The following is a 114557-nucleotide window of genomic DNA, read 5'->3' on the forward strand; positions in this document are numbered from 1 at the left end:
TTTGCCATGCCGAACCGCCCGGGGGCCATAATCCACAGATATGGCTGGGCAAGGTCAGAAGGGCTTCGTCAGATCAGGCCCTGGCGCACCGCGATCACTGCCGCGTGGATCTTGTTGGAGGCGGAGAGCTTGCGCGTGGCGTTGCTCAGGTGGAACTCCACGGTTCGCTGGCTGCGTTCCATGATCTGGGCCGTTTCCCAAGCGGTCTTGCCGAGGCTCAGCCAGCGCAGGCACTCGAGCTCGCGTTCGCTGAGCGCTGCGCCGGCGGCGCCGTTGGCGGTGATGGGGTGGGGCAGTGCGGGATCCTCGCGCATTGCCGGGCGGGTGAAGGCCCGTGCGGCGGCGATCAGCGCGAAATCGGTATTGTCGGTGATGCAACCCAGCGCCTTGTGATGGCCGGATGCGGGGTCGATCACCAGGCAGGCGACCGAGCGGATCCATCGCGCCTGGCCGTCCGGGCGGATCAGCCGAAAATCGACATGATAGCGCAGGTCATGTGCGAGCAGTTCCCCCACCTTTGCGACGTCGATAGTAGTGGCAAGGTCCGCGTCGTCGGGATGAATGAATGGCCGGAAATCGGCAATGCTGCGCACCGAATTGGGTGTCAGGCCCGTGATCTGATACCAACGTGCATCGCAGACGAGAAGGTCTGCATCTATGTCATAGTCCCATAGCCCTACCTCAAGGGCTCTCAGGCGCAGTCTGTTGTTGTCTTCGGGGCGGGGCTCGGTGCTTTCCCCTGATGTCATTAACCCTCCAACCGCTACTTTATTTATCTCATTTTTGATCTCGAACGTTTCTCAAGCGTGACGGTTCCTCTTTTGCCGGAGATGCCGCCGATGGATGGGAAGAAGGGAGCGCCTCTCGGGCTTCGCGGAAATACGTAAATTTACCAGTTTTCCCGCCTCGCGCCCGGGTGCAGGCTTGGTGCCGGTTCAGTGAGTGAAGCGGTCATGCAGGCGAGTGTGAAGCGTAGAAAGCCCGAAACCGAAGCGAAGATCGGTGCATGCGGGCGCATGGTGCTCCGCGATGTCGCGGTCCTCTCGGGTGAAGAACTGCTTCTGCGCTTCGGCGCCTCGACCCCGCAGCAGTTGATCGACCTGATCGTCGCCGCCATCCGCAAGGGTGACGACGACGAAGTCGCGGCGATCGACGGGCGGCTGCGCGAAGTCGAGCGGCTGGCGCGCAGGCAGGGGGCTGGCCTTCCCGGCGGTGCTCCCCCGGGCCGGGAAGGCTAGAACCGCGCTTCCTCATAGACCCGGCGGATGTCGCCACCCCAGTCGCCGTTGAAGCGGTCGAGCAGGATCTGCGCCGGCACCTTGCCGGTGCGCACCACTTCGCGCAGCGGATCGAGGAAGCCGCTCTCATTGTCGCCCGAGGCGTTGAGCCGGCCGCGCGCATTCAAGCCCGCCGCCGCGATGTCGAGCACCTCGCCGGCGATGTCCCTGAGCTTGCCGCCACCCGGCAGCGGCGCGTCGAGCGCGAGCTTCGGCACCGAGCTGCGCAGCGTCTCGCGCTCCTCCATCGACCAGCCCTTGACCAGGTCCCAGGCGGCGTCGAGCGCGCCCTGGTCGTAGAGCAGGCCGACCCAGAGCGCGGGCAGGGCACAGATCCGGCCCCAGCGGCCGCCATCGGCGCCGCGCATCTCGAGGAAGGTCTTGAGGCGCACCTCGGGGAAGGCGGTCGACAGGTGATCGGCCCAGTCGTCGATCGTCGGCTTGTGGCCGGGATAGGCGGGCAGTTCGCCCTTCAGGAAGTCGCGGAAGCTCTGGCCAGCGGCGTCGATGTACTTCCCGTCGCGGTAGACGAAGTACATCGGCACATCGAGCGCATACTCGGCGTAGCGCTCATAGCCGAAGCCGTCCTCGAACACGAAGGGCAGCATGCCGGTGCGGGCCGGATCGGTGTCCGACCAGATGTTCGAGCGGAACGAGAGGAAGCCGTTGGGCTTGCCCTCGGTGAAGGGCGAGTTGGCGAACAGCGCGGTCGCCAGCGGCTGCAGCGCCAGGCCGACGCGGAACTTCTGCGCCATGTCCGCCTCGGACGCGTAATCCAGGTTCACCTGGATCGTGCAGGTGCGCAGCATCATGTCGAGGCCGAGATTGCCCACGCGCGGCATGTGCCGGAGCATAATGGCGTAGCGGCCCTTGGGCATGATCGGCAGCTCGGCGCGCGTCTTGTCGGGCCACATGCCGAGACCGAGGAAGTTGAGGCCGAGCTTGTCGCCGACCTGCTTGACCTGCTCGAGGTGCCGGCCGGTCTCGCCGCACGTCTCGTGGAGGTTCTCCAGCGGCGCGCCGGAAAGCTCGAGCTGGCCGGCGGGCTCCAGGCTGACCGTGCCGTCCGGGCCGGAAAGGGCGATGACATTGTCGCCCTCCAGCACCGGCGTCCAGCCGAACTGGGTCAGCTCACCCAGCAGGTCGCGGATGCCGCCCTGCTCGTCATAGCTGGGGGCGTGGAAGTCCTTGGTCGCGAACACGAACTTCTCGTGCTCGGTGCCGATGCGCCAGCGTTCCTTCGGCTTCTCGCCCTTGGCGAAATACTCGATCAGCTGGGCGCGGTCCTCGATCGGGGCCGAAACCTTGTTGCTCTCGGTCTTGGTGCTCATGCGAAGGTCTCGACGGGAGGGATCGGGCGCCGGTGGCGCAATACGGGAACGCGCGAACGTACATCCTCGACGCGGGCAAGGTCGATCTCGGCCGAGCCGAGCCCGGCTTCCTCGCCCATGTCGAGCAGCACTTCGCCCCAGGGATCGATGACCAGCGAATGGCCATAGGTGGCGCGGCCATCTTCGTGCTCGCCGGTCTGGGCGGTGGCGATCAGGTACGCGGCCGCCTCGATCGCGCGGGCGCGCAGCAGCACGTGCCAATGCGCCTGGCCGGTCGGCCGGGTGAAGGCGGCCGGGACGGAGAGGGCAGTGGCGCCCGCATCGCTCAGCGCGCGGAACAGGTCCGGGAAGCGCATGTCGTAGCAGATGGCGAGGCCCAGCCTGCCGATCGGGGTATCGACCAGGATCGCCCGCTCGCCGCGGTCATAGGTGTTGGACTCGCGCCAGCTCTCGCCGGTTGCCAAGTCGACGTCGAACAGATGGAGCTTGTCGTAGCTCGCCTTGATCGCGCCGGTGCCGTCGATGACGAAACCGCGGTTCAGGAACTTGTCGCCCTCACCCTTCAGCGCAAGCGAGCCGAGATGGACCCAGATGCCGTGCTTCGCCGCCGCCTCGCGGGTCGCGGCGAGGACGAGGTCCTGGTCCTCGGCCACGACATGGCCGCGCGCCCGCTCGCGATTGCCGTCGAGCAGGCCGGACATCTCCGGCGTGAACAGCATAGCGCTGCCCTCCGCCGCCGCCTTTGCCACGCCATCGGCGATGGTGCGCGCATTTGCGGTCGGGTCGATCCCGCTCGTCATCTGCAGCAGGCTGGCCTTCATCGATTTCCTCCCCCGTTGGCCGGGATCAGCCGCGCTTCGGCTTGCCGACGCCGACCAGGGTGAGTCCGGCGCGCTCGGCATCGACGGCGGGATAGACGTTGCGCAGGTCGACGAGCAGCGGGGCCTTGAGCAACGACTTGATCCGGTCGAGGTCGAGCGCACGGAACGCGTCCCACTCGGTCACGATCACCAGCGCATCGGCACCGTCCGCCGCGGCATAGGCGCTCTCGCTGAACTCGACATTCGGCAGCAGCGGCCGGGCCTGCTCGAAACCTTCGGGGTCATAGGCCTTGATCGTCGCGCCGGCATCTTCCAGCGCGGCGACGATCGACAGACTCGGTGCATCGCGCATGTCGTCGGTGTTGGGCTTGAAGGTCAGGCCGAGGATGCCGACGGTCTTGCCGCGAACATCGCCGCCCATCGCCTTGATGACCTTGCGGCCCATGGCGCGCTTGCGGGCGTCGTTGACCTGCACGGTCGCCTCGACGATGCGCAGCGGGGTCTCGTTGTCACCGGCGGTCTTGAGCAGCGCCAGCGTGTCCTTGGGGAAGCACGAGCCGCCATAGCCCGGGCCGGCATGGAGGAACTTCGAGCCGATGCGGTTGTCGAGGCCGATACCGCGCGCGACTTCCTGGACGTCGGCGCCGACTTCCTCGCACAGGTCGGCGATCTCGTTGATGAAGGTGATCTTTACCGCCAGGAACGCGTTGGCGGCATACTTGATCAGCTCGCTGGTGCGGCGGCCGGTGAACAGGATCGGCGCGCTCTGGTTGAGCGAGAGCGGGCGGTAGATCGCGCGCATCACTTCGCGGGCGGCCTCGTCGTCGGTGCCGACGACCACGCGGTCCGGGCGCTTGAAGTCCTCGATCGCGGCGCCTTCGCGTAGGAATTCGGGATTGGAGACGACCTTGGCGCCAGCGTTCGGCGCTACTTCGGCCATGATCCGCTCGACCTCGTCGCCGGTGCCCACCGGCACGGTCGATTTGGTGACGATCACGCTGGGCCGGGTCAGGCTCTCGGCGATCTCGCGCGCGGCGGCGAAGACATAGCTGAGATCGGCATGGCCGTCGCCGCGGCGGCTCGGGGTGCCGACCGCGATGAACACGGCGTCCGCGTCCTTCACGCCTTCGGCCAGGTCGGTGGTGAAGGAGAGGCGGCCGGCCTTGACGTTCGAGGCGACGAGCGCGTCGAGGCCGGGCTCGTAGATCGGCATCACGCCTTGATGGAGGAGCTCGATCTTGCGGGCGTCCTTGTCGACGCAGACCACTTCATGGCCGAAATCCGAGAAACAGGCGCCAGAAACCAGGCCGACATAGCCCGTGCCGATCATCGCGATGCGCAACGTGGATCCCCTTGGGAAGAAATTATGCTGCGCAGATAGCGACGCCTGCGCCCGGGGCAAGGGGCCGCGTGGCGCTCCTCTCCGGTGCGGTGGTCGAGAAAAGCACGGGCAATAAAAAAGGCGGCCTCAGGCCGCCTTCCAGATTGTCGTCCGGGCCGGTCAGCGCGGCCTCGTCTGAGGTCGCTCCACCGCCGGCCCGGATGAACGTTCCTTTTAGAACGGACGGATCTCGCTGCCGCCACCTTCACGGAACAGAAGGGTCAAAAACGCGAACATTGGTAGTCTCCCATCGGTGCGCACGAGTGCGCGATTCGCGTGGTTAAAGATAGCTTAACGATGAATCAATCCGGATTTCTGCGGAGGTGGCTCCGGCAAAAGCGTTTCGGGGGCGTGATTTAACCGTTCCTTCAAGGGTCGGGGGCTAGACCAAGGGGGCATGTCGGCACGCAAAGAGCCTTTGGCGCCCTTGGCCATCGCTGCGCCCAGCGCGGTACCGAATTCCGTGGAACACGCGGAATTCGCGAGGGAATTTGTGCGAATTCAGAGTTCTCGCGAAGGCGCGGAGATCAATCTGCGCGAACGTCGCCCCGGCGCGCCGGGCAAGCGCGAATTGCACCGGGCAAGTAACGATCGTCACATCGAAGGCCGTTACTGGAGCATCCTCGGACTTTGCGAGATTGCCAATTTCGCGTCGCTTCGCCGCCATCTGGGCCGGGCGCGCGCCGATTCGCTGGTGCTCGACGTGGCCCAGCGGCTCTCCGAGATCGTTCCCGACGTGCGCATCGCCGCCGCAAGCCGCGCGATCATCGAGATCATGTTCGAGCGGGAATCGCCCGAAGCGGCCGCCGATGACATCGAGCGGATCAGCAAGGCTTTCCTCCGCCCGCTCGATCTGGACGGGGAGCCCCACCAGCTCCAGATGCACTTCGGCGTCGCCGCCGCGCCTTCGGTCGAGGATGACGAGGTGCTGCTCGCCGAGGCCGCCGAATCCGCGCTGGACCAGGCACGGGTCGACGGCCGGGTGGTGATGCTCGACCTGTCGCGCGCCGACCTCGCCTTCGACAAGCTCACCCTGATGCGCGAGCTGCCGCGGGCGATCGCCAATGGCGAGATGTTCCTGCAATATCAGCCCAAGGTGCATGTCCGCCGCCAGGAGATCGCCAGTGCCGAGGCGCTGGTCCGCTGGCAGCATCCGACCCGCGGCTTGATCCTGCCGGGCGACTTCATCTCGGTCGCGGAGCAGGCGGGCGAGATCAGCCGGCTGACGCTTTGGACGCTGCGCCAGGTGATCGAGGACCAGAGGAAGCTGCGCGAGGACGGCTTCGACATGCTGCTCTTCGTCAACATCTCCGGCCAGCTTCTCGCCGATCCCGCCTTCGTCAACGAAGTGTGCGAGATGCTGGCGAACACCGATGCCAAGCTCGGCTTCGAGATCACCGAGACGGCGGTGATCCGCGATCCGGAAAGTGCGATCCGCCATCTCCAGTTCTTCGCCGACAGCGGCGTCACGCTCGCCATCGACGATTATGGCGCGGGGCTTTCCTCGCTCGCCTATCTGAAGAAGCTGCCGGCACGCGAGCTCAAGATCGACAAGATGTTCGTGCTGCAGCTGACCAGCAGCAACCGCGATCCGCTGATCGTGCGCTCGACGATCGACCTTGCCCATGCCCTTGAGATGGAAGTCACCGCCGAGGGCGTGGAGACCCCGTCCGCGCTTGCGCTGCTCAGCGTGATGGGCTGCGACATGGTCCAGGGCTTCCTGATTTCGCGTCCGCTCGGGCTCGAGGCGTTCCGCAAGTTCCTCGCGGACGATGGCCATCTCGAAAACGCGAACGGCCCCGCCTCGTTCGTCCGTCCCGAGAGCTTCTGGAAGCGCGCCTGATGCGCGCCCTCCCGCGCTTCTTACTCGCCCTTGCGGCATTGTTCGCGGTCCTGCCGGCTGCCGCGCAGATCGCGCCCCAGGCAAAGTCGGAATTCCCCCTGCCGATCCAGCAGGAGATTCAGGCGGCCAAGGACAATATGATGTCCGACCAGGCCGAGGCACTGCGCCACGCCGCAGCGATCGACGCGCTGGCGCAGAAGCTTCCCGACGAACGGCAGCGGGCGCTCGCGCTCGCCACTGCGCGCTGGCTGGCGGCCGAGGCGCATCTGCGCAACGACGAACCGGCCCAGGCGGCGCCCTTGCTCACCGAGGGGCTGCGGCTGGTGAAGCCGATCCCGGAATCGATCAAGCTGCGCGGCGACCTGCTGATGTCGCAGGGCGCGCTGTTCATGTCGCGCGATCAGGCCGTGCAGGCGCTCAACAGTTATCAGAACGCCTATCGCGTCTATGGCGAGGTGAAGGAGCCGCGCAGCCAGGCGATCGCGCTGCAGGGCATCGGATCGCTGTACAGCGTGGCGCGCGACGACGCGCGTGCCGAGCAATATTATCGCCAGGCCGCCGAACTCTATGACGACGACCCGGCGCTGTCGCTTTCGCTGCACAACAGCCGCGGCAATGTGCTGCAGACGCTCGATCGCAATGGCGAGGCGATCAAGGAATATGATGCGGCGATCACCATCGCGCGCCAGATGGGCAAGCCTGTGCTCGAGGCGTTGATGCTCAGCAACCTCGCCCGTGCGCAGATCGCGCTCACGCAGCTCGACGCGGCGGATCGCACCGTCACCCGCGGGTTCGAGCTGCTGCGCGGCGCCGATGCGGATGTCCTGCGCCGCCACATGCTGGCGACGGCGGCCGAGGTCGCCTCGCAGCGCGGCGACAATGGCCGGGCATTGCGGATGATCCGCCAGGCCTTTGACGGCATCGACCTTGCCAAGAGCCGGGTGGAATTCCGCAACGACCATTATTTCGCCTACCAGATCTTCACCCGCGCCGGCGATGCACGCTCGGCGCTGGGGCATCTCGAGGCGCTGAAGCGGCTGAACGACGAGGCGACCAAGGTGGCCACCACCACCGGCGCCGCGCTGATGGCCGCGCAGTTCAACTGGGCCAAGCAGCAGAACGACATCCTCCAGCTCAAGACGCGCGAGGCCGAGGGCCGCGCCCGCTACCAGCTGACGATCTTCCTGCTGGTCGGTGCCGCGACGGTGATCGTCATGGGCGCGCTCGGCTGGGGTCTTCTCACGATCCGCAGGAGCCGCAACCAGGTGCGCGCCGCCAACATCGTATTGGGTGAGACCAATGTCGCGCTGGAGAAGGCGCTCAAGGCCAAGACCGAGTTCCTCGCGACGACCAGCCACGAGATCCGCACCCCGCTGAACGGCATCCTCGGCATGACCCAGGTCATGCTGTCCGATCCGAAGCTGGAAGCGCAGATTCGCGAGCGGATCGGTATCGTCCACGGCGCCGGCGTCACGATGCGCGCGCTGGTCGACGACATCCTCGACGTCGCCAAGATGGAGACGGGCAACCTCAGCGTCGAGGCGGCGCCGGTGGACCTGTGCACCACGCTGCGCGAAGTCACCAAGCTCTGGGAGGAGCAGGCGCGCGCCAAGGGTCTGAGCTTCCGGCTCGAGCTCAGCCATGCGCCGCACTGGATCGTCAGCGACGCCACTCGCCTGCGCCAGGTGGTGTTCAACCTGCTCTCCAACGCGATCAAGTTCACCGAGAAGGGCGGCGTCACGCTGCGCGCCGTAGCCGAGGGGGAGGGCGATGCCCGTCGCCTCAAGCTGGCCATCGAAGACACCGGTATCGGCATCCCGACGGGCAAGTTCGAGGAGATCTTCGAGAGCTTCCGCCAGGTCGACACCAGCACCACGCGCCGCTTCGGCGGCACCGGACTGGGGCTTGCCATCTGCCGTAACCTCGCCCGTGCCCTGGGCGGCGACATCATGGTCGAGAGCGAGGACGGCAAGGGTTCGCGCTTCGTCGTCGACCTGCCGCTTGTCCTGGCCGAGGCGCCCGAGGCGGCCGCCGTCACCGAGAGCGCGGGTGGTCTCGATCTGGTCGTGCTCGACCGGAACCCGATCGCCCGCTCGATGCTGCGCACCCTGCTTGAGCCGCGCGTCGCCCGGCTGCGCTTCGCCGGCTCGGTCGCCGAGGCGCTGCCGATGCTCGCGGAAGGGGATGTCGGGCACCTGCTCGCCGACGAGGCGACGCTCAAGGCCGAGGCGGATGGCGCAGCCCAGGCGCTCGCCGCGCTGCGCGCCGGCGGGGCGGACATTGCCCACACCATTCTCTGGCTGAAGCCGGATGCCGAGACATCGGCTGAGCTGATTGCGGCAAGTGGCGGCAGGATAATCGAAAAACCCATTACCGGGGCAAGCCTGATCGATGCTATCATTCCCCCCACGGAAGAAAATTCCGACGAGCGGAAGGGGGACCCGCTTGTATCTCGGGCGGCTTAGGGCGATAGCACACCGGACATGACAAAAACGGTCGCGCGCATCTCGGGGAAACCGGTCGCCACGGGCGGACGGGCATGAACATCCTCTTCATCGAAGACGATCCGATGAACCGTCGGGTCGTGAAGGACATGCTCGACGTCGCGGGGGCTACGATGGCCGAAGCCAGCTGGGCCGAGGAGGGCCTGGCCATGCTCGACGCCGAGACCTTCGACGTCGTGCTCGTCGATCTGCGCATGCCGGGGATGGACGGGTTCGAGACGATCGAGCGCATCCGCGCGCGCGGCGATGCCAAGGGCGAGATTCCGGTCATCGTCGTCACCGCCGACACCGCGCTCGACCTGCGCGAGCGCTGCCTGGCCGTGGGCGCCGACGATGTGCTGTTCAAGCCGGTGGCGATGGACGCGCTGTTCGATTCGATCGGCCGCGTGCTCGCGATCCGCGGCGGCGGGGGCATGATCCTCTAGCTTTTAGGCGGCACCGGCCCGCACCCCCACCCGGCCACCCAACGGCAGTATCATATGGGTGGCCGGGTGGGGGTGCGGGCCGGTGCCGATCCCCGCGAAAGCGGGCAAGCTATCTTGCGATGCCGATCACTGCGCTTGCCGTATAACCATCAGCGACGCTGCCGCTCATCGCCGGGGTCTGCTGGGCGATCTGCGCGCTGCTGTTGTCGCCGAACACGTTGTCGCCGGTCAGGCTCACGCCGGCGAAGTTTCGGATGCTCGACGAATAGCCGCTCGATCCGTTGTAGACTGTGCTGCACGCCGCGCTCGGCATGGCGAGCTGCGAGACCAGGGTGGCGTAGCGCCCGCCCGTGGCGTTCGCCAGGCTCGAGAACACTTCGAAATGGATGTGCGGCCAGCGCCCGGCATAGCAGCCCGGAAAGATGGTGGTGAAGGTCACCTGGCCATTGCTGTCGGTCACGCCAACGCCGCGCAGATAGCTCTCCGCCGGCAGGTCGTAGAGCGAGTATTTCCCGTCCCGGTCGCAGTGCCAGATATAGATGGCATAGCCAGCCAGCGGCGCGCAGGCGGCATTCACGTCGACCAGGGTCAGCGTCAGCACCACCTGTACGCCCGCCGCGGTCGTGGTCGAATTGCCGAGGAAGGACGCGCGGATGTCGCTGCGCACCACGTTCGCGGCGGTGAGCACGTTCGAGGTGACACCGCTTGACGTGTTGGTGCCGTCGGCGGGGTAGGGGCCGTTGGTCTCGGTCGGGTCGGCCACGCAGCTGCCGCTGGTGGCAGTCGCGCTCGGCGTCGGGGTGACGGTGGCTGTAGGCGTTGGCGTCGCCGTTGCCGCGCTCGAACTGCTGCTCGTGCTCCCGCTGCCCGATCCGCCGTCGCAGGCGGCGAGCATCGCTGCGCCGCTCGCGCCGGCGAACCAGCCCAGTGCGCGGCGGCGGCTGGCCAGCCGGGTCATTGCCTTCAGGTCATGGGCCAGGCCCAGGTCGTGCGCGTCATGATGGTCCATCTTGCCTCCTTGGTCGGAGGCTTCAGTCACATGCCGGACACACAAGGGGATTTCGCACGGTCGCGGAATGTTGCGGCGTTTTGCAGGTTCAGGCCGGCAGCCGCACCCGCACGCGTCCGCCGCCGTCGGGACGATTCTCCAGCGACACCTCGCCGCCATGCGCCTCGGCGATCGAGCGGACGATCGCCAGGCCCAGCCCGGTGCCGCCTGTTTCCCGGTTGCGCGAGGTCTCGCCGCGCACGAACGGGGCGAACAGAGCCTCCGCCCGCGCCAGGTCGAAGCCGCGCCCGTCGTCTTCGACGAGCACGTCCACCTTGCCCTCGGCGAGGCTCCAGCGCAGCCGCGCGCGCTCGCCATAGCGCACCGCATTCTCGATGAGGTTGGCGAACAGGCGGCGCAGCGCCGCGCTGTTGCCGCGCACCACCGCGCGGGGTCCGGCCTCGACGCTCACCGGCTTGCCCGCCGTGGCGAGGTCGTCGACCAGGCTCTCGATCAGGCTGCCCAGGTCGAGCTTCTCGTGCGGCGCCCCGTCGCGCCCGTCGCGGGTGAAGCTCAGCGCCGCCTTGAGCATCGCGCGCATCTCCTCGATGTCGGCCTCGGCGCGGAGGCGCGCATCGTCGGGCAGTTGCTCCACCCAGAAGGCGATCCGCGACAGCGGCGTGCCCAGGTCGTGGGCGATCGCCCCCAGCATCGCGCTGCGGTTCTCCGCCTCGTGGAGGATGCGCTCCTGCATCGAGTCGAGCGCCCGGGCGAGTTCATGGACCTCGCGCGGGCCCTTTTGCGGGATCGGCTGGCGGGCACCCAGCCGCACCCGGGTCGCGGCGCCGGCCAGCTCGCGGATCGGCCGCGAGATGCGCCGTGCCACGCCCCAGGCGAGCAGCGAGAGCACCAGCAGCACGCCCAGCATCCCCAGCAGCCGGGCAAGGTGCCAGCGGGTGAAGGCGGGGCGGGACAGGCTCGAGGCGACGATCCAGCCATTGCCGTCCTCCAGCGCGACGGTGAAGCTGCCGTGCATGTCCTGCTCGGGATCGCGCGCGGGGAACTGGTAGAGGCCGTGAATCCGCTCGACCGGCACGCCGATGAGCCGGGCGATTGCCGCGTCGCGCGCGGGGGAGGGGCGCTCCTTCTCGCGGCCGAACTTGTCCTCCTGCGTGCGGGCGACCGTCATTCGCGCCTGGGCGGTGGCCGGCACGATGCCGGTGCGCAGCGCCTCGGCAAGGCGGGCGAGCGGCAGCGGCCCCGGGCCCGGCGGCGGGCCGTTGAACATGATCGTGAACTGCGTCGTCGTCGCGATCAGCGCCGCGGCGATGACGAGCAATACGATCGGGACGGTGATCGAGCGCCGGGCCACGGGCTATTTGGTCGCCACTTCGGTGACGAACATATAGCCTTCGTTGCGGATCGTGCGGATCAGGTCCTCGGAGCCGGGCCGCGCGAGCTTCTTGCGCAGCCGGCTCATCTGCACGTCGATCGCCCGGTCGAAATGCTCGGCATTGGGGCCGCGCGAGATGTCGAGCAGCATGTCGCGGGTCAGCACGCGGCGCGGCCGCTCGACCAGCGCGAGCAGCAGCCGGAACTCGCCGTCGCTCAGGTTGATGATCACATCGTCCGGATCCCAGAGCTGGCGCGCCACCGGATCGAGCCGCCAGCCGGCGAAGCGCATGAAGGCGCGGATCGGCGTCGCCGCCGGCGCGGCGCGGTCGTTCTGGCTGCGGCGCAGCACCGAGCGGATGCGCGCCAGCAGCTCGCGGGGATTGGCGGGCTTGGGGACATAGTCGTCCGCGCCCATCTCCAGCCCGACGATCCGGTCGATATCCTCGCCGATCACCGAATGGAGGATCACCGCCGGCCCGGCCTCGCGGTCCATCGAGCGCAGGATGGAGAGCCCGTCCTCGCCCGGCATCATCACGTCGAGCACGACGAGGGCATAGTCATGGCGTGCGGCGAGCGTGCGCATCTCGGTCGCGCCCGAAGCGGTGTCCACGACATAGCCATGCTGCGACAGGAAGGCCGCGGTCAGCTCGCGGATACCGGGATCGTCGTCGACGATCAGCAGGCGGGTCTCGATGTCCAAGGCTGGTGCTAAAGCTGCGAGTTGCATCCCATAGGGTTAGGGCACGAGCCTAACGCCGGTATTGCAGGGCTGCAACGCACGGAAACATATAGACGGAGCGGCGGGACGGAAGCCGTAAGGGTTTGTCGCTGCCTTCCTCTTTGACGTCACCCCGGCCTTGTGCCGGGGCCCACCAAGCCTCCCGTTCTGACGTTTGAGCCTCTTGTCCGAAGCTCGCCTCCCGGTGGACCCCGGAACAAGTCCGGGGTGACGAGAGAATGGGGCGAGAATACGCTAATGATTAGCAATAGCCTATCAATCCTCTAGGATCTGCGAATGTTTCGCAGTGTCCCGCATGCGAAGATAGGTCACCAGCGACACCCCGATCATCGCCGTGACGTACCAATAGAAGCCCTGCTCCCAGCCGGCGTCCTTGAACCATAGTGCGACATATTCCGCCGTCCCGCCGAACACCGCATTGGCGATGGCATAGGGCAGGGCGACGCCAAGCGTGCGGATATGGGCGGGAAACAGCTCGGCCTTCACCACCGCGTTGATCGAGGTGTAGCCGGTCACGATCACCAGCGCGCCCAGCATGATCAGGAAGGCGAGGACCGGGCTGCGCACGCTCTCCAGCGCGGTGAAGATCGGCCAGGTCAGCAGCACGCCGAGCACCCCGAACCCGATCATCAGCGGCTTGCGTCCGATCCGGTCGGAAAGCGCGCCCGCCAGCGGCTGGATAAGCATGAAGCCGAACAGCGCCGCGGCGTTGATCTGCGACGCCGTCGCCCGGTCGAAGCCCGAGGTGTTGACCAGGAATTTCTGCAGATAGATCGAATAGGCGTAGAAGGCGAGCGTGCCGCCCGCGGTGAGCAGCATCACCAGCGCCGCCTCGCGCGGATGGTACCGGAACAGCGCGAACAGGCTCGACTGGCCGCCGCTCTTCCTGTTCTCGAAGCTCTCGGTCTCCGCCAGCCGCCGGCGCAGCCAGAACACGATCACCGCCAGCACGCCGCCGATCAGGAAGGGGATGCGCCAGCCCCAGGCGTCTAGATCGGCTTCGCTCAGCGCCGATTGCAGCACCAGCAGGACGAGCAGCGCGACCAACTGGCCGGAGATCAGCGTGACATATTGGAAGCTCGACCAGAAGCCGCGATGCCGCTTGCCGGCCATTTCGGAGAGATAGGTGGCGCTGGCGCCATATTCGCCGCCCACCGAGATGCCCTGCATCAGCCGGGCGAGCACCAGCAGCGCCGGCGCGGCCACGCCGATCGTCGCATAGCCGGGGGTGACCGCGATCAGCAGCGACCCGGCGCACATCAGCGTCACCGACAGGGTCAACCCCGCCTTGCGGCCATAGCGGTCGCCATAGATGCCCATCAGCCAGCCGCCGATCGGCCGCATCAGGAAGCCGACCGCGAACACCGCGGCGGTGTTGAGCAGCTGGGTGGTCTGGTCGCCCTTGGGGAAGAAATGCGGCGCGAAATATAGGGTGAAGGCCGAATAGGCGTACCAGTCATACCATTCGACCAGATTGCCCGCTGATCCCCCCAGGATCGATCGCAGGCGGTGTCGGGGCGGGGCGGCGCTGTCGGCAGAGGTCATCGCCGCACTATGCCGCCAGGAATCGCGCTTGTCTTTGGTTGCGATATCGGCTGAGTGGCGCCACGAATTTGAAGAGGGATTTCCTGAACATGCGTGCCATGCTGCTCGTCGGCGCCGCCCTTGTCCTCGCCGGTTGCCAGTCCGAAGCGGAGCGCCAGGCCGCTGCCACGGGCGAGATCGACGTGCGCAATGCCTCGATGCAGGAGGTCGCCAGCCTCTCGCGCGCCGCGCATTCGAAGACGCTGATGCAGCCCGGCACCTGGGATTCGGGCACGCAGGTCCTCGCCGCCGACTTCAGCGACGGGCCGGACAAGGAAAGCCAGCTGGCGGCGGTGCGCAAGCAGGAGCGCCATGCGGTGAAGTGCCAGACCGCGAGCGACCTCAAGCCGCTCGACATCGAGAATCTCGAAAAGGTCGCCGGCACCTGCACCTTCCCGCGCTTCGTGCAGAAGGGCGGGAAGCTCGACGTCGAGATTCAGTGCACCCAGGCGAGCGGCGCGAAGACCACGCTCGTCTATGCCGGCACCATGGACAAGCAGGCCTATGACGTGACGGTCGACCAGGAGAGCGGCGCGAAGGGCCAGCCGGGCTATGCCGCGATTCGCATGCGGGTCTATGGCAAGCGGCTCGGACTCTGCCAGGGCGGTGCCCAGAGCTGATCGGCTCGCCGCGCCTGAGAGGGGGCAAGGCTTGTTCTCGCTTGAAAAAATGGATTCGCGCTGTTAGGTGGCCGCCACGACGCCGCAACCCCGCGTTCCGGCGAACCCTTTTCTATTGAATAGACCGGAGCACTGACGGGCTTATGCAGATCATCGTTCGCGACAACAACGTCGACCAGGCACTGCGCGCACTCAAGAAGAAGCTGCAGCGCGAGGGCGTGTACCGCGAGATGAAGCTCCGTCGTCACTACGAGAAGCCCAGCGAGAAGCGTGCCCGCGAGCGCGCCGCCGCGGTCCGCCGCGCGCGCAAGCTCGAGCGGAAGCGCATGGAGCGCGACAGCGCCCGTTGATTCGCGATTCGGCCACGCGCGGTCCTCGCGCGTGGCTGTCGTGAACTTAGTGAACTTTCGGTAGCCTGATACCCGCGCCTGGAGCCCAATCGCATGTCCGTGACCGCTGTTCCGCTCCAGCCCGTCAAGCGCAGCTACAAGACCTGGCTCTGGGCCGGTCTGGTGCTGGCGATCGCCATTGCGGTGGCGCTGGCCTGGACGGGAACGCAGTATCTCACCGAAGAGCAGCTCCTGAACTGGAACAAGCACCAGTCGGGCGTCGAGACCACGGCCTCGGGGCTTCAGTACAAGGTGCTGACTCCCGGCACGGGCCCGGCTGCGGCCGAGGGCGACGGCGCGGCGCTGGTGATCCACGGCGTCCTGACGGACGGCAAGGAGTTCCAGCCCGAGACGCCGATGCGCATGCAGGTCGGCCAGCCGATGATTCCCGGCTTCACCGAAGGCGTGAAGCTGATGAAGAAGGGCGCCAAGTACCGCTTCTGGGTGCCGCCGAGCCTCGGCTATGGCGCTCCGGGCGCGCCGCCGAGCCCGCTCTCGAAGAAGGTGCTGGTCTTCGACGTCGAGATGACCGAGCTGATCCCGGCGCAGATGCTCCAGCAGATGATGATGCAGCAGCAGCTGCAGCAGCAACAGGGTGGTGCGCCGGGCGGCCCGCCGCCGGGTGGCCCCGAGGGCGGGCAGTAAGATTTCGAACCGCCGGCGGCCATCCCGCCGGCGGTTTTGATTCTGCCCGTGCCGTTCCTCCCCGTGCAGGATGCATGCGTTGCAATCCTGCGGAAAAGGAATAGGGCGATGGGCGAAGTAATAGAGTAAGCCAATCACGGTCTGCCGGGGGGGAATGACAGGTGATATCGCCCATATGCTCATGACCCGCGAACCCGCGCCCCCCATCGCTCGCCATTTTCTCGAATCGCTCAGCTTCCAGCTGCTCGGGATCCTGGCCGGCTCGGTGGCGGTGCCTCTCCTGCTTGCGCTGAGCGAGAGCAACGTGCTCGCCCAGGGCGGGCCGTTCATTGTCGGCAGCGCGATCGCCTCGTTCGCCGCAGCCGTCTTCGCGCTGCTCATCTATCGGCGCGTGGCGAGCTTCCCCGGCTCGCGCGGCTTCGCCTATATCATGCCGGCCTTCGCCATCACCTATGGCGTCGCCGCCACGGTGCTGCTCGGCTTCCGCCTGCCCTATAGCGGCCTGATGCTGAGCGCGGGCTTCGTTTCCTCGCTCGCCTTCGGCTTCCTCGCCCATTATCTCGCCCAGCGCATGGCGCGGCGGCAATTCTACCTCGTGCCGTTCGGCAATGTCGGCATCATGGACGAAGTGGAGGGGATCGAGTGGATCCTCATGCACGAGCCGTCGATCCCGGTCGATGACCGGCGCGGCGCGATCGTCGCCGACCTGCGCCACGATCACGCCCCCGAATGGGAGCGGATGCTGGCCGAGGCGGCGATCTCCGGCCGGGTGATCTACCATACCAAGCAGCTGCGGGAATCGCTCAGCGGCAAGGTCGAGCTCGAGCATCTCTCGGAGAACAGCTTCGGCTCGCTGCTGCCCAACCTCGCCTATCGCAAGATCAAGCGGGCGTTCGACATCGGCATCGCGCTGGTCGCGCTGCCGGTGCTGTCGATCCCGCTGCTCGTCCTCGCCGTGGCGATCCGGATGGATTCGACGGGGCCGGCGCTCTTCCGCCAGACGCGGATGGGCTATCGCGGTCGCCCGTTCCAGATGGTCAAGTTCCGCACCATGCAGCACGCCCCGGAAAGCGCCGGCGATGCGCGCAACAGCGCGATGACCCAGTCGAGCGACCAGCGCGTCACCCGCATCGGCCGTTTCCTGCGCCGCACCCGCATCGACGAGCTGCCCCAGCTGGTCAACGTGCTGCGCGGCGAGATGAGCCTGATCGGGCCCCGGCCCGAGGCGCTGCCGCTCTCCCAATGGTATGAGTGCGAGCTGCCCTTCTATCGCTATCGCCACATCGTGCGGCCGGGCCTCACCGGCTGGGCGCAGGTCAATCAGGGGCACGTGACCGACCTGGATGCCGTGCACAAGAAGCTGCACTACGACTTTTACTACATCAAATATTTCTCTGCGTGGCTCGATGCGTTGATCATCGTACGCACCATCGGCATCGTGTTCTCAGGCTTCGGCTCCAAGTAGAAGCGGAGTGAAGGTCCTGGAATACCGGTCGCCTGTGGGGCTGTCTGTCGTGCCGCGTTTCCGTACGGCTTAATCTGAAAACGGGGTTTATGTCGAATAACGAGCATATCGTCGTCGTCGGTCTTGGCTATGTTGGCTTGCCGCTCGCCCTGGCGCTGGCGCGCAAGTTCCGGGTCACGGGCCTCGACATCGATGCCGGCCGCATCGCCGAGCTGAAGAGCGGCCACGACCGGACCAACGAAGTGGAAGGCGATGCGCTTACCGCCTCGTCGATCGCGCTCACCGCCGATCCGGCGGAGGGCAAGGGCGCCGATATCTACGTCATCACCGTGCCGACGCCGATCGATGGCGAGAACCGGCCCGACCTCGGCCCGATCGTTTCGGCCAGCCGCAGCGTCGCCAAGCTGCTCGATCCGGCCCGCAAGCCGATCATCGTCTATGAGAGCACCGTCTATCCCGGCGTCACCGAGGACATCTGCGGCCCGCTGCTGGAGCAGGAAACCGGCCTGAAGCAGGGCGTGGACTTCTTCCTCGGCTATTCGCCCGAGCGCATCAATCCGGGCGATCGCGAGCATACGGTCGAGCGGATCACCAAGGTGGTGGCGGGCGAGAATCCCGAGGTCACCCGCTGCCTGGCCGACATGTACGGTGCGATCACCAGCGGCGGCGTGTTCGAGGCAAGCTCGATCAAGACCGCCGAGGCGGCCAAGGTGATCGAGAACGCCCAGCGCGACATCAACATCGCCTTCATGAACGAGATCGCCCAGATCTTCGCCCGGCTCGACATCTCGGTCTGGGAAGTGCTCGAGGCGGCGGGGACCAAGTGGAACTTCCTGCCGTTCCAGCCCGGGCTGGTCGGCGGCCACTGCATCGGCGTCGATCCCTATTATCTGAGCTTCCGCGCCCAGGAACTCGGCCACAACCCGAACGTCATCCTCTCGGGCCGCTCGATCAACGACACTATGGGCGCCTGGGTCGCCGACCAGCTCCATGCGCGGCTGGGCCGTGCGGGCTCGACGCTGGTGCTGGGCCTGGCGTTCAAGGAAAACGTCCCCGACCTGCGCAACAGCCGGGTCGTCGACGTGATCAAGCGGCTGGCGGCGCTCGGTCACGACATCACCGTCCACGATCCGCTCGCCGATCCCGACGAAGCGCGTCACGAATATGGGCTGGAGCTGGACGCCGAGGCGCTGTCGCGGCGCTACGACCTGGTGCTCGTCGCGGTGCCGCACGCGCATTATGCCGAGCTGCCCGACGCGCAGCTCGAGGCGCTGGTCGCCGAGGGCGGCCTGCTCGCCGACCTCAAGAACCTGTTCGGCAAGCGCAGCCTGCCCGGCCATATCGCTCGCTGGTCGCTCTGAGATGGGCGACCCGGCCCCCGGTGCAGCGGTTCCCGGCCCGCTGATCGGCCGGCGCAGCTTCGTGGCGAGCGCCTTCGCGACGGCCATGGTGCCGTTCGCGAGCTGCTCGGCCGGCGCGTTCAAGCCCGAGGGGCCGCAGTTCACGCCCGAGGCATTCGGTGCCAGGGGGGACGGGATCGCCAATGATGGGGCGGCGTTCGCGGCGCTGTCGGAAGCGGTCAACCGCGCCGGCGGCGGCACCGTGTCGCTGCGCAAGGGGGCGACCTATATCGTCGGCGGCCAGACGCGCTCGGCCGATCCCAAGTCGACCGGCGGCTACACCTTCGTGCCCCGCGACGTGCTTCGCTTCCGCCGCTGCCGCAACGCAGTGACGGTGCTGGGCAACGGCGCCACGTTGCGCGCCGTCAACGGCTATCGCTACGGCACCTTCGACACCAGCGGCGCGATTACCCGCAACAAGATGCCCTATTTCGGCCCGCAGATCGCGGCGGGCTATTCGGCGCTGGTCTTTGTAGAGGAATGCAGCGGGCCGGTCTCGATCCAGGACCTCGAGCTCGACGGCAACATGCGCCGCGCGGTGATCGGCGGGACTTGGGGCGATGCCGGCATCCAGCTGCCGGGCTCGGGGCTGGTGTTCCGCAACAACACCGGCAAGTGGCTGGTCCGCAACGTCCGTGCGCACGATCATCCGCTGGACGGCCTGCTGGTCGATGATCCCGGCGCGCCGAACACGCCGCCCTCGGGTTCGGGCACCTCGGGGTGCGACTTCTACGAGAACGGCCGCCAAGCGCTCAGCGTGGTCGGCGGCGTCGGCCATGTCTTCGCCGACAGCAAGTTCCGGCGGACCCGCCGGGGCACCCAGGTCGGCAGCCCGCCGGGTGCCGGCGTCGATCTGGAGGCCGAGGGCGAGAAGATCGTCCGCGGAATCCGCTTCGAGCGCTGTGAGATGAGCGACAATGCCGGCCCGGCCTTGCTCCATGGCGGCGGCAAGGTGAGCGACATCGACGTGGTCGATTGCCGGGTCATCGGCACCAGCACCTGGGCCTATTACAGCGCCGGTGCCGAGAACATGCGCTTCCGCGGCACCACGATCGTCGGCGCGGTAGTCAACCTGCGCGGCGGGCCCAGGGGCGAGCTGTTCGAGAATTGCCTGATCACCAACGATCCCGCGCTAGCGCCGCGCGGCACGCAGCCCTACAGCCCGGGCGGCTTCCTGATCCCCGACGGCGTGACCGGCGTGCGCATCATCGGCGGCGAGATCCGCCAGGCGGGCGGGACGGGCGGCTCGAACGCCAACCAGGACCAGATGCTGCTCGACGGCGTGACGATCCGCGCCACCCGCGGCGCGATCGCGCTCTATGGCCGCTTCCGCAACTGCCGCTTCGTCGAGGCGGGCGGCACCATCCTGGCGCTTCCGGGCGGTGCCGAGGGCAGCCGCAATGCCGGCAACAGCGAGACGCCCTGGACGCTCACTCGCGGCGGGGTGACGCGCCGCTTCCCGGCGACCTGCGCCGGCCGCTGCCCGCCCCGCAAGGGCGAGGGTTGAGCCTCAGCCTGCCGTAGCCAGCCGGGGCGGGGACGAAGGCTGCGGCACGCCGTTCCCGGCGTCGAGCCAGGCCTGGAACATCAGCATCGACCAGATCGCCTGCTCGGAATTGCGCTCGCCGCTGAGGTGCTGGTGCCAGCGCTCGCGGACGCTGGCGGCATCGAGCAGGCCCTGCTGGCGCAGGCGGCTCTCGTCGAGCAGCGCTTCCGCCCAGTCACGCAGCGGCCCCTTGATCCATTCGCCCACCGGCGCAGCGAAGCCGGCCTTGGGCCGGTCGAACAGCGAAGCGGGCGCGTTGCGGAACAGGAGGGTGCGCAGGATGTGCTTCCCGCTGCCGTCGCGCACCTTCATGTCCAGCGGGATGCGCGCCGCCACCGCGGCGACCCGGTGGTCGAGCAGCGGGGCACGGGTCTCCAGGCTGACCGCCATCGCCGCCCGGTCGACCTTGCACATCACGTCGTCGGGCAGATAGGTCATCGCGTCGACATACATCGCCTGGATGGTGTCGGCGGCCGAGGGCAGATTGGTGTCGTTCGCCGGCATCGCCTCGTCCAGCAGCACCGGCGACGCTTCGCCATGCCATTCGTCGACGAAGGAGGTGAAGGCGTCGGCAAAGCTGTGCGAGCGCATCATTACACCCGCCGCCTTGCGCAGCTTCGCCCCCACCTCGGGCCGGCCCCAGCCGGGCACGGACTGGGCGATGCGGTTCCACATATGGGCGGGCAGCCGCTCGACCCCGTTGCCGATCAGGCTGCGCACCGGCGCCGGCACGCGCTGCGCCATGCGCCAGGCACGGGGCACGGCGAGGTGGCGGTTATACCCGCCGAACAGCTCGTCGCCGCCATCGCCCGACAGCGCGACCGTCACCTGCTCGCGGGCAAAGCCGCTGACGATATAGGTCGGTACCTGCGAGGCATCGGCGAAGGGCTCGTCATAGATTTGCGGCAGATGGGGGATCACGTCCCTGGCCTCGCGGGCCGAGACATAATGCTCGTTATGCTCGGTCCCGAAATGCGCGGCGACTGCCTTGGCATATTCGGCCTCGTTGAAGCCGCCTTCCTCGAAGCCGATCGAGAAGGTGCGGACCGTGCCGCTGGTATATTTGCGATAGAGCGCGACGACTGTGGAGGAATCGATGCCGCCGGAAAGGAAGGCGCCGACGGGCACATCGGCCATCGCCTGTTCCTGGATCGATTCCGCCAGCGCCGCTTCGAGCTCGTCGAGCGCTTCCTTTTCGTCGGTGATCGGATCGGCCAGTCCGGCCTCGACCACGTCGCGATAGGCCCAGTAAGGCTCCAGCCGCATGCCGTTCTCGGCCTTGCCGGGAACCGGCGGCGTGGACTGGGACGTGGGGATCGCGCCTGCGTCTATCGACAGGATATGCGCAGGCAGCAGCTTGAAGATGCGCTCGTAGATGCTGAGCGGGGCGGGGACGAAGGCACGTGACGCGAAGCGGGACAGTGCCCGGCGGTCGATCGGATTGTCGAAGCCCGGCAGCGCGAGCAGCGCCTTCAGCTCGGAGGCGAAAGCGAAGCTGCCGCCGACCCAGCCGAAATAGAGCGGCTTCTCGCCGAACCGGTCGCGGGCGAGCCGGAGCACGCGGTCGCGCCGGTCCCACAGCGCCAGTGCGAACATGCCGGCGGCGCGCTCCAGCGTCGCCTCCAGGCCCCAGCGATCGATGCAGGCGAGCAGCACTTCGGTGTCGCTATGCCCGCGCCAGGCGATCGGCGCGCCCGCCGCCTCGGCCGCGGCGCCGATCTCGGCACGCAGCGCGGCGTGGTTGTAGATCTCGCCGTTATAGACGAGCACATAGCGCCCGCTCGCGTCCTGCATCGGCTGGTGCCCGGCGGGAGAGAGGTCGACGATCGCAAGCCGGCGATGCGCCAGGCCGATGCCGGCTGTGTCGTCGTGCCAGACGCCCTGGTCGTCGGGTCCGCGGTGGTGGAGCGCCTCGGCCATACCGCGCAGGCTGGCCGGGTCGACTGCGCCCCGTGTCAGAAGGCCTGCAATACCGCACATGCTTCATGCTCCGTAACTGGCGGGGCGCCTTGTTCGCCACTTGCGCGTCTATCGGAGCAGCCCTCGGCGCGCCAGTGCCCAGCCGCGCCGAACCGGCGGATGGCGCCTTTCCTTTTCCGATCCGCCCGTGCTACGGGCGCCCTGCGCTTGGGGAGGGGGCTCGCGCCATTCCCGCGGCGTTCGTGTCAAGCAAATGAAAGCCGCCCATGGTTTCCTTTATCGATTTGCAGGCCCAGTACTCGCGTATCCAGGAAGATGTGGAAGCCTCGGTGCTTCGCGTCCTGCGCAGCGGGCAATATATCCTGGGTCCCGAAGTGACGAAGCTGGAAGAGCGGCTCGCGGACTATGTTGGCGTAAAGCATTGCGTTTCCTGCGCCTCGGGCACCGATGCCCTGGTGATGGCGCTGATGGCCAAGGGCGTCGGCCCGGGTGACGCAGTCTTCACCGTGCCCTTCACCTTCATGGCGAGCGCCGAGGCGATCGCCACCGTCGGCGCGACGCCGATCTTCGTCGATGTCGAGGCGGACAGCTTCAACATCGATCCCGCGGCGCTGGAGCGCGCAGTGAAGGCGCTGGCCGCTGCCGATCGCTCGATCCACCCGCTGCCGCGCATCTCCGACGAGGAACTGAAGGCGCTCAAGCCCAAGGGCATCATCGCGGTCGACCTGTTCGGCCTGACCGCGGACTATGCCGCGCTCAACGCCATTGCCGACGCGAACGGCCTCTTCGTCCTCGAGGACGCCGCGCAGAGCTTCGGCGCGAGCGCCAACAATGCGCGTGCGGGCGGCCTCGCCGAGATCGGCTGCACCTCCTTCTTCCCGGCCAAGCCGCTCGGCTGCTACGGCGATGGCGGCGCGATCTTCACCAACGATGCGGCCTTCGCCGAAGTGCTCCGCTCGATCCGCGTGCACGGCCAAGGCTCGGACAAGTACGACAATGTCCGCCTCGGCATCACCGGTCGCCTCGATGCGATCCAGGCGGCGATCCTGCAGGTCAAGCTCGATGTGTTCGACGACGAGATGGTCCAGCGCCAGCGCGTCGCGGAGAGCTATCGCAAGGCGATCGCGGCAAGCGGGCTCGACCTCGTCGCGCCGGTGGTACCCGGCCACCAGGTGAGCGCCTGGGCGCAGTACACCGTGGTCGCCAAGGATGCCGCCGCGCGCAGCGCCTTCCAGAAGAAGCTCGCCGACAAGGGCCTGCCCACCGCGATCTACTATCCCAAGGCGCTGCACCAGCAGCAGGCCTTCGCCTATCTCGGCTATGCCGATGGCGATTTCGCCGTCTCCGAGGATCTCGGCGGCCGCGTGTTCAGCCTGCCGATGCATCCCTATCTGCCGGATGCGGAGATCGAGACCATCGTCGAAGCGATGAAGGGCTGAGCGTGGCCGACAACGTCTATATCCACCCCACCGCGAGCGTCGATGCGCGCGCGGAGATCGGGGAGGGGACGCGCATCTGGATCAACGTCCAGGTGCGCGAAGGCGCCCGGATCGGCCGGGACTGCATCCTGTCCAAGGACGTCTATGTCGATCACGCCGTGATCATCGGCGATCGCTGCAAGATCCAGAACTCGGTGTCGGTCTATAACGGCGTGACGATCGAGGACGAGGTCTTTGTCGGCCCCAATGCCTGCTTCACCAACGACAAGGTGCCGCGCGCCAACAATCCGGACTGGAAGGTCACGCCGACCCTGGTCCGCCGCGGCGCGAGCATCGGGGCGAACGCCACCATCGTCTGCGGATCGGTGATCGGCGAGTTCGCCATGATCGCGGCCGGCGCGGTGGTGACCAAGGATGTCGAGCCCTTCGCGCTGATGATGGGCAATCCGGCGCGCTGCGTCGGCTATGTGGATGAGGCGGGCAACCGCGTGGAGGGCAGGCCGTGAACGCAACCGCACCGGTACGCATCGGCATCATCGGCCTCGGCCGGATGGGCCAGAACCATCTTCGTATCCTGTCGCTGCTCGCCGGCGCCGACCTGCGCTTCGTCTACGACCTCGACGCCGACAATGCGCGCCGGATCGTCGGCAGCACGGGCGTCGCCGTCGCGACCGACATCGAGCAGGCGCTGAGCGAGGTCGAGGCGGTGGTGATCGCCAGCCCGACCACCACGCACCAGGCCTATATCGAGCTGGCGGCGCAGCACGTCTCGAACATCTTCGTCGAGAAGCCGGTCACCGACCGGCTCGAGACATCGCTCGCGATGCGCGATTTCGTCGAGAGCCGCGGCCTCAACTTCCAGGTCGGCCTGATCGAGCGCTTCAACCCTGCGGTCGACCAGATGAAGAAGCTGCTCGACCGCTCGGAGCAGGTGGTCAGCGTCGATTTCGTGCGGACCAACAAGCTGAGCGCGCGGATCACCGATGTCGACGTGGTCACCGACCTGATGATCCACGACATCGACCTGGCGCTCTACCTGAACGGCCCCACCGTCGCGGTCTCCGCGCACGGCGTCGCCGAGGGGCCGATGATCGACTATGCCGCGGCGCTGCTCACGCACGCCAATGGCCGCTTCTCGCGGATCCAGGCGAGCCGGATCACCGACAAGAAGATGCGCAGCATCCAGGCCACCTGCAAGGACATGTTCGTCGACTGCGAGCTGCTCCGCAAGGAGATCACGCTCAGCCGCCAGTCCGAAGTCGAGCAGCGTCCGGGCGAGCCCTATCGGATCACCGCGCTGGAGGAGAAGATCGAGGTCCAGCCGCGCGAGGCGCTCCAGCTCGAGCTCCAGGCGTTCCTCGGCTCGTGCCGCGGCAATCCGGCGCCGGGCGCGCCGGGCGTGCGCGAGGGTGTCGATGCGATGATCGTCTGCGACCAGATCCTGAAAGCGATCCTTGGCTGAGGCACTGGCCGACCCGCGTCCGGTCCGCATCGCGGACCGGCAGGGGATGCGCGCATGAAGATCACCCATGTCATCCCCGCGCTTACCAAGGGTGGCGCGGAGCGGGTGCTGATCGACCTGGCCAATGAGGCGAGCGCCGCCGGGCATGCGGTGACGGTTGTCGTCGCGCATCCCGAGGATCCCGCGCTGGGCGAAGGGATGCTCCGCCCGGAGATCATGGTGCGCCACATGCGCGGCGCGCCGTCGCGTTACCGGCGCTATCTGCGGCTCCCGGCCTGGCTGCTCGCCAACTGGTCCTGGCTGCGCGAGCAGGACGTGGTGCACTGCCACCTCACCTTCGCCGCCGCGCTCGGCACCCAGCTGCGTTGGCTGCGGCGGGTCACCGGATCGAAGCGTCCGCGCATCGTCGAGACCTTCCACGGCGTCGGCATGCCGATCCGGCGGCGGCAGCTAATCCTGTCGACCTTCCTGGCGCGCGGCCGCGATGGCCTGGCGCTGATGGCGCGCGATGCGCACTGGACGCGCTTCGCCGAGCGCAACCCGGCGTTGCCGCTGGCGATCATCCCCAATGGCGTGGCGGTGGACGATGCCCCCGTGGGCGCCGCGGAACGCGCGGCCTATCGCGAAGGGCTTGGCATTCCCGCGGATGCACCGCTGGTCGGCACGATCGGGCGCGTCCAGGCCGAGCGCAACCCGCTGGCGATCGTCGCCGCCTTTGCCGGCATCGCCCGCCAGGCCGGCGAGGGCGTCCATTTCCTGATGGGCGGCACCGGGCCGATGCTCGATGCGGTGCGCGCCGAGGGCGAGCGCCTCGGCATCGGGGACCGGCTGCATCTGCCCGGGATGGTGCTCAGCCCGCGCACGGCTATGGCGGCGATGGACGTCTATGTCAGCGTCAATGTCGGCCCGATCACCGGCATTGCCGGGCTCGAGGCGGCCGCCGGCGGCACCCCGGTCGTCGCGGTGCAGGCGCTGGCCGAGCATCGCCGCGGAGAGGCGGACTGGATCTGGTCGGATCCCGATCCGGCGCTGGTGGCGCAGGAAGCCGCGCGCCTGCTCGCCGATGCCGGCGAGCGCACGGCGCTCTCCCAACGCCAGCGCGCCCATGTGCTCGCCCATCACAGCGCCGGGGCGATGGCCCGCGCCTATGAGGCGCTCTACGCCCGCGCCGGAGCGGAATCGCGCTGATCGACCTGCGTTAAGGATTTTGTTTCGGAAACGTACCGGTCAGACACATGTGTTTGCTTGCAATATAGGATTTGAGGGTGTGACCTCCTGCGTGGGATCCCCACCATGATGGAGGCAAGACATGCCATTCAACGGTTCCGGTACCTATGTTCCGCCCGCGCCCCCGGTATTTCCGGCCGATCCGCTCGTGCCCATCCCGCCGGCCGACTATAACACCACCATTCTCGACATCGCCGATGCGCTGAGCGACTGCCTCACCCGTGACGGGCAGGCGGGGATGACCGCCGACCTCGACCATGGCGGCTATCGCGGCACCAACATGGCCTGGCCGGTCGACCCGACCGATGCGGCGAGCAAGGACTATGTCGACAATGTCTCGGCCGGCCTGGTCGATGCGGCGATGGCCCCGTTCGGCATCGTGCCCCTGCTGCCCTGCGACCCGCTCGACGACGCAGCGTTCGCGATCAACGCGGCGCTGCAGGATTGCGCCTCCGGCATCGTCGTGCTGCCGGCAGGGACGTTCGGCATCGCCTCGTCGATCGTTCTCGAAACCGGCAAGACCCTGCGCGGCGCTGGCGCCGGCCTGACCCGGATCGTCGCGCTCGACAGCTTCGACGACACGGTCAGCACCAACGGTCTGATCTACATGCCTCCGGACGTCACCGACGTCGCGGTGCACGATCTGGCCGTGGACGGCGCCAAGATACGAGCATCCGGCGACACGGTGCGACTGACCGGCTTCCAGATGCGCGGCCAGCGCTTCGTGGTCGAGCGGACCAGCTCGTCCAACTGCACCGGCTATGGCCATTTCGCGCAGGGCGATCCGGGCGGCTTCTTCTTCGCCTCGGGCACCTTCCGCGATTGCTGGAGCTATAATTGCCAGATCAACTTCGAGCAGACCGCGTCGGATGGCGTGCTGCTGGAGAACTGCCACGCCCGTGACGGCGATGGCGACCTGATCGGGACCTATTTCCACCCGCTCACCCAGTCGCGCAACATCACCTATATCGCGTGCAGCGCCACCGGTAACGCCTTTGCCGGCATCGAGCTGATCGCCGATGCCTCGGGGCCGATGGACAATATCCGGATCATCGGATGCACCATCCAGATGCTCGGCGCGGTCCCTGCGCTCGTGCAGTCCGGGGTGAGCCAGGTCACCAACCTCCAGCTCCTCGCCAGCAGCTTCAGCTGCGTCGGCGGCAGCGGCGCGGTCGACATGTCCCGGGTCGAAGGCAGCGCGGTGCAGTGCATCTTCGACGGCGGCGCGATCGGCTCCGACTGGACCGAGTCCACCATGTCGTTCACCAACTGCAAGTCGATCGGGCGCGTCGATCCAAGCGGCAGCGCCTCGGCCTATGGCATCAACGTCACCGACGGGAGCAGCCTGCGCTGGTCGGGCGGATCGCTCGAGGCCTATGGCCCGGCAAACGGGCGGTTCTGGACGAGCGTCTCCAGCGACAGCCGCTTCATCAAGACCAACGACACCAGGCTGGTGCCCGCGGGCCCCAATGCGAGCTTCTCGGCGGCGAACCTCGTGCTGACCGCCAATCGCACCGGGCTCGATCTGTCCGCCGGCCCGCCGCTCAACTGGGACACGGCGGCCTTCGATACCGATGGCTATTTCAATTCAGCCACGCCCAGCCGCCTGACCATCCCCAGGGGCATCAAGCGGGCGATCATCAACGCCAATGTCACCGTGCAGGACCTGGTGACCACGGCGACGATCCAGATGAGCCTGGTGCGGAACGGCAACAAGCCGCTTTCGACCAGCGTATCGAGCAATGTGCTCGCCCAGGGCATGTCCTATAGCTCGGGCGTCATCGATGTGACGGCGGGCGACTATTACGAAGTCTGGGTGGGCGTATCCGGCGACACGGCGGTCAACATCCCGTCGCTGCGGTGCAATTTCAGCATCCAGGCCGTCGACTTCACCTGACCTGCAGGCTCACCCGCGCTTTGCGGTGCGGGTGAGCAGCTTGGTGTACTCGGCCCGCTCATGGTCATCGAGCGCCTGCGGGTCGAGTATCGCCAGTGCCCGCCCGCGTGCCGCCCGGCCCATCGCACTGGCATAGTCCCGATCGCGCAGCAGCTTGAGCGCGCGGCGGCCAAGCTCCTCGGGCTCGCGGAACGGCACCAGCTCGCCGGTCTCGCCGGTCTGGACGAGGTCGGCTTGCCAATCGAGGTCATAGGCGACGATCGGCGCGCCACCCAGAGCCGATTCCGACAGTGCCCGGCCGGTCAGCGGCGAGATCACCGCGCCGGAGAAGGCATTGAGCTGGGCAAGGCCGCGCTGGTTCTGGTTGCCGATGAAGCGGACATGTTCGGCCACGCCAAGCGCCTGCGCCATCGCCTCCAGCTCGTCCCGCATCGGGCCGTCGCCGGCATAGGCGAGGTCGATGTCGCCCATCTCGGCGCGGACCAGCGCGAATGCCTTCAGCACGTCCTCGGGATATTTGAGCGGCTGCAGCCGGCCGATGCACAGCAGATACTGGCCTGGACGCAGGCCAAGCCCCTCGAAGAATGCGGTGTCGCAGGTGCGCGCCTCGGGGGCCTCGAGATGCTCGGGGGCGAGCAGGTTGCCGTAGCGGAAGATCGTCACGCGATCGGGATGCGCGCCATTGGCGAGCGAATAATCGACATTGTCCTGGTTCGGCGCGGCGACCAGGTCGGCGCGCGGCAGGATGAAATGCTCGATCCGCTTCTCCATCGCGATCGTCCGGAACAGCTTGGGATAGAGCGGCCGGCCGGTATTCTCGCGGATCTTGTCGTTGTTGCCATTGACCCGGATCAGCATCGGCACCCCGGTGAGGCGCGCAAGCGCCAGGCCGAACAGGCCGAGATAGAGCGGATCGCCGACGCGGATCACTTCGATCCCCTCGCGGCGGATCAGCCGCCACAAAGTGAAGAACAGCGCCGTCTGGCTGATCAGGAAGTTGATCGGGAACACCCGTGACAGCCAGGAAAAGGCGCCGATCTTGCCCTCGATGAAGGTGTGGCGCGGTCCAAGCTCGTGCCAGTCCGGCTTGCCGAAGCGCTTTGCCCAGCCCGGCGAGGTCATCAGGCTCGCCATCGGGTGGACGCTCCACACATGGCGGAAGAAACCGTCCAGGTCGCGGCAGGTCACCGAATTCTCGAGCCCGCGCTCGCGGATCATCTCCAGCGTGTAGGACATGTCCAGCACGAGCAGCGAAGGGCGGCGCGCCGCCTTGTCCTGGGCTGGGGCTCCGGCGTCGATATCGGTGGCGGCGATCGGCATGTGCCGGGCCCTAGGGCCATGCAGCGGCGTGCGCAACGCGTGACGTCGCATTGACCCGCGCCCGGCGCTGCCGCTAATGCGGCCGCCAGACGGCCCTCCGGGCCTTTCCAGTTTCAAGGGGTTCAGATGACGGACGTCGATACCGCGCAGCTTGCAGGTCGTAAGGTGATCGTGACCGGGGGTGCCGGCTTCATCGGGTCGCACCTGTGTGAGGCGCTGGTCGATATCGGCGCCGAAGTGATCTGCATGGACGATCTCTCGGCCGGCAAGCGCGACAATGTCGCGCATCTCGAGAACCGGTCGAACCGCCCGAACTTCCGCTTCGCCGAGCTCGATGTGTGCGACAGCGGGCCGGCCATGGATGCGGTGTTCGAAGGTGTCGATACCGTCTTCCACAATGCGGCGTCGAAGAAGAACATCTGCCTGATCAACCCGCACCGCGATCTCGACGTGAATGCCGGCGGCGCGCTCAACCTGCTGCAGATGTCGATGAAGCACGGCGTCCGCAAGTTCGTCCAGGCATCGACCGGCTCGGTCTATGGCGAGCCGCAGATCTTCCCGACCACCGAGACGCACCCCTTCGAGCCGGTCTCCTATTACGGCGTCTCGAAGCTGGCCGGCGAGCGCTATGTCGACGTGTTCCACAAGCTCTACGGGCTCGACACGACGATCCTGCGCTATTTCCACGTCTATGGCCCGCGCCAGGAATCGAACGAGTTCGGCGGCGTGGTCTCGATCTTCCTGCGTCGGATCACCCAGGGCCAGAACCCGATCGTGTTCGGGCATGGCGAGCAGGTCCGCTCGTTCACCTGGGTCAAGGATCTGGTCGAGGCCAATCTGCGCGCCGCGCTGAGCCCGCGTGCCACCGGCCAGGCGTTCAACGCTGCCTCGGGCATCCGCGTGACGATCAACGAGCTCGCCAAGGGCATGCTCGAGATCCTAGATCCCCAGCAGAAGCTGGCGGTCGAGCATGGTGAGCCGCTGATCGGCGACATCATGGAATTCGACGTGTCGAACACCAAGATCCGCGAAGAGCTCGGCATCGAGTTCGAGGGCGATTTCTGGGGCACGCTGAAGACCGCGCTGGCGGATATCGACTCTTTCCTCGGAAAGACCGACAAGGCCGAAGCCGCGGCCTGAGGGGCCTTTCTTCCTCCCGCGGCGGAAGCAGGGGTTCGTGGACCGGCGCCAATATCTCAAGCACTTCATGGTGCTATTCAGCGGCACGGCCGGTGCGCAGCTCGCCAATCTGGCGAGCTACCCGCTGCTCGGGCGGCTCTATTCCCCGGTCGATTTCGGTGTCTTCGCCATGTTCGTGGCGGTCTCCGCGATCCCCGGGGCGATCGCCTGCGGCCGCTTCGACCTGGCGGTGCCGACCGCGCCCAAGGCGGGGCGCTATGCCATCTACTGGCTGTGCCTTGCGATCGCGGCGGGGATGGGGCTGGTCTCGACCGCGGGCTCGGCGCTCTACTGGGGGCTGACGGGCGCCGGGGTGTCGCCGGTGCTGCCGCTGATGCTCGGCCTGTGCGTGTTCCTCACCGGCTTCTGCGCGGCCTCGTCGCTCTATCTGATGCGGCACGACGCCTATCGGCTCAATTCGGCCTCGCTGCTGCTGCGCACCGGCGGCACGGTGCTCGTCCAGATCGGGCTGGCCTTTGTCTGGCGCGATCCGATGTCACTGATCGTCGGCTTCACCGCCGGCTTCGCCGCGCAGGCGCTGCTGCTGGCCTGGGCGGTCTGGCGCTTCGTCCCGCCCAGGCGGCCGCGCCTGTCGCAGATGCGGGCGATGTTCGCGCGCTATCGCCGCCAGGTGACGGTCGATATCCCCAGCACCTTCATCGCCGCGGTATCGCTCAATCTGCTCACGTTCCTGCTGCTTTCGCTCTACGGAGAGCAGGCTGTCGGCTATTACTCTCTCGGAAACCGTATCGCCATCCTCCCCCTCCAGCTCTTCAACGACGCGCTGAGCCAGGTTTTCTTCCAGAAAGCCGCGCGCGCGCAGGAGGAACGGGGCGATTTCTGGAACGAGATGAAGTTCAACGTCATCGCCTCGGGCCTGCTCTCGATCGGCGTGCTGTGCGGCGTATGGCTGCTCGCCAAGCCGTTCATCACCATCTATCTCGGCCAGCGCTGGGCGCCTGCCGGCGATATCCTGATCATCCTGGCGCCGATGCTGGCGGTGCGCAGCCTCTGCATGTCGATCGGCACCACGGTGTTCGTGCTGCGCCGGGCGCACTGGCTGCTGCTGCACAACATCGCCAATGCCGCCGTGCTGGGCCTTGCCTATGTGATCGCGCGGGCCAGCGGGCTGGAGCTGAACGGCTTCCTCTGGCTGGCCGCGGGCCTGCTCATCGTCGAATATGGCGCCTTCGCGCTCTGGCTCATCCTGGCGGCCTGGCGCGGGCGGAAGCAGCCCGTGTCGGGCCCTCTCGTTGCGAGGCGCGTGCCCAAATGACCGAGACCAGCCAGCCCTTGCCCGCCCCGCGCGGGCCGGAATCGCTCTCGGTGGGGGCCAAGCTCGCCTATCGCGCCTATCTCGCCACGGCGCGACTGGAGGCGAATGGCTGGATGGGCCCGCGCGCCCGGCTGGTCGATACGATGCTGGGCCGGCGCCACGCGGCGCTGTTCGTCTTCCCGAACGTGTTCATCGAGGATTATTACGGCCTGCAGCTGGGCGATCACGTCTCGATCAACCGCAGCTGCAACATCTCCGCGGGCGGCGGGCTGACGATCGGCGACCATGTCGCGATCGGTCACGCGACCTCGATCATGACCACCAATCACGGCTTTGCCGATCCTGCCGCGCCGATCAAATATCAGCCGGTCGACCGCGCGCCGGTCGTGATCGGCTCGAATGTATGGATCGGCGCCAATGTGACGATCCTGCCGGGCGTTACGATCGCCAGTGGCACGGTCATCGCGGCGGGGGCGGTGGTGACGCGATCGGTCACCGAACCCGACACGATCATCGGCGGCGTGCCCGCGAAGCGGCTCAAGAGCCGCTTCGACTGATCCGCCTCATTTCCAGACGATACGGCCGACCCGCAGGTTCATCCGCCGGTAGAGCGCCAGCAGCTTCTGGAAGAACGCCGCTTCCGACGGATAATCGGTGTGCGGCTTTTCGGGGCGCGACATGTAGTCGCGGAACTTCTCTTCCGACCAGCCCATCTTCTTGATGAAATAGAGGCGGTCGGCCTCCATGTCCTTCTCGCTCGGATAGGCGATGCCGCCGGCACGCTCGAGCGCTTCGTCGCGGGTCATCTCGCCGGTCATGATCAGGCTGGAGAGGTGCGGCTTGCGCTTGTCGACGCCGAATTTGTACGGCTGGAGATAGCCCTGGTAGAAGCGCGTGAAGACCGATTCATAGTGCTTGTAGGCATAGGGCTTGTAGCCGAAGTCGCGCTTCAGCACCTCGAGCGCGTCGCTCTTGCGATAGTCGAGATAGTCGAGGAACGAGACCCATTTGATCTTCTGGACGCCGATATAGCGCACCATGTCGAGCGTGCTGATCGACGGGAAGGTCTTGAGCTTCGGGCCCTTGAAGCGCTTCGAGATGCCGACGATGTTGCGCTTGTCGGCCTTGTGCCAGTTCCAGGTCGAGGGGATGTCGACGCCCTCGGTGGCGATGTTGGTGCCGGCCAGGATGTATTTCAGGCCGTGCTTCGCTGCCTGCTGGTAGTTCACCGCGAGCATGGCGTTGTCGTACAGCACTTCGACGTCGATCACGTCGGAGGCGAAGAAGGCCTCCATCAGGCCGCGGATCTCCGGCCAGTCGATCACGTGGGTGTAGAGATCGACTTTCAGCCCGCGCACTAGGTTGGCGATGTTGTTCTGGGCGAGCTCGGAGTTCCAGCCGCTGTCCATATGGACGGCGAGCGGACGCAGGCCGAGGCGGACTGCCTGGACCAGCGACCAGCTCGAATCGACACCGCCGGACAGGCCGACGATGCAGTCGTACTTCTTCCCCTTGCCGGCTTCCTTGACCATGTCGACCAGCGCGCCGAGCCGGCGCAGCCGGTCCTCCTCGTCGAGCGGCAGGTGCTTGGCCTTCTTCTCCAGGAAGGCGGTGCAATAGTTGCAGATGCCTTGCTCGTCGAACTCGATGTCGGGCGCAGTGGTGTCCATGATGCACCGCGAACAGGTCTGGGTATTCGGGATCACGCGTTCTTACTCCAGAGGGCCTGAAGCTCCTCGTAGCGGGGATAGGTGATGAGCACCGCGCGGTGCGGGCCCTGAAACACGAAATAGGCGCCGGCGGCGACGGCGCTGGCACCGGCATCGGTGGCAGCCTTCATGTCGTCCAGCGAGCCGATGCCGCCGATCGCCACCAGCGGCACCTCGGCAAGGGCGCTCGCCTCGCGGATCAGCTCGAGATCGGGCCCGGCCAGCGTGCCGTCCCGGTCGACGGCGTTGAGCAGGATCTCGCCCGCGCCGTTCGCCACGGCTTGGCGGACCGCGTCGCGCCAGTCGCTGGAGGGCTGCTTCACGCCCGCCGCGCTATAGGGCTGCGGGCGCCCGAGCCAGTTGCGCTTGACGTCGATCGACACGACCACCGCCTGCTCGCCGGCACGGTCGGCAATCTCCCGGATGATCCCGGGATTCGTCGCTACAACGGATTGAAGCGCCACTTTCTCGACGCCAAGGCTGAACAATGTCCGCGCGTCCTCGGCCGTGCGGATGCCGCCGCCGTAGCACAGGGGCATAAAGCATTCGCTTGCCAGTTCCTCGATCATCTTGAAGTCGGGCCCGCGTCGCTCGCGCGTCGCGTCGATGTCGAGCACCATCAGCTCGTCGACTTCCTTCTCGTTGAAGATCTTCACCGCATTGATCGGGTCGCCGACATATTTCGGCTTGCCGAACTTGAGGGTCTTCACGAGGCCGCCACGGCTCTGGCTGACCAGCAGGCAGGGGATGACACGATGGATCAGCATGGGACTGCCAGGAAGCGGCGCATCAGTGCCAGCCCGAAGCGGTGGCTCTTCTCAGGATGGAATTGCACGCCATAGATGTTGTCTCGGTGCACCGCGGTGGTGAAGGTGGTGCCGTAGTTCGCCGTGGCGAGCACATCCTCTTCGCGATCGCAGACGGCGCGATATTTGTGGACATGGTAGAATCGCTGCTCGCCCTCATCATCGGGCAGGAGCGGGTTGGGGCGGGTGGGCGTGACCACCGACCAGCCCATGTGCGGGATCTTCAGCGCCTTGTCGCCGCCGGTGTCGATCTTCACCACGTCCGCCGCGATCCAGCTAAGGCCGGGCAGGGTGCCTTCCTCGCTGCGGCGGCAGAGCAGCTGCATACCGAGGCAGATGCCGATGATCGGTACCTTCTTCTCGAGCACGAAATGGTTGAGCCGCTCGATCCAGCCCGGGGCGAGCGCGGTCATGCCCGCGTCGAAGGCGCCGACGCCGGGCAGGGCGAGGCGCTTGCAGCCATCGAGCCGCGCGGGATCATCGACGATCTCCGCCGAGCCGTCCGCCGCCTGGAACATCCGCTGGACCGACTTGATATTGCCGATCCCGCAGTCAACGATTGTCACATCCATGGCATTCCCTGCCGCTGGCCAGGCCGGCGGCACCCCTCCGCATGTTGCACTGCGAGCATGACTTCCGCTTAGCCGCCCGCTGCCACCTCGCCAAGTCCCCGTGACGGCTGACAAATTGGAAGTGCTCGCGTAGGAGGCGCTATCCAGTCTCGCGGGGGTATCAGGTGATCGATAGCTGGCAGAGTTTTCGCGCTTTCGTGCGTGCCGATTTCACGAGCATAGGCTCGCCGCTGACGCTGCGGACGATCCTGCTCGATCCGGTGGCGCGCTTCACCCTGCTGCTGCGCTACTACGAGTACCTGCTGAATACCGGCAAGCCGAAGCTGGTGCGCATTCCGATCCAGCTCTGGTTCCGCCGGCTTTCCGTGCGGCTCGGCTTCAGCCTGGGGCCGAACATCTTCGGGCCGGGCCTGGCGATCGTCCATTACGGGCTGCTGGTGATCGATCCCACCACCCGGATCGGCAAGAACTGCCGTATCCATATGGGCGCGCATATCGGCGGGGCGGCGTTCTTCGTCGATCCGGAAGAGGCGCACAAATATTCGCCGCGGATCGGCGACAATGTCTATATCGGCCCGGGTGCCAAGCTCTACGGGCCGATCCGCATCGCGGACAATTGCGTGATCGGCGCCAATGCGGTCGTCACCAAGTCGTTCGAGCAGCCGGGAGTCACGCTCGCTGGCGTGCCCGCCAAGGTGATCGCCGAGGGCGGGGCCGGGGAGCGGGTGATGAAGGGCGCCTGAGCGCGCCCTCAGGCGAGGAGCTGGAGTTCGCCCTGGCTGAGCCGGTAGCGCTCGCCGGTATGCGGGCAGACCGTCTCGCCATCGCCTTCCACCGGGAGCTCCAGGCGCTCGCCGAACCGGCTCATCCAGCCGATCTGGCGGCCCGGAACGCCGGCGATGAGCGCATAGGGACGCACGTCGCGGTTCACTACCGCGCCGGCGGCGACGAAGGCGAACTCGCCGATCGTGACGCCGCACACCACGGTGCAGTTGGCACCCAGCGTCGCGCCGCGGCCGACATTGGTCTGGCGGTATTCGCTCTTGCGGACGATCAGCGAGCGCGGGTTGTAGACATTGGTGAATACCATGCTCGGCCCGCAGAACACGCCGTCGGCCAGGCGCACGCCGTCATAGACCGAGACGTTGTTCTGGATCTTGCACTCGTCGCCGATCATCACGTCGTTGCCGACGAAGACGTTCTGGCCCAGCGAGACGTTTGCGCCGATCCGCGCGCCGCTACAGACATGGACGAAGTGCCAGACCCGCGAGCCGTCGCCGATCTGTGCGCCTTCGTCGACGATGGCGCTGTCGTGCTTAGTGTAGCTCATTCCGCCGCGGTGCGTACGGCGAGGTCGGCGAGCGGGTGGATCGCGCTCGACGACTTGAGCTGCGGCGCGGTCCGGATCTCGTGCACAAGACGGATCGCCGGCAGGGCGTCGTCGAGCCCGAAGCTGTTGCCGGCGAGGATTTGGCGGTAGCTCTCGGTGTGAAGATCGGTGAAACCATCCGAGAACTCGATCTCCTCGCCGCCCATGGTGATGCTGCGATAGGTGCGCTGGCCCTTGGCCTGCACCCAGTCGGGCAGATAGTCGGCATTGACCGAGAGGAACCAGCGCACGCTGGCGTTCTTGAAGCGCAGCACGCCGCTGCCGACGTCCCAGGTCAGCAGATGGGTGTTGTTCTCGACCAGCGGGCCGAACACCCAGAGCAGCATGTCGAAGAAGTGCACGCCGATATTGGCCGCGATCCCGCCGGACTTGGTTTCCTCACCCTTCCAGGACGCGAAATACCAGGCGCCGCGGCTGGTGATGTAGGTGAGATCGACCTCGAAATGCGCATCCGGATCGGCCGCCACCGCATCGGCGACACGCTGGCGCAGCGCGATGATGCTGGGATGCAGCCGCAGCTGGAGGATGGTGTGGACCTTGCGGCCGCTCTCCGCCTCGATCTCCTGCAGCGCCTCGGCGTTCCAGGGGTTCACCACCAGCGGCTTCTCGCAGATCGCATCGGCGCCGGCGCGCAGCGCGAAGCGGATGTGCGAATCGTGCAGATAGTTGGGCGAGCAGATCGAGATATAGTCGACCTTGCGGCCGTCATCCTTGCGGCGCAGCTTGTCGATATGGCGATCAAACCGCTCGAACTCGACGAAGAACGCGCTGTCCGGGAAGTAGCTGTCGAGGATGCCGACGGAATCATTGGGGTCCATCGCGGCGACGATACGGTTTCCCGTGGCCTTTACCGCGCCCATGTGGCGCGGGGCGATGTAACCGGCTGCGCCGATGAGCGCGAAGTTCTTGATTGTCGACATGATCCGTCCCGCCTTCGGTCTGATCGGAGCTCCGCGCTCCCGGATTTCAGCCGCTGATTAGAAGCGGCCTTCGTCCAGCGCAACCCCGCTTGCGGGAAGGCCGTCAGCCGAAAAGGTTGGGGATCACCGTCTGGTATGGCAGCCAATATTCGGCGTGCTGGGCCAGCACCAGCCAGATGATCTGCACCAGCGCGGAATAGAGCAGCACGATGAAGACGAGCACGTCGCTGCGCCTGCCCCGGGCCGGGAAGGCATAGGGGAGGCGCCCCATCACGAACAGCTGGAGCGGGATGAGATAGAGCGCGAGGCGGTCCACCGCGGTGGACGAGGAGATCAGGATCAGACCCGCCACGGTCGCGAGCGTCGCCAGCGAGAAGTTACGCCAAAGCTGCCGCTCCTGCTCCCCTATCGCGAACCGGCTCTGCAGGGTGAGGAACAGTACCGCCGGCAGCAGGTTCATGGCGATGCGGATGCCGGCGCCCTGCGAACTGCGCTCCGCATCGAGATAGTTCGAGAAGAGCGTGTCGACGAACTGATCGAGGAACACGAAGAAGAGCAGCGCGGCGAGCGCGGCGCCGACGCTGTAGATGGCGAAACGGTGCCGGAGGCTGGACGCGACGATCAGCGGAATGATCAGGATCGCGCTCTTGTGGAAGCTCGCCGCCAGAACGAAGAGCACGAAGGTCCGGAAATAGCGGTGATCCTCGAATTCCCGCAGCGAGGCCATGACGATGGCGATCGCCGTCGCCTGGCGCGTATAGCCCATGCCCACCACGATGATCAGGTACGGCACGCCCACGGCAATGGTCAGCCAAGGATTGGGCTCGCGCTCGGCGAAGCGCAACAGGCCCCAGGAGAACAAAGCGGCGCAGCACAGATTGACGAACCACACATCGAGATTCAGCGTCTGCGCGAGGTGGTTGAGCAACATATAGGCCGGATCCTGCATGCGCAGAAGCTCCGGCACCGTGGCGCCTTGCAGATAGCGGTAGATCTCTTCGTAGTTCTTCCAGTCGGCGCCGACCTTGTAGCGCAGGCCGACCATCAGCATCAGGACGAAGACCGCGACGTACAGCAGGATCGTCGCCTGCTTCTCGCCGCGCGGACGCAGGACGTGCGTTATCGCTCCGAAGGCGAAGATCGAGAACAGCACCCAATAGGGAAACAAGGCGGTCTCCGTGCCGACATCACCGGCCTCCAGCGGACCGCGCTTATCGCTGCCCGCGTATCGCTCCACCGGCGCGCACGCAAGTCGCCAGCGGCAAGCGGGACCCGCAATTCGGGTTTTGGTTTCGGGCAGGGCGTATTAAGGCCGGGCCGATCAGCATTGGCGAGGGCAAATGAGCGCGGGCAAGACGGTTATACTCTCCATCAATGCGTCGTGGAACATCCTGAATTTCCGTCTGGGCCTGGTGCGCGGGTTGCAGGAGGCCGGCTATCAGGTCGTCGCGCTCGCGCCGGCGGATGCGTACACCCAGCAGCTTGCGGACCACGGGATCGGATATCTGCCTATCGCGATGGAACCGCGCGGCACCTCGATCCTGGCCGACATCGCGCTGTTCTGGCGCTATTGGCGTACCTTGCGCCGGGTGCGGCCTGCCGCCTTCCTGGGCTACACGATCAAGCCCAATATCTATGGGTCGCTCGCCGCGCATCTGGTCGGCGTGCCGACGATCAACAACATCGCCGGGCTGGGCGAGACGTTCCTCGACCGCCGTCCGGTCAACCGCCTCGTCCGCTTCCTCTACCGCGTGGCGCTCTCGCGCGCCCGGGTGATCTTCTTCCAGAACCCGGACGACCGTGCGCTGTTCGTCGACAACGGCATCGTCGATGCCGCGCGCAGCCGGTTGCTGCCCGGCTCGGGGATCGACCTGTCGCGCTTCACCCCGCCGAGCGCGCCGCGGGACGAGGCGGAGGGCATCTCCTTCCTGCTCGTCGCGCGCCTGCTCGAGGCCAAGGGGATCGCGGACTATGCCGCCGCCGCCAGAATCGTGCGGCAGCAATATCCCTCGGCGCGCTTCAGGCTGCTCGGCATCCTGCAATCGGGGAAGGGGGCGCTTGCCCGCGAGACCATCGCCGGCTGGGAGGCCGACGGCACGATCGAGTTCCTGGGCAGTTCGGACGACGTCCGCCCGTTCCTGGCCGGGAGCGACTGCGTCGTGCTGCCGACCTATTATCCCGAGGGCACGCCGCGCTCGCTGCTCGAGGCGGCGGCGATGGGCCGCCCGCTGATCGCCTCGGACGTGCCGGGCTGCCGCGAGATCGTTCGGGACGGCGACAATGGCTTCCAGGTGCCGCCGCGCGACCCCGAGACGCTCGCCGCCACGATGCTCCGCTTCATCGCCATGTCCCCGGCCGAACGTGCCGCGATGGGCGCGCGCAGCCGCGAGATCGCCGAGCGCGAATATGACGAGCAGATCGTGGTTCGCCGCTACCTCGAGGCACTGGACGCCGGCTGAGGGCGAAGCGGGTCAGAGCGTCAGGTGACGCGCCTGGCCCGGTCCCTCTCCGCCGTCGCGGCTCCGCCGGGTCCGCACGCGCGGCTCGGCCATCAGCGCCAGCATCGCCGCGAACAGGGCCGAGATCGCCGCGGTGCGCAGCGGATAGTCGACCAGGCTGTGCGCGATCACCGCGGCCGAGGCGATGGTCGCTGCTCGGGCGAACGGGTCCGCATCGGGGTTCCGCCAGATCGCGAAGGTGCGGCGCGCCCACCAGAAAAGGAAGAGCAGCAGCAGGGCGATGCCGGGCAGGCCGGTCTCCAGCGCCACCTCAAGGAAATCGCTGTGCGCGTGGTTCATGAAGAAGCGCGTCGTCGAATTGGTGTCCTCGCCGTCGCGATAGACTTCGACGAAGGTCGAGACGCCCGAGCCGAAGGGCAGATAGTCCACCGCCTTGGCCGAGGTGCGGGTGAACGAGGTGTAGCGCGAGAGCGAGGAGCCGCGCGCATCGTCGCCGGTCAGGTTGTTGCCGAAGGGCGTGGTGAAGACCGCCGCGATCGCGGCGATGCCGATCAGCGCGGCGGCTATCGGCACCCAGCGCGGCAGCTTCCGCCCGGCGAAGAGCAGGGCCGCGCTCGCCATCGCGACCGGCACTGCCAGGCCCCAGCCGGCGAGCGAGCGGTTGAGCGCGAGGCCGACGAGCAGCACCACGAACAGCGAGGCGATGATCATGGTGAGCCCGGAACTGCGCCGGCGCTCGCCCTTCTGCCACTCGATCGAGAGCAGGGCGGCGAGCAGCGGGATCACCATCAGCAACAGGGTCGCGAGGTGGTTGGCGTTCGCGAAGAAGCCCACCGCCACGCCGCGATTGGTGATGCGATAGAGATACCAGATGCCGCCGGCTGCGACCTGCAGGCCGCCGAGCACGATCGACAGGATCGCGACGCCGACGACCGCCCAGGCGATCCACGAGGCGCGATAGTCGCCAAGGCGCAGGATGCCGAGCATCGCGGCAAAGGCGGGGAGGAGCCAGAACAGCGAGAAGATCGTGTCGTCCGGCGCCAGCGAGATCGGCATCCAGGGCGGCTGCACCCCGAGCAGGCGATAGCCTTCGGCAATGTCGTGGCGGCCCGGGAGCGCGGTCCACAGTGCCGGCGGAAGTGGCACGAGCTGGATCACGAAGATCGCCAGCAGCAGGACGAGCAGCGTCATCAGCTGCCGCGCCGGAGGCGGGAAGGGGCTGCCGCGCGGCGTTCCGAAGGCGAAGAGCAGCAGTGCCACCGCCACCAGCTGCAGGAGCATGTTGGCCATATAGCCCGCAGCGCTGGCGCCGCCGAGCAGCAGGCTGAAGACGAGATAGCCCGGGATAATCGCCTGGCGCGGATTCATGTTACTTCTTCGTCCCCGCCTTATCGATACGGACTTCGCTCACTTCGAGCGACTGGTTCGTCGGGAATTCCTGGGCCACGCCTTCGAGGCTGAGCACCTGCGCGCCGCAGCCCGAGGGCACGTTGAACGCGGCGAGCAGCGTCTTGGGCGAATATTTGATGCCCTTCATCGGAATCTCGAGCAGCGCGGTCTTGCCGCCGACGCAGCCGAGCTTCCAGACCAGCCGGCTGCCCTGGCCGTCGGCATTGCCCTCCAGGGTGATGCGGAGTTCATAGGCGCCCGGCGTGAGGAGCAGCGTCTGCTTGGCCAGATCGCCGCTGTCTCGCCCATAATATTCGACCATCAGGCCGCCGCGCCGCTTGATCTCGGCCGCGCCCAGGCTGTTGCTGGTCAGGTCCCAGTTGAACGGAGGCGTTGCCCCCAGGCGCTGGAACTTGGGATTGAAGACGGCGCCTTCCGCGCTGGCGGGGACGTTGTTGAACTTCGCCCAGAGCGCCCGTGCCTGCAGGCCGTCGCCCGCGGCGATCATGTCGTTGACCACTGCAGCCTGCCAGGCCGGCGGATAGCCGCCCGGGGCAGCCGGCTTGCGGCCCTTGGCGAGGTCGAGCACCACGGCCGGGGCGGCATGCGTCTCGGTCAGCCGGTCGAGCACCGCGTCGAGCAGCGGATCGCCGCGCAGCGCCGCGGCGACTGCGGCGCGCGAGCTGCCATTCTCGGCGAGCTGGGCGAGAAGCGGCACCACCAGATCGCCGGCGCGGCTGACCAGCCGGGTGAGGACGGTCAGCTCGGTCGTCGCGGCCTTGATCTGGTTGGTCTTCAGGTAGAATTCGAGCAGCGACAGGCGGGCGAGGCGGTCGCGCGGATTGCGCCGGCGCGCTTCGATCAGCAGCGCTTCGCCCCGGCGGGTGTCGCCGCGCGCCATCGCATCGGCGCCGAGCAGCGAGAAGGGCTCGGCGGCGAGGGGATGGCGCGATGCCGCCCCCTTGATCTGCGCGATACGCGTCGGCGTCAGACGGCGGGCACCGGTCACCAGCTCGACCGCGGCACGGCGGAACACCGTGTCGTCGCTCTGGGCGAATGCCGGCGGCTGGTCGCGCCGGTCGGCAAGCGCCTCGCCGGCTTCGACCTTGAGGATCAGCCCGCCGATGCCGATACCGACGACGCCGAGCAGCCCAGCCTTGACCAGCGTGCCCGGCGCGACGCGCCCGAACTTCCTCTTATTCGCCACGGCCGGCTACCGCCCGGATCTGACGGTTGCGATTTTCCGAGGCGCGGTAGGTATAGGCATCGTAGTTGTAGCCATAGCCGGTGGACTCGTGGCGATACCGGGTGAGGATCGCGCCGACGACATTGGCGCCGGCACCGCGCAGGCGGTTGAGCGCCTCGACCGCCGCACGGGTGCGGGTCTTGCCGGCCTCGACGACCAGCAGCGCGCCATTGGCCGCGGTCGAGAGCAAGGGCGAATCCGCGAGGCCCAGGATCGGCGGACCGTCGACGATGACCATGTCATAGGCTTCTTCGGCCTGGGCCAGGATCGCGGGCATGCGCGCCGAGGCCAGCAGCTCCGCCGGGTTGGGCGGGATCGGGCCGCAGGGGAGCAGCCAGAGATTCTCCGAATCCGTCTGGCGGACATGCTTCTCGAGCGGATCGTGCGTCGTCAGCATGTTCGACAGGCCGTCATCCTTCTCGTCGCCGGTCACGAAGGCAGGCTTGCGCATGTCGGCGTCGATCAGCAGCGTGCGCTTGCCGAGACGGGCGAAATGCTGCGCCAGCGCCCAGGTGGTGGTCGACTTGCCTTCGGCCGGACGCGTGCTGGTGACCAGCAGCGTCCTGGGCACGCCGTCCTCGGTGGTGAACTGCAGCGCAGTACCCGCCGAGAAATAGGCTTCGGTGAGGGGCGAGGTCGATTCCCGCAGCGCCTCGACCGGACGCTGGCCCTTGGAGGTCGGGATGCCGCCAAGGAACGCGAGATGCAGGCGCTCGCGCACATCGTCCGGCGTCTTGATCGTGTCGTTGATGAACTCGAAGGCAAGCGCCGCGCCCAGGCCCAGGCCCGCGCCGGCCAGCAGGCCGAGGAGCAGGTTCATGAGCATGTCGGGCTTGTACGGGCCCTGCGGCGCTTCGGCGCGGTCGACGATCGAGGCGTAGCTCGCGCCGATGCCGCCACCCACGCCGATTTCCTTGAAGCGCTGCAGCAGCGCCTCGTAGAGCGCGCTGTTGGTGTCCACGTCGCGCTTCAGGATCGTGTACTGGATGCTGCGGCCGCGCAGGTCGAGCACCGAGCCGCGCAGGCGCTCGACGCGATCGCGGAGCTCGTTCTCTGTGGCGGCGGCGGCCTGATATTCGGCGCGGCGGCTGCCGGCCTGGCCGGCCTGCACCGCATTGGCTTCCTTGCGGACGGCCTCGTCGAGCGCGTCGATCCGCGAGCGCAGCGCGACCAGCTCCGGATAGTCCGGTTTGAAGATCGTCGCCTTCTCGCGATATTCGCTCTCGAGCTTGGCACGCTCGCCGCGCAGCAGCGAGGTCTGCGCCGCGCTTTCGGTGGAATTGCCGTTGCGGGTCGCCTCGCGATACTGCTGCTCGGCGGCGATGCGCTTGGTCTCGGCCGCGGCGAGCGCGTCGTTCAGCGCGACCAGCGAGGCGCCGGCCAGCGAGTTGGTGTCGGAGCTGCCGCCGCCTTCACCCTGCTGGGTGCGGATGATGCCCTGCTGCTGCGCATAGGCGACGAGCTGGCGCTCCGAATTCTCCAGGTCGCGGCGGACCTTGACGATCTGGCGCTGCAGGAAGTCGCGGGCATAGGACGAGGCCTGGTAGCGGCGCTCGAGGCTGGTCTGGATATAGCTGTCGGCGAACCCGTTCACGATGCGCGCGGCGAGCTGCGGATCGGGCGAGCTGTAGGAGATCTCGACCAGGCGGGTGCGGTCGCTCGCGGTGACCTTGAGGTTCGAGCTCAGGATGTCGGTGGCGATGCGCTGGCGGACCGAGCGGTCGAGGTCGGGGTTGGGCACCAGCGCCTCGTTGGACGCGAGGTTGAGGTCCTGCGCGACGCGTGCGGAAAGCGCGCGGCTGCGGAGCAGGCCGCCCTGGGTCTCGACGAAGGACTGGTCGTTCTGCGCGAACTGCGGGCCCTTGCCCTCCATCACCTCGACGGCGGGCGGGTTGAGCTCGATCACGGCCTTGGCGCGGTAGAGCGGGGTGGTCAGGAGCGTGACGACGATCGCCGCGGCGATGCCGGCGGTGATCGAGGCGAGCAGCACCCAGCGCCACAGCCATACGATGCGCCAGAGCGCCGCGAGGTTGAGGTCGATATTCTGCTGCTTCACGTGCGGCGAATGATCGATCACCTGCGATTGCTCTGCGCCGGTCCAGACAGCCGCGACACCCCGGGGCTCCATTTGCTTCCTAGCCATCATGCTTTCCTTAGGAGTCCGCTACTTACCAGGGCCGAAACAGGGCGAGGAGCGGCAGGGTGTTCAGCAGGTCGCGGAAGACCTGACGGTTGCGCGAGCCGTCCACCACGACGACGTCGCCTGGATAGATTTCGGGGTCCGGCGCCTGTCCGCGGCGGATGGCGGTCAGGTCGAAGGCCGCCGCCATGCGCTGGCCCTTCACCGTCCGGAAGACGGCGACGCGGCGCGGATTGGAGAATTCGTCGGTGCCGCGGGCGAGCGCCACCGCCTTCACCAGCGTCATCTCGTTGGTGGTGGGGTAGGCGCCGGGATTGCGCACCGAGCCATCGACCGTCACGACGCGCGACGCGGCGTTCTTCACCGTCACGGTGACGTCCGGATTGCGCAGATAGCGCTCGGACAGCCGTTCCCGGACGACCTGCTGGATCTCGGGGGTGGTCATGCCGGCTACCGGCACCGAGCCGATCAGGGGCACCGCGATGTTGCCGCTGGGATCGATCTCATAGTCGCGCGAGAGGTCCTCGACGCGGAACACGATGATCGAGATCGTGTCCCCCGGCGCGAGCCGATAGTCCATCCCCGGAGGTGCCGGCTTGGCCGCATCGGGAGCGACGAAATCGGGAACGTCATAGGGGATCGGGCCGCCGCGCTTGTTGGCGCAGGCCGACAATCCGAGACCGATCAGCACAAACGCGAGCGCAAGGAGCGGCTTTTTCGCTCGAGCGGCCATATCGATGAAGCTCCAACAGACGTAAACGGAAGATGGTGGCGATCCATACGCACAGGCTCGATGCATAGGCAAGGCGGTTGAGACGCCTTGCATTCCGCAGCCGAAACTACTGGGCAAATGCTCGTTGGCGATCGGCAGAGGTTTGTCCGACGGCCGGCCCCATGGTCGAAATGAAGCGGCGCTTGTCGCCTTCGATTATTGCAGCAGTAAGTCGCCCGGTACGGTAGGCGCCGGTGTCGATCCCGATGCGGTTCGGCCGCTCCGCGACCTCGTCGACGACCGTGTGCCCATGGACCACGATGAAGCCGTGATCGATCCGGTCCTCCAGGAAGGGTTCGCGGATCCAGCGAAGATCCCGGGGATCCTGTGCCTCCAGCGGCACGCCGGGCCGGATGCCCGCATGCACGAAGAGATAGTCGCCGAAGCGGAACGTATCGGAAAGCTTGCGCAGGAACTCGACATGCGCCTGGGGCACTGCCTCGCGCAGCGCGCGGAGGGCGGCATCCTCTTCCATCGCGATCAGGCGCGTGGCGTCGAGGCCATAGCTCTCGACGCATTCCAGGCCGCCATATTTCAGCCAGTTGTCGAGGATGGACTTCTCGCCCTGCAGCACCCGCAGGAAGAATTCCTCATGGTTGCCGGCGAGGAACACCGGCTCGGCATTGGGCGGATTGTAGCTGCGCAGCCGCTCGATCACGCCTCGGGATTCCGGGCCGCGATCGATGAAATCGCCGAGGAAGACGATGAAGTTGCGCCGCGCGCTGCTCAAGCGGAGGTCGGCCTCGATCTGATCGAGCAATTCCTCGAGCAGGTCGAGCCGGCCATGGATGTCGCCCACCGCATAGGCGCGCATCCCGGCGGCACCCTGGGCCTTGGGCATCGTCAGGCCGCAGGCGCTCGCAATTCGATCCCAAAGGCCCATGCCGGGAATCCGCCTCCACGATATATAGTCGATATGCGCGCTATTTCAGTCGTTTGGCCGAGCGTCAAGCTTGGCACGATGTGGCTGGCGCGGTGGTCGCGCGATGAGCCCGGCGGCCGCAATGGGGCGGGCAGGCATCGCGGACATAAAAAAACGGCGGCCAATTGGCCGCCGTTTAATCCGGAATATTCCGAAGACTACGGGCTGTTCGGCTCGTCGTCGCTGTCGGCCAGCACAACCGCACCACCGATGATGGCGACGGTCGCGAGAACGCCGATCAGCACGGCCGGAGCCAGCTCGCTCTCGTTTTCGCCGGCGGTGGCCGCAGCGCGAACGCTCGACAGCGAGGTCGAGCTCGTCGGAGCTGCCAGAACCGGGGCAGTCGCCATCGACGCGATGGCAGCAGCCGTAAGAAGCTTAGTGAACACTCTTTTTCTCCCTCTTTCGAGCTCTGGTGCTCTCGTCAGGCCGGCCTATGACACAAGACCAAACCTTCCGCAACACCTCAAACCTTTGTCACGACAAGAAATCCACCGTCGTGATCCAGAAGCAACACGGCCCGGATTGGTTCCGGTGCTCTATTCTTTGGCAGACCGAGGCCCCTTGATGGCGCCGGGCTCTTAACGCGGCGCACTGCTATCGCCAAGGGGTTAATGATCCCTCAATCCGGAAACCACGCGCCCCTCATGGCGGCTTTCTGTGACAGTCTCGTGGCCGTCCGGCCAAGTCGTGCCGATGGCGAAACGGAAACAGGCAGTGCGAATCGGGCCCGCAACGAAATGGGCGCATGGCGCGGCCGTCTGGCGGAAGGCGCAGGCCCCGCCTACAGAGGCGTCATGATCGCTCTACGCCGTGTTCTTCCGTCCTGCGCTGCCGTCGCAATCGCCCTTGGGGCGCTGGCCGTCGAATTCCGTGCACCACCGGCGCGTGCCGACGATGTCGCCGTGTTCGAGGCTGTTCGGGCTGCGGATATGCGGCTCGCTACGGTCGGCTGGCGGCTCGCTGCCGCGAATCGAGCGCTGTGCGACCGCATCGAGGCGGGGACCGGACTGCAGGTTCACACGCTCGACCAATATGATGCGGCCAAGCGCGATTCCGCGGCGCGGCATTTCGGCTTCGCAACGCCGGTTGCGGTGGAAGGCGTGTTCGCCGGGAGCCCGGCCGAGCAGGCGGGGGTCCGTGCCGATGATTCGCTGGTCCGTATCGGCCGGGTCGAGATCGGAAAGCTCTCCGGCAAGCCGGGGACGACCGATCGGCTGGTAGCGGCGCAACTCGCCATCGCCGTGCTTCCGGCCGATGCGCCGATCGAAGTCGATGTGGTGCGTGGCGGCAAGCCGTTGCACCTGACAATTCGGCCGATACCGGTCTGCAAGACGCGCTTCGAGCTTGTCTACAATGACGACTTCACCGCTTCGGCGGAGGGCGTGATGGTCAAGATCGGTTCGGGCTTTCTCGAATATCCCGACGACCAGTTCGCCGCGGTCGTCGCGCATGAATTCTCGCACAACATCCTCCACCATCGCGACCGGCTGAAGGCGCGGGGTGTCGATTTCGGCATGCTCTCCGGCCTGGGAGCCAATGTGAAATATTTCCGGCAGACCGAAGTGCAGGCCGATCTGCTCTCGGTCTATCTGCTCACCAACGCCGGTTATCCGTCGCAGGCGCCTGCGGCGTTCTGGAAGCGCTTCGGACCGAGCAAGGCCGGCGGAATCCTGCGCAGCCGCTCGCACCCGGCCTGGCGCGACCGCGTGACGACGCTGGAGGCAGAGGCAGCCAAGGTGACAGCCTTGTCCGTGCGGCCCCTGGTGCCGGGCCTGATTGCCGATCGCGACAAGCCGCTGGACGGCGACTGGCAGTCGATACTGGTGCGCAAGTAGGCGGCTTCAGCTCGCCAGTCGGAGCGGTTCGCCAGCCACGGCGCGCGGCTGATCGGGCCAGATGCCGCGCGTGTCATAGACCTGCTTGTCGGCGCGCTCGTCGAGCGGGACCGACTTGAACACGTCGTGATCGACGAGGACCACGAAGATGCCGCAGCTCTCGATCGCGCTGTCGATGTCGATCAGCCCGGCACCCGTGCCATCGAAGGCGGAGGGCAGGGCGTTCGCATAGGGCTCGACGATCTGGATGCGCTCGCCGAAGCGCTTCGCCAGTGCTTCGGCGACCTTGAGCGCGGGGCTCTCGCGGAAATCGTCGATGTTCGCCTTGAAGGCGAGGCCCAGGCAGGCGACGCGCGCGGCCGGGTTGGACTCGATCATCGCCGCGGCGTGGCCGATTACATAGTCGGTCTTGCCGTCATTCACTTCGCGGGCGGTGCGGATCAGCGGAGTCTGCTCGGGCGCGGCGCTGACCAGGAACCAGGGATCGACGGCGATGCAGTGCCCGCCGACGCCCGGACCCGGCGACAGGATGTTGACGCGCGGATGGCGGTTGGCGAGGCGGATCACTTCCCACACATCGACGCCCATCTTCTCGGCGACGAGGCTCAGCTCGTTGGCGAAGGCGATGTTGACGTCGCGGAAGGCGTTCTCGGTGAGCTTGGTCATCTCCGCGGCCTTGGCCGTGGTGGTGACGCAGGCGCCGCGCACGAAGCGGCGGTAGAATTGCAGCGCCTTGCGCGCGCAGCGCGGGGTGATGCCGCCGATTACCCGGTCATTGTCGATCAGCTCGACCAGGATGCGGCCGGGCAGCACGCGCTCCGGGCAATAGGCGATGGCGATATCGGCGACGCCGGCGCAGTGGCCGGGGACCTTGAGGTCGGGGCGGAGCTTCGCGAGCAGCTCGGCGACCTTTTCGGTGGTGCCCACCGGCGAGGTCGATTCGAGGATCACCACGTCGCCGGCCTTGAGCGTGATCGCGACATTGGTCGCGGCCTTCAGCACATAGCCGATGTCCGGCGCGTGATTCTCGCCGAACGGCGTGGGCACGGCGATGACGAAGACATCGGCCTGCTCGACCTGGAGCGATGCGCGCAGATTGCCGCGCGCCACCACGCCCGAGACCAGGCCGTCGAGGTCGATCTCCTCGATATGGACCTTGCCCGAGTTCACGGTGTCGACCACCGATTCGTGCACGTCGACGCCCAGCACCCTGGCGCCGGTACGCGCGATCACCGCTGCCGTGGGAAGCCCGATATAGCCCAGGCCGAGAACACAGACCTTGAGCTCAGAATCCGAAACCATGTGCGACGATCCCCGCAATCCGCTCAGAGGCATGGCCGTCGCCGAACGGATTGTGGGCGCGGGCCATGGCCGAATAGGCGGAGGGTACGTCGAGGAGGGTTGAGATTTCGGAAACGATACGCTCGGGGCTGGTGCCGACCAGCTTTGCCGTCCCCGCGACGACGCCTTCGGGGCGCTCGGTGGTCTCGCGCATCACCAGCACCGGCTTGCCGAGCGCGGGGGCTTCTTCCTGCACGCCGCCCGAATCGCTGAGCACGACATGGCAAAGCTCGAGCGCGCGGATGAAGTGGGGATAGTCGAGCGGCTCGATGCGGGCGACATTGGCGCGGTCGCCCAGCACCTTGTCCATTGCCGCGACGACGTTCGGGTTGGGATGCATCGGGAAGAGGATCGCGGTGTCGTCGCGGTCGGCGATGCGGCCGAGCGCCCGGGCGATATCTTCCATGCCGCCGCCGAAATTCTCGCGGCGATGCGTGGTGACGAGGACGATGCGCTTGCCGGCGAAGCGGGCGGCGATCGGATCGAGGCCCGAGGCCAGTTCGGGCTCGGCCTCGATCCGAGCACGGGTGGCGAGCAGCGCGTCGATCACCGTGTTGCCGGTGACGTGGATCGTGTCGGACGCGATGTTCTCGCGGCGCAGCGCCTCGGCTGCGGTCTCGGTCGGCGCGAAATGCTGGTCGGCGATCGGCGCGACGATGCGGCGGTTCACTTCCTCGGGCCAGGGCTGGTAGATGTCACCCGAGCGCAGGCCCGCCTCGACATGGCTGACCGGCACCTTGCGGTAATAGGCCGCGAGCGCGCCGACCATCGCGGTGGCGGTGTCGCCCTGGACGATCACCCGGTCGGGCTTCTCCTCGTCCATCACCTTGCCGAGGCCGGTAAGCAGCCGGGCGGTCAGCTGGTCGAGCGTCTGGCCGGGCTCCATCAGGTCGAGATCGATATCGGGGGTGAGGCCGGCGATCGACAGCACCTGGTCGAGCAGCCCGCGATGCTGCGCGGTGACGCAGGTGCGCACGTCGAGGCCCGGCACGCCGGCAAGGGCGCGGACGACGGGGAAGAGCTTGATCGCCTCGGGACGGGTGCCGAAGATCAGCAGGACGCGCTTGCTTGTTCCGTTCATTCCGGCTCCCTTATCCGCCATCCCGTCACCAGGTGGTTACGGCGTGCGACATAATTGCGAAACCCGATGGCCGTCGCTATTGGCGCGCGATTGATCCGGAGAGGCGTTTCCCGAATGACCATCAAGCCCCTGCGCAAGGCCGTGTTTCCCGTTGGCGGCCTGGGTACGCGTTTCCTGCCCGCCACCAAGGCGCTTCCCAAGGAAATGCTGCCCGTGGTCGATCGCCCGCTGATCCAGTACGCGGTGGACGAGGCGCTGGAAGCCGGCATCGAGCAGATGATCTTCGTCACCGGCCGCGGCAAGAGCGCGATCGAGGACCATTTCGACATCGCCTATGAGCTGGAGACGACGATGTCGGCGCGCGGCAAGTCGCTCGAGATCCTCGACGCGACCCGGCTCAAGCCGGGCGCGGTCGCCTATGTCCGCCAGCAGGAGCCGATGGGGCTGGGCCATGCCGTGTGGTGCGCCCGCGACATCGTCGGCGACGAGCCCTTCGCGGTGCTGCTCGCCGACGACTTCATGCTCGGCAAGCCGGGCTGCCTGAAGCAGATGGTCGATGCCTACAACCAGGTCGGCGGCAATTTGATCTGCGCCGAGATCGTCCCCGACGACCAGACGCACCGCTATGGCATCATCACGCCGGGCGCGCAGGACGGCGCGCTGACCGAGGTGAAGGGGCTGGTCGAGAAGCCGGCGCCGGGCACCGCGCCGTCGAACCTGTCGGTGATCGGCCGCTACATCCTGCAGCCCGAGGTGATGCGCGTGCTGGAGAAGCAGGAGAAGGGCGCGGGCGGCGAGATCCAGCTGACCGATGCGATGGCGCAGATGATCGGCGGCCAGCGCTTCCACGGCGTGACCTTCGAGGGCACGCGCTATGATTGCGGCGACAAGGCCGGCTTCATCCAGGCGAACATCGCGGTGGCGCTGGAGCGCGAGGACATCGCGCCGGCGATCCGCGATTTCATGACGAGCCGCTGCCCCGGCTGAGCCGCGGAAGTTCACTAAGTTCACGACATGCACGCGCGGGAACGGTCATCCGTCCCGATGCGCGGGACGCGTTATTCCCAAGGTCAAAGAGCGGTCGGGCGGAAGCCCGGCCGTCTGAGCCAATCAGACGAAATCCTACATTGCAAGGCGTCGGCGCCTGGAGGTAGCGGCTAGAAAGGCTTGGCGACGACCAGCACCGCGATCGACGCGACCGCTGTGGCGATGAACGCCGCGACCCGCAGGGCCGGCGTGGCTGCGGACGGCTCACCGCCCGCGCGACGCAGCCGCCGCAGCTTGCCGGACTGGATGCCGTGCAGCCCAGTCAGGGCGAGGACGAAGGCGAGCTTGGCCCATAGCCAGGGGCTGGCGAACCAGCCGGCCTCGACGGCGATCGTCGCGCCGGTCACCCAGACGAGCAGCATCGCCGGGACCGTGGCCAGCCGGTCCCAGCGCGCCAGCGGGGCGGTGGCTTCCGCCGCGGCAAGGGCAAAGGTCTGGGCGAACAGGCCGCCGATGAAGAGCAGGACGGCGGCGACGTGCACCGCCTTCAGCCAGAGATAGGGCATCAGGCGCGCGCCTCGGCAAGGGCCGCGCGCTTGCGGCGCAGCAGCCCGGCATTGAGGAAGCCGCCAAAGGGCAGGAAGGCCGCGAACCCCAGCCGCGCGATCTCGCCCCGCGACCAGCCGCCGCCGGAGACCGTCGTGATCAGGCACCAGCCATAGGCGATGAAGGCGGCGCCGTGCACCGGCCCCATCAGCCGGACCGCGAGGGGATAGTCGAACAGATGCTTGAGCGGGACGGCGACGAAGACCAGGACCAGGAGCGTGGTGGCTTCGACGAACGAGGCCAGGCGCAGCCGCCTTATCTGGGCGAGATCCTCGGCGACGGCCGAGGGCGGTTGCTGCGGCATGGGGTGGGATTCCGGCACTAGAGATTGGCGGGATCGGCGCCGCAGCGCTGGAGCAGTGCGACGAGCGCGGTCTGGGCGCGCCGATCGGCATCCGGGTCGCGCTGGAAGCGCATCGTGCTGTGGTGCGCGAGATAGATGCCGCGCAGTTCCCACACGACCTGATCGGCATCGGTATCCGCATGGAGATGGCCGAGATCGATCGCCTGGCGGACCTGCGCATGGAGCAGCCGCCGCCATTCCTCGTCCAGCTCGGCGACGCGGTCGCGCACCACGCCGGGCGTGTCGTCGAGCTCGAACATCGCGGCGGCGACGGGACAGCCGCCGCGCAGGCCGGCGCGCGACGACCAGCCGAACCACAGGCCGACCAGCGCCATCAGTCGCGGCAGCCCCTCGGGATTGCGCATCGCCGGCTCGACGACATTGCGCCACGCCAGCCGGACGGTTTCATCGAGCAGGGCGAGCTCCAGCGCCTCGCGCGACCGGAAATGGGCGAACAGCCCGCTCTTGGACAGGCCGGTCGCCTCCGCCAGCCGCCCGATGGTGACGGCCGCAAGCCCGCCCTGGCTCAGCGTCTGCAGCCCTTCTTCGATCACCCGGGTTCGAGTCGTCTCTGCTTTCATGCGGATTTAGTACGAACGGTCGTGCTATTTTGCAAGCATGGTTGCGGGTGGGGAGGGCACCGGATGAATGAGGGCGGCTGCGAAGTGGCGCGCCTCAGGCGGTGTCGCGTGCGAAGATTGTCCTCACCGGGCTCGGCTTGGGTCGCGAACACATAGACGACCGCCTTCGGGACGAGGACTGAACGGGCGCGATTCGGGTGGCTGGCGGACGTAGGATAGATCAAGCGGCCGAGGCAGCTTTGCGCCCTAAGCCGCCGTTCGGAGCGCCGGCTCAATCTCCCACAAGCGGTCGTTCGTTCACACCGCGACAGGCGGCAGCAATCGGGTGGTTAGCTGCCGTTGGCGCGACACTACCTAATGCTTGACCGATCCCGAAAAGCGGGCGGTGTGGCTCATTCATGGCCGACGCTTCTGCCAAAGCGCGCACGAACCCGATAAGAAGGCTGAGCACTGTTCTGATCCGGGAGCGCGGTGCCGGACCACGCACTGGCGGCCGGCGGAAACAGGAGTGAGGGTTATGCCATTCAGGATTGGCAGCGAGTTCCTCGTTAATACCGGCAATACCTACGGAACACAAAATTCAGCCGACATCGCGGGTACTGCTGACGGCGGCTTCACCATTGTCTGGCGCAGCGAATTCCGGCCCGATGATACGAATGATCTTGATTTCGAGATCCAGGCGCGAGCCCTGTTGCCGGGACACGCGATCGCCGAGGAATTTCGTGTCAACACGATCACTGCCGATGCACAGTTCAGTCCGACCGTGATGGCGCGGCCTGATGGCAGCTTCGTAGTCGCCTATAGCAGTGGTGAGGAAAATAGCCTGCCGGGTACATCGGTGAACACGCAGTATCTTGACGTGAATGGTGCACCGGTAGGACCTGAGTATCTGACTGATTACGACTATTATCATCGCAACCCGCAAGTCGCCTCCTTCCCCGATGGCGGCGTCGTGACGGTGTGGAGCGGCGAAAATAATGGCGAGGGCGAAGTGCGGTCGCCCACGGGTGCAGTGTGGTCCAACTTTTCATATGGCTGGGACAGCAGCGTCGACACCAAGGCAGTCGCCACCCTGTCCAACACAAGTTTCGTCGTAACCTGGTACGGTTACAGGGACGAAGAGCACGCGATGGAGGGCGGCGAGACCGTCTTTTACGGCCAGATCCGCCAGCGCGACGGACAGGGCGTCACTCCGTTCGAAATTGGCGAGGCAGCAGGCGGAAGGCCGGATCCTTCGATCGCACTGCTGTCCAACGGCAATTTCGTCGTGGTCTGGCGAGATGGGGAGTTCGGTAGCGATCCGGTGAACGACCCTGGCTCCGAGGTCAGGGCACGTATCTTCGATCCCAACGGCCAGCCAATCGGTGACACCTTCACCGTGAACAGCGAGATTGCGGCCGACCAGTATAACCCTGATGTCGCCGCACTCTCCGACGGGCGCTTTGTTGTGGTCTGGCAGGACGGCGCGGAATCGCCTGGCGTTCCCGCGCCAACTGCGACGATCCGCGCGCAGGTGTTCGACACGGAGGGTGCGCGCCTGGACGAAGAATTCCAGGTCAACGCGCCTTCTTCCATCAACGCGGAGGGGCCGAGCGTCACCAGCCTGGGTGGTGATCGCTTCGCGGTTGCATGGACGGGCGACGAGGGCGCTATCGGATCGGACGGCGGGATCAAGGTGCAACTTTTCGCAGTGGACGGCCCGCCGCCATCGGACACAATCGCCGGCACCGGCGGCAATGACCGACTCACCGGCGGCTTCGGGGACGATCAGATCAGCGGCGGCAAGGGGGCGGATGCGATCTTCGCCGGCTTTGGCGCGGATCTGGTGCTTGGCGACAAGGGAGAGGATTCGCTCTATGGCGGCGCGGGTGACGACGCGATCTTCGGCGGCTGGCAGAGCGATGCGCTCTACGGTGAGCTCGGCAATGACACGCTCTATGGCGATGTCAGCGCCATAGGCGCCGGCAGCCGTGGCGCCAATGACCGCCTCTCCGGCGGCGACGGCGACGACACGCTTTACGGCGATGCCGCGGTGATCGCCTTTGGCGGGCACGGCGGAAACGACGTGCTCAAAGGCGGCCGCGGTAACGACAAGCTTTACGGCGACGGTGCATCGGGGGACGGCGTGGCTGCAGGCGGCAGCGACTCGCTCGACGGGGGTGCGGGGAATGACGAGTTTTGGGGCGGGGGCGGCGATGATCGCTTCGTGTTCAACGGTCTTTCAGGTTCGGACATCATCTGGGATTTCGGACAGGAGCCGGGCGACAACGACGTGATCGATCTGCGCGGAACGGAGGCCGGGAATCCCGACAATGGCGGCCTCCAGATCTATTATGTCGATGGCAATGCCGAACTGTATTTCAACGGGGGTTTCATCAAGGTGATGAACGTGGTCGGCCTCGACCTGTCGGACATCCTGATTTGATCGGCCATGTGCCGGTCATTGTTCCCGGAAAGACGACCAGAACCCACCGACGAGCGGCTCCAGAAAACTTGTTCGAGCGCGGCGCGCTCGCGCAGGGGTAAGCGGACAGTCGGCCTATCCGAACGATCCGTTGAAAGCCGCGAGTCAGAAATCGGCCCAACGGCGGCCCCTTGCGCGTTCGCCAATCCATGTCTGCTTTGACGGATGCGACCGCTGAAAGCGGAAAGCCCGCTCACGGCCCAAAGCTGGTCATCTGCGAACGACAGAAGCAGTGTCAGCAAATTGGGGCGAAAGCCGACAGGCCGTATCGTGAGCCTATGGCCTAGTTTGTATCGACATTCGGATGCAGTGATTGGTTTGGCGGTTCCCCAGAGAAACCCTGGGCCCCGGCTTTCGCCGGGGAACAGAATGAGCCGAACGTCGATCCGCCCTTAGCCTTGATAATGCTCGCGATACCAGGTCACGAACGCCGGTACGCCCTGGCTGGGCGGAGTGGACGGGGCGTAGCCGGTCAGGTTCTTGAGCAGCGCCGAGCTGGCCTCGGTGGCCGGCACGTCGCCCTGTTGCATCGGCATGAAGTTCCGGATCGCTTCCTTGCCGAGCGCGCGCTCGATCTCGGCGATATAGTCCATCAGCTGGGTCTGCTGGCCGGCACCGATATTGACCACGCGGAACGGCGCGACGGGGGAGAGGCTGTCGCCCTCGACCGGTACGCTGCCCGGTACCGCCTCGGTCAGCCGCACGATCGATTCGGCCAGGTCCTCGACATAGGTGAAGTCGCGGACCATCTGGCCGTTATTGTAGATGTCGATCGGTTCGCCGGCGAGGATGCCGCGGGTGAACTTGAACAGCGCCATGTCCGGCCGGCCCCACGGGCCATAGACCGTGAAGAAGCGGAAGAAGGTCATCGGCGTCTTGTAGAGATGCGCGTAGCTGTGCCCCATCAGCTCGGTCGCGCCCTTGGTGGCGGCGTAGAAGCTCATCGGGGTGGCGGTCCGCTGCGTCTCGGTGAACGGCATGTCGGTATTGGCGCCATAGACCGAGCTGGTCGAGGCGGCGAGCAGATGGCCGGTCTTGTGACGGCGGGCCAGCTCGAGCACGTTGAAGGTGCCGATCAGATTGGCCGCGACATAGCTTTCCGGATTGTCGATCGAATAGCGCACGCCGGCCTGGGCGGCGAGGTGGATCACCACATCGGGCTGGAACTCGGCCCAGGCGGCGCCGAACGCCTCCATATTGTCGATCGAGACGCGGGCCACCCGGAAGTTCGGGTGGTTCGACAGCACGTCGTTGCGGGCTTCCTTCAGCGCCGGATCATAATAGTCGCTGAAATTGTCGACCCCGAGCACGGTGGCGCCGCGCTGGAGCAACTTGCTGGCGGTGTGGAAGCCGATGAAGCCGGCCGAGCCGGTGACGAGGACGCGGGTCATGGCGGGGCAGGTGCCCCAAGCAGGGGGCGAAGTCCAGTTTCTCGCTTCAGGGCGCAGCAAATCGCGGGCCTCTGCGATCGGATGCTCCGCTGCCGTTCAAAGGATCGCGGGTTTCAGCGTCGCGAGCAGCGCTTGCGCTTCCTCACGTTCGTATTCGGTAATGTAGTAGGAAGCGTTCGCGGCGGCGAGGCATCGCAGTGCAGCCTGAATGTCCTTCCCGAGGCCTGTGCCGCTCAGATAGCATTTCGCCATATCGAGCTGCGCGCTGCCGTCGCCTGCGCGGGCGACCCGCTCATACCAGCGGAACATGGTCCGCTTCCTGCCCATCTCGCGATAGAGTATCGCGATGTTGGTCGCGGCCGCGTGACTGCCGCGCTTCCAGGCTTTCCGATAGAGCTTCATCGCCAAAGCCTTGTCGGCGGTCACGCCTTCGCCGACATCATACATATAGCCCAGGGACTGGAGGCTCAGGGCGCAGCCAAGGGCAGCGCCGCTCTCATAGCATTGCCGCGCGCGATCGAAATCGCCGGCCTCTGCCGCGTCATGTGCAATGCGAAGAAGCGCGTCGGTATCCAGCATGGACATGCGCTTCGATTGGCATTTTTTCAGCGCGGGGCCAATGTTCGCCAATGGGGCGTCAGCCGCGGTCGGCCTGGTGACGCGGTTCGTGACAGGTCGGGCAGCCCGGATCCTTCGGCAGGGTGAGGGTGCGGAAGCGGAAGGCGAGGGCGTCCACCAGGAGGAGCTTGCCGGCCGGGTCCTCGCCGAAGGGGGCGATGGCGCGGATCGTCTCGAGCGCGGCGAGGCTGCCCATCACGCCGGTGAGCGCGCCGAGCACGCCCTGCTCGGCGCAGCTGATGCCCGGGCGCTCGGGATCATGGCCGACGAAGCAGCGATAGCAGGGCTTGTCGCTCTCCCAGCCGCGGAAGACGCCGAGCTGTCCCTCGAACTCGGAGACGGCGGCGGAGACGAGGGGAGTGCGATGGCGCAGCGCCGCGTCGGCCACCGCTAGCCGGGTGGCGAAATTGTCGCAGCCGTCGAGGATGACGTCGGGCGCGAAGGTCTCGATCAGGGCGTCGGCGTTGCGTGCGTCGATGCGCTGGTCGAAGCCGGTGAAGACGATCTCGGGATTGAGCGCGGCGACGCGGGCGCGGGCCGCCTCGACCTTGGCGCGGCCGACATCGGCGGTGGCATAGAGCGTCTGGCGCTGGAGGTTGGAGAGCGAGACCTGGTCGTCATCGACCGCGCCGAGCGTGCCGATGCCCGCCGCCGCCAGATATTCGATCGCGGGCGAGCCGATCCCGCCCGCGCCGATCACCAGCACGCGCGCGGCCTTCAACCGCATCTGCCCGCCGCCGCCGATTTCGCGCAGCACGATATGGCGGGCGTAGCGCTCCAGCTCCGCGTCGGAGAGAGTCATCTGGTCCAGGTGAAGCTGAGGGTCGTGCGGTACCATTGCTCGGTCGCGCCGGGGCGCGGGAGCAGGTTGTTGCGCGCGAAGCCGGCGGCGAGCGCGGCGGCATATTGCTCGACCGAGGGGCAGGCGATGGCGCGCGGCACGGTGGTGCGGATGCTGCCATTCTCGTCGACCAGCACCGCGACCGCGACTTCGAGCGTGCCGGGCTTGGGCGTGGCGCATCTGCGCAGCTTCACTTCACGCTGGACGAAGGCCTGCATGTCCGGCGTGACGATGGGAGGCGCGCGCCAGGGCAGGGGCGGCAGCGCATCCCAGTTGAGCGGCGATGTCTGCATCGCCGCGGCAAGAAGCAAAAATCCGCTCACGTACCCGTCGATCCGAAGCCCCCGATGCCTCGCGCCGTTTCGTCGAGCGTCCCCACCTCCTCGAGCTCCGCGTGCTGGACCGGCGCGGGCACGAGTTGTGCGATACGGTCTCCGCGCGCGACGGTGAAGGCCGCGTCACCGAGATTGGCGAGGATCACCTTAACCTCGCCGCGATAGTCGCTGTCGATCGTGCCGGGGGTGTTGAGGCAGGTGATGCCGTGCTTGAGCGCGAGGCCCGAGCGCGGGCGGACCTGGACCTCGTAGCCGAGGGGAATCGCCATCGCGAAGCCGGTCGCCACCGCATGGCGAGCGCCGGGGGCGAGCACCACATCCTCGGCCGCGACCACGTCCATGCCGGCGGCGCCCGCGGTGGCATAGGCGGGGAGCGGCAGGCCCTCGCCATGCGGGAGGCGTTGCAGGGCGATACGGATCGGAGCGAGCATCAGGACTTTCCAGGAAGGGCGGCGGCAAGGCGTTGGAGCGCGGAGATCACTTCGGGATCGCCGAGCAGCTCATGGTCCTTGCCGGGGATGATACGATAGTCGGTGGCGATGCCGCGCAGCGACAGCGCCTCGGCGAAGGTCCGCGAGAAGCGCACCGGCGTGGTCTTGTCGTCGGCGCCGACCAGCACCGCGGCACGCAGGCTGGGTGCCATGCCGCCGACCAGCTGTACGGGATCGAGGCTGGTGACGGGGGCGTCCCAGAGCGGCGTCGGCGACACCTTCTTCATGTGCTTGCGCCACTCGGGCAGGGCGCAGGGGCAGGAGACGAGGACGATGCCGTCGACCAGACCGGGATGCGTCGCGGCGAGATCGGCGGCGATCGCGGCACCGCCCGAATGGCCGACCAGCACGGTGCGGGCCAGGGCATAGCGGCGCTGGAGATGGCGGATCGTCGCGGCGACGGCGTTGATCCGGTCGGCGGTGTAATTGTCGCCGGTGGTCTCGCCACGCTCGCCGGGCGAGCGGTGGCCCTGCGGATCCTCGTAGCCGGGGCGCAGCAGCGCGACCGCGATGCTGTCCGGCACCGCTTCCGAGGCGGCGCGGGCAAAGGCGTAGTGATAGTCCGGCTTGGCCGCCGGCGAATCGCCGTGCAGCACGACGATCATCGTGCGGACCTGCTTGGCGGGCGTGTTGCCGAAGCTCTGGCTGTACAGGCTGTTGGCCGGCGCGGGCGGCTCGGCGGGGGTGCCGGTGCGCGGCGTGCAGGCGGCGAGGCTTGCGCCGAGCAGCAGCAGCGCGAGGCTAGAGCGCATCGGCGATACGCTCCGCCAGCCGGCGGGCGACGTCTTGCTTGGGCAGTCTTTCCCAGTGTTCGACACCGTCGGCGGTGACGAGATGGATGGCATTGGCTTCACCGCCCATCACATCGCCCGAAACATCGTTGGCGACAATCCAGTCCGCGCCCTTGCGAGTCCTTTTCGCGACGGCATGATCGACGACCTGCTCGGTTTCCGCGGCGAAGCCCACGACGAGCCCCGGCCGGCGCGGGCTGGCGGCGAGCATGGCGAGGATGTCGGGATTCTCGGACAGGTGGAGCGTGGGCGGGGCGCCGCCTTCCTTCTTGAGCTTCTGCGCGGCCGCCTCGACATGCCAGTCGCCGACCGCGGCGACCATCACCGCGGCATCGGCGGGCAGCGCCTGGGCGACGGCATTGGCCATGTCCTGCGCGGTCTCGACATCGATGCGGGTGACGCCCGGCGGGGTGGCGAGGGTGACGGGGCCGGAGACGAGCGTGACGCGGGCGCCCAGCGCGGCGAGCGCGCCGGCAATGGCATAGCCCTGTTTCCCCGAGGAACGGTTGGCGATGTAGCGCACCGGGTCGATCGGCTCATGGGTGGGGCCGGCGGTGACGAGGATGTGCTTGCCGGTGAGAGTTCCCCTTCCGCTTGCGGGAGGGGTTAGGGGAGGGGCTGTCGTGACGGTGGTATGGGCGGCCACGCCTTCCCCCGACCCCTCCCACAAATTCTGGATCGCCCGCAGGATCGCCTCGGGCTCGGGCAGGCGGCCGGGGCCGTATTCGCCGCAGGCCATCGGGCCCTCGTCGGGCTCGAGGATCGTCACTCCGTCGCCGCGCAGCGTGGCGACGTTGCGGCGGGTGGCGGTGTGCTGCCACATGCGCACGTTCATCGCGGGGGCGGCGAGCACCGGCTTGTCGGTGGCGAGCAGCAGGGTGGTGGCGAGATCGTCGGCGATGCCGGCGGCCATCTTGGCCAGCAGGTCGGCAGTGGCGGGGGCGACCACGACCAGATCGGCCTCGCGGCTGAGCTGGATATGGCCCATCTCGGCCTCGTCCTTGAGATCGAAGAGGTTGGTGTAGACCTGGTTCTCGCTCAGGGCCGCCAGCGTCATCGGGGTGACGAAATGCTGGCCGCCGGCGGTCAGCACGCACTTCACTTCGATCCCGGCCTTGCGGCACAGGCGGATCAGCTCGCACGCCTTGTAGGCAGCGATGCCGCCGCCGACGATCAGGAGGATCTTCTTCATCGTGTGACCTTTGTCACGGTGATCCTGCGCCTGTCGAGCGCCTGGCGGAACAGGTCGCGCAGGACGTCGGGCACGAAGGCGAGGCCGATCAGCGAGAGCGGGGCGACCATCAATGCCCAATAGAAGGTATCGGGCCGCGCGAACAGGCCGAGCGCGACGCCATAGGCGGCGAGGGTGAGGAAGACGCGGCCCGCGGCCTGGTCGCGCCAGCCCGCCCAGCCGAACAGCGCGAGGGTAAAGAGCAGCACCGCCAGCGCCATCGGGAAGAGCTGGAGCGCGCTCGACAGCACCATCGCCTTGGCGAAGAAGCCATAGCCGTGCAGCCCCGCCCAACCGGGCGAGACGGGATCGGCGGCATTGGTGACCTGGCCGACGGCATGGGCGTGGAAGCCGAGCGCGACGGCGAGACAGGCCAGCGCGACCGCCCAGCCGATCGCCTCGCGGCGCTGGCCCTCGAACCAGGCGGTGGCGAGCATGACCAGGGCGAACAGCGCGGCGGTCTCGCGGATCAGCATGGCGATCAGCGCGATGCCGACCGCCTCGATCCAGCGGCCGGGCCGGCGGATGCCGAGGGCGAGGGCGACGAGCAGGCCCGCCCAAATCTCGTGGAACGCCCAGAGATCGGGCTGGACGAAGGCCATCAGCCCGCCGGCGAGCAAGGTGAGGCCGATCGCCACCGGCGGCCAGCGCGTCATCCCCTTGCGCAGCTTCATCGCCCAGACGGCGAAGACCGAGGCGACCAGGGCATAGAGCAGGCCAAGGATAGCCAGGCGCGGGAGGTGCGCCTCGAGCGTGGCCAGGCCGGGCAAGCGGAAGGTGACGAAGGGGCGCAGCGGATAATTGCCGGCACGCAGCGCGTCGGCGGTGACGGCATAGTAATTGCCGCCATGCGCGACGCCGGCGACGATGCTCTCATAGAGGACGACGTCGCTCTGGTCGTCGGCGCGCTTGGCCGGATCGCCGCTCACCGAGGGCGGGCCGGCGGTGACCAAAGCGGTCAGCGAGAGCAGCAGGAACAGGCCGAGAAGGGCGAGCGCGATCCGGGCACGGCCGCGGTTCAGCGCAGCGAAGCGCGTCGGCTCGGCCAGCCACTGGACCGCGGGCAGCTTCACGACAGCAAATACATCATGATCGCCGCGCCGACCGCGCCCGAGAGCACCGCCACCGCCGCATAGCGCCAGCCGCCGACGACGCGGATCCGCTCGATCTCCTTGAGCGGCGGCGCGGGCGGGGCGCCCCCGGGGGCGGGGAAGCGCAGCTCGATGTTGCGGATCAGGTCGGGCAGGCGGGCAAGCGTGCGGATATCCTCGACCAGCCGGTCGGCGATCTTGGCCTCGGGGCCGAGCTCGGTGCGGATCCATTCGCGCACGAACGGGGCCGAGACGTCCCACAGATTGATGTCGGGATCGAGCGTGCGCGCCACACCCTCGACCATCACCATCGTCTTCTGGAGCAGCAGGAGGTGCGGCTGGGTCTGCATGTCGAAGTCGCGCGTGATCGAGAACAGGCCGTCGAGCATCGCGCCCATCGACATGTCCTTGACCGGCAGGCCGCGCATCGGCTCGCCCACGGCACGCAGCGCGGTGGCGAACTCGGCGACATTGTGGTGCGGCGGGACATAGCCCGCCTCGAAATGGATCTCGGCGACGCGCTTGTAGTTGCCGGTGATCAGCCCGTAGAGGATCTCGGCGAGCCAGACGCGGGCGCGCCGGTCGATCCGTCCCATGATGCCGAAGTCGATCGCGGCGATGCGGCCGTCGGGGAGCGCGAACAAATTCCCCTGGTGCATGTCGGCATGGAAGAAGCCCTCAGCAATCGCCTGGCGCAGGAACGCCTTGATCAGCCGGCTGGCGAGGAGGCTCGGGTCATGGCCGGCGGCGACGATGCGGTCGCGGTGCGAGAGCTTGATGCCGTCGATCCACTCGAGCGTCATCACCTTGCCGGTGGTGCGCTGCCAGTCGATCTGCGGGACCATGAAGTCCGGCTCGGCCTGCATGCCCTCGGCCAGCTCCGAGGCGGAGGCGGCTTCGCGGCGCAAGTCGAGCTCGCGCGCGGTCCAGCGCTTGAACGTCTCGATCACCAGGCGCGGGCGCAGGCGCGAGGCCTCACCACCCATCGCCTCGACCTGGGCGGCGGCCCATTCATAGGTGTCGATCGCCTTGGCGAACTCGGTCTCGATGCCCGGGCGCAGCACCTTCACCGCGACCTGGCGGCCGTCGGTGGTGACCGCGCGGTGGACCTGCGCGATCGAGGCGGCGCCGACGGGATGCTCGTCGAACTCGGCGAAGAAGGTCTCGAGCGGGCGGCCGAAGCTGCCCTCGATCCGCTGGCGGATCACCGGGAAGGGGAGCGGCGGCAGCGCGTCCTGCAGGCGGAGCAGGTCATGTGCGGCCTCGTCGCCGACCAGGTCGGGGCGAGTGGCGAGCGTCTGGCCGAGCTTGATCGCGGCGGGGCCGATCGCCTGGAAGGCATCGGCATAATGCGGAACCCTGGGCACGCGCGCGCCGAAGCGGGCGATGCGCGCCACGCGGCGCACGGGCCTGGGCGTGTGCGGATCCTGCTCGATACCGCGCAGCGCGCCGTGGCGCGCGAGGATGCGGCCCCATTTGAGCAGGCGCCAGAGGTGGATGGCGGGGGCGGTCACCTGTTCCCCTTCCGCTTGCGGGAGGGGCTAGGGGAGGGGAAGCAATGACGGGCCGGGCTTTTTCTCAGGCCCTCCCCCGACCCCTCCCGCAAGCGGAAGGGGAGCAGAAGAAGAGAAGCCATCAAATCTTCCAGCCCGAATGGATCGCGACCAGCCCGCCGAGCAGCGGCTCGACCTTGGTCTGGGTGAAGCCGGCCTCGCGGATCATCCGCTCGAACTCGGGCATCTTCGGGAAGCGGCGGATCGATTCGATCAGGTAGCGATAGCTGTCCGCATCGCCCGCCAGCATCTGGCCGAGCTTGGGGACGAGCTTGTGCGAATAGGCGTCGTACACCTCGGCGAAGCCCGGCCATTGGGTGGTCGAGAACTCCAGCACGAACAGCCGGCCGCCGCGCTTCAATACGCGGTGCGCCTCGCGGAGCGCCTTGGGGATGTCGGTGACGTTCCGGATGCCGAAGGCGATGGTGTAGGCGTCGAAGAACTTGTCGGGCCATTGCAGCGTCTCGGCATTGGCCTCGCTCCACACCAGCCCGTCGATCCCGCGCTCGGCGGCGCGCTCGACGCCGACGGCGAGCATCTCGGGATTGATGTCGGCGACGGTGATCGCCGCGCCCGAAGGGGCCATGCGGAAGGCGATGTCGCCGGTGCCGCCGGCCATGTCGAGGATATGCTCGCCTTCGCGTGGCTTCACCCGGCGGACGAACTTGTCCTTCCACAGGCGGTGCAGGCCGCCCGACATGGCATCGTTCATCAGGTCGTATTTGGCCGCGACGCTGGAGAAGACCTCGCCGACGCGGCGGGTCTTTTCCTCGGGGGCCACGTCTTCGTAGCCGAAGGAGACGGTGTCGGTCATGCGAGCGGCTCTAGCGTTGGAAATTTCCCACGTCATCGCCTTTAAACTCGTCATCCCCGCGAAGGCGGGGATCCAGGGTAACAGAGCCATGTCCTTGGTGACTCTGGATCCCCACCTTCGCGGGGATGACGGAGGGGAAGGGCGGGGGATGACGAAGCGGGGCTTGGCGCGTTAGGGAAGCGCCATGCCAGAACTCCCCGAAGTAGAGACCACCGTCCGCGGGCTGGAGCCCGTGCTCAAGGGCGAGACGATCACGCGCGTCACCCTGCACCGCGGCGATTTGCGCCGGCCCTTTCCGGAGGGATTGGGCCAGCGGCTGACCGGCGCGACCGTGACAGCCATGGGCCGGCGGGCGAAATACGGGCTGATCGAGACGAATCGCGGCGACACGCTGATCTTCCATCTCGGCATGTCCGGGCGCTGGCGGATCGATCCGGGCGAGATCGGCAAGCATGATCATATGGTGCTGGAGACGCAGCATCACCGGCTGGCGCTCAACGATCCGCGGCGATTCGGCTCGGTCGACCTGGTGCCGACCGCCGAGCTGGCCGCCTGGCCGTCCTTCGTCGCGCTGGGGCCTGAGCCGCTGGGGCCGGACTTCAACGCCGCGCATCTCGCGCGGATGTTCAAGGACCGAGTGGCGCCGGTGAAGGCGCTGCTGCTCGACCAGCGCGTGGTGGCGGGGCTGGGCAACATCTATGTGTGCGAGGCGCTCTATATCGCGCGCATCTCGCCGGTCCGGGAAGCCGGAACGATCAGCAGGGCACGGCTGGAGAAATTGGTCATGGCGATTCGCGACGTGCTGGAGAGCGCGATCGCGGCCGGCGGCTCGACGATTCGCGATTATGCGCAGCCCGACGGCGAGCTTGGCTATTTCGCCAAGGAATGGCGGGTCTATGGGCGGGAAGGCGAGCCGTGCGGTTGTGGCGGGCTGGTCGAGCGGCGTGTCGATTCGGGCAGGTCGACCTTCTGGTGCCCGCGGTGCCAGAAATGAAAGGGAGCCGTCATCCCGGCGAAAGCCGGGATCTCGTGCGGCTCCTGCCCCGCGCCTTCGCCTGAGATCCCGGCTTTCGCCGGGATGACGGACTTGGCTCGGGATGCGCGCAAGACGGTTGACCCGAATCACCTGTGGGGTTAAGGGGCCCGTCTTTCCGGGCGTGGCGGCATGTTCCCCGCGCCCTAAACATTTCGAGCTAGGAACGACACGGCATGGCGAATACGCCGCAAGCGAAGAAGCGTATCCGGCGCAATGCGCGCCGCGCGGAGATCAACGGCACCCGCGTGAGCCGTATCCGCACCTTCGTGAAGAAGGTCGAGTCGGCCCTTGAGGCCGGCGACAAGACTGCGGCTGCTGCCGCGCTCGCCGCTGCGCAGCCGGAAATGGCCCGCGGCGTTGCCAAGGGCGTGCTTCACAAGAATACGGCTTCGCGCAAGTTCGCGCGTCTGAACAAGCGCGTCGAAGCGCTGGCATAACCGTAACTTTTCCGTAACAAAGCCCCGCGGGACCCCGGTTCCGCGGGGTTTTTGTCGTGTCCGAAAGGGCTTGCGGAACGAATCGTGGTTAGTGTTCTGGAACCCTGAGATTCGCGCGAGTCGCAGTGTCTTGGACTTGCAATAATCTGAAGAAGCCAGTGTTTTCATGGGTTTGTTAGATAGTGCCCACGGTTTTCCGTGGGTTACGGCGAGTCAACAAAACTATTTCAGTATCTTTACAGCCGACCCCCTTGATCGACTCAGAAAGGGGTTCCTAAAACAGACCTCCCAGGCGAGCTCTCGCCGGGGTGTTAGCGAAGCCCTCTACACAGGGACCGGGGATGTCCGGTGTCGGGGGGCCTCTTGTCGGATTGAATTGGCGCGCGGGATGCAGCTGCTTCCCGCGAAGGAGGGGTGCGTCAGGGTGACTCAGGTTCAGGCCTTGGATCGGGACGGAATGGAAGCTGCGGTTGCCAAGGCTTGGTCGCATGTGCGCGCTAATCTGCGGCGCTCTGCGGGCCAGCGCCTGTTCGACCAGTGGCTCAAGCCGGTCGTCCTGATCGAAGGCAGCAATGCCGATGTGGTCCGTCTTGGCCTGCCCTCGGCGTTCATGACGCAGTGGGTGAAGAACCACTATGCCGAGCGGCTGCTGCTCGAGTTCCGGGGCCAGATCCCGGCGGTGCGCGCCGTGTCGATCGAAACGGTGGCGGAAGAGCCCAAGCGCGTCCTGAGCGCGGCACCGGCGGCGCCGGTTGCCGATTCGGCGCCGGTGGCGGCCGCCGCGGTCGAGCGCCCGCAGTTCGACCAGCGCTTCACCTTCGAGCGATTCGTCATCGACGCGACCAACCGCGTCGCCTGCAACGCCGCCAAGGCGATGGCGCAGCCGGGCGCGCCGCAGTTCAGCCCGCTCTACCTCCATGCCGGCACGGGCCAGGGCAAGACGCACCTGATGTACGCGATCGGTCATGCGTTCCTGGATGCGAATCCGGAAGCGACCGCGATCTACGTGACCGCCGAGCGCTTCATGTTCGAGTTCGTGCAGGCATTGCGCAACAAGGACACCCACGCGTTCAAGGCGCGGCTGCGCTCGGTCGATCTGCTGATGATCGACGACCTGCAGTTCATCGGCGGCAAGGACGCGACGCAGCAGGAATTCTTCCACACGGTCAACGAGTTCATGTCCTCGGGCAAGCGACTCGTGATCGCCGCCGATCGTGCGCCCCAGGCGCTCGAGGGCTTCGAGCCGCGCCTGGCCGGCCGTCTCGGCTCGGGCCTGGTCGCCGACATCAAGCCGGCCGAGCTCGAACTGCGCCGCGCGATCGTCGGCCGCAAGCTGCTCGACATGCCGGCGGTGAGCATGCCGCACGAGGTGATGGACCTGCTCGCCGCGCGAATCACCACCAATGTCCGCGAGCTCGAGGGTGCGCTCAACCGTCTGGTCGCCTATGCCCAGCTCAACAGCGAAGTGATCACGATCGACTTCGCCACCAATGTGCTCGGCGAAGTGCTGCGCTCGGCCCAGCGCCGAATCACGATCGACGAGATCCAGCGCGCGGTCTCGGCGCATTTCGAGGTGAAGCAGATCGACCTGATCTCCGAGCGCCGCGCCGTGGCGATCGCCCGGCCGCGCCAGATCGCGATGTATCTGGCCAAGCGGCTGACCACGCGCTCGCTGCCGGAGATCGGGCGGAAGTTCGGCAATCGCGACCATTCGACCGTGATCCACGCGGTGAAGCGCATCGAGGATTTGCGCGCCAAGGACGTGGAGATCGACACCGCCGTGCGCACGCTGATGCGCACGCTGGAGGGCTAACAGGCTGTAATCCCGCTCCTTTCAGGGGCGGGCGGGGTGGAGGAGCTGAGAGCGGGGCAACGCAGATCGGTCACGCCTCCACCCTTCAAAACGGAAAGGCCGGGGCTCCCAGGGAGCTCCGGCCTTTTTGTCTAGACATAAGCGGGATACGGTTTCCCTCAGGGCACCAGCCGGAAATAATAGCTGTAGTTGCGCGCGGCGCCGCCAACGACGACGTTGCTGATCGTCACGTCATAGGTCGTGTTCGCCGCGAGCCCGGACACGCTCCATTGCAGGTTGTTGGGCAGGCCATAGCCTTCATTGTCGAACGAGATGTTCGACACGGTGAGCGCCGCGCCGCCGCGGACGCGGACGGCGATCGTCGCACCCGAGAAATTGACCTGCTGGTTGGAGCCGAAGTTCGAGCTCTTGTTGGCGATCACCCCGAAGGAGAGCAGCGCCCCGTTCTCGAAATAGCGCGCCGGGTAATCCTCGAACGGATAGGCGACATAGTCGGGCAGCGGACCGGCGGTGTTCTGGGTGGAATTGATCACCTTGATCGAGGCGCCGTCGGCCCGGTTATTCGTCTGCCACACTCCGGCGACGCGGCCATAGGCGATGGTCGAGAGGAAGGGGTAGAGCAGCCAGCGGCGATGGCCGATATTGTTCGCGGTGATGTTGTTGGTGTCGGTGAGCCAGCCGATCAGGATGTCGGCATCCTGCGAATAGCGCAGCCCGCCCGTGCCCAGATAGATGTTGCTCTGCCCTGCCGCGGTGGCGCCAGCGCTGGTGTAGCAGTTCCAGCTGCTTGGCGGGAAATGGCTGAGCGCGCCATTGGCGGCCATCATCAGCGCCGATTGCTGGACGGCGGGCTCGTCGGCCGAGGCATAGGTGACGGCGGGCAGGCGGTGATGTGCGCGGATATCGTTGAGCGTCGCCAGCACGCGCGCGCCGACCTCGGCCTTGAGCGTGCCCGCCTGGCAGGCGGCGATGTTCGGCTGGGCGCTGTAGAGCAAGGCGACCGAGCTGAGGAAATCGGAGCCGGTGGCGGGCTCGTTGCTGGTCGGGGTGGGGGTTGCCGTCGGCGAAGGCGTGGGCGTCGTGGTGGGCGTGGGGGTCGGCGTCGGCGTGACGACGGTGCCGCCGTCCGAGCCTCCGCCGCCGCTGCAGGCCGCGATCGCGCTCCCGAGAAGAAGCAGGGGGATCAGTCTACGCATCAAGCACTCTCCGGCACAGAAACCCGGCGGTACCTGTAACTGTTCCCTCCTTGGAGTTCGGTAAATTCCGGGGAGGGAAGTGCCTTTGCATGCGCTTTTCTATCGTCATCCCCGCCTTCGCGGGGATGACGAAGCAGTAAGGGTGGGGATTAAACCTGCAACCCGACCGCCTTCTGCGCGGCGAGCAGCGTCGGTGCGGCGAGTTCGCTTGCGCGCGCCGCACCCTTGGCGAGCTGCGCGCCGACGGCCTCGCGGTCGCCCAGCAGCTGGTTGAGCCGCGCGCGCACCGGCGAGAGCGTCGCGATGGCGAGGTCGGCCAGGGCCGGCTTGAACGACCCGAAGCCCTGGCCGGCGAACTCGGCGATCACCGACTGGGGATCGCGGTCCGACAGCGCGGCGAAGATCGTCACCAGGTTCTTCGCCTCGGGCCGCTCGGCGAGCGCGTCGAACGAATCGGGCAGCGGCTCGGGATCGGTCTTCGCCTTCCTGAACTTCTGCGCGATCGTATCGTCATCGTCGGACAGGTTGATGCGCGACAGGTCCGAGGGATCGGACTTGGACATCTTGGCGCTGCCGTCGCGCAGCGACATGATCCGCGGTGCGGCCTTGGAGATGAACGGCTCGGGCAGCGGGAAGAGATCGACCTCATAGTCGGTGTTGAACTTGGTGGCGATGTCGCGGGCCAGCTCGAGATGCTGCTTCTGGTCCTCACCCACCGGGACGTGCGTCGCCTTGTAGACGAGGACGTCCGCCGCCTGGAGCACCGGATAGGTGAACAGGCCGACGGACGCTCCTTCACGATTCTTGCCCGCCTTGTCCTTCCACTGGGTCATGCGGTTCAGCCAGCCCATGCGCGCGGTGCCGTTGAGGATCCAGCACAGCTCGGCATGCGCGGGAACGCGCGCCTGGTTGAACAGGATGGCGCGATCGTCGACGCCCGACGCCATCAGCGTCGCGGCCATCTCGATCGTCGAATTGGCGAGCTCCTGCGGCGAGATATTGCCCGTCAGCGCATGGAGATCGGCGAGGAAGAAGAGGCACTCCCCCTGGTCCTGCATCGCCACCCACTGCTTGATCGCCCCGAGATAGTTGCCGAGGTGGAGATTGCCGGTGGTCTGGATGCCGGAGACGACACGCATGTTCATTCCTTCCACGCCCGGGCTGACCGTTCGGCCTTTGGACGGGCCGCGGGTCCGAGACGGCGGGGACGCAGCCGCACGATGATGTCAGGGACGGGGGCGTCCTAGTCGAAGGGTATCGCGAGGGTAAGACCTATTCCGTCATCCCGGCGAAAGCCGGGATCTCAGGCGAAGGCGCAGGGAAGGAGCCGCACGAGATCCCGACTTTCGTCGGGATGACGGCTTGGGGTGGAGGGCGATTAGGGGTCAGACGCGCCTGCGTCGCACCAATGCCTTGAGGTCCGAAACCCGGAAAGCCCGCGTCACGAAACAGGCGACGGCATAGATCGCCACGCCGGCGCCGACCAGCACCACCAGTGCCGCGTAACGCTGCCAGAGCTGTCCGCTCAGCCACGGATCGAGCAGCCGGTCGAAGCCGAAGATCGCGGCGCCCATCAGCAGCGCGGCGAGCGCGAGGCGGGGGAGGCGGCGCTTGAGCTGGGCGTCGGCGATGAAATGGCCGCGCTTCCGCAACTCGGCATAGAGCATCCAGACATTGACGGTGGACGACAGCGCGGTCGCCAGCGGCGGGCCGATATGGCCGATCAGCGGGATCAGCGCGAGATTGGCGACGATGTTCACCGCAACCGAGATGGTGGCGAAACGCACCGGGGTCTTCGTGTCCTGCCGTGCGTAGAAGCCGGGGGTGAGCACCTTGACCAGCACATAGCTGGGCAGGCCGATCGAGAAGCCGGCCAGCGCCCAGGCGCACTTCACTGTGTCGTCGGCGGTGAAGTGGCCGTACTGGAACAGCCCGCGGACGATCGGCTCGGCGGCGACGATCAGCGCGACCATCGCGGGCAGGGTGAGGAACAGCGCCAGCTCCATGCCGCGATTCTGCGTCTCCATCGCCTCCGCCTCCTTGCCGGCACCGAGCAGGCGCGAGACGGTGGGGAGCAGGATGGTGCCGAGGCCGATGCCGATCATGCCGAGCGGCAACTGGTTGAGCCGGTCCGCGTAGTAGATGAACGAGATCGAGCCCTCGCCGAGCAGATAGCCGGAGAGCGCGGTGGAGATGACGAGGTTGAGCTGGACCGCCCCGGCGCCGAGCGCGGCGGGGAGGATCAGCTTCATCAGCCTTTTCACCTCGGGATCGAGCCGGGGCAGGCGGGGGCGCAGCGACACGCCGGCGGCGCGGCAGGCGAACCACAGCCAGAGCAGCTGGATCAGGCCGCCGATCGGGATCGAGATCGCCTGGGCGCGCGCCGTCTCCTCGGGCGTGCCGTGGAAGACGAACAGGGCGGTCACCATCGCGACGTTGAGCAGGATCGGCGCGGCGGCATTGACCCAGAATTTGTCGAGCGAATTGAGCAGGCCGCCGAGCAGGGAGGCCAGGCAGATCAGCATCAGATAGGGGATGGTGATCCGGCTCAGCTCGACCGCGAAGGCGAATTGCTCGTGCGTCGGCGCCTGTTTGTGGAAGCCGCCCGAGAGCAAGGCGGTGAGCGGCCATGCGGCGGCGAGCATCACCACCGTCATCACCGCCAGGAAGGTGAACAGCACCGCCAGGGTGCGCTCGGCGAAGTCGAAGGCCGGCCCGCGCTCGCCGTCATGCTCGGCGAGCTTGCGGTTGAACATCGGGATGAACGCCGAGGAGAAGGCCCCTTCCGCGAAGAAGGCGCGAAACATGTTGGGCAGACGGAAGGCGACGAGGAACGCGTCCGAGGCGAAATTCGCGCCGACATAGCGCGCCTGGAGCGAATCGCGGACCAGCGCGAGGATGCGGCTGGCGAGGGTGAGCCCGCCGACCGAGCCGAGGCTGCGGGCGAGCTTCATGCCGCTTCCGTCATCCCCGCGAAAGCGGGGACCCAGCTCGGAGAGAGGCCGCGAGCAACCGCGGCAGTGCCGGTGGATAGTACGGGAGATGGGCCCCCGCTTTCGCGGGGGTGACGATCAGGGGTCACGAGGCCCAGTCTCCCGACTATCGGATCAGGCTTCGCCTGCCACTTCGCCGGTCAGGCCCGACTCGTTGGCCGCGCGCTGCTGGAGATAGATGCCGCCGAAATCGATCGGCTCGAGCATCAGCGGCGGGAAGCCGCCGTCGCGCACCGCGTCGGCCAGCACGCGGCGGGCGAACGGGAAGAGCAGGCGCGGGGCCTCGCCGAGCAGGAAGCCGTCGAGCGCCTCGCCCTCGGGCACGTTGCGGATGCCGAACAGGCCGGCGTACGACAGGTCGACGATGAACGCGGTCTGGCTCTCGGCGGTGGCGCGCACTTCGATCTTGAGCACGACTTCGAACACCTCGTCGGCGACCTTGCCCGAGCCGATGTTGAACTGCACGTCGATCGCAGGCGCGGTCTGGCTCTGGAAGATGGCCGGGGCGTTCGGATTCTCGAACGAGAAGTCCTTCACATATTGCGACAGCAGGCCGGCGGCCGGGGTGGTGTCCTCACCGTTGGCTGCGGGCTCGCCGAATCCGGCGATCGTGTCGTTCTCGGCCATTACAAAATCCTCTTTTCGGAAAGTTTCGCGCTATTGAAGCGTTGGATCGGCTGCGCGCCTAGCAGGCGGGCGCAACGGTTTCAATTGCCCCCGGTTTTGGCCGGATTTGAAACCGGCGCCGCTTGGGCCTATGTTAACCGGCGAAGCGTTTGGAGGCGTAGTGTACACGATAATCCTGTTCGCAATGGTGGCCGGCTTTTTGGCACTCCGACTCTATGCCGTGCTCGGCAAGCGCACCGGCCATGAGCAGGCATTGCCCAAGCCGAGCGAGGAGCGCGTGGCGGTGCCGCCTGCGGCCCGCACCATCGACCAGACCCCCGACGTGCGCGAAGCCAGCGCCCGGGTGATCGGCAACGGTGCGGAATCGGGCCTGAAGGCCGTGATCGCCGCCGATTCCAGCTTCGACGTCGCCCAGTTCGTCGATGGCGCCAAGAGCGCGTACAAGATGATCCTCGAGGCCTTCTGGAAGGGCGACGAAGAGACGCTGGCCTGGCTGGTGGAGGACGATGTCCGCGCCGGCTTCGCCCAGGCGATCGCCGACCGCAAGGCCGCCGGCCATGTGCTGGACAACCGGCTGGTCGCGATCGAGCGCGCGCTGATCTCGGACGCCGTGGTGGAGGGCAAGACCGCCCGCATCACCGTGCGCTTCGATGCCGATATCGCCGCGGTGACCCGTGATGCCGAGGGCAATGTGGTCGCCGGTTCGCTGAGCGACGCAGTCGAGACCCACGACATCTGGACCTTCGCGCGGAACCTGCGCAGCGACGATCCCAACTGGAAGCTCGTCGAGACCGACGAAGCCTGAAGAGGGCCATTATGCGAATCTGGGGGGGAGTCGCGCTCGCGGCGCTGCTGAGCGCCTGTTCGGGCGGCGTGGTGCCGCATTCGGTCGAGCCGGGGTATAATCCGCCGCCGCGCAATGTGCCGCGCGAGACGCCGCGCGAGAACCCGCGGATCTCCGAGCCGCATGGCAATCCCGCCGTGCGCCAGCCGATCCCGGCGACGCCGCTGGCCGCGCTTCCGGCACCGGCCGCGCCTGCCGGCACGCTCACCGCTTCCTCGGCCGGGCTGCTCGCCGGGCCTTCGTTCGATTCGCTGCCGCTGAGCGACGACGGCGCGGCGCGCGCGCTGGTCGCCTATCGGCTGAGCTGCCCCTCGCTGGTGCGCCGCACCGATGCGAGCGGGCTGACCCAGGGGCGCGACTGGCAGGCTTCGTGCGACGCCGCGAAGACCTGGCCCGAGCGCGATGCGCGGGCCTTCTTCGCGCGCTGGTTCGAGACGGTGCAGGTCGCCGACGGCAAGGCGCAGGCGACCGGCTATTACGAGCCTGAGATCGCCGGATCGCGGCATCGCCGCTCGGGCTATGAAGTGCCGGTCTATGCCAAGCCGGACGACATCATCGAAGTCGATCTCGGCCAGTTCTCGGCGGACATGAAGGGCAAGAAGATTCGCGGCCGGGTCGCGGGCAAGACCTTCCTTCCCTATTACGACCGCAAGGACATCGACCAGGGCGCGCTCGACGGGCGCGGGCTGGAGATCGCCTGGGCGGCGGATCCGATCGAGCTGTTCTTCCTGCAGATCCAGGGATCGGGACGGCTGCGCGGGCCGAACGGCGAAGTGATGCGCATCGGTTTCGCCGGGCAGAATGGCCGCGAATATGTCGGCATCGGCGCGCTGATGCGCGAGCGCGGGCTGCTCCAGCCGGGCAAGGCCTCGATGCAGGGCATCATGGAATATCTCCGCACGCATCCCGAGGAGGGGCGCGACATCATGTGGGAGAACAAGAGCTATGTGTTCTTCCAGGAGCTGAAGGGGGCGGGGCCGAACGGCTCGCTCGGGCTGCCGGTGACCGGGCAGGTGAGTGCCGCGGTCGATCCCAGGTTCATTCCGCTGGGCGCGCCGGTGTTCCTCTCGATGGACCGGGCCGAGGCGAACGGGCTGTGGATCGCGCAGGATACCGGCGGGGCGATCAAGGGCAGCAACCGGGTCGATACCTTCTGGGGTGCGGGCGATGACGCGCGGGCGATCGCGGGCGGGATGAATGCGCGCGGCACCGCCTGGCTGCTGCTGCCGGTGGGCACGCTCAGCCGGCTGGGCGGCGCGCCGATCGCCACGGTGCCGACGCCCAGCCGCCAGCGGTGAGGCGCCTCGCGCCCGAGGAAGCGGCGCTGTGGAAACGCGTGATCGCCAGCGTGACGCCGCTCGAGGCGCGTCCGGTCAAGTCGGTCGAGGCGATCGAGAAATCCGCGACGCCTGCGCCTGTTCCGGTGCCGGGGGCGCCCAAGGTGAAGGGGCGGGTGCCGCCGCCGCGGATTGCCGCACCTGCGCCGGCCAGGCCCGCGCGCGGGCAGGCGGTCAACACGCTCGACGCCTCCTGGGACCGGCGGCTGGGGCGCGGGCTGGTCTCGCCCGAATCGACCGTCGACCTGCACGGACACACGCTTTCCTCGGCCTATGACCGGCTCGATTTCGGGCTGGAGGCGGCGCTGGCGCGCGGCGACCGGGTGCTGCTGCTCGTCACCGGCAAGCCGCCGCGGCCGGAATCCGAGCGCCCGCATGCCCGCGGCGCGATCCGCGCGGCGGTGGGCGACTGGCTCGCCGCATCGCGCTTCTCGGATCGTATCGCTGCCGTAAGAACCGCGCATTCCCGCCACGGCGGGACCGGAGCCCTCTATATAGTCCTGCGTCGGCCCCGAGAGAAATCTTAACCTCTCTCTGCGAATGATCGTCCCCGGGTCGCCGCCGGTTTTTCCGGCCGGCGAGGGATTCTGGGGGACGGGCGGAGCATAGTGGAAGGATTCTCGCTCAAGAGCCGTGCGATAGCCTTTGCGATGTGCGCCGGTGCCGTGGCGTTCATCCTCGCCTTGGCTGCCGCCTCCACACCGGGCATGATCAGCGTCGAGAGCGCCGGACGGGCGTTGATCGCCGCGATCGTCTGCGGCGTGATGTGCTGGGCCTCGGCCGAGCGCAGCATCGCCTCTACCGCCGAAGCCATCGACGCCGCGATCGAGCGCCTCCAGGGTGCCGCCAATGGCGATCTGCAGAGCGGCATCCCGCCCCAGGTGCATGAATCGGTGCCGACGCTGGCGCGGGCGATGGACGGGCTGTTCCGCCAGCTCCACGCCAATCTGGAGAGCGTCCAGCGGCTCGCGATGTTCGATCCGGTGACCTCGCTGCCCAACCGCACCAATTTCCGCCGCACCGCCGAGCGGATGCTCGCCGACCTGCCGCCGGGCAATATCGCGGTGCTCTATTTCATCGATCTCGACCGCTTCAAGCATGTCAACGACACGCTGGGCCATGCCACGGGCGATGCGCTGCTCGCCATGGTGGCCAACCGGCTGCGTGCTGTCGCCGACCGTTTCGCCGCCGAGGCCGATGCCCGGCCGCCGCTGATCGGGCGCCTTGCCGGCGACGAGTTCACCATGTTCTTCCCGACGCTGCGCAACGTGCGCGACGCCGAGCGGATCGGCCGCGGTATCCTTTATGCCCTGTCCGAGCCGTTCGACCTGGCCGACCAGGAAGTGTCGATCGGCGCCTCGATCGGCATCGCGCTGCGCCCCGAGCACGGCACCACGCTGCACGACCTGATGCGTGCCGCCGACGCCGCCATGTACCATGCCAAGGCGATGGGCCGCGGCCGTGCCGAGCATTTCACCGAGATCCTCGCCGCCGAGATCGCAGACCGGGCGCGGCTGGAGAGCGACCTGCGCGAGGCGGTGGACAAGGACCAGTTCACCCTGGTCTACCAGCCCCAGGTCTCCGCCGCCGACGGCCGCATCGTCGCTGCCGAGGCGCTGCTGCGCTGGCGCCATCCGGACGGGCTCAAGATGCCGGGCACCTTCATCCAGCGCGCCGAGGAGACCGGCCTGATCGTCGAGATCGGCGAATGGGTGGTCGAGAGCGTCGCCGAGACGATCTCGCGCTGGGGGCGGCTCGGCATCCAGCAGCGGCTCGCGGTCAACATCAGCCCGCGCCAGCTCGACCATGCCAGCTTCTTCCGCAAGCTGCGCGAGGCGATGCTGGCGGCCAATGCGCCGGCGAGCCTGCTCGAGTTGGAGATCACCGAGACGCTGGCGATGCATTGCTCGAGCGAAGTGCTCGAGGCGATCGCGCTGCTGCGCCACGACGGTGCGACCATCGCCATAGACGATTTCGGCACCGGCTATTCGAACATCGCGCGGCTGCGCAAGCTGCCGATCGACCGGATCAAGCTCGATCGCAGCCTGATCGAGCATGTCGCCGACAGCGCCGATGCGCGGACCATCGCCCAGGCGCTGATCGGGCTGATCCACGGCCTGAATTGCGAGGCGGTGGCCGAGGGCATCGAGAGCGAGGCCCAGGCCACGGTGCTGCGCGTCATCGGCTGCGACATCCTTCAGGGCTATGCCGTGGCGACGCCGATGGAGGAGGAGGCCTTCCTCGAATGGGCACGGGGCGTGGAACCGCAGCGGATCGCGGGGTAACAACTCCCCGTCATCCCCGCCTTCGCCGGGATGACGATTAGGCGGCGAAAGCCCGCTTCAGGATTTCCGCATAGACATCCGTCAGCGCTTCCAGGTCGGCCAGGGCCACCGCCTCGTCTAGCTTGTGCATCGTCGCGTTGAGCAGGCCGAACTCCACCACCGGGCAGAGCTTCGAGAGGAAGCGCGCATCCGAGGTGCCGCCGGTGGTCGACAGCTCCGTCTCGACGCCCAGCCGGTCGCGGATGGCGCCGGAGATCAGCGTGGAGAGCTCTCCGGGCTCGGTGAGGAAGGCCTCGCCATAGACGCGGCCCTTCACGATCCCCAGCGGCGCGTGGCGCTGCACGATCTCCTCGATCCGGGCGATCAGGTCGGGGCCATATTGCTGGTCGTTGAAGCGGATGCTGATCCGCGCCCTGGCCTCGCCGGGAATGACGTTGGTGGCGGGATTGCCCACGGTCAGATCGATGATCTCGATGTTCGAGGGCTGGAACCAGGCATTGCCCTCGTCCAGCACGATCGCGTCGATCTCGGCGAGCGCGCGGACGAGGCGCGGGACCGGGTTGTCGGCAAGGTGAGGATAGGCGACATGGCCTTGCCGGCCCGGCACGGTGATGTCGATCACCGTCGAGCCGCGGCGGCCGATCTTGATCATGTCGCCGAGCCGGTGCTGCGAGGTGGGCTCGCCGACCAGGCAAAGGTCCGGCAGCAGTCCGCGCTCCGCCATCCGCTCGATGAGCCGGGGGGTGCCATAGGTGGCGGGGCCTTCCTCGTCGCCGGTGATGATCAGCGTGGTCACGCCGCTCTCGACCCGCGCCGCCGCGGCGGCGAAGGCGGCGATCGCGCCCTTCATGTCGACCGCGCCGCGCCCATAGAGCAGGTCGCCGCGCACTTCGGGCTGGAAGGCGTCGCTGGTCCAGCCCTGACCCGGCGGCACCACGTCGAGATGGCCGGCAAAGGCAAAGTGGCGCCCGCTGGTGCCCCGCACCGCCAGCAGGTTCTCCACCGGCCCCTCGGGCGCCTCGCCCTCGATGAAGCGCTCGACTCTGAAGCCGAGCGGGAGCAGCGCCGCCTCCAGCACGTCGAACACGCTGCCACGCGCGGGGGTGACGCTTTCGGCGGCGATCAGGGCCTTGGTGAGTTCGATGACGTCGGGCAAGATGGTCTCCGGCATTGGTGGAGGTGGCATTGCCCAAGCGCGACGAGGATACAATCCCAGCCTGGTGGATCGGCGCATGACGCTGCTGCTGTTCGTAGCGCTTCTGATGCCTGGCCAGGAAGCGGCGCCAACGCCCACGCGAGGCCTTTGCCGGCTGACCGGCATCAAGGTCGAGATGCTTGCGGACTCCGAGACGCTCGCCCGTGGCCGATACCGTACCGCGGAGGACCAGCGCGTCGGCGAGGCGCGACATGCCATGCTGGAGAAGCTGGCGGCAGCGCTGAAGACCCGGTTCGGCACCGCGCAGCCATCGCGCGTCGAGCTTCAGCGCAGCGACAGTCTCGACAATGACGCGATGCTCAGTCTTGCGGCGGCGTGCCGCGACCTGCCCCAATAGGTGCCGACATGCCCAAGCTCGATCTCGATGCCATCCCGCAGACCAATGCGACGGGATATCCGCCCGAATTTGCCGGGCCGGTGCAGGGGCGCTGGTATCGCCGGCTGGCGCCCGCGAGCGGGATCACCGACTTCGGCTGCAGCCATGTCACGCTCGAGCCGGGTGCCTGGTCCGCCCAGCGGCACTGGCACGAGGGGGAGGACGAGTTCGTCGTGATGCTCGCCGGCGAGGCGGTGCTGGTCGATGATGGCGGCGAAACGGTGATGCGGCCGGGCGATGTTGCGGCATTTCCCAAGAATGACGGCAACGGGCATGTGCTGCAGAACCGCGGCGATGCGCCTTGCGTCTATATCGCGGTGGGAAAGCCGTCGGTGACCGACTGCCATTATCCTGACATCGACATGCATTTGCCTGCCGGGCAGGGGTTTCGGCGAAAGGATGGGAGCCCGTTTACATGATCGCCTTCGCATTGCTGCTCGCCGCCATGGTTTCGGACGATACCGAACCGAAGATCGATGCTCCCATCCTGACGCTCAGGATCGCCGAAGCGCTCGTTTCGAAGCGCATGGCAGTACGGATTGGCATCCGGCCCGTGACCGAGCCGGTGCAGGAAGTGACGGCCGACCGTATCCAGTTCGTGGCCAATTACGAGGATCGCGGCCGGATAAGTCGGCGCTGGACCGATGGCGCGAAATGCCCAGGTGCGATGAACGTGCTCCTCGAGGTCGAGAGGTTGACGATGCCAAGCCCAAGGCTCCCGCTCGTGACGCGATCGATGCAGGGCGGGTATATTGTGATGGACGGCACAAGCTATGACCTGGAGGTCGCCTCCAGTTCGCTGCAGCAACAGGACACGGGGCCAATCCACATTTCCAGCAATGTGGGTACCGATCTGGCCAAATGGGCCGATGCGCTGTCCGCCGCGCTCGAGAATTGCTGGGTTCCTGCGCGAAGCTGGCCTTAAAGGATCAGCGCCTTCATCTTGGCGTACCGGTCCTGGCGGTCGGCCCAGCCATTGGGGTCCTTGGTCGATGTAGGGCTGCCGCGGTTGATGCCGTTGGAGACGGCCCTGAGATTGTCCTGGTCCGCCCAGCTGTTGAGGCTGCAATTGTCCCAATAGGCGCAGAAGGCGAGCAGACCGAGTGACCAGATCTCGAGCAGTTCGGGATTGGTCTCCAGATCGATGCCGAGCTTGCGGCCATAGAGGCGGTAATTGGCGCGGCCGGTGAGCTGGCCGGGGCCGCGGCCGAGATAGCGCAGGCCGTCGCCTGGCTGATCATTACCCAGCGCCGCGTTCATCTCGTACTTTTTCTGCGCAGCGGTGGGGCCCCAGATCTCGCGATTATAGCGGAAGCCGCCGCTCTCATGCGCGCATTGCGCCATGAAATGGGCGAGGCGCAGGCCATTCTCCACGATGCCATAGCTGCGGAAATGGACGTTCGCGGCGAGGCCGAGTTCCGGCGCGATCGTCGCCGATGCACCTGCCTTGACGAACAAGGCCGCAAGCGTGCCGCGCCCCAGCGCACCGTCTGCCGTCACGCCCAGCCGCTGCTGCAGCTTCTTCACGTCGAACATGGATGATCCCCCGACTGATCCGCCCGATCCGGTGGATTGTTGCCTGGTGGAATCTGGACGCAGCTGCAGAGCCGCGCAAGTATATCAGACCGTATCGGCTTCGAATTGCTGGATCACCCAATCCTCTTCCTGCGCCGCGGCGATCCAGTCCTGCATGAAGGGGTGCTGGAGCACTGCATTCATATAGGCAGGCGCGAAGCGGGCGACGGGCAGCGAATAGGTGACGAGGCGCGTCACCACCGGCGCGAACATGATGTCCGCTGCGCCGAACGCGCCGAACAGGAACTGGCCATCGCCACCGAAGCGGGCACGGGCCTGGGCCCAGAGCTCCATGATCCGGCCGATATCCTGGATCACGTCGGCATCGGGCGTCTTGGGCGGATAGACCTGGCGCACGTTCATGCTGTGCTTGCGGCGCAGGGCCGCGAAGCTGGAGTGCATCTCCGCCGCCATCGAGCGGGCCATGGCGCGTGCCGCCGGGTCTTCCGGCCAGAACTTCGTGTTGCCGGTCTTGTCGTTGAGATATTCGACGATCGCCAGGCTGTCCCATACCACGGCGTCGCCGTCCCACAGGATCGGCACCTTGCCCGAGGACGGCGCGAACTCGTCGCCCTCGCGGCGCTTTTCCCAGTCCTGGTCATACAGCGGCACCACCACTTCCTCGAAGGGCAGGCCGGATTGCTTGCAGGCGAGCCAGCCGCGCAGCGACCAGGAGGAATAGGCCTTGTTGCCGATGTAGAGCTTCATGGCAGCCGGGATAGCGAGCGGTTGCGCAAGGGGCAATCGCGCGTGGTGTGCCGAAGTGGAAACGGTGGCATCTTGTCTTGCCAACGTAACGAAATCGCACGAAGAATCCCGACTGCAAGATTTGGGGGAATCCATGCGAGGCAAGTGGTTCGGGTCGACGGCATTGGCCGTAGTGGCCCTTGGTATCGGTTTTCCGGCGGCTGTTCACGCGCAGACGGCCCCGACTGTATCCTCGGCACCGGCCGCCGCGCCGGCTGCGCGGCCGACACGCTACGACACCTCGGTCTTCGCCGAGCTGCCCGCGATCGAGGCGCCTTCGCTTTCGCCCTCCGGGGACAAGATCGCTGCGCGCATCGCGGTGGACGGCGTCCAGTATTTCGGCATCTATCCGGTAGCCGGCGGCGATCCGGCGATCGTGGCGCTAGGCGACACCGATCTGAACTGGTGGCGCTGGGTGAATGACGACTGGCTGGTCATCGGTATCGGCCAGACCGTGCCGGTTCAGGACGAGGAATGGTACCTCACCCGCGCATTCGGCGTGAAGACCGACGGCAAGAAGCTGGTGAAGCTCAACAAGGAGACCGCCGGCCAGAATGCGTCCGACCTGATATGGGTGGCGCGCGACGGATCGCCGCGGGTCCTGCTGGGCTCGCAGAACTCGATCTATGGCGACAATGTCGATTTCTGGCCGCGGGTCGACGAGATCGATGTCACCACCGGCCGGGCGAAGCGGGTCCAGGCCGGCCAGTCCGGCGTCTGGAACTGGTATGCCGACGGCAGCGGCACGGTCCGCATGGGCTATGCCCTGTCCGACGACGGGCGCAAGCGGCGGCTCTATTACCGCCAGCAGCGCGGCGACAGTTTCAAGGTGATCGATCGGGCGACGTCGATCGACGATTCGCTGGAGATGCCGGCGATGTTCCTGGGCGACCCTACCAAGGCGCTGATCATCGGCGACGATGCGGACGGCTATTCGGCGCTGTACGAATATGACCTGACCAAGCTGGAGCGCGGCAAGCAGCTGTTCGCGTCCAAGGGCTATGACATTGGCGGCCTGTGGAGCGATGCCAGCGATACCGGCTATCTCGGCATCGACGTGACCCGCGACAAGCCGGGCATGGTGTGGACCGACCCGGCGATGCTGGAGCTGCAGAAGCGGCTCGACGGCATGATCAAGGGCGGGCAACCGGAAATCGTCTCGATGAGCCGGGATCATGGCACGGTGATCTTCCGCGCCGGCGCGGCCTCGGGGCCGGGCGGCTATTTCCTGTTCCATGCCGCCGACGGCACGGTCGATGCGATCGGCAGCGTCAACCGCACGATCGGGATGAAGCTGGTCCACCGGGTGCGCACGATCCGCTACAAGGCGCGCGACGGGCTGGAGATCCCGGCGGTGCTGACCCTGCCCAATGGCGATCCGCACAACGCCCCGCTGATCGTGATGCCGCATGGCGGCCCCTTCGCGCGCGACACCGAGGAATGGGACTGGTGGGCGCAGTTCCTCGCGGACCGCGGCTATGTGGTGATCCAGCCCAATTATCGCGGCTCCTCGGGCTATGGCACCAAGTTCTCCCGCAAGGGGATCGGGCAATGGGGCCTGGCGATGCAGGACGACCTGGACGACGCGGTGACCGCGCTCGCCGCCCAGGGGCTGATCGATCCCAAGCGGGTGTGCATGGTCGGCGCCTCCTATGGCGGCTATGCGGCGATGCGGGCGGCGCAGCGGGACGGATCGCGCTATCGCTGCGCGGTCTCCTATGCCGGGGTGTCCGACCTCAACCGGATGCTGCGCTTCAACGGCAACTTCCTCGGCGCTGGCGCGCGGCAGGACTGGCTGCGCCAGCAGGTGGGGGACCTGAAGGGGGTGTCGCCGCTCAACTTCCCCGAGCAATTCTCGACGCCGATCCTGATCGTCCATGGCAAGAAGGACCGCACCGTCCCCGTCTCGCAATCGCGGCTGATGGCCAAGCGGCTGAAGGAGGCGGGCAGGAACGCGACCTATATCGAGCAGCCCGAGGGTGATCACCATTTCACCCGCGAGGCAGATCGGCTAGAGTTCCTCAAGGCGCTCGAGGACTTCCTGGCGAAGTACAACCCGGCCTGAGCCGGGATTCGCGCTTGATGTATATGCATGATGTGTACGCATGATGCATATGCATCGTTGATCGGTGGTCTTGATGCATATACATGATGTGCATGCATCAAGAGTCGCTTCCTGCCGTCTGCGCCTGCACCATGCTGCGCAAGGCCGCGCGCACCGTCGGCCGCGTCTATGACGAGGCGCTGGCCGGTCATGGCATGACCACGGCGCAATTCGCGATCCTGCGCCATGTCGCGCGGGACGAGCCGCTGGCGCTCAGCCGGCTGGCCGAACAGCTGGAGATGGACCGCAGCTCGCTCTACCGCGCGCTGGCACCGATCGAGAAGCGGGGCTGGGTGGTGGTGAAGCCCGGTGCCGGGCGCAGCAAGTGCGCGACCCTGTCCGAGGCGGGCCGGGCGGCGCTCCATGCCGCCGAGCCCGACTGGGCGGCGATCCAGCGGCGGGTGGAGGAGGAGGCTGGCTCGGCGCTCTGGTCGGTGATGAAGGCCGGGCTCAAGTCGCTCACCGAAAGCGTCGAGCGCGCCGGAGGCGGGGCATGATCGCTTTGCTCTCCCGCCTGCCGGTCGGCGCGCGGGGCTATGCCGGCATCGTCGCGGCGATCACCTTTGTGGCACTGCTGGTGTCGGCGGGGCTGCGCTCGGCGCCCGGCGTGATGATGCTGCCGCTCGAGCAGCATTTCGGCTGGGACCGGGCGACCATCTCCGCCGCCGCCGCGATCGGCATCTTCCTCTACGGGCTGGTCGGGCCGTTCGCTGCTGCACTGATGCTCAGCGTGGGGATCAAGCGGACGATGCTGGGCGGGCTGGTGCTGATGTCGCTGGCGACCTTCGCCAGCCTGTGGATGTCCGAGCCCTGGCAATATGTGCTGAGCTGGGGCGTGTTCTCGGGCGTGGGCAGCGGCGCCGTGGCGTCGGTGCTGGGCGCGGCGGTGGTCAATCGCTGGTTCGCGACGCGCCAGGGCCTGGTGATGGGCATGCTGACCGCCAGCACCGCGACCGGTGCGCTGGTGTTGCTGCCTCTGCTCGCCTGGCTGGCCGAGGGCGGGGCGTGGCGGCCGGTGGCGCTCGCCGTGTCGATCGCAAGTGCCTGCGTGATCCCGCTAGTGCTGTTCTTCGTGCCGGAGCACCCACAAGACCTTGGCGTGCGCCGCTTCGGCGAGACCGCGGAGAGCGCGCCGCCGCCGCCGATGAAACAGGCGTCGACCCCGGCGCTGGCCTTCACCGCGCTGTTCCGCGCCTCGAAGAGCATGACCTTCTGGCTGCTGTTCGGCACCTTCTTCGTCTGCGGGCTGACCACCAACGGGCTGGTCGGCACCCACCTGATCGCCTTCTGCGGCGACCATGGCATCGCGCCGGTGCAGGCGGCGGGGTTGCTCAGCCTGATGGGGCTGTTCGACCTGATCGGCACCACTGCATCGGGCTGGCTGACCGACCGCTATGATCCCCGGAAACTGCTGTTCGTCTATTACGGGCTGCGCGGGCTCTCGCTGCTGGCGCTGCCGTTCCTCGACTTCAGCGCCTCCAGCCTGCTGATCTTCGCGATCTTCTACGGGCTCGACTGGATCGCGACCGTGCCGCCGACGGTGAAGCTGGCCAACGTCCATTTCGGCGAGCGCGACGCGCCGATCGTGTTCGGCTGGGTGATGGTGGGGCACCAGATCGGGGCGGCGACCGCGGCGTTCGGCGCCGGTGCGGTGCGGGCCTGGACGGGGACCTATACCCCGGCCTTCCTGGTGGCGGGCGCCTTCGGACTGGTCGCGGCGGTGGCGATCCTGGCGGCGCGGGCGGAGAAGCCGGGCACGCGGATGGCGCTGGCTTAGGCCGCGCGCAGCGTTCCCAGGAAGCTCTGCATCTCGCCGAGCAGGCGGCGGGCCTGGCCGACCAGCTCGTCGGTGGCGGCGTCCATCTCGGCGGTGGTGCGCGCCGCGGCATCGGTGGCGCTCTCGGCACTGGCGGCGCCAGCCTGGAGATCGGCGGTGAGCGAGGCGGCGGTGCCGGCATAGCTCTGGATCGAGCGGATCACGTCGCCCTGGCGCGTCATCGCATCGCCGACCGCGCCGCCCACTTCGCCGATCCGGTCGAAGCTGCCGCGCATCTCGCCGACGATCGAGGTGGTCGCCTGCACCGCGCCGCTCATCCGGCTGAGCTGGGCGCGGATGTCGTCGGTGGCATGGGCGGTCTGGGCGGCGAGGCTCTTCACTTCCTGCGCGACGATTGCGAAGCCGCGGCCTGCCTCGCCGGCACGTGCCGCCTCGATGCTGGCGTTAAGCGCGAGCAGGTTGGTCCGTGCGGCGATCTCGGCGATCATGTCGGCGATGCTGCCGACGCTGGCGCTGTGCTCGACCAGCGTGGCGAAGCGGGCATCGGCCGAGCGGGAGAGGTCGTGGAGATGCGCGGTGGTCTCGGCCTGGGCGCCGAGGCTCGCCTCGACCGCGACGAGCGACAGGCCGAGATTGGCCGATTCCTCGAGCAGCGTGGTGGCGCCGGTATCGGCGCGCACCGCCCGGCCGGCCATGCCGCGGATCTCGTCATGGGTGGCGAGGGTGGAGGTCTTGAGCCCCTCGGCCGAAACGCGGGTCTGTTCGGCGGCGGCAGCGAGCTCGCTGATCGCGGAGACGAACTGGCGCTCGAACCGGTCGGCGATGCGGGCGATCTCGGCGCGGCGATCGCGCTCGCCCTCGATCTGGGCGCGGTGGCGAGCCTCGGCGGCGGAGGCGGCCTGTTGCAGCTCCTCGCGCTGGGCGGCGGCGCGCAGCAGATCGCGCTCGCTGGCGGCGCGGGCGAGCGCCTCGCCCTGGGCGAACTGCTCGCTGACCAGCGCGGCCTGGCCGATCACGGTGCGGGCGAGCAGGGCGACGAAGACGGCGAGGAAGACGAACACGCCGGCCGGGATGTTGGCGAAGATGGCGTACAGCGCGCAGATCACCACCGCGATGCCGAGATAGGCGAGGCTGGCGGGCGGGAGCGGGGCGTAGCGCAGCGCGCCGATCGCGGCGACGCCGGCGATGGTGGTCGTCGTGACGATCAGCTGCTGGTCGGTGGCGCCGAGGCCGAGGGTCGACAGGAACAGGAACCAGCCGAGCGAGACGGCGGCGGCCTCGATCACCGTGGCGCGCAGGGCGGCACCGGTGTCGGTGACCTGCCAATCGCGGGCGCGACCGTTGCGCCAGCGGACGAGCACCGCAGTGCTGACCGCGAGGTGGAGCGAAAAGGTAGAGATCTGCCAGGGCAGATAGCCATTGCCGTGGATCGTCAGGATCAGCAGGAGACTGACGAAGATGCTGGCGACGAAAGACACGGGGTAGGCGCGCTGGATGGCGATGCCATGGGCGCGCATCAGGCTGGTCGGCAGCGCCGCCCATTTGCCCCAGAACGCCCCTTTCAGGGCCTCAAGTCTCGCCTCTCCCATCCGGCCCGCTCTAGCCGCACATGGTTACCAGCCCGTTTACAGTCGCATATGGATTCCACGACGGTGGAGCGGGATGAGCAGGGCGATCACCAGCAGCAGCACCGCCAGCGCGAACAGGAACGAGGCGAGGAGGAGATTGCCGGGGAGCAGCGCGGAAAGCGCTTCCCACGCCCAGGCCTGGAAGCCGGTGCGCATCGCGGCGAGCGAGAGCAGCAGCGAGAGCAGATAGCCGAGGATCGCGTTCATCCCCAGCACGTCGAGCGGCCATAGCGCCTTGCGCACCGCGGCGCTGCGCGATGCGACGATGCAGCCGGTGAACAGGATCGCCGAAAGGCCCGAGGTCCAGAGCGCGAAGCTGCTGGTCCACAGCTTCTTGTTGAGCGGGCAGGCGAAGGAGAAGGCATAGCCCAGCGCGGCAAGCGCGATCCCGGCGAGCAGGATGCGCATCGTCGCGCGATCCGGCGCGGCCTTCCACCACAAAGCGGCGAGAGCGCCGAGCAGGACGTTTACGAGGGCGGGGAGGGTGGAGAGCAGCCCTTCGGGATCATAGACCACATTGCCCGCCGCATCGGTGCCCATGCGGTACATGTGATGGGTGGTGACCGTGATCCGGTCGATATAGCCGGCGAGATTGCCCTCGGGGCTCAGATCGCCTGCGGCATGGCCCGGCGTGGCGACGAAGCTGAGCAGCGCCCAATAGCCGATCAGCAGGGCGGCGCTGGCAATGCCGAGCGCGGGGGCACTGAGATGGGCGCGGCCATCGGCGTCCCTGCGTGCGGTGAGGATCGCCAGCGCGGCGGCGAGGCCGTAGCAGAGGCCGAGGCGGGGCAGCACGCCGAACACGCGGAAGTCCGCCAGGCCGGGGCGGGCGAGCATCTGCCATGTCCATCCGATAATGATTAGCAATAGCGTACGGCGAAGCACGCGATTCCAGAGCCTTGCGTCGATCCTGCGGGGAAAGGACAGGCCCAGCGCCACGCCCATCGCGCAGAGAAAGGCGGGGAAGACGAGGTCGGTCGGGGTGAAGCCGTGCCACTCGGCATGATCGAGCGGCCACCAGACATGCGACCAACTGCCGGGCGTGTTGACGATGACCATGAAGGCGACGGTCAGCCCGCGGAACAGGTCGAGCCCGGCAAGGCGGGCGGGTGCGCTGGGCGCTTCGGTCATTGGCGATCCCCTCCGGTTGAAGGGGAGTGTGGCGCGGTTGGCGGTAGAGGTCAAAAGGCGCTTCCTACATCGACGGCGCGGCGACTCGGCCAAAGAACACGAAGTACACGCCAAGAGCGGGTTTTCGGCGGTGGAAGTTCACTAAGTTCATGCCATCGACGGCCGACCATTGGTCGTCGCGCAACATGCTTGCGCGATCGTGATCCTATTTTTCCAACAATAGGAAAGAGCGGCGCGAGGCTTCCCCCGGCCGCTCGAGCCAATCAGACCAAATCCTACATTGCAAGCGGTGGCGATGCGGGCAGGGGCTGCTACCCGGCCAGGGCTTCGTCACCGAGCAGCGCGTCGATCGCCTGCTGCGTCTGGTCCATCGCCTGCTGCATCGCCGCCGCGATCGCGTCGTCGATCTGCTGCTGTTGCACGGGGCTCATCGGCGGAACAGGAACCTGCGGTTCCGGAATCGCGCCGGGCACGCCCGGCACCGGCATGCCTGACTGTGCGCGGAAGACTGCCTGGATCGTCTCCTGCATCGCCTTCAGCGACTGCTGCTGGATGATCGTGATCTGCTGCTTCAGCTCCGCGACACGCTCGGCGGCCTGCTGCAGCATCCACTTGATCTGCTGTTCCGTGGCCGGGTTGGCCGGTGGGGCTTCCATCGCATCTCTCCCGATCGGCGCGCCGGGACAGCGGCTGCCATTACTGGGCAGCCTATCAGCTAAAATCGCCGTGGCAGATGAAGATCGTGCCGGATCGCTTAGGTTGGGGACTCAATCAGGCGAGTGCTGGGCTGGAGGCTCATCTGACAGTGCTGGAGGCATAGTGGACCCCGGCACAAGGCCGGGGTGACGGTGTGTTGTTGTCAGGCCTTCACATAGACCCAGGCGCTGGTGCCGCTGGCCAGCGGCGCCTCGACGCGCATGTAATTCTCGCTCTCGTACACGTCCGCCGCAGCCAGCTCCTCGGCGGTCAGGCGGAAGACCTTGCCGGGGATGGGCGGGGCGTCGGCGTCGGGGACCAGGGCGAGGTGCACCTCGATGCCGCTGGCTTCGAGCACGTCCGGATCGCGGATCGTGATCTCGATCTGCCGATAGCCGTGGAGCGTGTCGTCGCGGCCTTCGAGCAGACGGCCGAACTGGGTCAGCTGCACATTCTCCAGCTGGAGCGTGCCGTAGGAGAAGAGCAGGGCCTCGGCCTGGCTCACCCGATCGCCTCGAGCACCGCGGCGCGCAGCTCGGGGATGCCCATGCCCTTTTCGGACGAGGTGGAGATGATGTCCGGGTGCGCGGCAGGGCGCTTGCGGGCCGCCGCCTGGGTGCGCTCGAGGACCTCGGCCAGCTCGCTCGCCTTGATCTTGTCGGTCTTGGTCAGGACGATGCGGTAGCTCACCGCCGCCGTGTCGAGCATGTCGAGGATCTCGTTGTCGACTTCCTTGATGCCGTGGCGGCTGTCGATCAGCACCAGGGCACGCTTGAGCACGTCACGCCCGCGCAGGAAGTCGTTCACCAGGTAGCGCCACTGGCGCAGCATGTCCTTGGGCGCCTTGGCGAAGCCGTAGCCGGGCATGTCGACCAGGCGGAACTTGAGCGGATCGCCGACGTCGAAGAAGTTGAGCTCCTGCGTGCGCCCCGGGGTGTTCGAGGTGCGCGCCAGGCCGTTGCGGTTGGCGAGCGCGTTGAGCAGCGACGACTTGCCCACGTTCGACCGGCCGGCGAACGCCACCTCGGGCACCACCGGGCTGGGGAGGTGCTCGAGCTTGGGGGCCGATTTCAGGAAGGCGACCGGGCCGGCGAAGATCTTCCGCGCGGCTTCCAGCTGCTCGGCGTCGAAGGGATCAGACATGAGCCGTCATCCCGGCGAAAGCCGGGATCTCCATCAGGAGCGCGCGCCCGCGGCACGAGATCCCGGCTTTCGCCGGGATGACGGACAGAAAATGGCTCACTTCGCCTTGGCTTCCTTCTTCATCGGCTGCTTCAGCACCGGGTGGCGCGAATAGAGCCACTGCTGCTGCAGCACGGTGATCACGTTCGAGGTGATCCAGTAGACCTGCAGGCCGACGGCGAACGGCGCCATCAGGAACATCAGCATCCACGGCATGATCGCGAAGACCTGCTTCTGGATCTCGTCCATCGGCGCCGGGTTGAACTTCATCTGGAAGTACATCGAGACGCCGAGCAGCACCGGCACCACGCCGATCGCCAGGAAGCCCGGCGGGGTGAAGTGGAGATAGCCGAACAGGTTGATGATCGTCGCGGGATCGGGCGCGGAAAGGTCGCGAATCCACAGCACGAAGGGCTGGTGGCGCATTTCGATCGTGAGCAGCAGCACCTTGTAGAGCGCGAACATGATCGGAATCTGCAGCAGGATCGGGAGGCAGCCCGCGAGCGGGTTCACCTTCTCTTCCTTGTAGAGCTTCATGATCTCCTGCTGCTGGCGCTGCTTGTCGTCCTTGTAGCGTTCCTGCAGCGCCTTCATCTTCGGCTGGATGACGCGCATGCGCGCCATCGACTCGAACTGCTTGTGGGCGATCGGGAAGAGCAGGCCGCGGATGGTGATCGTCAGCAGGATGATCGCCACGCCGAAATTGCCGACCAGGCGGAACAGCCAGTCGAGATAGTAGAAGATCGGCTGCTCGATCATGCCGAACCAGCCCCAGTCGATCGCGCGATCGAACTGCACGATGCCGAGGTCCTTCTGATAGCCCTCGAGCAGCTTCACTTCCTTCGCGCCGGCGAAGAAGCGGCTGGAATAGGTGACCTTCTTGCCCGGCGCGATGCTGAGCGCGTCGGTCAGACTGTAGTCGGCCTGATAGGTCTGCTTGGCGGTGCCGCGCTGCTGGAGCGAGACGGGCACGCGCTGATCGGGGACGAGCGCGGTCAGCCAGTAATGGTCGCTATAGCCGATCCAGCCGCCGGTGGTGCTGAGCTGCGTCGGGGCGCTCTCGATGTCGCCCCAGTTGATGTACTTGGCGGCGCCCTGCGCGACCGCGATCGGGCCGACATGCGCGGCCCACTGGTCGACGTCCTTCGAGCGCTCCGAGCGCGAGACCAGGGCATAGGGGGTGATGGTGACCGGTGCCTGGCCGACATTGGCGACCGTCTGGCGGACGGTGAACATATAGTCCTTGTCGACCGACAGCTCGATGCGGAACACCTGGCCCGTGGCGGTCCTGGTGGTCAGCGTGACCGGGGTGGTGGGGGTCAGCTTCGTGCCGCTCGCCTGCCACACCGTGTTCTGGTCCGGCGCCTGGACGCCGGCGCCCTGCCAGCCGAACTGGGCGAAATAGGCGCTCTGCGTGCCGCTGGGGCTGAGCAGGCGGATCGGCGGCGACTTCTTGGCGACCGTCTCGGCATATTCGACCAGGACAAGATCGTCGATCCGCGCGCCCTTGAGGTTGATCGAGCCCTTGAGCGACGGCGTGTCGATCGCGACGCGCGGCGTCTCGGCCAGCACGATGGCGCGATCGCGCAGCACGGCGGGCGAATCGGCATTGGGGCCGGCGGTGCCGGGGGTCGGCTTGGCGACCTGCTTGCCGTTGACCATCTCGGTGGAGGCGGTCTGCTTCTGCTGCGGGAAGAACCAGTTGGTGACCACGGGCCATGCGAACAGCAACAGCCCCGCGATGACCGCGAACAGCAGGAAATTCTTCTGGTCTTCCTTCACGTACCGATTCCCCGGAAAAACTTATGGCACTGGGTCGTAGCCGTGCCCGCCCCATGGGTGGCAGCGGGCGATCCGCCGGACGGCGAGCCAGCTGCCTTTGACAGCCCCATAGCGGCGAAGCGCCTCGATTGCATAGGCCGAACAGCTGGGCTGGTAGCGGCAGCTGGGCGGGAGCACCGCCGAAGGGCCGATCTGCCAGGCCCGGGCGAGCAGGATGAGGAGCTTAGCGAGCATCGCCACACTCCCGTCCTTCATCGCCGCGGAAGCGGGGACCCATCTCCCGGACCATCCAACCGTCCCACCGCCGTGATGCGCATGACATCTGCAGGAGATGGGCCCCCGCTTTCGCGGGGGTGACGGTTGGGGTCGGAGCGATCACCGCTTCACCTTCCCCAGCGCCTTGGCCAGTTCGGCCTTGAGATCGTCGAACGGGCGCTCGACGCCGCCGGCGCGGCCGACCAGCACATGATCGGCGCCGGGCAGGCCGGCCACGGGCAGCACCTCGCGGACGAGCGCGCGGAACCGGCGCTTCATCCGGTTGCGGACCACTGCGTTGCCGACTTTCTTGGATACGGTAATGCCGACCCGCATCAACGGATCGGCATCGTCACGCGCACGCACGATCAGGACGAAGCCGGGCATGGGAGCCCGCTTGCCTGCGTTCGCCGCGAGATAATCCTTGCGCTGCGTGAGCCGGGCGAGGCTCACGGCGTCACGGTCGGTGATTACGCCGACAGCTTCTTGCGGCCGCGGGCACGGCGGGCGCGAATCACATTGCGGCCGCCCGGGGTCGCCATGCGGCTGCGGAAGCCGTGCCGGCGCGCACGCACCAGGTTGCTCGGCTGAAAAGTCCGCTTCATCGCTCATCCTCGAGTATCTAGAACGTAAAATGGCCACCACAGGGGCGGCCGCGTGTCGGGTGCCCATAGTGGGACGATCCGGACGAGTCAACGCGTTCCGTTTCCCAAACCGAGCAGTTCGGCCTCTGCGCGGGCGATTTCCGCGTCCTTTTCGCGCTGGCGGCGGCGCCGGGCGCTGCGGCGGCGGAGCGCCATGTCGGCATAGTGGCCGAATCGCGGCCAGCGCCGCTTCATCCGGCAGAATGCGCGCTGCGCCCAATTGGCGTTCTGGAGGACCAGCACCAGGCCCGCGGCGAACACCAGTATGCCGCCGGGGCCGGGGATGATGCCGACCAGCGGCGACAGGGCGATCACGACAAACCCGGTGATTACCAGGATCGTGCGGACCAGCGGGCTGCGCTTGCGTGCCATGACTCTCAGTTGGGTAGTGTGTGTTGGTTGTGCAAGACACGTGTGCGCGACTGGTCGTGCACGCGGGCGGTTTCGTCGTGCCGCGGGATGCATCCGTTCCGGTCGCATCCCTCGCCGCATCGGGGAAATCGGGCGCTATCGTCGGGGTTTCCGGGGGAGGGGCGGGGCTTGGTCGCGAGCGTTTCGACGGTTGCCTATCTGGGATTGGAAGCGCGGGCGGTGGAGGTCCAGTGCAACCTCGTCGCCGGCCTGCCCAAGTTCGTGGTGGTCGGCCTGCCCGACAAGGCGGTGGCGGAGAGCCGCGAGCGGGTGCGCGCCGCGATGGCCGCGATCGGGCTGGCGCTGCCGCCCAAGCATATCATCCTCAACCTCTCGCCCGCCGACCTGCCCAAGGAAGGATCGCATTTCGACCTGGCGGTGGCGCTGGCGCTGCTGGGCGCGATGGGCGTGGTCGATGCCGAGACGCTGTCGGGCTATGTCGTGGTCGGCGAACTGGCGCTGGACGGGCGGATCGCACCGAGTCCGGGCGTGCTGCTCGCCGCGCTCCATGCCGCCGAGACGGGCAAGGGGCTGGTCTGCCCCGCCGCGCAGGGGCCCGAGGCGAGCTGGGCGGGGCAGGTCGAGGTGGTGGCGGCGCCCGACCTCATCGCTTTGCTCAACCATTTCAAGGGCAACCAGCTGTTGCCGGCGCCGGCTGCGGGCGTGGTCGACACAGTGGTGCCGGGGCCCGACCTCGCCCAGGTGAAGGGGCAGGAGACGGCGCGGCGCGCGCTCGAGATCGCCGCGGCGGGCGGGCACAACCTGTTGATGTGCGGGCCGCCAGGGGCGGGCAAGTCGCTGCTCGCCTCGTGCCTGCCGGGCATATTGCCGCCGCTCGATGCGGGCGAGGCGCTGGAAGTGTCGATGGTCGCCTCGGTGGCGGGGACGCTGCAGGGCGGGCGGCTTACCCGCGCACGGCCTTTCCGTTCGCCGCATCACAGCGCCTCGATGGCGGCGCTTACCGGCGGCGGGCTTCGGGTGAAGCCGGGCGAGGTGAGCCTGGCGCATCTTGGCGTGCTGTTCCTCGACGAACTGCCCGAGTTCCAGCGCGCGGTGCTCGATTCGCTGCGCCAGCCGATCGAGGCGGGCGTGGTCAGCGTGGCGCGGGCGAATGCGCACGTCACCTTCCCGGCGCGGGTGCAGCTGGTCGCGGCGATGAATCCCTGCCGCTGCGGCCATCTGGGCGACCCGGCGCTCGCCTGTGCCCGCGCGCCGCGCTGCGCGGCGGATTACCAGGCCAAGGTCTCGGGCCCGCTGCTCGACCGGATCGACCTGCATGTCGAGGTCCAGCCGGTGACAGCGGCCGACCTGGTGCTCGACCGGCCGGTGGAGGGGTCGGCCGAAGTCGCCGCGCGGGTGGCCGAGGCGCGCTCCGTGCAGTCGGCGCGCTATCGGGACGTGCCGGCGCGGACCAATGCCGAGGCCGATGGTGAGGCGCTCACCGGCCATGCCACGCCCGACGAGGCCGGACGCAAGCTGCTGGCCCAGGCGGCCGAGGCGATGCGGCTCTCCGCGCGCGGCTACACAAGGGTGCTGCGCGTGGCGCGGACGATCGCCGACCTGGCGGGCGCCGAGGGGGTGGGGCGGATCCATGTCGCCGAGGCATTGAGCTATCGGCGCCAGGCGCCGCGGGGATGAGCGGCCGGGCCGAGGGACGCGGGTACGCGCAGCAGCGGCTTGCCCTTGCCCGTCCCATGGTCTAGCCAGCCGCTTCGCTGCGGGTGTGGCGGAATGGTAGACGCAGCGGACTCAAAATCCGCCGTTGGCAACAACATGTCGGTTCGAGTCCGACCACCCGTACCAATCTCCAGATAACCAGAAGATCCAGCCGCTCGCCCGCGCGCGCCTTGTCGTGCGCGGCCAGAAGAAAGGGCCGCCGCATCGGGTGATGCGACGGCCCTCTAGTTGGATCGCGGAGGCGATCAGAGCTTCAGGCGGGCGCCAAACAGGATCGTGCGGCCGAAATGGTTGTTCTCGTAGCTCCGCTCGGCATCGACGTCGGTGTAGCGGTAGCGATATTCGTCGGTCAGGTTGTTGCCCTCGACCGAGAGCTCCAGCCACTCGTTGACCTTGTAGCGGACCGAGGCATCGACGTTCACGGTCGAGCCATAGCCTTCGAACACGTTGCCGGTGCCGCTGTTCGCATCGACATAGGGGCCGCGATAGGTGCCCATGACGCGGGCGCTGAACCGGCCGTCGTCATAATAGAGCGTGCCGTTGAACGCGCGCTTGGAGACACCGAACAGCGTCGAGTCACGCGTCACATTGGTGAGCGGGCCGAGCGCGCCGGTGGCCGGCACATAGGCCACCGTGATCGGCCCCTGGGTGGTATAGCTCGCGGTGGAGTCGATGAAGGTCGCGTTGGCGAGCACGCCGAAGTGCTTGAACACGCCCGGCAGGAAGGTCAGCGGCACCTGCGCGGCGATTTCCACGCCCCGCAGCTTCGCCCCCGCACCGTTCACGTTCGCCGTGATCGTGTACTCCTGGTTGGGATCGAAGTTGATATAGGCCGGCGAACTGGTCGGCAGCGCCGACTTCGGCAGGCCGGTCGAAGCGAAGCTCGCGGTAAAGGCCCGCGAGATCGGGAAGCTGGCGATGTTCTTCTGGAACAATGCCACCGAGAAGATCGACTGGGGCGCGAAATACCATTCCACGGCCAGGTCGAAATTGGTCGCCCGGTAGGGATCCAGCTGCGGATTGCCGTAGCTGATCCGGTAGTTGAAGCCGTCGATCGTGCCGCCCGGGGTCAGGTTGCCCAGCGAGGGGCGGGTGATGACCTTGGCGATCGCGCCGCGGACGGTGATGTCGTGCGTCGGATAGAAGGCAAGGTTGAACGACGGCAGCCAGTCGTCATAGGTGCGCTCCACCGTGACGGTGGTGCCGCTCAGGACGCCGGTCGACGACTGGTCGGTCTTGGCGTAGCGCATGCCCGCATTGCCGGCGAATTCGAGGCCGAGCAGGTTGCCCTTCACGTCGAACTGCAGATAGCCGCCCTTCACCGTCTCCTGCACGCTGCGATTGTTGCCCACGTCGAGGAGCAGCGGGCGGCTGTACAGCTTGGTATAGGCGGCGGCTGCCGGCAGGTTGGCGACCAGCCACTGGTTGGTATTGCCCGAAGGCTGGCCGGCGCTGCCCAGGTTGAATTGCTCCGACAGGGCCGAGGTCACCGGGAAGCCATAGACTGCGCCGGGGCCGAAGACCGTGGTGGCCGAGCAGGTGATCGTGCCGAGCACCAGATCGGCGCCGCCATTGCCGCACACCGCGGTGTCGCGCATGTACGCCTTGGTATCGAAGTTGAAGCGCCGCCACATGGCGCCCGCCTTGATCTGGAAGCCTTCCGCCACGTCCCACTCGGTGCGCAGCTGGCCGGTCTTGAACTTGTTGGTGACGTTCGACGGGCGATCGCGGATCTCGGCGAGCTGGAAATTGGCCGGATCGGTCACGCTGGTGCCGAAGGTCAGCACCGGGCTCTTCATGTTGGTATAGTCGTATTTGTAACCCTGCGCGTCGCGATCGTCGAAGGCGATCGTCGTCTCGACGGGAATATCGGCATCCGACTTGGACAGGCCGCCCAGCAGGGTGAAGCGGAACTTGTCGGTAACGTCCTGATCCCAGGTGCCGCCGAACTGGTAGAATTGGGTGTTCGACTTGCGGAGATAATGCTCGGTGCGGACATAGACGTCGTTGAGCGTCGCCGAGATCATGTTGTTGTTGGCGTCGTACACCGGGTTCACGACATCGACGGCGCGCTCGTTCGAGCGCAGCAGCACTTCACCCCAGCGCTCCTCGCGGTCTTCCTTGAAGCGCGAATAGAGCGCGTCGAGCGAGATCTTGGTCGATTCGGTCGGTGCGAACTGGATCGAGCCGGTCAGGCCCAGGCGATCGCGGCGGTGCTCGACCTGGCCATAGCGCGGGATGCGCGGGTGGAACGACAGCGTCGCCTGGTCGCAGGCCGCGCTGGGACGATAGGTGCCGCCGCTGTTCGTGCGGGGCGTGGTGTAGACCACGTTCGGCGGCGGCGCGCTGGTGTTATAGACGCAAGGCGTGCCGTTGACCGAGTCGAAGCGCGCCTGCGCCCAGCGCACCGAGTTGTTGCCCAGCTCGAGCGTATTGACCTTCGAATAGGCGGCCGAGACCGCGACGCCGAAGGTGCCGGCATCGTTCTTCCAGCTCAGCAGCCCGGCGACGCGCGGGCCGAGATCCTTGGACAGATCGTTGTACGAGCCGAGCACCGAGACCACGCCGTGCAGGCCGGACTTGCCGGCCAGCGGATTGCCGGTGTTGAGGTCGACGACCGCGCCGAGCGAACCTTCGTCGAGCGAGGCTTCGGCGGTCTTGTGAACCACCAGCGAGCTGAACAGCTCGGAGGCGAAGACGTTGAAATCGAAGGCGCGGTCGCGATTGGCGCTGGCGCCGTCGCTCGACGTCGCCACGGTCTCGAGACCGTTAAGACGGACGCGGGTGAACTGCGCGCCGAGGCCGCGCACGGTGATCGCGCGGCCTTCGCCGCCGTCACGCTGGATCGAGATGCCGGGAATGCGCTGCAGCGATTCCGCGAGGTTCTGGTCGGGGAACTTGGCGATATCCTCGGCGACGATCGCATCGACTGCGCCGATCGACTCGCGCTTGAGGTTGAGCGCCTTTTGCAGTGACTGGCGGAAACCGGTGACAACGATGGCGCCGTCGGTGGCCTGGTCCTGCTCCTGCACGGTCGTATCGGCGGGGGCGGGGGCCTGCGTATCCTGCGCCAGCGCAGGGGTCGCGATGCTCGCGCCGGCCATCACCGCCAGCGACGCGCCGGCACACCACAGATTCCGCCTCTTAGTTCCTTTACGCATCCCAATTCTCCCATGGTCAGTATCCCAGGTCCCGCCGCGCACGCAGCTCGCCTGGTGTCTTGGCCGGCTGATGCCGGCTCTCTGCTCGTCCTGGCCGGCTTGCGCCGGCCCTTATCCGATCATCGCCAAGCGCTTGCGGCCGTCGGCCAGCACCTTGCGATGGAATTTCCTGAGCGATTCCTGGCCGTTGCGCTGTGCAGCGGCCCCCATGCGGGCCAGCCCCAGCCAGGTGAGCGCCTCCGCGGCGCGCATGGCGGGTTCAATGCAGATTCGCTCGATATCCTGCGCCATCGGCGCGAAATAGGCCGCCTCTCCCTGCAGTTTCGCGAGCTTGCTGCTCGTCTGTGCCAGTGTTTCTTGTCCGATATGGACACCGGTGTCAACCAGTCCGCGGCCAATCCGGAACAGCAACCAGTGCAAATGGCCCAGAAGGGCACGATCATCGCCGGCAAAGGCGCCTTGGGAGGCCATCAGCTGCTCGGTGTAGATCGCCCAGCCTTCGGCGAAGGCGGGGACATATTCGAGTCGGAGGGGATGCGGGTTGGCGGCGGCTTCGATCGGCAGCTGGATCATGTGGCCTGGCAGCAGCTCGTGATGGACGACGGCGGGCAATGTCCAGGACGGGCGGTCGCGGATGCGCTTGAGGTCGGGATAATAGGCGCCGGGCGTGGTGGGGGTGGAGACGGTGCGATAGCCCTGCTTGCCCTCGGCCTCCTCGGCCCGGCTCATCCGCACCGTGGCGACGTTCAGGCACTGGGGCGGCAGCGGGCCGAACAGGGCGGGCAGGCGAGCCGGAATGTTGGCGAGCGTCGCATTCATGTCGGCGACGGCGCGGTCGCGGCCGGCATCGTCGTCGCTGTAGAGGAAGCGCGGGTCCTTGAACGCGGCGCTGATCCGCGCGCCGACGCTGCCATTGGTGTAGCCGAGGCGCTTGAGGACGGCATCGGCGCGGGCAGTAAGCTCGCGCGCCTTGTGGAGCATGATCCGGTGCGCTTCCGTCGGGTCGATCCGGCCGTAATGGCGTTCGAGCAGCAGCGCGAAATAGTCGCGGCCCCCGGGGAAGCGCCCGGTTCCCGGCTCGGCGGGCGCCCGGGAGGCAAGCTCCGTGAGCAAAGCTGCCTGCCTGCGCAAGGCCTCGGTAGCGGCACCGCCGGCCCTGTCGGCGGCGGCGCCGACCCCCGCGCGCGTTTTCGCCAGCAGCGGTGCGGGGAGGATCACGCCCCGCCGGGCATCAGCCTCGATCTGTGCGGTCTCGGCCTCGATCCGCTCCGCAGACGGCGCGGCTTCGCGCCAGGCGCCCGCATTCGGCGCGATCACATAGGGCGAACGGCCGAAGCGCCCGATGGGAAACAGCCGGATCATCGCGGAATCGGCCTCGAGCCCCACGCGAACCGTATCCAGGTCGATCCGCGACGACGCCGAAAGCCCGTCCGGATCGAATCCGGAGACCCGGCCCAGCTTTACCGAAGGGGTGCCGGAAAGCGCGTCGAGCATCGCCCGCAGCTCGACGTCGCGGTCGGGGGCGGCCAGGGCGACGCGCGGGAGCGCGGCGACACTGGCGGCGGCGAGGAACTGGCGGCGGTGCATCGCGGTCCTCCGGTTCAGTTGGGCAGCTTCACCACATTGTTCAGCTGCGTCACCTCCGGCGCATTGCCGGGAAGCGCGACGCGGATGCGGGCGGCGCCCTTGGGCAGCGCGAGCCTCAGCGTCGCGGTCTTGGGGGTGAGGTCGAGCGGGGCGGCGAGGGCGGGGATGGGCGCGGAGGCGAGCGCCTTGCCCGACGCGTCTTCAACGGTGAGCGTGCCGCCCTCCGCATCCTTGGCGCCGAGGCTGTGGACGGTGACGGCGAGCCTGTCGCCCTTCGCGACCACATCGTCGCTGCCGATGCCGAGATCGGGCCGGGTAGCGACGTCGTCGCCTGGGGTCTTCAGGGTGAGCTCGATCTCGGTCGTCGCGTGCGGGGCGAAGGTGACGCGGGTGGCGGCGCTGCGCTCGAGATGGAGCGGCGTGGTGGTGCCGTTCGTCACCATCTCCCATTCGCCGGCAGTCACGTTCCAGGTCGACATCTCGGCCGATTGCGGCACGCCGCCCGTGTTGTAGGCGATCACCTTGAAGTGGGTCGGCGTCGCGCCGGGGACGAGGATCGCGGTCTTGAGCGCGCCTTCGGGATCGTCGAAGCGCCAGCTCACCGCATTGCCCGGCCAGGTCTGGTTGCGGCGGAGCGCGATGCCGCCGAGGCGCTCGCGCTGGAGGATCTCGTTGGGCTGGTCGACTCGGTCGGACCACCAATGGCCCTCGGTGTACATGTACTGGCGCTGCGACTTGTCCTCGATCGCGGCGGCGTGGAGCGATTCCAGATATTTGGTGTCGCCGGTCGCGTCCCAGGCGGCCCATTGCTCGAAGGCGCCGCCCTTCTTCGCCCTGTCGGTGAGCGTCTTGGACCAGTCCTTGTCACTGCCCAGCAGGCGGATGACGTTCTCGTTGATGTCCTGCACCGAGGCGGGGCCGCTCTTGCCGACGCGGGCGAGGATCGGATTCAGATACTTTGCGTCGCCGGTGAAGCGATAGGCCGACCAGACCGCCTGGATCGGGGTGGAGGCCCCGCCGCCGTCGCCTGCGCGCTCGGCATCGCTGCGCCAGTTGATCTCATTGGGGTAGGTCCAGTTGCCCTTGGCGTCCTGCTTGCCATGCGCCAGCAGCCCGTCGACCGTGCCGGTGATCAGGCCCTTCGCATCGGGATTGCCGTTATAGACGCCGAGCAGCACCGGGGCGTGGAGGACCACCCAGCTATAGGGTTTCTGCCATTCGAACGGCCCTTCGCGGTAGATCTTCTGCGCGCCGTACCAGTTGCTGGCGAAGTGCATATGGCCGGCAGGGTTGGGGAGGATGATCGTCTTGAGCGCCTTCACCGTCGCCATCAGCCGTTCGACCGCGCGCGGCTCGCCCCAGTTGAGATAGAGGCGCTCGGCGTCCGAGTTCATGCCTTCCTCATAGGCGTGGAGCTCGTCAGTGGTGATGTGGCCAAGGCCGTTCACCATCATGCCGTTCCTGTACACGGCTTCCGAAAGCGCGCGGAGCGACGCGTTGATCTTGTCCGGATCGACGCCCATCAGCGCGAGGCCCGGCCATTGCTGGGTGAGGTCGGTATCGTCCGAGATGCCGCCGCCGAAATCGCCATAGGGGACCTGGCGATTGTCGATCCACCAGTTGACGAACTGGCGAGTGATCCTGAGGTCCTCGAGCTGGCGGAAGGCCCAGAGCGGCACGCCGGCGGGGGCTTCGGGCTGCTTGAACTCGGGCAGGTTCTGCGGACCGTAGCTGATGTCCGCCCAGTAGCGGCGCCCTTCGACATTGTCGGGATCGACGCGGAGCAGGTCCTGCGCATCGGCGAAGACGCGGGCGTACATCGCGGCGCGCTTCGAGGCAGTGTGCTCCTCGACCAGGAAGCCCCAATTGTCCTTCATTTGGTTGAAGCGGTCGGCGATGTGCTCGGGGAGTGCGTCCTTGCGGTCCTTGAAGACGAGGCGGATGTTCATCCCGTCGAGCGATGCCGGGCTGAAATCGGGCGCGGCGGAGGCGAGGGAGAGGTAGAGGCTGTCGTTGGTGAGGATACGGTCCCGCAGGTCGAGCCAGAGCGTGCGGGCCTCGTTCGGGCGGACAGAGACCGACAGATCGATCATGTCGCGGCCCGGCCAGATCGGGTCCTTCACCTTGATGTTGAGCGGGATGAGGCCGTCCTTGCCGGGCGCGGCCTTGAGCGCGGGGATGTCGATTGCGATGCCGTCGAGGCCGTCGCGGCTGTTCTCCCAGCCATAGTTCCAGGCGCGGGCGAGGGCGCGGCCGGCAAAGGCGTCGCCAAAACCGGAAGGGATGAGGACGTGGACGATCGGCATCGCGCCTTCGACATGCGCGGCAGCGCCGGTCGAGGCGGCGCTGCCCGCGCCTGCGGCGGCTGAGCCTGCGCCCGGGGGCAGGGCGAGCACGGTGTTGCGTTCGTCGGCGGGATAACGACCGCGGATGAACCTGTTGAGCGGGGCGAGTGCGGCGAGATCGGAGGAGACGTTCGCGTTCACCGTGTAGCTGAGCTTGTAGGCGCCTTCGGGCTCCTTGCCGGCGCCGACATCATAGGCCCAGATTTCCTGGATCGGCTGCTCCTGCATCACATTGGTGAAGCGGAGCGTGCCGCCCTGTGCCTCGCCGAGCGCGGTGACGCTGCGGACGACGCCCTGAGGGCGCTTGGCCAGGCTGCGGAAGCTGGAACCGTCCGCGCTATAGTCGAGCGCACCATAGGCGGCGCCCCGGATCTCGACGCGATTGAACTTCTCGGCGGCGGGGACGGTCAGCGTGTAGGTCTTGCCGCCCTCGACATAGACGTTCCAGTCGGGCAGCTCGAAATAATCGTCGCGGCCGGGCAGGCGCGAGCCGTTGTAGACGCCGGGCCAGGTGGTCTCGGCAATGCCGTCCACACCCTTCCACATCCATTCCTTCAGGTCCTTCGCATCGGCGAACTCGACCTTGCGGACGCTGGTGACCTTGTCGGCGAGGACGGGCGGCGAGGCGCTATCCCAGCCGAAGCGGTGGAGCCAGGCGGCGCGCTTGCCGGCATCGGCGATGGCGGGCGAAGGTGCGGGTTCGGCCTTGGCGGCGAGCGCGGCGATGCCGGCGGCGTCGAGCATGCGGTCATAGACGCGGATCTCGTCGAGATCGCTGCCGCGCATGAAATTGTAGCGGCTCTGCACCTGGTGCGGCGCCATCACGCGCCCGGCGAGACCGAACTGGTCGAGCCCGGTGTCGAGATCGGCCTTCTGGTCCTTGCGCGCGACTTCCTTGCCGTCGACGAAAAGGCGCACGCCAACCGCCTCGTCCCAGGCAAAGGCGATATGCTGCCAGGCATCGGGCGCGGGGTTGGCGGGGAGCTTGAACGAGACGCGGACGCGCGAGAGGTTCGCGTCGGTCACGAAGGCGTCGAAGCCGTGGCCGTTCCAGTCGATGCGCAGGAACGCCATGTCCCAGCTCGAATGATCGGCATAGCCGACGCGGAAGATCACGAAGGGCGCTTCGCCCACCGGCTCGCGGCTGCGCCAGAAGAAGGAGAGGGTGCCGCGTTGCGCCTGGATGTTCCCCGGCGCGTTCCAGGCGAGATAGCCGTCGTCGGCCCAGCGGAAGGCGCCGCCGATCGCGCCGTCCGGCACATTGGTGACCTTGGTCTGGAAATTGGGGACGGCATCGCCGCCCGCCTTCTCCGCAGTGCTGCCCTTGTCGCCCGAAGCGCGGAAGAGCAGGCCGTCGTCCGTGCCCTGCGCGAAGGCGGGGCTCGCGGCGAGCGCGAGTGCCCATGCCAGAGCGATGCTGGTGGACGTGCGGATCATGACATGCCTCTCTGAACCATAGCAGGACGGTCTCAGCCGCCTTTATTGTCAAGCATGACGGCGCTTGACACCGGTGACAACAGCTTTCTCATTTCCCGACCATGTCCGGGCTGAAGCCGGGCAAAGGTACATTCCCAGGCGAGACAGGCGGCGATCGGGTCGTTCCGATGTTTCCGCTACCAATGTGGCACGGGCTTCGACATGCGTTGACGTGCGCATCTGACACCGGTAGCATCATGCCGACATTCCGCGGACCCGCGCAAAGCCGGCCGTGGCCACTCGGAGAGGAGATCGCGCGCAAGTTACTCGACATGGTCCGGCACCGGTTCGGCCTGTCTTCTCCACATGTTCGCGGATCGCAGGAGGCGAGCGATCCCCGGAAAGTGCGAAGCGGGTGGAACGGGGATGTCGGACGACGGCTGTGTTTGCGCGGTCGAGACATGGCGGGCGACCCTCACGCGACCGGAACATGGGGAATTTAGCGTTGATTGAAGGACGGGAACCGGCCGAGGCCATCGCCCAAGCATTTGTTGCGGCCCGACAGGCAGGGAATGCACCGATCGACTATCCGGGCGAGCTGCCCGGCACGCTCGACGAGGCCTATGGCATCCAGGAGCGTGCAATCGAACTGTTCGGCGACAGGGTCGCCGGCTGGAAGGTCGGCAAGATCCCGGCGCCCCTCGATGCCACCTATGGCTCCAACCGGCTGGCCGGCCCGATCTTCGCCGATTCGGTGGTGACCGCCGCCGAGGGCGATGTGCCGGTGATGCCGGTGTTCGAGCGCGGCTTCGCGGCGGGCGAGGCAGAATATCTGCTGCGCCTGGGCACGCTGCCCGAGAATTTCGACCGCGCCTGGACCAATGCCGAAGTCGCCGAATATGTCGATGCCGTCCATGTCGGCATCGAAGTGGCGAGCTCGCCCTTCCCGGGGATCAACGAGCATGGCCCGGCCGTGACCGTATCCGACTTCGGCAACAATAACGGCCTGGTGATCGGCGCGGAAATTCCGCGCGACATGGATTTCCTTGAGTGGCCGGTAGCGCTAACAATCGAAGGCGAAGTGGCAGGCGAGGCGACGGCGAGCACCATGCTCGACGGTCCGTTCGGTGCCGTCCGCTTCCTGTTCGAGCTTGCGGCTAACCGGCAGCTTCCGCTCGCGAAGGGCCAGTGGATTTCCACTGGCGCTGTCACGGGTGTCCATCCGGTTCGCGTAGGCGATCTGGTGGAGGCGCGGTTCGCCGATGATTACAGCGTCAGGTGCCGTATCGTCGGCATTCACGACGCCTGATTCGGCGGTCGCGGAAGAAAATAAAAGGGAGAGAATGATGGCGAGTAAGGGAGAGGCGGCAGTCTCCGGCGCGGTGTCGCGCGTCGGTCGCTACCGCTGGGTGATCGTGGGGCTGCTGTTCGCCGCCACCGCCATCAACTATGTCGACCGGCAGATGATCGCGGTGCTGAAGCCCGATCTCTCCAAGGAGCTCGGCTGGTCCGAGACCGACTACGCCAACATCGTCTTCTACTTCCAGGCCGCCTATGCGATCGGCTATCTCGCCTTCGGCAAGATCGTCGACGCGATCGGCGCGCGCTTCGGCTATGCCATCGCGGTCGTGATCTGGACGATCGCGCACGTGGCGCATGGCGGCGTGCATAGCGTCATGCAGTTCACCCTGGCACGCTTCGGCCTGGGCATCGGTGAATCGGGCAACTTCCCGGCGGGCGTGAAGACCGTCGCCGACTGGTTCCCGGCCAAGGAGCGCGCCTTCGCGGTGGGCCTATTCAATGCCGGCTCGAACGTCGGCGCGATCCTGACGCCGCTGCTGATCTGGGCGATGGTGCCCGCGTTCGGCTGGCGCATGACCTTCGTGATCACGGGCGTGTTCGGCGTGATCTGGCTGATCGCCTGGCTCGCCATCTTCCGCGACAAGCCGGCCGACCACCCCAAGGTGGGTGCGACCGAGCTCGCCTATATCACCCAGGATCCGGCCGATCCCGAAATCAAGGTGAAGAATCTGTGGGGCAAGCTGCTCCGCACCAAGGAAACCTGGGCCTTCGCGCTCGGCAAGTTCTTCATCGACCCGATCTGGTGGTTCTATCTGTTCTGGCTGCCGAGCTGGCTGGGCAAGGAATATGGCCTTAACCTGACGAGCTGGGACACGCCGACCGCGGCGATCGCGCTGGGCGCCATCTACCTGATCTCGGACGTCGGTTCGATCGCGGGCGGCTGGCTGTCGGGCAAGCTGATGGCCACCGGCATGAGCGTGAACAAGGCGCGCAAGCTGACCATGCTGATCTCGGCGTGCTTCGTGCTGCCGGTGATGTTCACCACCTTCTACGGCAATCTGTGGCTCAGCGTGTTCGTGGTCGGCGTTGCCGCGGCGGCGCACCAGAGCTTCTCGGCGACGCTCTACACCATCCCTTCCGACACCGTGCCGCGCTTCGCGGTGGGTTCGGTCATCGGCATCGGCGGTACCGTCGGCGCGGTGGGCGGCATGGTCTTCTCGAAGTACGCGGGCTATGTGCTCGACGTGATCGGCAGCTATGCGCCGCTCTTCATCGTCGCGGGTGCGGCGTACTTCCTGGCGCTGCTTTCGATCCACCTGCTGTCGCCGCGCCTCGAGCGCGCCGACGTCGCGTAAACCGAGAGGATTGAGAGATGGCCCGGCCCCTGAAGCTTGACCCTGACCGGCTGTTCCCGGCGGAGGAGCGCACGCGGAGTATCGCGCGGGCGCTCTATGCCGAGGTGGCCGGGCTGCCGATCATCAGCCCGCACGGGCACACCGATCCGACCTGGTTCTCGACCAATGCCAACTGGTCGAATGCCACCGAGCTGCTGCTCTCGCCGGATCATTACATCTACCGCATGCTCTATTCGCAGGGCGTGTCGCTCGACGCGCTGTGCGTGCCGAGCAAGGCGGGCATGCCGGCGACCGACCCGCGCGAAGCGTGGCGGACCTTTGCCGAGCACACCTACCTCTTCCGCGGCACGCCTTCGGCGATGTGGCTGGGGCATGTGTTCGGCGAGGTGTTCGGCTTCGACGTGGCGCTCGATGCGTCCACGGCCGATCATTATTACGACACGATCAACGCGAAGCTGGCGAGCGATGCGTTCAAGCCGCGCGCGCTGTTCGACCGCTTCAACATCGGCTTCCTCGCCACCACTGAGGGCCCGCAGGACGATTTGTCGCCGCACCATGCGATCCACAATTCGGGCTGGAACGGGCGGGTGGTCACCACCTATCGCCCCGATGCGGTGATCGACGTCGAGCATGAGCAGTTCGCCGGCGCGATGAAGATCTTCGCCGAGAAGACGGGCGAGGACGTGTACAGCTGGGACGGCTATCTGGCCGCCCACCGCAAGCGCCGCGCCGATTTCCGTGCGGCGGGCGCCACCGCGACCGACCATGGCCACCCGACGGCCGCCACGGCCAACCTGAGCAAGGATGAGGCCGAGCGGCTGTTCCGCACGATCCTGTCGGATCGCTGGACCCCGCAGGATGCCGAGCTGTTCCGCGCGCAGATGCTGACCGAGATGGCGGCGATGAGCGTCGAGGACGGGATGGTCATGCAGATCCACCCTGGCAGCTTCCGCAACCACAATGGCGGCCTGTTCGAGAGCCATGGCCGCGACAAGGGCGCGGACATCCCGATGCGCACCGATTATGTGCACGGCCTGAAGCCGCTGCTCGACCGGTTCGGCACTTCGACCGATCTCTCGATCATCCTCTTCACCCTCGACGAGACGGTCTATGCCCGCGAGCTGGCGCCGCTGGCCGGCCATTATCCGTGCCTGAAGCTGGGCCCGAGCTGGTGGTTCCATGACTCGCCGGAGGGCATGCGCCGCTTCCGCGAGCAGGTGACCGAGACCGCCGGCTTCTACAACACCGTCGGCTTCAACGACGATACGCGCGCCTTCCTCTCGATCCCGGCGCGCCACGATGTTGCCCGCCGCGTCGATTGCGCCTTCCTCGCGCGGCTGGTCGCCGAGGGGCGGCTGCTCGACTGGGAAGCGGCGGAACTCGCGCACGAACTTACCAACGGGCTGGTGCGCAAGGCGTACAAGCTCGACCAACCCGCGCCGGCGCCCGTCGCCGCCGCTGCCTGAACGGAGCACCCATGTTCGACCGTACCTATTACGCCACGCACCCCGACATGATGGAGTGCGTCTCGAACGAGGAACTGCGCGATCGCTATCTGATCACCGACCTGTTCCGCGACGGCGAGGTCGTGCTCAACTATACCCATGCCGACCGCATGGTGATCGGCGGCGTCGCGGTGGCCGGCGGCTCGGTGAAGCTGCCTGACCAGACCGAACCGGCCTCGGCGGCGGGGCACCCGTTCCTCGAGCGTCGCGAGCTGGCGGTGGTCAACATCGGCGGTGTCGAAGGCACCGTGACCGTGGACGGCGAGGTCTTCACGCTGGGCAACAAGGACTGCCTGTACGTGACGATGGGCGCCAAGGACGTGCAGTTCTCGGGCGAGGGCGCGCGCTTCTACCTGGTCTCGTGCCCGGCGCATAAGGGTTTCCAGACCCGCAAGCTCGGCATCGCCGATGCAAACCGCCTCGACCGCGGCACGCTGGAGGAATCGAACGAGCGCTCGATCTACCAGCTGGTCATCCCCGGCGTGTGCGACAGCGCGCAGCTGGTGATGGGCCTGACGGTGCTGAAGCCGGGTTCGGTGTGGAACACCATGCCTCCGCACATCCATGAGCGCCGCAGCGAGATCTACCTCTACTTCGAGCTCGACGACCTCGCGAAGGACCGCGTGTTCCATTACATGGGCCAAGAGGATGCGCTGCGGCACATCGTGGTCCAGAACGAGGAAGCGGTGATCAGCCCGCCCTGGTCGGTCCATATGGGTTCGGGGACCAAGGCCTATGCCTTTATCTGGGCGATGGCCGGCGAGAACCAGGACTATACCGACATGAACGTGCTGGACATCTGCCAGCTGGCGTAGGCCTTTCGACTCCCCTCCCGCGTGCGGGAGGGGCTGGGGGGAGGGCGTGTCCCTCCCCGCGCATTGCGGGCCCTCCCCCGACCCCTCCCGCTCCGCGGAAGGGGAGCGATGGTGGTGAGGGTGGGGAGTGAACATGACCAATCCCTTCGATCTTTCCGGCAAGACTGCCGTGGTGACCGGCGCCAATACCGGCATCGGCCAGGGCATCGCACTGGCGCTGGCCGCGGCGGGTGCGGACGTCGCCGCCGTGGGCCGCACGCCGGCGCAGGAAACGGTGGAGAAGGTCCGTGCGCTGGGCCGCCGTGCCGAGATCATCTCGGCCGATCTCTCGACCATCGAGCCTGTGGGCAGGGTTGTGGACGAAGCTGTGGATAAGTTGGGCGGGGTCAACATCCTTGTCAACAATGCCGGCATCATCCGCCGCAACGACAGCCTCGATTTCACCGAGGAGGATTGGGACGCGGTGGTCGACACCAACCTGAAGTCGGTGTTCTTCCTCTGCCAGGCGGCGGGCCGGCACATGGTCGCGAACGGCGGCGGCAAGATCATCAACATCGCCTCGATGCTGACCTTCCAGGGCGGCATCCGCGTGCCGAGCTACACCGCGTCCAAGTCGGGCATCGGCGGGCTGACCAAGCTGCTCGCCAACGAATGGGCGGGCAAGGGCATCAACGTGAATGCGATCGCGCCCGGCTATATCGCCACCAACAACACCGCGGCGCTGCAGGCCGACGAGACGCGCAACCGCCAGATCATGGAACGCATCCCCGCGGCCCGCTGGGGCTCGCCCGAGGACATGGGCGGTGCGGCGGTATTCCTGGCCTCCTCGGCGGCGGACTATGTCCAGGGGCATATCCTGGCGGTCGACGGCGGGTGGCTGGCGCGATGACCATCGCCTTTTTCGGTGAGCTGATGCTGCGGCTCTCGCCCCCGGGGCGCGAGTTGCTGCTCCAGACGCCGAAGCTCGAAGTGAATGTCGGCGGGGCCGAGGCGAACGTCGCCACGGGCTTGGCATGCCTGGGCCACTCCGTCCGCATGATCTCCGCGGTGGCGGACAATCCGCTGGGCGGCGCAGTGATCGGCGAGCTGCGCCGGCGCGGGGTCGACACCGCGACGATCGCGTCGGAGCCGGGCCGGCTGGGCCTGTATTTCCTGACGCCCGGCGCGGGGCTGCGCGCCTCCGAGGTCGTCTATGACCGGGCCTACTCGGTGTTCGCGCAGCGCCCGGCGGACAGCTGGGACTGGGACGTGCTGCTCCAGGGCGCGACCCGGCTGCATCTGTCGGGGATCACCCCGGCGCTTGGCCACAACACCGCCAGCGCGGCCATTGCGGCGGCCGAGGCGGCGAGCGCCAAGGGCATCCCGGTGTCGTTCGACGGCAATTACCGCGCCAAGCTGTGGGAGAGTTGGGACAGCGATCCCAAGGCGGTGCTGACCCGGCTGATCGGCCATGCAGACCTGCTGTTCGGCAACCACCGCGACATCTCGCTGCTGCTCGGGCGCGAATTCTCCGGCGACGGCCCCGATCGGCGGCGCGAGGCGGCGGAGGCGGCGTTCGCGGCCTTCCCGAAGCTCCAGACGATCGCCAACACCGCGCGCCATGTCGACGATGCCGACAGCCATCGCATCTCGGCACGAGTCGATACGCGGGCGGGCGGCTACCAGACCGAGGAAGTGCTGATCGCCGGCATCGTCGATCGTATCGGCGCGGGCGATGCCTTTGCCGCAGGGGTGATGCACGGCCTGATCGAGAGCAATGGCGATGCGAAGGCGGCGGCGCATGCCGGCCTCGCGCTCACCGCGCTCAAGCACTCGCTGCCGGGCGATGCGAGCCTGTTTACGCGTGCCGATCTGGCCGCGTTTGCCGAGGGCGGACTCGACGTCCGTCGTTGAACCTCGCCCGATCCGAGGCGGGGATATTTGGGTCGGGAGAGAGAGATGCAGGTTTCGCGGCGTAGCATTGTGGCGGGCGGCATGGTGCTGGCGGCGGCGCCGCTGATCGCGCGCGCGGCATCGGGTGAGGCGGTGGTCGAGACGCGGGCAGGGCGCTTCGAGGGCGATCGACTCGACGGCGGCATGCTGCGCTTCCGTGGCATCCGCTATGGCAACGCGCCCCGCTTCCGCGCGCCGGTGGCCTTTGCGACGCCGGGCGTAAGCGTGCCCGCGCATGACTATGGCCCGATCTGTCCGCAGGGCAGGGGCGACCAGACCCAGTCCGAGGAATGCCTGTTCCTCAATGTCTGGACGCCCGGCGCCAATCCGGCGGCGAAACGTCCGGTGATGCTCTACATCCATGGCGGCGCCTATTCGAACGGCACCGTCACCGTGCCGCTCAACGACGGCGCGAAGCTGGCGGCGGCCGAGGATGTGGTGGTGGTTACGGTGAACCACCGGCTGAACGCGCTCGGCTATCTCTACCTTGCCCGTTTCGACCCGCGCTTCGCGGACAGCGGCAATCTCGGCCAGCTCGATCTGATCCTTGCGCTGCAATGGGTGCGGGACAATATCGCGGCGTTCGGCGGCGATCCGAAGCGGGTGTTCGTCTTCGGCCAGTCGGGTGGCGGCGCCAAGATCGCGACGCTGATGGGCATGCCGGCGGCGAGGGGCCTGTTCCACTCCGCCGCGACAATGAGCGGGCAGCAGGTCACCGCCTCGGGTCCGATCAACGCCACCAAGCGCGCCCAGGCCTATCTGGCGAAGCTGGGGGTGAGGGAGGACAATCTCCAGCCGATGCTCGACATGCCCACCGAGAAGCTGGTCGATGCGCTCGACGCGACCGATCCGATTCTTGGCGGGGGGCTCTATTTCGGGCCGGTGCTCGACATGAAGTGGCTCACCCGCCACCCGTTCTGGCCGGACGCCAATCCGCAGTCGCTGTCGATCCCGATGATCCTCGGCAACACGCATGACGAGACACGCGCCTTCATCGATCCGGGTTCGGCGAAGGTGAAGGGGCTGACCTGGGACAATGTCGCCGCGCGGATGGCGCCGGAGCTGCGCATGGACCTGCTGCCCGAATGGGTGGTGGGGCAGTATCGCGCGCATTTCCCGTCGGACACGCCCGAGCAGCTCTTCTACCGCGCCACCACCGCCGGGCGGAGCTGGCCGGGGCAATGGCTTGAGGCGGATGCCCGGGCTGCTGCAGGGGCCAAGGCGACCTGGGTCTATCAGGTCGATTACCAGTCGCCGACCAAGCCCGAACGCGGCGCACCGCATACGATGGACATCGCGCTGGCCTTCGGCACGCTCGACGCGCCAGGATCCTATGCCGGCACCGGGGCGGCAGCGCAGAAGCTGAGCGGGCAGGTTATGGGCGCCTTCGCGGCATTGGCGCGGACAGGACGACCGGTGGCGAAGGGGCTGCCCGCCTGGGCGCCCTATACGCTGCCCAACCGTGCGACGATGCTGTTCGACGCGCCGAGCCGGCTGGCCAACGATCCGCGCAAATGGGAGCGCGAGCTGTGGGGCAGGGTGCCGTATATCCAGCCGGGGAGCTGAGGCGCCCACCGTCATCCCCGCGAATGCATCGTCATCCCCGCTAAGGCGGGGATCCAGGGTTTCTCTGCCGGCTCGCCCGCGACTCTGGATCCCCGCCTTCGGTGGGAATTATGACACCGGTTACCAGATTGCTGCGCACGCAAGCAGGTTTGTCTTTGTCCTACGAGCCATTATGGTTGGCAGATGGAGAGAACCGGAAAGCCCACGATCAACGACGTCGCGCGTATCGCGGGCGTCTCGAAAAAGACCGTCAGCCGGGTGATCAATCGCTCGCCGCTGCTCAACGGCGAGACACGAGCCAAGGTCGAGCAGGTGATCGCCGACCTGGGCTATGTCCCCAATGTCCAGGCGCGCGCGCTGGCGCTGCGCCGCAACTTCCTGATCGGCCTGATCCACGACAATCCCAATGCCCAGATGGTGATGAACGTGCAGGCCGGCATGCTCGAGGCGATGCGCGACACCGAGTTCGAACTGATCGTCCGCCCGATCGATCGCGGCAGCTCGACCATGCTCGAGGATGTGCGCAACTTTCTCGAGCGGCAGCGCCTCTATGGCGTGATGTTCCTGCCGCCGGTCTCGGAGAACGAGATGGTGGCCGAGCTCTGCCGCGAACTCGGCATCCGCTATGTCCGGATGGGTTCGGCGACGCTGGACAGCTCCGAGCACATGGTCGCGTCGAACGACAGCGACGTGGTGACCGAGGCGGTGAACCACCTGATCTCGCTCGGCCATCGCCGCATCGGCCTGATCGCGGGGCCGCACGGGTTCCGCTCCGCCCGCGAGCGCCGGAAGGGCTTCGAGAACGCGCTGGAGGAGGCGGGGATCAAGCTGCCGCGCAGCCTGATCGCGGACGGAAACTACACGTTCGAGACCGGGCTTGCCGCTGCCGACCGGCTGCTCGACCTGTCGCCGCGCCCCACCGCGATCTTCGCGTCGAACGACGAGATGGCCGCCGCCACGCTCCACGCCGCGCGCCGCCGCGGGATGAGCGTGCCCGAGGATTTGTCGATCGTCGGCTTCGACGACACTGCCATCGCCTCGCATATCTGGCCGCCGCTCACCACGGTGCACTGGCCGATCATCTCGATGGCGCGGTCCGCGGCGCTCAAGCTGCTCGCCGAGTTCTTCGGTGACGATGGCAGCGCGGTGGAGGAGCCGTCGCTCTTTCCCTCGACGCTGATCCACCGTGCCTCGGTCGCCCCGCCGCGCGAGGGGTAGCTGCATTCCCCTCCCTGCAAGGGAGGGGCTAGGGGTGGGTTAGAAAAGGTCGGGCTTGATGCCCGGCCTTTTCTGTTTTCGGCCAACGGCTCGTTGGGCTCGCTGCGCTCGCAACCCACCCCCGACCCCTCCCTTGCAGGGAGGGGAGGTAGAAGGGCGTGCCTTCGCTGGATTTGGGCGCTGCACGCCGGCATTTCCCCGATGTTGCTGAAATGCCGCAATCCCCCGATTGTGACATTTTCTTCAATGACACCGGTTGACATCGGTGAATGGTAGCGTGATCAATAGGGTGAACAAGCGTGACTGATACGCTTGCGCCCAAGCGGACGAGAAGATTCGCACAAAGGGGCGTGGGAGGGGGCAAGTCGCGACATGGCTGGAAACTTGCGGGGAGACGGAGGTCGTTTTCCGCGATGCTGTGTCGTACCCTGATTCCAGGCTTCCCGGGGCGCATCGACCAGTGCTTGTCGATGAAAGATCCTTGGGGAGGATATCGATGATTTCTACCGCTGACACTCTGGCCCTGCGCCGTTCCGCGCTCCGTGGCACGACGGCGCTCGGCGCGCTCGGCATGGCGCTGCTGATGGCCGCACCAGCCTGGGCGCAGACCACCGAGGCGACCACCGCGGTCACCGCCGCTGCCCAGGACGATCCCCAGGCCCGGCCGCAGGACCAGACCGAGAGCGGCGATTCGATCGTTGTCACCGGTTTCCGCGCGTCGCTGGCCAATTCGGTCAACATCAAGCGCAACTCGAACCAGATCGTCGATGCGATCACCGCCGAGGACATCGCCGATTTCCCGGACGCGAACCTGGCGGAATCGATCCAGCGCCTGCCGGGCGTCTCGATCGACCGCGACAATGGCGAGGGCCGCACGATCACCGTGCGCGGCCTGGGCGGCGATTTCCAGGCGGTGCGCCTGAACGGTGCCGACGCGCAGAACGTCGCGGGCGGCAACCAGTCCGACGCCGGCGCCAACCGCTCGCGCGGCTTCGACTTCAACACCTTCGCCTCGGAGCTGTTCGGCGGCATCAAGGTGACCAAGTCGACCGCGGCCGAGAATGACGAAGGCTCGCTCGGCGCGATCATCGACCTGACCACCGGCCGGCCGCTCTCGTACAAGAAGAACAGCTTCGCGGTGGGCGCCGAGGCCGAGTATCGCGAGAACGGCAAGAAGTGGAACCCGCGCTTCACCGGCCTGGCATCGGTGCGCGTGACCGACAATTTCGGCATCCTGGTCTCCGGCGCCTACCAGAAGCAGGAACAGCAGATCGACGCATATCGCCGCAATATCGGCGTGTTCGAATATACCTATCGCAACTCGCAGATCGCCGGCGTGACTCCGAACGTGTTCGGCTTCGCCCGCCCGAGCAACCAGGGCACCGGCGCCACCTTCGGCTCGGACCCGGCCGCCTATGCGCTGGTCACGCCGACCACGATCATCCCGGGCCTGCCCTCGATCGGCCGCCAGTATCTCGATTATGAGCGGATCGGCGCCACCGCGACGATGCAGTGGAAGCCGAGCGCCGGCACCGAGATCACGCTGGACGGCGTCTGGTCGCGCTACGACCAGAACAGCAACAACACCGGCATCACCCCGATCGGCCTCAACCGCAACGGCACCAATGCGCGCGTGGTCGGCACGGGCAGCGCCGGCCTGCGGGCGATCGGCACGACCAACGGCAATGCCGACCGCGTGGCGCTCTATGCGAACTGCGTGCCCAGCGCGATCATCGACTGCAATGGCGAGCAGGCGGGCAATGGCGTGGGCCAGGCGGCGCTGCCAGGCTA

The 114557-nt window shown here is 67.2% G+C and carries 103 protein-coding genes and 1 tRNA gene (1 of these 104 cut by a window edge); 47 read left to right on the top strand and 57 right to left on the bottom strand.

The window, feature by feature from the left end; genetic code table 11:
• Positions 1-68: 68 nt before the first annotated feature.
• Entirely contained in the window at positions 69-749 is a 681-nt protein-coding gene (locus J2W22_RS11015; RefSeq protein ID WP_307118303.1) for a helix-turn-helix transcriptional regulator, read from the bottom strand.
• A 216-nt stretch (positions 750-965) separates the two neighbouring features.
• Between J2W22_RS11015 and J2W22_RS11020 the strand changes: the two genes are divergently transcribed.
• Positions 966-1238 carry a hypothetical protein gene (locus J2W22_RS11020; protein ID WP_307118304.1) on the top strand — a complete coding sequence of 91 codons (273 nt, stop codon included), beginning with the start codon at positions 966-968 and terminating at the stop codon, positions 1236-1238.
• Here the strand turns inward: J2W22_RS11020 and J2W22_RS11025 are convergent.
• Genes J2W22_RS11025 through J2W22_RS11035 form a run of 3 tightly spaced genes read right to left on the bottom strand, consistent with a single transcriptional unit; the run spans position 1235 to position 4771 of the window.
• Positions 1235-2608, bottom strand: a complete 1374-nt coding sequence (locus tag J2W22_RS11025) for a glutamate--cysteine ligase (RefSeq protein WP_307118305.1) — start codon at positions 2606-2608, stop codon at positions 1235-1237. The two genes, J2W22_RS11020 and J2W22_RS11025, sit on opposite strands and share 4 nt — an antisense overlap.
• Positions 2605-3429 (bottom strand): carbon-nitrogen hydrolase family protein, encoded by an 825-nt coding sequence (locus J2W22_RS11030; RefSeq protein WP_307118306.1) that lies wholly within the window; start codon positions 3427-3429, stop codon positions 2605-2607. The genes J2W22_RS11025 and J2W22_RS11030 overlap by 4 nt, the downstream gene beginning before the upstream one ends.
• Before the next feature lie 25 nt (positions 3430-3454).
• Positions 3455-4771, bottom strand: coding sequence for a UDP-glucose dehydrogenase family protein (locus J2W22_RS11035; protein ID WP_307118307.1), 1317 nt, complete (start codon positions 4769-4771; stop codon positions 3455-3457).
• A gap of 532 nt (positions 4772-5303) precedes the next feature.
• Here J2W22_RS11035 and J2W22_RS11040 point away from each other — a divergent pair.
• From J2W22_RS11040 to J2W22_RS11050, 3 genes are all read left to right on the top strand, one after another.
• Positions 5304-6653 (top strand): putative bifunctional diguanylate cyclase/phosphodiesterase, encoded by a 1350-nt coding sequence (locus J2W22_RS11040; RefSeq protein WP_307118308.1) that lies wholly within the window; start codon positions 5304-5306, stop codon positions 6651-6653.
• Positions 6653-9118 carry a tetratricopeptide repeat-containing sensor histidine kinase gene (locus tag J2W22_RS11045; RefSeq protein ID WP_307118309.1) on the top strand — a complete coding sequence of 822 codons (2466 nt, stop codon included), beginning with the start codon at positions 6653-6655 and terminating at the stop codon, positions 9116-9118. Before J2W22_RS11040 ends, J2W22_RS11045 begins: the two co-directional genes overlap by 1 nt.
• A gap of 74 nt (positions 9119-9192) precedes the next feature.
• On the top strand, positions 9193-9582 hold the full coding sequence (locus J2W22_RS11050) for a response regulator (protein ID WP_307118310.1): 390 nt from the start codon (positions 9193-9195) through the stop codon (positions 9580-9582).
• A gap of 109 nt (positions 9583-9691) precedes the next feature.
• Here J2W22_RS11050 and J2W22_RS11055 read toward each other — a convergent pair whose 3' ends face one another.
• The 4 genes from J2W22_RS11055 to J2W22_RS11070 form a co-directional block, all read right to left on the bottom strand.
• Entirely contained in the window at positions 9692-10591 is a 900-nt protein-coding gene (locus J2W22_RS11055; protein ID WP_307118311.1) for a dioxygenase family protein, read from the bottom strand.
• Between the two features lie 88 nt (positions 10592-10679).
• Positions 10680-11942: an ATP-binding protein gene (locus J2W22_RS11060; protein WP_307118312.1), complete on the bottom strand. Its 1263-nt coding sequence runs from the start codon at positions 11940-11942 to the stop codon at positions 10680-10682.
• 3 nt (positions 11943-11945) lie between these two features.
• Positions 11946-12692 (bottom strand): response regulator, encoded by a 747-nt coding sequence (locus J2W22_RS11065; protein ID WP_307118313.1) that lies wholly within the window; start codon positions 12690-12692, stop codon positions 11946-11948.
• A gap of 267 nt (positions 12693-12959) precedes the next feature.
• Positions 12960-14249 (bottom strand): MFS transporter, encoded by a 1290-nt coding sequence (locus J2W22_RS11070; RefSeq protein WP_307118314.1) that lies wholly within the window; start codon positions 14247-14249, stop codon positions 12960-12962.
• An 89-nt stretch (positions 14250-14338) separates the two neighbouring features.
• Between J2W22_RS11070 and J2W22_RS11075 the strand changes: the two genes are divergently transcribed.
• The 6 genes from J2W22_RS11075 (at position 14339) to J2W22_RS11100 (ending at position 20314) form a co-directional block, all read left to right on the top strand.
• Complete coding sequence (locus J2W22_RS11075) at positions 14339-14908, top strand: DUF3617 domain-containing protein (protein ID WP_307118315.1); 570 nt, start codon at positions 14339-14341, stop codon at positions 14906-14908.
• Between the two features lie 143 nt (positions 14909-15051).
• Positions 15052-15258: a 30S ribosomal protein S21 gene (gene rpsU, locus J2W22_RS11080; RefSeq protein WP_010545388.1), complete on the top strand. Its 207-nt coding sequence runs from the start codon at positions 15052-15054 to the stop codon at positions 15256-15258.
• A gap of 93 nt (positions 15259-15351) precedes the next feature.
• Positions 15352-15942, top strand: a complete 591-nt coding sequence (locus J2W22_RS11085; protein WP_307118316.1) for an FKBP-type peptidyl-prolyl cis-trans isomerase — start codon at positions 15352-15354, stop codon at positions 15940-15942.
• A 181-nt stretch (positions 15943-16123) separates the two neighbouring features.
• Positions 16124-17407 carry a sugar transferase gene (locus tag J2W22_RS11090; RefSeq protein ID WP_307118317.1) on the top strand — a complete coding sequence of 428 codons (1284 nt, stop codon included), beginning with the start codon at positions 16124-16126 and terminating at the stop codon, positions 17405-17407.
• 89 nt (positions 17408-17496) lie between these two features.
• Positions 17497-18768, top strand: a complete 1272-nt coding sequence (locus tag J2W22_RS11095) for a nucleotide sugar dehydrogenase (RefSeq protein ID WP_307118318.1) — start codon at positions 17497-17499, stop codon at positions 18766-18768.
• 1 nt (position 18769) lies between these two features.
• Positions 18770-20314: a hypothetical protein gene (locus J2W22_RS11100; RefSeq protein ID WP_307118319.1), complete on the top strand. Its 1545-nt coding sequence runs from the start codon at positions 18770-18772 to the stop codon at positions 20312-20314.
• A 3-nt stretch (positions 20315-20317) separates the two neighbouring features.
• On the opposite strand, the gene asnB is transcribed toward J2W22_RS11100, so the two are convergent.
• Complete coding sequence (gene asnB, locus J2W22_RS11105) at positions 20318-22333, bottom strand: asparagine synthase (glutamine-hydrolyzing) (protein ID WP_307118320.1); 2016 nt, start codon at positions 22331-22333, stop codon at positions 20318-20320.
• 206 nt (positions 22334-22539) lie between these two features.
• Between asnB and J2W22_RS11110 the strand changes: the two genes are divergently transcribed.
• From J2W22_RS11110 to J2W22_RS11130, 5 genes are all read left to right on the top strand, one after another.
• Positions 22540-23712, top strand: a complete 1173-nt coding sequence (locus tag J2W22_RS11110; protein ID WP_307118321.1) for a DegT/DnrJ/EryC1/StrS family aminotransferase — start codon at positions 22540-22542, stop codon at positions 23710-23712.
• A gap of 2 nt (positions 23713-23714) precedes the next feature.
• Complete coding sequence (locus J2W22_RS11115; RefSeq protein ID WP_307118322.1) at positions 23715-24218, top strand: acyltransferase; 504 nt, start codon at positions 23715-23717, stop codon at positions 24216-24218.
• Entirely contained in the window at positions 24215-25174 is a 960-nt protein-coding gene (locus J2W22_RS11120; RefSeq protein ID WP_307118323.1) for a Gfo/Idh/MocA family oxidoreductase, read from the top strand. The genes J2W22_RS11115 and J2W22_RS11120 overlap by 4 nt, the downstream gene beginning before the upstream one ends.
• Positions 25175-25228: 54 nt before the next feature.
• The gene (locus J2W22_RS11125; RefSeq protein WP_307118324.1) at positions 25229-26362 is read left to right on the top strand and encodes a glycosyltransferase family 4 protein; all 1134 of its coding nucleotides are present in this window, start codon (positions 25229-25231) and stop codon (positions 26360-26362) included.
• Between the two features lie 121 nt (positions 26363-26483).
• Positions 26484-28298, top strand: a complete 1815-nt coding sequence (locus tag J2W22_RS11130) for a glycosyl hydrolase family 28-related protein (RefSeq protein ID WP_307118325.1) — start codon at positions 26484-26486, stop codon at positions 28296-28298.
• Positions 28299-28307: 9 nt separating this feature from the next.
• Here J2W22_RS11130 and J2W22_RS11135 read toward each other — a convergent pair whose 3' ends face one another.
• Positions 28308-29618 (bottom strand): glycosyltransferase family 1 protein, encoded by a 1311-nt coding sequence (locus J2W22_RS11135; RefSeq protein WP_307118326.1) that lies wholly within the window; start codon positions 29616-29618, stop codon positions 28308-28310.
• Positions 29619-29744: 126 nt separating this feature from the next.
• Between J2W22_RS11135 and J2W22_RS11140 the strand changes: the two genes are divergently transcribed.
• Genes J2W22_RS11140 through J2W22_RS11150 form a run of 3 tightly spaced genes read left to right on the top strand, consistent with a single transcriptional unit; the run spans position 29745 to position 32630 of the window.
• Positions 29745-30758, top strand: a complete 1014-nt coding sequence (locus J2W22_RS11140; RefSeq protein ID WP_307118327.1) for an SDR family NAD(P)-dependent oxidoreductase — start codon at positions 29745-29747, stop codon at positions 30756-30758.
• Between the two features lie 37 nt (positions 30759-30795).
• On the top strand, positions 30796-32073 hold the full coding sequence (locus J2W22_RS11145; protein ID WP_307118328.1) for an oligosaccharide flippase family protein: 1278 nt from the start codon (positions 30796-30798) through the stop codon (positions 32071-32073).
• A complete protein-coding gene (locus J2W22_RS11150) occupies positions 32070-32630 on the top strand; it encodes an acyltransferase (RefSeq protein WP_307118329.1) in 561 nt (186 codons plus the stop codon). Before J2W22_RS11145 ends, J2W22_RS11150 begins: the two co-directional genes overlap by 4 nt.
• 6 nt (positions 32631-32636) lie before the next feature.
• On the opposite strand, the gene J2W22_RS11155 is transcribed toward J2W22_RS11150, so the two are convergent.
• From J2W22_RS11155 to hisH, 3 genes are read right to left on the bottom strand one after another with little or no spacing between them, the layout of a single operon-like run.
• Positions 32637-33779, bottom strand: coding sequence for an N-acetyl sugar amidotransferase (locus J2W22_RS11155; RefSeq protein ID WP_307118330.1), 1143 nt, complete (start codon positions 33777-33779; stop codon positions 32637-32639).
• Entirely contained in the window at positions 33776-34549 is a 774-nt protein-coding gene (locus J2W22_RS11160) for an AglZ/HisF2 family acetamidino modification protein (protein WP_307118331.1), read from the bottom strand. The genes J2W22_RS11155 and J2W22_RS11160 overlap by 4 nt, the downstream gene beginning before the upstream one ends.
• Positions 34543-35154 carry an imidazole glycerol phosphate synthase subunit HisH gene (hisH, locus tag J2W22_RS11165; RefSeq protein ID WP_307118332.1) on the bottom strand — a complete coding sequence of 204 codons (612 nt, stop codon included), beginning with the start codon at positions 35152-35154 and terminating at the stop codon, positions 34543-34545. The genes J2W22_RS11160 and hisH overlap by 7 nt, the downstream gene beginning before the upstream one ends.
• A 170-nt stretch (positions 35155-35324) precedes the next feature.
• On the opposite strand from hisH, the gene J2W22_RS11170 reads away from it, so the two are divergent.
• On the top strand, positions 35325-35903 hold the full coding sequence (locus J2W22_RS11170; RefSeq protein WP_307118333.1) for a serine O-acetyltransferase: 579 nt from the start codon (positions 35325-35327) through the stop codon (positions 35901-35903).
• An 8-nt stretch (positions 35904-35911) separates the two neighbouring features.
• On the opposite strand, the gene J2W22_RS11175 is transcribed toward J2W22_RS11170, so the two are convergent.
• The 3 genes from J2W22_RS11175 to J2W22_RS11185 form a co-directional block, all read right to left on the bottom strand.
• Positions 35912-36490, bottom strand: coding sequence for an acyltransferase (locus J2W22_RS11175; RefSeq protein ID WP_307118334.1), 579 nt, complete (start codon positions 36488-36490; stop codon positions 35912-35914).
• On the bottom strand, positions 36487-37470 hold the full coding sequence (locus J2W22_RS11180; RefSeq protein WP_307118335.1) for a Gfo/Idh/MocA family protein: 984 nt from the start codon (positions 37468-37470) through the stop codon (positions 36487-36489). Before J2W22_RS11180 ends, J2W22_RS11175 begins: the two co-directional genes overlap by 4 nt.
• A gap of 103 nt (positions 37471-37573) precedes the next feature.
• On the bottom strand, positions 37574-38638 hold the full coding sequence (locus tag J2W22_RS11185; RefSeq protein WP_307118336.1) for an EpsG family protein: 1065 nt from the start codon (positions 38636-38638) through the stop codon (positions 37574-37576).
• Between the two features lie 172 nt (positions 38639-38810).
• On the opposite strand from J2W22_RS11185, the gene J2W22_RS11190 reads away from it, so the two are divergent.
• Complete coding sequence (locus tag J2W22_RS11190) at positions 38811-39929, top strand: glycosyltransferase family 4 protein (protein WP_307118337.1); 1119 nt, start codon at positions 38811-38813, stop codon at positions 39927-39929.
• Between the two features lie 12 nt (positions 39930-39941).
• On the opposite strand, the gene J2W22_RS11195 is transcribed toward J2W22_RS11190, so the two are convergent.
• The 6 genes from J2W22_RS11195 to J2W22_RS11220 all read right to left on the bottom strand — a co-directional run bounded on the left by J2W22_RS11195 (position 39942) and on the right by J2W22_RS11220 (position 46787).
• The gene (locus tag J2W22_RS11195) at positions 39942-41297 is read right to left on the bottom strand and encodes an O-antigen ligase family protein (protein ID WP_307118338.1); all 1356 of its coding nucleotides are present in this window, start codon (positions 41295-41297) and stop codon (positions 39942-39944) included.
• A gap of 1 nt (position 41298) precedes the next feature.
• Positions 41299-42525 carry a tetratricopeptide repeat protein gene (locus J2W22_RS11200; protein ID WP_307118339.1) on the bottom strand — a complete coding sequence of 409 codons (1227 nt, stop codon included), beginning with the start codon at positions 42523-42525 and terminating at the stop codon, positions 41299-41301.
• Positions 42515-44707 carry a GumC family protein gene (locus J2W22_RS11205; RefSeq protein WP_307118340.1) on the bottom strand — a complete coding sequence of 731 codons (2193 nt, stop codon included), beginning with the start codon at positions 44705-44707 and terminating at the stop codon, positions 42515-42517. The genes J2W22_RS11200 and J2W22_RS11205 overlap by 11 nt, the downstream gene beginning before the upstream one ends.
• A gap of 25 nt (positions 44708-44732) precedes the next feature.
• The gene (locus J2W22_RS11210; protein WP_307118341.1) at positions 44733-45437 is read right to left on the bottom strand and encodes a polysaccharide biosynthesis/export family protein; all 705 of its coding nucleotides are present in this window, start codon (positions 45435-45437) and stop codon (positions 44733-44735) included.
• Positions 45438-45543: 106 nt separating this feature from the next.
• A complete protein-coding gene (locus tag J2W22_RS11215) occupies positions 45544-46359 on the bottom strand; it encodes a metallophosphoesterase family protein (RefSeq protein ID WP_307118342.1) in 816 nt (271 codons plus the stop codon).
• 197 nt (positions 46360-46556) lie between these two features.
• Positions 46557-46787 (bottom strand): hypothetical protein, encoded by a 231-nt coding sequence (locus J2W22_RS11220; RefSeq protein WP_307118343.1) that lies wholly within the window; start codon positions 46785-46787, stop codon positions 46557-46559.
• Between the two features lie 408 nt (positions 46788-47195).
• On the opposite strand from J2W22_RS11220, the gene J2W22_RS11225 reads away from it, so the two are divergent.
• Entirely contained in the window at positions 47196-48236 is a 1041-nt protein-coding gene (locus J2W22_RS11225; RefSeq protein WP_307118344.1) for a M48 family metallopeptidase, read from the top strand.
• A gap of 6 nt (positions 48237-48242) precedes the next feature.
• Here the strand turns inward: J2W22_RS11225 and wecC are convergent, their stop codons facing one another.
• Both wecC and wecB read right to left on the bottom strand, forming a co-directional pair.
• Entirely contained in the window at positions 48243-49538 is a 1296-nt protein-coding gene (wecC, locus tag J2W22_RS11230; protein ID WP_307118345.1) for a UDP-N-acetyl-D-mannosamine dehydrogenase, read from the bottom strand.
• Complete coding sequence (wecB, locus tag J2W22_RS11235; RefSeq protein WP_307118346.1) at positions 49522-50658, bottom strand: non-hydrolyzing UDP-N-acetylglucosamine 2-epimerase; 1137 nt, start codon at positions 50656-50658, stop codon at positions 49522-49524. The genes wecC and wecB overlap by 17 nt, the downstream gene beginning before the upstream one ends.
• A gap of 114 nt (positions 50659-50772) precedes the next feature.
• On the opposite strand from wecB, the gene galU reads away from it, so the two are divergent.
• Positions 50773-51645 (top strand): UTP--glucose-1-phosphate uridylyltransferase GalU, encoded by an 873-nt coding sequence (gene galU / locus J2W22_RS11240; RefSeq protein ID WP_307118347.1) that lies wholly within the window; start codon positions 50773-50775, stop codon positions 51643-51645.
• 170 nt (positions 51646-51815) lie between these two features.
• Here galU and J2W22_RS11245 read toward each other — a convergent pair whose 3' ends face one another.
• Genes J2W22_RS11245 through J2W22_RS11255 form a run of 3 tightly spaced genes read right to left on the bottom strand, consistent with a single transcriptional unit; the run spans position 51816 to position 53175 of the window.
• Positions 51816-52211: a CopD family protein gene (locus J2W22_RS11245; RefSeq protein WP_307118348.1), complete on the bottom strand. Its 396-nt coding sequence runs from the start codon at positions 52209-52211 to the stop codon at positions 51816-51818.
• Positions 52211-52555 carry a DUF3817 domain-containing protein gene (locus J2W22_RS11250; RefSeq protein WP_307118349.1) on the bottom strand — a complete coding sequence of 115 codons (345 nt, stop codon included), beginning with the start codon at positions 52553-52555 and terminating at the stop codon, positions 52211-52213. Before J2W22_RS11250 ends, J2W22_RS11245 begins: the two co-directional genes overlap by 1 nt.
• Before the next feature lie 17 nt (positions 52556-52572).
• Positions 52573-53175 carry a TetR/AcrR family transcriptional regulator gene (locus J2W22_RS11255; protein WP_307118350.1) on the bottom strand — a complete coding sequence of 201 codons (603 nt, stop codon included), beginning with the start codon at positions 53173-53175 and terminating at the stop codon, positions 52573-52575.
• Positions 53176-53692: 517 nt separating this feature from the next.
• Between J2W22_RS11255 and J2W22_RS11260 the strand changes: the two genes are divergently transcribed.
• Complete coding sequence (locus J2W22_RS11260) at positions 53693-55600, top strand: calcium-binding protein (RefSeq protein WP_307118351.1); 1908 nt, start codon at positions 53693-53695, stop codon at positions 55598-55600.
• Positions 55601-56031: 431 nt separating this feature from the next.
• Here the strand turns inward: J2W22_RS11260 and J2W22_RS11265 are convergent, their stop codons facing one another.
• The 10 genes from J2W22_RS11265 to J2W22_RS11310 all read right to left on the bottom strand — a co-directional run bounded on the left by J2W22_RS11265 (position 56032) and on the right by J2W22_RS11310 (position 64795).
• Complete coding sequence (locus tag J2W22_RS11265) at positions 56032-57030, bottom strand: NAD-dependent epimerase/dehydratase family protein (protein WP_307118352.1); 999 nt, start codon at positions 57028-57030, stop codon at positions 56032-56034.
• Between the two features lie 96 nt (positions 57031-57126).
• Entirely contained in the window at positions 57127-57660 is a 534-nt protein-coding gene (locus tag J2W22_RS11270; RefSeq protein WP_307118353.1) for a tetratricopeptide repeat protein, read from the bottom strand.
• Between the two features lie 7 nt (positions 57661-57667).
• Positions 57668-58450, bottom strand: a complete 783-nt coding sequence (locus tag J2W22_RS11275; protein WP_307118354.1) for a HesA/MoeB/ThiF family protein — start codon at positions 58448-58450, stop codon at positions 57668-57670.
• Entirely contained in the window at positions 58447-58812 is a 366-nt protein-coding gene (locus J2W22_RS11280; protein ID WP_307118355.1) for a hypothetical protein, read from the bottom strand. Before J2W22_RS11280 ends, J2W22_RS11275 begins: the two co-directional genes overlap by 4 nt.
• Entirely contained in the window at positions 58809-59255 is a 447-nt protein-coding gene (gene dut / locus J2W22_RS11285) for a dUTP diphosphatase (protein WP_307118356.1), read from the bottom strand. The genes J2W22_RS11280 and dut overlap by 4 nt, the downstream gene beginning before the upstream one ends.
• Entirely contained in the window at positions 59255-60067 is an 813-nt protein-coding gene (locus J2W22_RS11290; RefSeq protein WP_307118357.1) for an alpha/beta hydrolase, read from the bottom strand. Before J2W22_RS11290 ends, dut begins: the two co-directional genes overlap by 1 nt.
• Positions 60057-61298 (bottom strand): bifunctional phosphopantothenoylcysteine decarboxylase/phosphopantothenate synthase, encoded by a 1242-nt coding sequence (locus tag J2W22_RS11295; protein ID WP_307118358.1) that lies wholly within the window; start codon positions 61296-61298, stop codon positions 60057-60059. Before J2W22_RS11295 ends, J2W22_RS11290 begins: the two co-directional genes overlap by 11 nt.
• Positions 61295-62410 (bottom strand): hypothetical protein, encoded by a 1116-nt coding sequence (locus J2W22_RS11300; RefSeq protein ID WP_307118359.1) that lies wholly within the window; start codon positions 62408-62410, stop codon positions 61295-61297. Before J2W22_RS11300 ends, J2W22_RS11295 begins: the two co-directional genes overlap by 4 nt.
• Positions 62407-63942: a 2-polyprenylphenol 6-hydroxylase gene (gene ubiB / locus J2W22_RS11305; RefSeq protein ID WP_307118360.1), complete on the bottom strand. Its 1536-nt coding sequence runs from the start codon at positions 63940-63942 to the stop codon at positions 62407-62409. The genes J2W22_RS11300 and ubiB overlap by 4 nt, the downstream gene beginning before the upstream one ends.
• A gap of 121 nt (positions 63943-64063) precedes the next feature.
• Entirely contained in the window at positions 64064-64795 is a 732-nt protein-coding gene (locus tag J2W22_RS11310) for a class I SAM-dependent methyltransferase (RefSeq protein WP_307118361.1), read from the bottom strand.
• 184 nt (positions 64796-64979) lie between these two features.
• Between J2W22_RS11310 and mutM the strand changes: the two genes are divergently transcribed.
• The 3 genes from mutM (at position 64980) to dnaA (ending at position 68081) form a co-directional block, all read left to right on the top strand.
• The gene (gene mutM, locus J2W22_RS11315) at positions 64980-65789 is read left to right on the top strand and encodes a bifunctional DNA-formamidopyrimidine glycosylase/DNA-(apurinic or apyrimidinic site) lyase (RefSeq protein ID WP_307118362.1); all 810 of its coding nucleotides are present in this window, start codon (positions 64980-64982) and stop codon (positions 65787-65789) included.
• Between the two features lie 215 nt (positions 65790-66004).
• The gene (gene rpsT / locus J2W22_RS11320; RefSeq protein WP_183994207.1) at positions 66005-66268 is read left to right on the top strand and encodes a 30S ribosomal protein S20; all 264 of its coding nucleotides are present in this window, start codon (positions 66005-66007) and stop codon (positions 66266-66268) included.
• 457 nt (positions 66269-66725) lie between these two features.
• Complete coding sequence (gene dnaA, locus J2W22_RS11325; RefSeq protein ID WP_307118363.1) at positions 66726-68081, top strand: chromosomal replication initiator protein DnaA; 1356 nt, start codon at positions 66726-66728, stop codon at positions 68079-68081.
• Between the two features lie 158 nt (positions 68082-68239).
• Here dnaA and J2W22_RS11330 read toward each other — a convergent pair whose 3' ends face one another.
• The 4 genes from J2W22_RS11330 to secB all read right to left on the bottom strand — a co-directional run bounded on the left by J2W22_RS11330 (position 68240) and on the right by secB (position 72897).
• On the bottom strand, positions 68240-69277 hold the full coding sequence (locus J2W22_RS11330; protein ID WP_307118364.1) for a CAP domain-containing protein: 1038 nt from the start codon (positions 69275-69277) through the stop codon (positions 68240-68242).
• 149 nt (positions 69278-69426) lie between these two features.
• Positions 69427-70416, bottom strand: a complete 990-nt coding sequence (trpS, locus tag J2W22_RS11335; protein ID WP_307118365.1) for a tryptophan--tRNA ligase — start codon at positions 70414-70416, stop codon at positions 69427-69429.
• Positions 70417-70662: 246 nt separating this feature from the next.
• On the bottom strand, positions 70663-72231 hold the full coding sequence (murJ, locus tag J2W22_RS11340) for a murein biosynthesis integral membrane protein MurJ (protein WP_307118366.1): 1569 nt from the start codon (positions 72229-72231) through the stop codon (positions 70663-70665).
• Positions 72232-72384: 153 nt separating this feature from the next.
• Positions 72385-72897 (bottom strand): protein-export chaperone SecB, encoded by a 513-nt coding sequence (gene secB, locus J2W22_RS11345; protein ID WP_307118367.1) that lies wholly within the window; start codon positions 72895-72897, stop codon positions 72385-72387.
• A 130-nt stretch (positions 72898-73027) separates the two neighbouring features.
• Here secB and J2W22_RS11350 point away from each other — a divergent pair, with 130 nt between their 5' ends.
• The 4 genes from J2W22_RS11350 to J2W22_RS11365 all read left to right on the top strand — a co-directional run bounded on the left by J2W22_RS11350 (position 73028) and on the right by J2W22_RS11365 (position 77363).
• Positions 73028-73702, top strand: a complete 675-nt coding sequence (locus tag J2W22_RS11350; RefSeq protein ID WP_373422970.1) for a Tim44/TimA family putative adaptor protein — start codon at positions 73028-73030, stop codon at positions 73700-73702.
• Between the two features lie 11 nt (positions 73703-73713).
• Entirely contained in the window at positions 73714-75039 is a 1326-nt protein-coding gene (gene mltA, locus J2W22_RS11355) for a murein transglycosylase A (RefSeq protein ID WP_307118369.1), read from the top strand.
• On the top strand, positions 75036-75605 hold the full coding sequence (locus J2W22_RS11360; protein WP_307118370.1) for a Smr/MutS family protein: 570 nt from the start codon (positions 75036-75038) through the stop codon (positions 75603-75605). Before mltA ends, J2W22_RS11360 begins: the two co-directional genes overlap by 4 nt.
• Before the next feature lie 81 nt (positions 75606-75686).
• Positions 75687-77363, top strand: a complete 1677-nt coding sequence (locus tag J2W22_RS11365) for a putative bifunctional diguanylate cyclase/phosphodiesterase (RefSeq protein WP_307118371.1) — start codon at positions 75687-75689, stop codon at positions 77361-77363.
• 37 nt (positions 77364-77400) lie between these two features.
• Here J2W22_RS11365 and dapE read toward each other — a convergent pair whose 3' ends face one another.
• Complete coding sequence (gene dapE / locus J2W22_RS11370) at positions 77401-78534, bottom strand: succinyl-diaminopimelate desuccinylase (protein WP_307118372.1); 1134 nt, start codon at positions 78532-78534, stop codon at positions 77401-77403.
• A 61-nt stretch (positions 78535-78595) separates the two neighbouring features.
• Between dapE and J2W22_RS11375 the strand changes: the two genes are divergently transcribed.
• The 3 genes from J2W22_RS11375 to J2W22_RS11385 are packed head-to-tail and all read left to right on the top strand — an operon-like array spanning position 78596 to position 79880.
• Positions 78596-78916: a hypothetical protein gene (locus J2W22_RS11375; protein WP_307118373.1), complete on the top strand. Its 321-nt coding sequence runs from the start codon at positions 78596-78598 to the stop codon at positions 78914-78916.
• Positions 78917-78924: 8 nt separating this feature from the next.
• Positions 78925-79374: a cupin domain-containing protein gene (locus tag J2W22_RS11380; protein ID WP_307118374.1), complete on the top strand. Its 450-nt coding sequence runs from the start codon at positions 78925-78927 to the stop codon at positions 79372-79374.
• Positions 79371-79880: a hypothetical protein gene (locus J2W22_RS11385; protein ID WP_307118375.1), complete on the top strand. Its 510-nt coding sequence runs from the start codon at positions 79371-79373 to the stop codon at positions 79878-79880. Before J2W22_RS11380 ends, J2W22_RS11385 begins: the two co-directional genes overlap by 4 nt.
• Here the strand turns inward: J2W22_RS11385 and J2W22_RS11390 are convergent.
• Positions 79877-80491 (bottom strand): glycoside hydrolase family 19 protein, encoded by a 615-nt coding sequence (locus tag J2W22_RS11390; protein WP_307118376.1) that lies wholly within the window; start codon positions 80489-80491, stop codon positions 79877-79879. The genes J2W22_RS11385 and J2W22_RS11390 overlap by 4 nt on opposite strands.
• Before the next feature lie 84 nt (positions 80492-80575).
• Positions 80576-81238 carry a glutathione S-transferase family protein gene (locus J2W22_RS11395; RefSeq protein WP_307118377.1) on the bottom strand — a complete coding sequence of 221 codons (663 nt, stop codon included), beginning with the start codon at positions 81236-81238 and terminating at the stop codon, positions 80576-80578.
• Positions 81239-81371: 133 nt separating this feature from the next.
• On the opposite strand from J2W22_RS11395, the gene J2W22_RS11400 reads away from it, so the two are divergent.
• The 3 genes from J2W22_RS11400 to J2W22_RS11410 all read left to right on the top strand — a co-directional run bounded on the left by J2W22_RS11400 (position 81372) and on the right by J2W22_RS11410 (position 85158).
• The gene (locus J2W22_RS11400; protein ID WP_307118378.1) at positions 81372-83342 is read left to right on the top strand and encodes an alpha/beta hydrolase family protein; all 1971 of its coding nucleotides are present in this window, start codon (positions 81372-81374) and stop codon (positions 83340-83342) included.
• Between the two features lie 92 nt (positions 83343-83434).
• Positions 83435-83878, top strand: coding sequence for a MarR family winged helix-turn-helix transcriptional regulator (locus tag J2W22_RS11405; protein ID WP_307118379.1), 444 nt, complete (start codon positions 83435-83437; stop codon positions 83876-83878).
• Positions 83875-85158, top strand: a complete 1284-nt coding sequence (locus J2W22_RS11410; RefSeq protein ID WP_307118380.1) for an MFS transporter — start codon at positions 83875-83877, stop codon at positions 85156-85158. The genes J2W22_RS11405 and J2W22_RS11410 overlap by 4 nt, the downstream gene beginning before the upstream one ends.
• Here J2W22_RS11410 and J2W22_RS11415 read toward each other — a convergent pair.
• The 10 genes from J2W22_RS11415 to J2W22_RS11460 all read right to left on the bottom strand — a co-directional run bounded on the left by J2W22_RS11415 (position 85155) and on the right by J2W22_RS11460 (position 92848).
• Entirely contained in the window at positions 85155-86747 is a 1593-nt protein-coding gene (locus J2W22_RS11415; RefSeq protein WP_307118381.1) for a methyl-accepting chemotaxis protein, read from the bottom strand. The genes J2W22_RS11410 and J2W22_RS11415 overlap by 4 nt on opposite strands.
• Before the next feature lie 36 nt (positions 86748-86783).
• The gene (locus tag J2W22_RS11420) at positions 86784-87917 is read right to left on the bottom strand and encodes an acyltransferase family protein (RefSeq protein WP_307118382.1); all 1134 of its coding nucleotides are present in this window, start codon (positions 87915-87917) and stop codon (positions 86784-86786) included.
• A 311-nt stretch (positions 87918-88228) separates the two neighbouring features.
• Positions 88229-88573, bottom strand: a complete 345-nt coding sequence (locus J2W22_RS11425) for a hypothetical protein (protein WP_307118383.1) — start codon at positions 88571-88573, stop codon at positions 88229-88231.
• 203 nt (positions 88574-88776) lie between these two features.
• Positions 88777-89118: a gamma-glutamylcyclotransferase family protein gene (locus J2W22_RS11430; protein ID WP_307118384.1), complete on the bottom strand. Its 342-nt coding sequence runs from the start codon at positions 89116-89118 to the stop codon at positions 88777-88779.
• Positions 89115-89756 (bottom strand): ribosome biogenesis GTP-binding protein YihA/YsxC, encoded by a 642-nt coding sequence (gene yihA, locus J2W22_RS11435; protein WP_307118385.1) that lies wholly within the window; start codon positions 89754-89756, stop codon positions 89115-89117. Before yihA ends, J2W22_RS11430 begins: the two co-directional genes overlap by 4 nt.
• A 96-nt stretch (positions 89757-89852) precedes the next feature.
• Complete coding sequence (gene yidC / locus J2W22_RS11440) at positions 89853-91577, bottom strand: membrane protein insertase YidC (RefSeq protein ID WP_307118386.1); 1725 nt, start codon at positions 91575-91577, stop codon at positions 89853-89855.
• Between the two features lie 21 nt (positions 91578-91598).
• Positions 91599-91811 (bottom strand): membrane protein insertion efficiency factor YidD, encoded by a 213-nt coding sequence (gene yidD, locus J2W22_RS11445; protein WP_307118387.1) that lies wholly within the window; start codon positions 91809-91811, stop codon positions 91599-91601.
• Positions 91812-91952: 141 nt separating this feature from the next.
• Complete coding sequence (gene rnpA / locus J2W22_RS11450; protein ID WP_307118388.1) at positions 91953-92285, bottom strand: ribonuclease P protein component; 333 nt, start codon at positions 92283-92285, stop codon at positions 91953-91955.
• A 17-nt stretch (positions 92286-92302) separates the two neighbouring features.
• A complete protein-coding gene (gene rpmH / locus J2W22_RS11455; RefSeq protein ID WP_055760664.1) occupies positions 92303-92437 on the bottom strand; it encodes a 50S ribosomal protein L34 in 135 nt (44 codons plus the stop codon).
• Between the two features lie 87 nt (positions 92438-92524).
• Positions 92525-92848: a hypothetical protein gene (locus tag J2W22_RS11460; protein ID WP_307118389.1), complete on the bottom strand. Its 324-nt coding sequence runs from the start codon at positions 92846-92848 to the stop codon at positions 92525-92527.
• Between the two features lie 168 nt (positions 92849-93016).
• On the opposite strand from J2W22_RS11460, the gene J2W22_RS11465 reads away from it, so the two are divergent.
• Positions 93017-94525, top strand: coding sequence for a YifB family Mg chelatase-like AAA ATPase (locus J2W22_RS11465; RefSeq protein ID WP_307118390.1), 1509 nt, complete (start codon positions 93017-93019; stop codon positions 94523-94525).
• A 79-nt stretch (positions 94526-94604) separates the two neighbouring features.
• A tRNA-Leu gene (locus J2W22_RS11470) sits at positions 94605-94690 on the top strand.
• Between the two features lie 119 nt (positions 94691-94809).
• On the opposite strand, the gene J2W22_RS11475 is transcribed toward J2W22_RS11470, so the two are convergent.
• The 3 genes from J2W22_RS11475 to J2W22_RS11485 form a co-directional block, all read right to left on the bottom strand.
• Complete coding sequence (locus J2W22_RS11475) at positions 94810-97725, bottom strand: TonB-dependent receptor (protein WP_307118391.1); 2916 nt, start codon at positions 97723-97725, stop codon at positions 94810-94812.
• 111 nt (positions 97726-97836) lie between these two features.
• Positions 97837-99219: a DUF885 family protein gene (locus J2W22_RS11480; protein WP_307118392.1), complete on the bottom strand. Its 1383-nt coding sequence runs from the start codon at positions 99217-99219 to the stop codon at positions 97837-97839.
• 107 nt (positions 99220-99326) lie between these two features.
• Positions 99327-103094 (bottom strand): LamG-like jellyroll fold domain-containing protein, encoded by a 3768-nt coding sequence (locus J2W22_RS11485; protein WP_307118393.1) that lies wholly within the window; start codon positions 103092-103094, stop codon positions 99327-99329.
• Between the two features lie 484 nt (positions 103095-103578).
• Between J2W22_RS11485 and J2W22_RS11490 the strand changes: the two genes are divergently transcribed.
• The 9 genes from J2W22_RS11490 to J2W22_RS11530 all read left to right on the top strand — a co-directional run.
• The gene (locus J2W22_RS11490) at positions 103579-104382 is read left to right on the top strand and encodes a 2-keto-4-pentenoate hydratase (RefSeq protein ID WP_307118394.1); all 804 of its coding nucleotides are present in this window, start codon (positions 103579-103581) and stop codon (positions 104380-104382) included.
• Positions 104383-104419: 37 nt separating this feature from the next.
• Positions 104420-105730 (top strand): MFS transporter, encoded by a 1311-nt coding sequence (locus J2W22_RS11495; RefSeq protein ID WP_307118395.1) that lies wholly within the window; start codon positions 104420-104422, stop codon positions 105728-105730.
• A 17-nt stretch (positions 105731-105747) separates the two neighbouring features.
• Positions 105748-107196 (top strand): glucuronate isomerase, encoded by a 1449-nt coding sequence (uxaC, locus tag J2W22_RS11500; RefSeq protein WP_307118396.1) that lies wholly within the window; start codon positions 105748-105750, stop codon positions 107194-107196.
• Positions 107197-107207: 11 nt separating this feature from the next.
• Entirely contained in the window at positions 107208-108050 is an 843-nt protein-coding gene (gene kduI / locus J2W22_RS11505) for a 5-dehydro-4-deoxy-D-glucuronate isomerase (protein WP_307118397.1), read from the top strand.
• 133 nt (positions 108051-108183) lie between these two features.
• Complete coding sequence (kduD, locus tag J2W22_RS11510; protein ID WP_307118398.1) at positions 108184-108939, top strand: 2-dehydro-3-deoxy-D-gluconate 5-dehydrogenase KduD; 756 nt, start codon at positions 108184-108186, stop codon at positions 108937-108939.
• Entirely contained in the window at positions 108936-109943 is a 1008-nt protein-coding gene (locus J2W22_RS11515) for a sugar kinase (protein ID WP_307118399.1), read from the top strand. Before kduD ends, J2W22_RS11515 begins: the two co-directional genes overlap by 4 nt.
• Positions 109944-109988: 45 nt before the next feature.
• Positions 109989-111548, top strand: a complete 1560-nt coding sequence (locus tag J2W22_RS11520) for a carboxylesterase/lipase family protein (protein ID WP_307118400.1) — start codon at positions 109989-109991, stop codon at positions 111546-111548.
• Positions 111549-111731: 183 nt separating this feature from the next.
• A complete protein-coding gene (locus tag J2W22_RS11525; protein WP_307118401.1) occupies positions 111732-112766 on the top strand; it encodes a LacI family DNA-binding transcriptional regulator in 1035 nt (344 codons plus the stop codon).
• A gap of 496 nt (positions 112767-113262) precedes the next feature.
• Positions 113263-114557 carry the beginning of a TonB-dependent receptor domain-containing protein gene (locus tag J2W22_RS11530; RefSeq protein WP_307118402.1) on the top strand. The gene runs 2032 nt beyond the window's last position, so only the first 1295 of its 3327 coding nucleotides appear in the window; the start codon lies at positions 113263-113265; the stop codon falls past the right edge of the window.

The organism is Sphingomonas kyeonggiensis (genome assembly GCF_030812785.1).
Lineage (GTDB): Bacteria > Pseudomonadota > Alphaproteobacteria > Sphingomonadales > Sphingomonadaceae > Sphingomonas > Sphingomonas kyeonggiensis_B.

Excerpts from the sequence above, each read along its gene's own strand:
- J2W22_RS11015 (WP_307118303.1), bottom strand. The coding sequence starts at position 749 with ATGACATCAGGGGAAAGCACCGAGCCCCGCCCCGAAGACAACAACAGA.
- J2W22_RS11025 (WP_307118305.1), bottom strand. The coding sequence starts at position 2,608 with ATGAGCACCAAGACCGAGAGCAACAAGGTTTCGGCCCCGATCGAGGAC.
- J2W22_RS11030 (WP_307118306.1), bottom strand. The coding sequence starts at position 3,429 with ATGAAGGCCAGCCTGCTGCAGATGACGAGCGGGATCGACCCGACCGCA.
- J2W22_RS11045 (WP_307118309.1), top strand. The coding sequence starts at position 6,653 with ATGCGCGCCCTCCCGCGCTTCTTACTCGCCCTTGCGGCATTGTTCGCG.
- J2W22_RS11050 (WP_307118310.1), top strand. The coding sequence starts at position 9,193 with ATGAACATCCTCTTCATCGAAGACGATCCGATGAACCGTCGGGTCGTG.
- J2W22_RS11055 (WP_307118311.1), bottom strand. The coding sequence starts at position 10,591 with ATGGACCATCATGACGCGCACGACCTGGGCCTGGCCCATGACCTGAAG.
- J2W22_RS11065 (WP_307118313.1), bottom strand. The coding sequence starts at position 12,692 with ATGCAACTCGCAGCTTTAGCACCAGCCTTGGACATCGAGACCCGCCTG.
- J2W22_RS11070 (WP_307118314.1), bottom strand. The coding sequence starts at position 14,249 with ATGACCTCTGCCGACAGCGCCGCCCCGCCCCGACACCGCCTGCGATCG.
- J2W22_RS11075 (WP_307118315.1), top strand. The coding sequence starts at position 14,339 with ATGCGTGCCATGCTGCTCGTCGGCGCCGCCCTTGTCCTCGCCGGTTGC.
- rpsU (WP_010545388.1), top strand. The coding sequence starts at position 15,052 with ATGCAGATCATCGTTCGCGACAACAACGTCGACCAGGCACTGCGCGCA.
- J2W22_RS11085 (WP_307118316.1), top strand. The coding sequence starts at position 15,352 with ATGTCCGTGACCGCTGTTCCGCTCCAGCCCGTCAAGCGCAGCTACAAG.
- J2W22_RS11090 (WP_307118317.1), top strand. The coding sequence starts at position 16,124 with ATGACCCGCGAACCCGCGCCCCCCATCGCTCGCCATTTTCTCGAATCG.
- J2W22_RS11095 (WP_307118318.1), top strand. The coding sequence starts at position 17,497 with ATGTCGAATAACGAGCATATCGTCGTCGTCGGTCTTGGCTATGTTGGC.
- J2W22_RS11100 (WP_307118319.1), top strand. The coding sequence starts at position 18,770 with ATGGGCGACCCGGCCCCCGGTGCAGCGGTTCCCGGCCCGCTGATCGGC.
- asnB (WP_307118320.1), bottom strand. The coding sequence starts at position 22,333 with ATGTGCGGTATTGCAGGCCTTCTGACACGGGGCGCAGTCGACCCGGCC.
- J2W22_RS11110 (WP_307118321.1), top strand. The coding sequence starts at position 22,540 with ATGGTTTCCTTTATCGATTTGCAGGCCCAGTACTCGCGTATCCAGGAA.
- J2W22_RS11125 (WP_307118324.1), top strand. The coding sequence starts at position 25,229 with ATGAAGATCACCCATGTCATCCCCGCGCTTACCAAGGGTGGCGCGGAG.
- J2W22_RS11130 (WP_307118325.1), top strand. The coding sequence starts at position 26,484 with ATGCCATTCAACGGTTCCGGTACCTATGTTCCGCCCGCGCCCCCGGTA.
- J2W22_RS11135 (WP_307118326.1), bottom strand. The coding sequence starts at position 29,618 with ATGCCGATCGCCGCCACCGATATCGACGCCGGAGCCCCAGCCCAGGAC.
- J2W22_RS11140 (WP_307118327.1), top strand. The coding sequence starts at position 29,745 with ATGACGGACGTCGATACCGCGCAGCTTGCAGGTCGTAAGGTGATCGTG.
- J2W22_RS11150 (WP_307118329.1), top strand. The coding sequence starts at position 32,070 with ATGACCGAGACCAGCCAGCCCTTGCCCGCCCCGCGCGGGCCGGAATCG.
- J2W22_RS11160 (WP_307118331.1), bottom strand. The coding sequence starts at position 34,549 with ATGCTGATCCATCGTGTCATCCCCTGCCTGCTGGTCAGCCAGAGCCGT.
- J2W22_RS11175 (WP_307118334.1), bottom strand. The coding sequence starts at position 36,490 with ATGAGCTACACTAAGCACGACAGCGCCATCGTCGACGAAGGCGCACAG.
- J2W22_RS11180 (WP_307118335.1), bottom strand. The coding sequence starts at position 37,470 with ATGTCGACAATCAAGAACTTCGCGCTCATCGGCGCAGCCGGTTACATC.
- J2W22_RS11190 (WP_307118337.1), top strand. The coding sequence starts at position 38,811 with ATGAGCGCGGGCAAGACGGTTATACTCTCCATCAATGCGTCGTGGAAC.
- J2W22_RS11195 (WP_307118338.1), bottom strand. The coding sequence starts at position 41,297 with ATGAATCCGCGCCAGGCGATTATCCCGGGCTATCTCGTCTTCAGCCTG.
- J2W22_RS11205 (WP_307118340.1), bottom strand. The coding sequence starts at position 44,707 with ATGGCTAGGAAGCAAATGGAGCCCCGGGGTGTCGCGGCTGTCTGGACC.
- J2W22_RS11210 (WP_307118341.1), bottom strand. The coding sequence starts at position 45,437 with ATGGCCGCTCGAGCGAAAAAGCCGCTCCTTGCGCTCGCGTTTGTGCTG.
- J2W22_RS11215 (WP_307118342.1), bottom strand. The coding sequence starts at position 46,359 with ATGGGCCTTTGGGATCGAATTGCGAGCGCCTGCGGCCTGACGATGCCC.
- J2W22_RS11225 (WP_307118344.1), top strand. The coding sequence starts at position 47,196 with ATGATCGCTCTACGCCGTGTTCTTCCGTCCTGCGCTGCCGTCGCAATC.
- wecC (WP_307118345.1), bottom strand. The coding sequence starts at position 49,538 with ATGGTTTCGGATTCTGAGCTCAAGGTCTGTGTTCTCGGCCTGGGCTAT.
- wecB (WP_307118346.1), bottom strand. The coding sequence starts at position 50,658 with ATGAACGGAACAAGCAAGCGCGTCCTGCTGATCTTCGGCACCCGTCCC.
- galU (WP_307118347.1), top strand. The coding sequence starts at position 50,773 with ATGACCATCAAGCCCCTGCGCAAGGCCGTGTTTCCCGTTGGCGGCCTG.
- J2W22_RS11245 (WP_307118348.1), bottom strand. The coding sequence starts at position 52,211 with ATGCCCTATCTCTGGCTGAAGGCGGTGCACGTCGCCGCCGTCCTGCTC.
- J2W22_RS11250 (WP_307118349.1), bottom strand. The coding sequence starts at position 52,555 with ATGCCGCAGCAACCGCCCTCGGCCGTCGCCGAGGATCTCGCCCAGATA.
- J2W22_RS11255 (WP_307118350.1), bottom strand. The coding sequence starts at position 53,175 with ATGAAAGCAGAGACGACTCGAACCCGGGTGATCGAAGAAGGGCTGCAG.
- J2W22_RS11260 (WP_307118351.1), top strand. The coding sequence starts at position 53,693 with ATGCCATTCAGGATTGGCAGCGAGTTCCTCGTTAATACCGGCAATACC.
- J2W22_RS11265 (WP_307118352.1), bottom strand. The coding sequence starts at position 57,030 with ATGACCCGCGTCCTCGTCACCGGCTCGGCCGGCTTCATCGGCTTCCAC.
- J2W22_RS11275 (WP_307118354.1), bottom strand. The coding sequence starts at position 58,450 with ATGACTCTCTCCGACGCGGAGCTGGAGCGCTACGCCCGCCATATCGTG.
- dut (WP_307118356.1), bottom strand. The coding sequence starts at position 59,255 with ATGCTCGCTCCGATCCGTATCGCCCTGCAACGCCTCCCGCATGGCGAG.
- J2W22_RS11290 (WP_307118357.1), bottom strand. The coding sequence starts at position 60,067 with ATGCGCTCTAGCCTCGCGCTGCTGCTGCTCGGCGCAAGCCTCGCCGCC.
- J2W22_RS11295 (WP_307118358.1), bottom strand. The coding sequence starts at position 61,298 with ATGAAGAAGATCCTCCTGATCGTCGGCGGCGGCATCGCTGCCTACAAG.
- J2W22_RS11310 (WP_307118361.1), bottom strand. The coding sequence starts at position 64,795 with ATGACCGACACCGTCTCCTTCGGCTACGAAGACGTGGCCCCCGAGGAA.
- mutM (WP_307118362.1), top strand. The coding sequence starts at position 64,980 with ATGCCAGAACTCCCCGAAGTAGAGACCACCGTCCGCGGGCTGGAGCCC.
- rpsT (WP_183994207.1), top strand. The coding sequence starts at position 66,005 with ATGGCGAATACGCCGCAAGCGAAGAAGCGTATCCGGCGCAATGCGCGC.
- dnaA (WP_307118363.1), top strand. The coding sequence starts at position 66,726 with ATGGAAGCTGCGGTTGCCAAGGCTTGGTCGCATGTGCGCGCTAATCTG.
- J2W22_RS11330 (WP_307118364.1), bottom strand. The coding sequence starts at position 69,277 with ATGCGTAGACTGATCCCCCTGCTTCTTCTCGGGAGCGCGATCGCGGCC.
- trpS (WP_307118365.1), bottom strand. The coding sequence starts at position 70,416 with ATGCGTGTCGTCTCCGGCATCCAGACCACCGGCAATCTCCACCTCGGC.
- murJ (WP_307118366.1), bottom strand. The coding sequence starts at position 72,231 with ATGAAGCTCGCCCGCAGCCTCGGCTCGGTCGGCGGGCTCACCCTCGCC.
- secB (WP_307118367.1), bottom strand. The coding sequence starts at position 72,897 with ATGGCCGAGAACGACACGATCGCCGGATTCGGCGAGCCCGCAGCCAAC.
- J2W22_RS11350 (WP_373422970.1), top strand. The coding sequence starts at position 73,028 with ATGTTAACCGGCGAAGCGTTTGGAGGCGTAGTGTACACGATAATCCTG.
- mltA (WP_307118369.1), top strand. The coding sequence starts at position 73,714 with ATGCGAATCTGGGGGGGAGTCGCGCTCGCGGCGCTGCTGAGCGCCTGT.
- dapE (WP_307118372.1), bottom strand. The coding sequence starts at position 78,534 with ATGCCGGAGACCATCTTGCCCGACGTCATCGAACTCACCAAGGCCCTG.
- J2W22_RS11375 (WP_307118373.1), top strand. The coding sequence starts at position 78,596 with ATGACGCTGCTGCTGTTCGTAGCGCTTCTGATGCCTGGCCAGGAAGCG.
- J2W22_RS11380 (WP_307118374.1), top strand. The coding sequence starts at position 78,925 with ATGCCCAAGCTCGATCTCGATGCCATCCCGCAGACCAATGCGACGGGA.
- J2W22_RS11385 (WP_307118375.1), top strand. The coding sequence starts at position 79,371 with ATGATCGCCTTCGCATTGCTGCTCGCCGCCATGGTTTCGGACGATACC.
- J2W22_RS11390 (WP_307118376.1), bottom strand. The coding sequence starts at position 80,491 with ATGTTCGACGTGAAGAAGCTGCAGCAGCGGCTGGGCGTGACGGCAGAC.
- J2W22_RS11395 (WP_307118377.1), bottom strand. The coding sequence starts at position 81,238 with ATGAAGCTCTACATCGGCAACAAGGCCTATTCCTCCTGGTCGCTGCGC.
- J2W22_RS11400 (WP_307118378.1), top strand. The coding sequence starts at position 81,372 with ATGCGAGGCAAGTGGTTCGGGTCGACGGCATTGGCCGTAGTGGCCCTT.
- J2W22_RS11405 (WP_307118379.1), top strand. The coding sequence starts at position 83,435 with ATGCATCAAGAGTCGCTTCCTGCCGTCTGCGCCTGCACCATGCTGCGC.
- J2W22_RS11410 (WP_307118380.1), top strand. The coding sequence starts at position 83,875 with ATGATCGCTTTGCTCTCCCGCCTGCCGGTCGGCGCGCGGGGCTATGCC.
- J2W22_RS11415 (WP_307118381.1), bottom strand. The coding sequence starts at position 86,747 with ATGGGAGAGGCGAGACTTGAGGCCCTGAAAGGGGCGTTCTGGGGCAAA.
- J2W22_RS11420 (WP_307118382.1), bottom strand. The coding sequence starts at position 87,917 with ATGACCGAAGCGCCCAGCGCACCCGCCCGCCTTGCCGGGCTCGACCTG.
- J2W22_RS11425 (WP_307118383.1), bottom strand. The coding sequence starts at position 88,573 with ATGGAAGCCCCACCGGCCAACCCGGCCACGGAACAGCAGATCAAGTGG.
- yihA (WP_307118385.1), bottom strand. The coding sequence starts at position 89,756 with ATGTCTGATCCCTTCGACGCCGAGCAGCTGGAAGCCGCGCGGAAGATC.
- yidD (WP_307118387.1), bottom strand. The coding sequence starts at position 91,811 with ATGCTCGCTAAGCTCCTCATCCTGCTCGCCCGGGCCTGGCAGATCGGC.
- rpmH (WP_055760664.1), bottom strand. The coding sequence starts at position 92,437 with ATGAAGCGGACTTTTCAGCCGAGCAACCTGGTGCGTGCGCGCCGGCAC.
- J2W22_RS11460 (WP_307118389.1), bottom strand. The coding sequence starts at position 92,848 with ATGGCACGCAAGCGCAGCCCGCTGGTCCGCACGATCCTGGTAATCACC.
- J2W22_RS11475 (WP_307118391.1), bottom strand. The coding sequence starts at position 97,725 with ATGCGTAAAGGAACTAAGAGGCGGAATCTGTGGTGTGCCGGCGCGTCG.
- J2W22_RS11480 (WP_307118392.1), bottom strand. The coding sequence starts at position 99,219 with ATGCTCGACGCGCTTTCCGGCACCCCTTCGGTAAAGCTGGGCCGGGTC.
- J2W22_RS11485 (WP_307118393.1), bottom strand. The coding sequence starts at position 103,094 with ATGATCCGCACGTCCACCAGCATCGCTCTGGCATGGGCACTCGCGCTC.
- J2W22_RS11495 (WP_307118395.1), top strand. The coding sequence starts at position 104,420 with ATGGCGAGTAAGGGAGAGGCGGCAGTCTCCGGCGCGGTGTCGCGCGTC.
- uxaC (WP_307118396.1), top strand. The coding sequence starts at position 105,748 with ATGGCCCGGCCCCTGAAGCTTGACCCTGACCGGCTGTTCCCGGCGGAG.
- kduI (WP_307118397.1), top strand. The coding sequence starts at position 107,208 with ATGTTCGACCGTACCTATTACGCCACGCACCCCGACATGATGGAGTGC.
- kduD (WP_307118398.1), top strand. The coding sequence starts at position 108,184 with ATGACCAATCCCTTCGATCTTTCCGGCAAGACTGCCGTGGTGACCGGC.
- J2W22_RS11515 (WP_307118399.1), top strand. The coding sequence starts at position 108,936 with ATGACCATCGCCTTTTTCGGTGAGCTGATGCTGCGGCTCTCGCCCCCG.
- J2W22_RS11520 (WP_307118400.1), top strand. The coding sequence starts at position 109,989 with ATGCAGGTTTCGCGGCGTAGCATTGTGGCGGGCGGCATGGTGCTGGCG.
- J2W22_RS11525 (WP_307118401.1), top strand. The coding sequence starts at position 111,732 with ATGGAGAGAACCGGAAAGCCCACGATCAACGACGTCGCGCGTATCGCG.